The sequence below is a fragment of the Paenibacillus sp. GCM10027630 genome, assembly GCF_042676305.1.
GTDB lineage: Bacteria > Bacillota > Bacilli > Paenibacillales > NBRC-103111 > Paenibacillus_S.
In genome coordinates this window covers 1-115,343 of sequence record NZ_JBHTGY010000021.1, presented here as the reverse complement: position 1 = coordinate 115,343, position 115,343 = coordinate 1, and the positions used below count along the sequence as shown (strand labels likewise).

The 115,343-nt window shown below is 46.3% G+C and carries 94 protein-coding genes and 1 pseudogene; 72 read left to right on the top strand and 23 right to left on the bottom strand.

Annotated elements, in window-relative coordinates:
* Positions 1–950: 950 nt before the first annotated feature.
* The 14 genes from ACFQ0C_RS10825 to ACFQ0C_RS10760 all read left to right on the top strand — a co-directional run bounded on the left by ACFQ0C_RS10825 (position 951) and on the right by ACFQ0C_RS10760 (position 16,327).
* Positions 951–1,724: a sporulation protein gene (locus ACFQ0C_RS10825; RefSeq protein ID WP_379366610.1), complete on the top strand. Its 774-nt coding sequence runs from the start codon at positions 951–953 to the stop codon at positions 1,722–1,724.
* Positions 1,725–3,026: 1,302 nt separating this feature from the next.
* Positions 3,027–3,482, top strand: a complete 456-nt coding sequence (locus ACFQ0C_RS10820; protein WP_379366608.1) for a MarR family winged helix-turn-helix transcriptional regulator — start codon at positions 3,027–3,029, stop codon at positions 3,480–3,482.
* An 11-nt stretch (positions 3,483–3,493) separates the two neighbouring features.
* Positions 3,494–4,705: an MFS transporter gene (locus ACFQ0C_RS10815; RefSeq protein WP_379366606.1), complete on the top strand. Its 1,212-nt coding sequence runs from the start codon at positions 3,494–3,496 to the stop codon at positions 4,703–4,705.
* A 92-nt stretch (positions 4,706–4,797) separates the two neighbouring features.
* Positions 4,798–5,151 carry a Na-translocating system protein MpsC family protein gene (locus tag ACFQ0C_RS10810; RefSeq protein WP_171656027.1) on the top strand — a complete coding sequence of 118 codons (354 nt, stop codon included), beginning with the start codon at positions 4,798–4,800 and terminating at the stop codon, positions 5,149–5,151.
* A 546-nt stretch (positions 5,152–5,697) separates the two neighbouring features.
* Positions 5,698–6,744 carry a Nif3-like dinuclear metal center hexameric protein gene (locus ACFQ0C_RS10805; protein ID WP_379366604.1) on the top strand — a complete coding sequence of 349 codons (1,047 nt, stop codon included), beginning with the start codon at positions 5,698–5,700 and terminating at the stop codon, positions 6,742–6,744.
* A gap of 35 nt (positions 6,745–6,779) precedes the next feature.
* Positions 6,780–7,835 carry an ABC transporter substrate-binding protein gene (locus ACFQ0C_RS10800; protein ID WP_258217123.1) on the top strand — a complete coding sequence of 352 codons (1,056 nt, stop codon included), beginning with the start codon at positions 6,780–6,782 and terminating at the stop codon, positions 7,833–7,835.
* Between the two features lie 4 nt (positions 7,836–7,839).
* Positions 7,840–8,619: an ABC transporter ATP-binding protein gene (locus ACFQ0C_RS10795; protein WP_379366601.1), complete on the top strand. Its 780-nt coding sequence runs from the start codon at positions 7,840–7,842 to the stop codon at positions 8,617–8,619.
* Positions 8,600–9,484 carry an ABC transporter permease gene (locus ACFQ0C_RS10790; RefSeq protein ID WP_379366599.1) on the top strand — a complete coding sequence of 295 codons (885 nt, stop codon included), beginning with the start codon at positions 8,600–8,602 and terminating at the stop codon, positions 9,482–9,484. The genes ACFQ0C_RS10795 and ACFQ0C_RS10790 overlap by 20 nt, the downstream gene beginning before the upstream one ends.
* 33 nt (positions 9,485–9,517) lie before the next feature.
* Positions 9,518–9,682, top strand: coding sequence for a hypothetical protein (locus ACFQ0C_RS10785; protein WP_379366597.1), 165 nt, complete (start codon positions 9,518–9,520; stop codon positions 9,680–9,682).
* An 878-nt stretch (positions 9,683–10,560) separates the two neighbouring features.
* On the top strand, positions 10,561–11,607 hold the full coding sequence (locus ACFQ0C_RS10780) for a Nif3-like dinuclear metal center hexameric protein (RefSeq protein ID WP_258217129.1): 1,047 nt from the start codon (positions 10,561–10,563) through the stop codon (positions 11,605–11,607).
* Between the two features lie 92 nt (positions 11,608–11,699).
* Positions 11,700–12,752: an ABC transporter substrate-binding protein gene (locus ACFQ0C_RS10775; RefSeq protein ID WP_379366595.1), complete on the top strand. Its 1,053-nt coding sequence runs from the start codon at positions 11,700–11,702 to the stop codon at positions 12,750–12,752.
* 4 nt (positions 12,753–12,756) lie between these two features.
* Entirely contained in the window at positions 12,757–13,536 is a 780-nt protein-coding gene (locus tag ACFQ0C_RS10770; RefSeq protein WP_379366593.1) for an ABC transporter ATP-binding protein, read from the top strand.
* Positions 13,517–14,398, top strand: coding sequence for an ABC transporter permease (locus ACFQ0C_RS10765; protein WP_379366591.1), 882 nt, complete (start codon positions 13,517–13,519; stop codon positions 14,396–14,398). Before ACFQ0C_RS10770 ends, ACFQ0C_RS10765 begins: the two co-directional genes overlap by 20 nt.
* Before the next feature lie 471 nt (positions 14,399–14,869).
* A complete protein-coding gene (locus ACFQ0C_RS10760) occupies positions 14,870–16,327 on the top strand; it encodes a hypothetical protein (protein ID WP_258217133.1) in 1,458 nt (485 codons plus the stop codon).
* A 19-nt stretch (positions 16,328–16,346) separates the two neighbouring features.
* Here ACFQ0C_RS10760 and yyaC read toward each other — a convergent pair whose 3' ends face one another.
* The gene (gene yyaC, locus ACFQ0C_RS10755) at positions 16,347–16,952 is read right to left on the bottom strand and encodes a spore protease YyaC (protein ID WP_379366588.1); all 606 of its coding nucleotides are present in this window, start codon (positions 16,950–16,952) and stop codon (positions 16,347–16,349) included.
* 183 nt (positions 16,953–17,135) lie between these two features.
* Here yyaC and ACFQ0C_RS10750 point away from each other — a divergent pair, with 183 nt between their 5' ends.
* The 19 genes from ACFQ0C_RS10750 (at position 17,136) to rbsK (ending at position 37,859) form a co-directional block, all read left to right on the top strand.
* Positions 17,136–17,882: a creatininase family protein gene (locus ACFQ0C_RS10750; RefSeq protein WP_258217135.1), complete on the top strand. Its 747-nt coding sequence runs from the start codon at positions 17,136–17,138 to the stop codon at positions 17,880–17,882.
* 3 nt (positions 17,883–17,885) lie between these two features.
* Positions 17,886–19,289, top strand: coding sequence for a hypothetical protein (locus ACFQ0C_RS10745; protein ID WP_379366586.1), 1,404 nt, complete (start codon positions 17,886–17,888; stop codon positions 19,287–19,289).
* Between the two features lie 175 nt (positions 19,290–19,464).
* Positions 19,465–20,169 carry an iron-containing redox enzyme family protein gene (locus tag ACFQ0C_RS10740; protein WP_171656014.1) on the top strand — a complete coding sequence of 235 codons (705 nt, stop codon included), beginning with the start codon at positions 19,465–19,467 and terminating at the stop codon, positions 20,167–20,169.
* 133 nt (positions 20,170–20,302) lie between these two features.
* Positions 20,303–21,781, top strand: a complete 1,479-nt coding sequence (locus ACFQ0C_RS10735) for an aldehyde dehydrogenase family protein (RefSeq protein ID WP_258217137.1) — start codon at positions 20,303–20,305, stop codon at positions 21,779–21,781.
* 41 nt (positions 21,782–21,822) lie between these two features.
* On the top strand, positions 21,823–22,296 hold the full coding sequence (locus tag ACFQ0C_RS10730) for a GlcG/HbpS family heme-binding protein (protein WP_379366583.1): 474 nt from the start codon (positions 21,823–21,825) through the stop codon (positions 22,294–22,296).
* Between the two features lie 124 nt (positions 22,297–22,420).
* Positions 22,421–23,008 (top strand): chromate transporter, encoded by a 588-nt coding sequence (locus ACFQ0C_RS10725; RefSeq protein WP_258217139.1) that lies wholly within the window; start codon positions 22,421–22,423, stop codon positions 23,006–23,008.
* Positions 23,005–23,535 (top strand): chromate transporter, encoded by a 531-nt coding sequence (locus ACFQ0C_RS10720; RefSeq protein WP_258217140.1) that lies wholly within the window; start codon positions 23,005–23,007, stop codon positions 23,533–23,535. The genes ACFQ0C_RS10725 and ACFQ0C_RS10720 overlap by 4 nt, the downstream gene beginning before the upstream one ends.
* Positions 23,536–23,613: 78 nt before the next feature.
* A complete protein-coding gene (locus ACFQ0C_RS10715) occupies positions 23,614–24,291 on the top strand; it encodes a GntR family transcriptional regulator (protein WP_258217141.1) in 678 nt (225 codons plus the stop codon).
* A 35-nt stretch (positions 24,292–24,326) separates the two neighbouring features.
* Entirely contained in the window at positions 24,327–24,611 is a 285-nt protein-coding gene (locus tag ACFQ0C_RS10710; protein WP_379366580.1) for a 2Fe-2S iron-sulfur cluster-binding protein, read from the top strand.
* A 72-nt stretch (positions 24,612–24,683) separates the two neighbouring features.
* A complete protein-coding gene (locus ACFQ0C_RS10705) occupies positions 24,684–25,154 on the top strand; it encodes a RidA family protein (protein WP_379366578.1) in 471 nt (156 codons plus the stop codon).
* A gap of 63 nt (positions 25,155–25,217) precedes the next feature.
* Positions 25,218–25,517, top strand: a complete 300-nt coding sequence (locus tag ACFQ0C_RS10700) for a hypothetical protein (protein ID WP_379366576.1) — start codon at positions 25,218–25,220, stop codon at positions 25,515–25,517.
* Positions 25,518–27,155: 1,638 nt separating this feature from the next.
* Complete coding sequence (locus ACFQ0C_RS10695) at positions 27,156–28,778, top strand: collagen-like protein (RefSeq protein ID WP_379366574.1); 1,623 nt, start codon at positions 27,156–27,158, stop codon at positions 28,776–28,778.
* A gap of 524 nt (positions 28,779–29,302) precedes the next feature.
* On the top strand, positions 29,303–31,057 hold the full coding sequence (locus ACFQ0C_RS10690) for a sensor histidine kinase (protein WP_379366572.1): 1,755 nt from the start codon (positions 29,303–29,305) through the stop codon (positions 31,055–31,057).
* The gene (locus ACFQ0C_RS10685; protein ID WP_379366570.1) at positions 31,035–32,657 is read left to right on the top strand and encodes a response regulator; all 1,623 of its coding nucleotides are present in this window, start codon (positions 31,035–31,037) and stop codon (positions 32,655–32,657) included. The genes ACFQ0C_RS10690 and ACFQ0C_RS10685 overlap by 23 nt, the downstream gene beginning before the upstream one ends.
* Before the next feature lie 122 nt (positions 32,658–32,779).
* The gene (locus ACFQ0C_RS10680; RefSeq protein WP_379366568.1) at positions 32,780–33,676 is read left to right on the top strand and encodes a nucleoside hydrolase; all 897 of its coding nucleotides are present in this window, start codon (positions 32,780–32,782) and stop codon (positions 33,674–33,676) included.
* 31 nt (positions 33,677–33,707) lie between these two features.
* The gene (locus ACFQ0C_RS10675; RefSeq protein WP_379366566.1) at positions 33,708–35,039 is read left to right on the top strand and encodes an extracellular solute-binding protein; all 1,332 of its coding nucleotides are present in this window, start codon (positions 33,708–33,710) and stop codon (positions 35,037–35,039) included.
* A gap of 77 nt (positions 35,040–35,116) precedes the next feature.
* Positions 35,117–35,986, top strand: coding sequence for a carbohydrate ABC transporter permease (locus tag ACFQ0C_RS10670; RefSeq protein WP_379366564.1), 870 nt, complete (start codon positions 35,117–35,119; stop codon positions 35,984–35,986).
* A gap of 12 nt (positions 35,987–35,998) precedes the next feature.
* A complete protein-coding gene (locus ACFQ0C_RS10665; RefSeq protein WP_379366561.1) occupies positions 35,999–36,838 on the top strand; it encodes a carbohydrate ABC transporter permease in 840 nt (279 codons plus the stop codon).
* A gap of 88 nt (positions 36,839–36,926) precedes the next feature.
* Positions 36,927–37,859 (top strand): ribokinase, encoded by a 933-nt coding sequence (gene rbsK / locus ACFQ0C_RS10660; RefSeq protein WP_379366559.1) that lies wholly within the window; start codon positions 36,927–36,929, stop codon positions 37,857–37,859.
* 86 nt (positions 37,860–37,945) lie between these two features.
* On the opposite strand, the gene ACFQ0C_RS10655 is transcribed toward rbsK, so the two are convergent.
* Positions 37,946–38,281: a 2Fe-2S iron-sulfur cluster-binding protein gene (locus ACFQ0C_RS10655; RefSeq protein ID WP_171656000.1), complete on the bottom strand. Its 336-nt coding sequence runs from the start codon at positions 38,279–38,281 to the stop codon at positions 37,946–37,948.
* A gap of 217 nt (positions 38,282–38,498) precedes the next feature.
* Between ACFQ0C_RS10655 and nadX the strand changes: the two genes are divergently transcribed.
* The 5 genes from nadX (at position 38,499) to ACFQ0C_RS10630 (ending at position 47,435) form a co-directional block, all read left to right on the top strand.
* Entirely contained in the window at positions 38,499–39,305 is an 807-nt protein-coding gene (gene nadX, locus ACFQ0C_RS10650; protein ID WP_379366556.1) for an aspartate dehydrogenase, read from the top strand.
* A 34-nt stretch (positions 39,306–39,339) separates the two neighbouring features.
* Positions 39,340–40,743, top strand: a complete 1,404-nt coding sequence (locus tag ACFQ0C_RS10645; protein ID WP_379366554.1) for an NAD-dependent malic enzyme — start codon at positions 39,340–39,342, stop codon at positions 40,741–40,743.
* Between the two features lie 650 nt (positions 40,744–41,393).
* Positions 41,394–44,825, top strand: coding sequence for an Ig-like domain-containing protein (locus tag ACFQ0C_RS10640; RefSeq protein WP_379366552.1), 3,432 nt, complete (start codon positions 41,394–41,396; stop codon positions 44,823–44,825).
* 151 nt (positions 44,826–44,976) lie between these two features.
* On the top strand, positions 44,977–46,398 hold the full coding sequence (locus ACFQ0C_RS10635; RefSeq protein WP_379366550.1) for a glycosyltransferase: 1,422 nt from the start codon (positions 44,977–44,979) through the stop codon (positions 46,396–46,398).
* Positions 46,399–46,607: 209 nt separating this feature from the next.
* Positions 46,608–47,435: a sugar phosphate isomerase/epimerase family protein gene (locus ACFQ0C_RS10630; protein WP_379366548.1), complete on the top strand. Its 828-nt coding sequence runs from the start codon at positions 46,608–46,610 to the stop codon at positions 47,433–47,435.
* 744 nt (positions 47,436–48,179) lie between these two features.
* On the opposite strand, the gene ACFQ0C_RS10625 is transcribed toward ACFQ0C_RS10630, so the two are convergent.
* Positions 48,180–49,538 carry a hypothetical protein gene (locus tag ACFQ0C_RS10625; protein ID WP_379366546.1) on the bottom strand — a complete coding sequence of 453 codons (1,359 nt, stop codon included), beginning with the start codon at positions 49,536–49,538 and terminating at the stop codon, positions 48,180–48,182.
* Between the two features lie 40 nt (positions 49,539–49,578).
* Here ACFQ0C_RS10625 and ACFQ0C_RS10620 point away from each other — a divergent pair, with 40 nt between their 5' ends.
* The gene (locus tag ACFQ0C_RS10620; RefSeq protein WP_379366544.1) at positions 49,579–50,187 is read left to right on the top strand and encodes an SLOG family protein; all 609 of its coding nucleotides are present in this window, start codon (positions 49,579–49,581) and stop codon (positions 50,185–50,187) included.
* Positions 50,188–50,303: 116 nt separating this feature from the next.
* Here ACFQ0C_RS10620 and ACFQ0C_RS10615 read toward each other — a convergent pair whose 3' ends face one another.
* Positions 50,304–51,227 carry an aldo/keto reductase gene (locus ACFQ0C_RS10615; RefSeq protein ID WP_379366542.1) on the bottom strand — a complete coding sequence of 308 codons (924 nt, stop codon included), beginning with the start codon at positions 51,225–51,227 and terminating at the stop codon, positions 50,304–50,306.
* Positions 51,228–51,594: 367 nt separating this feature from the next.
* Between ACFQ0C_RS10615 and nirB the strand changes: the two genes are divergently transcribed.
* Positions 51,595–54,018 carry a nitrite reductase large subunit NirB gene (nirB, locus tag ACFQ0C_RS10610; protein WP_379366540.1) on the top strand — a complete coding sequence of 808 codons (2,424 nt, stop codon included), beginning with the start codon at positions 51,595–51,597 and terminating at the stop codon, positions 54,016–54,018.
* Between the two features lie 80 nt (positions 54,019–54,098).
* Here nirB and ACFQ0C_RS10605 read toward each other — a convergent pair whose 3' ends face one another.
* Both ACFQ0C_RS10605 and ACFQ0C_RS10600 read right to left on the bottom strand, forming a co-directional pair.
* Positions 54,099–54,794: a class I SAM-dependent methyltransferase gene (locus ACFQ0C_RS10605; protein ID WP_379366538.1), complete on the bottom strand. Its 696-nt coding sequence runs from the start codon at positions 54,792–54,794 to the stop codon at positions 54,099–54,101.
* 80 nt (positions 54,795–54,874) lie between these two features.
* Complete coding sequence (locus ACFQ0C_RS10600; RefSeq protein ID WP_379366536.1) at positions 54,875–55,870, bottom strand: MerR family transcriptional regulator; 996 nt, start codon at positions 55,868–55,870, stop codon at positions 54,875–54,877.
* 95 nt (positions 55,871–55,965) lie between these two features.
* On the opposite strand from ACFQ0C_RS10600, the gene ACFQ0C_RS10595 reads away from it, so the two are divergent.
* Positions 55,966–56,766 carry a hypothetical protein gene (locus ACFQ0C_RS10595; protein WP_379366534.1) on the top strand — a complete coding sequence of 267 codons (801 nt, stop codon included), beginning with the start codon at positions 55,966–55,968 and terminating at the stop codon, positions 56,764–56,766.
* Between the two features lie 496 nt (positions 56,767–57,262).
* On the opposite strand, the gene ACFQ0C_RS10590 is transcribed toward ACFQ0C_RS10595, so the two are convergent.
* From ACFQ0C_RS10590 to efeO, 3 genes are read right to left on the bottom strand one after another with little or no spacing between them, the layout of a single operon-like run.
* The gene (locus tag ACFQ0C_RS10590) at positions 57,263–59,071 is read right to left on the bottom strand and encodes an FTR1 family iron permease (protein WP_379366532.1); all 1,809 of its coding nucleotides are present in this window, start codon (positions 59,069–59,071) and stop codon (positions 57,263–57,265) included.
* Between the two features lie 17 nt (positions 59,072–59,088).
* Positions 59,089–60,378, bottom strand: a complete 1,290-nt coding sequence (gene efeB, locus ACFQ0C_RS10585; RefSeq protein ID WP_379366530.1) for an iron uptake transporter deferrochelatase/peroxidase subunit — start codon at positions 60,376–60,378, stop codon at positions 59,089–59,091.
* A gap of 3 nt (positions 60,379–60,381) precedes the next feature.
* Positions 60,382–61,311 carry an iron uptake system protein EfeO gene (gene efeO / locus ACFQ0C_RS10580; protein WP_379366528.1) on the bottom strand — a complete coding sequence of 310 codons (930 nt, stop codon included), beginning with the start codon at positions 61,309–61,311 and terminating at the stop codon, positions 60,382–60,384.
* Positions 61,312–61,660: 349 nt separating this feature from the next.
* On the opposite strand from efeO, the gene ACFQ0C_RS10575 reads away from it, so the two are divergent.
* The 5 genes from ACFQ0C_RS10575 (at position 61,661) to ACFQ0C_RS10555 (ending at position 64,228) form a co-directional block, all read left to right on the top strand.
* On the top strand, positions 61,661–62,416 hold the full coding sequence (locus tag ACFQ0C_RS10575; RefSeq protein ID WP_379366526.1) for a spermidine synthase: 756 nt from the start codon (positions 61,661–61,663) through the stop codon (positions 62,414–62,416).
* A gap of 341 nt (positions 62,417–62,757) precedes the next feature.
* Positions 62,758–62,991 carry a hypothetical protein gene (locus tag ACFQ0C_RS10570; RefSeq protein WP_379366524.1) on the top strand — a complete coding sequence of 78 codons (234 nt, stop codon included), beginning with the start codon at positions 62,758–62,760 and terminating at the stop codon, positions 62,989–62,991.
* Between the two features lie 230 nt (positions 62,992–63,221).
* Positions 63,222–63,359: a hypothetical protein gene (locus ACFQ0C_RS10565; protein WP_379366522.1), complete on the top strand. Its 138-nt coding sequence runs from the start codon at positions 63,222–63,224 to the stop codon at positions 63,357–63,359.
* Positions 63,360–63,489: 130 nt separating this feature from the next.
* The gene (locus ACFQ0C_RS10560; protein WP_379366520.1) at positions 63,490–63,699 is read left to right on the top strand and encodes an AraC family ligand binding domain-containing protein; all 210 of its coding nucleotides are present in this window, start codon (positions 63,490–63,492) and stop codon (positions 63,697–63,699) included.
* 166 nt (positions 63,700–63,865) lie between these two features.
* Positions 63,866–64,228, top strand: a complete 363-nt coding sequence (locus ACFQ0C_RS10555) for a cupin domain-containing protein (protein ID WP_379366518.1) — start codon at positions 63,866–63,868, stop codon at positions 64,226–64,228.
* Positions 64,229–64,278: 50 nt separating this feature from the next.
* Here ACFQ0C_RS10555 and ACFQ0C_RS10550 read toward each other — a convergent pair whose 3' ends face one another.
* Genes ACFQ0C_RS10550 through ACFQ0C_RS10535 form a run of 4 tightly spaced genes read right to left on the bottom strand, consistent with a single transcriptional unit; the run spans position 64,279 to position 68,382 of the window.
* Positions 64,279–64,512 carry a hypothetical protein gene (locus tag ACFQ0C_RS10550; RefSeq protein ID WP_379366516.1) on the bottom strand — a complete coding sequence of 78 codons (234 nt, stop codon included), beginning with the start codon at positions 64,510–64,512 and terminating at the stop codon, positions 64,279–64,281.
* 8 nt (positions 64,513–64,520) lie between these two features.
* Positions 64,521–65,609: a GerAB/ArcD/ProY family transporter gene (locus ACFQ0C_RS10545; protein WP_379366514.1), complete on the bottom strand. Its 1,089-nt coding sequence runs from the start codon at positions 65,607–65,609 to the stop codon at positions 64,521–64,523.
* Between the two features lie 24 nt (positions 65,610–65,633).
* Complete coding sequence (locus ACFQ0C_RS10540) at positions 65,634–66,827, bottom strand: Ger(x)C family spore germination protein (protein WP_379366512.1); 1,194 nt, start codon at positions 66,825–66,827, stop codon at positions 65,634–65,636.
* Between the two features lie 28 nt (positions 66,828–66,855).
* On the bottom strand, positions 66,856–68,382 hold the full coding sequence (locus ACFQ0C_RS10535) for a spore germination protein (protein ID WP_379366509.1): 1,527 nt from the start codon (positions 68,380–68,382) through the stop codon (positions 66,856–66,858).
* Positions 68,383–68,720: 338 nt separating this feature from the next.
* Between ACFQ0C_RS10535 and ACFQ0C_RS10530 the strand changes: the two genes are divergently transcribed.
* A complete protein-coding gene (locus tag ACFQ0C_RS10530) occupies positions 68,721–69,248 on the top strand; it encodes a YceI family protein (protein WP_258215816.1) in 528 nt (175 codons plus the stop codon).
* A 142-nt stretch (positions 69,249–69,390) separates the two neighbouring features.
* Here the strand turns inward: ACFQ0C_RS10530 and ACFQ0C_RS10525 are convergent, their stop codons facing one another.
* Complete coding sequence (locus ACFQ0C_RS10525) at positions 69,391–69,951, bottom strand: glutathione peroxidase (protein ID WP_258215817.1); 561 nt, start codon at positions 69,949–69,951, stop codon at positions 69,391–69,393.
* A 198-nt stretch (positions 69,952–70,149) separates the two neighbouring features.
* On the opposite strand from ACFQ0C_RS10525, the gene trxB reads away from it, so the two are divergent.
* The gene (gene trxB, locus ACFQ0C_RS10520; RefSeq protein WP_379366506.1) at positions 70,150–71,121 is read left to right on the top strand and encodes a thioredoxin-disulfide reductase; all 972 of its coding nucleotides are present in this window, start codon (positions 70,150–70,152) and stop codon (positions 71,119–71,121) included.
* A 53-nt stretch (positions 71,122–71,174) separates the two neighbouring features.
* Here trxB and ACFQ0C_RS10515 read toward each other — a convergent pair whose 3' ends face one another.
* Together ACFQ0C_RS10515 and gdhA are read right to left on the bottom strand one after the other, a co-directional pair.
* The gene (locus ACFQ0C_RS10515; RefSeq protein WP_379366504.1) at positions 71,175–72,146 is read right to left on the bottom strand and encodes a C40 family peptidase; all 972 of its coding nucleotides are present in this window, start codon (positions 72,144–72,146) and stop codon (positions 71,175–71,177) included.
* A 201-nt stretch (positions 72,147–72,347) separates the two neighbouring features.
* Positions 72,348–73,727, bottom strand: a complete 1,380-nt coding sequence (gdhA, locus tag ACFQ0C_RS10510) for an NADP-specific glutamate dehydrogenase (protein WP_258215820.1) — start codon at positions 73,725–73,727, stop codon at positions 72,348–72,350.
* A gap of 297 nt (positions 73,728–74,024) precedes the next feature.
* Here gdhA and ACFQ0C_RS10505 point away from each other — a divergent pair, with 297 nt between their 5' ends.
* The 11 genes from ACFQ0C_RS10505 (at position 74,025) to ACFQ0C_RS10455 (ending at position 85,494) form a co-directional block, all read left to right on the top strand.
* Positions 74,025–74,336, top strand: a complete 312-nt coding sequence (locus ACFQ0C_RS10505) for an MGMT family protein (RefSeq protein WP_379366501.1) — start codon at positions 74,025–74,027, stop codon at positions 74,334–74,336.
* A 203-nt stretch (positions 74,337–74,539) separates the two neighbouring features.
* Positions 74,540–75,301 carry a delta-lactam-biosynthetic de-N-acetylase gene (pdaA, locus tag ACFQ0C_RS10500; protein WP_258215965.1) on the top strand — a complete coding sequence of 254 codons (762 nt, stop codon included), beginning with the start codon at positions 74,540–74,542 and terminating at the stop codon, positions 75,299–75,301.
* Positions 75,302–75,383: 82 nt separating this feature from the next.
* Positions 75,384–77,057 carry a ribonuclease J gene (locus ACFQ0C_RS10495; RefSeq protein ID WP_379366499.1) on the top strand — a complete coding sequence of 558 codons (1,674 nt, stop codon included), beginning with the start codon at positions 75,384–75,386 and terminating at the stop codon, positions 77,055–77,057.
* Between the two features lie 302 nt (positions 77,058–77,359).
* Entirely contained in the window at positions 77,360–78,751 is a 1,392-nt protein-coding gene (locus ACFQ0C_RS10490; RefSeq protein WP_379366745.1) for an MATE family efflux transporter, read from the top strand.
* Between the two features lie 1,204 nt (positions 78,752–79,955).
* Positions 79,956–80,492 (top strand): GNAT family N-acetyltransferase, encoded by a 537-nt coding sequence (locus tag ACFQ0C_RS10485; RefSeq protein ID WP_379366497.1) that lies wholly within the window; start codon positions 79,956–79,958, stop codon positions 80,490–80,492.
* Between the two features lie 60 nt (positions 80,493–80,552).
* Positions 80,553–81,404: a transporter substrate-binding domain-containing protein gene (locus ACFQ0C_RS10480; RefSeq protein WP_379366495.1), complete on the top strand. Its 852-nt coding sequence runs from the start codon at positions 80,553–80,555 to the stop codon at positions 81,402–81,404.
* A 38-nt stretch (positions 81,405–81,442) separates the two neighbouring features.
* Positions 81,443–82,144, top strand: coding sequence for an amino acid ABC transporter permease (locus tag ACFQ0C_RS10475; protein WP_379366493.1), 702 nt, complete (start codon positions 81,443–81,445; stop codon positions 82,142–82,144).
* Between the two features lie 59 nt (positions 82,145–82,203).
* Positions 82,204–82,872, top strand: coding sequence for an amino acid ABC transporter permease (locus ACFQ0C_RS10470; RefSeq protein ID WP_379366491.1), 669 nt, complete (start codon positions 82,204–82,206; stop codon positions 82,870–82,872).
* Positions 82,873–82,968: 96 nt separating this feature from the next.
* Positions 82,969–83,721 carry an amino acid ABC transporter ATP-binding protein gene (locus tag ACFQ0C_RS10465; protein WP_379366488.1) on the top strand — a complete coding sequence of 251 codons (753 nt, stop codon included), beginning with the start codon at positions 82,969–82,971 and terminating at the stop codon, positions 83,719–83,721.
* A 48-nt stretch (positions 83,722–83,769) separates the two neighbouring features.
* Positions 83,770–84,300, top strand: coding sequence for a GNAT family N-acetyltransferase (locus ACFQ0C_RS10460; protein ID WP_379366486.1), 531 nt, complete (start codon positions 83,770–83,772; stop codon positions 84,298–84,300).
* Positions 84,301–84,312: 12 nt separating this feature from the next.
* Positions 84,313–85,494, top strand: a complete 1,182-nt coding sequence (locus ACFQ0C_RS10455) for an amidohydrolase (protein WP_379366484.1) — start codon at positions 84,313–84,315, stop codon at positions 85,492–85,494.
* A gap of 244 nt (positions 85,495–85,738) precedes the next feature.
* Here the strand turns inward: ACFQ0C_RS10455 and ACFQ0C_RS10450 are convergent, their stop codons facing one another.
* A complete protein-coding gene (locus tag ACFQ0C_RS10450; protein ID WP_379366482.1) occupies positions 85,739–87,070 on the bottom strand; it encodes an MFS transporter in 1,332 nt (443 codons plus the stop codon).
* 255 nt (positions 87,071–87,325) lie between these two features.
* On the opposite strand from ACFQ0C_RS10450, the gene ACFQ0C_RS10445 reads away from it, so the two are divergent.
* Positions 87,326–88,171, top strand: coding sequence for a metallophosphoesterase family protein (locus tag ACFQ0C_RS10445; protein WP_379366480.1), 846 nt, complete (start codon positions 87,326–87,328; stop codon positions 88,169–88,171).
* A gap of 90 nt (positions 88,172–88,261) precedes the next feature.
* On the opposite strand, the gene ACFQ0C_RS10440 is transcribed toward ACFQ0C_RS10445, so the two are convergent.
* Genes ACFQ0C_RS10440 through ACFQ0C_RS10430 form a run of 3 tightly spaced genes read right to left on the bottom strand, consistent with a single transcriptional unit; the run spans position 88,262 to position 90,084 of the window.
* The gene (locus ACFQ0C_RS10440; protein WP_379366477.1) at positions 88,262–88,975 is read right to left on the bottom strand and encodes a 2OG-Fe(II) oxygenase; all 714 of its coding nucleotides are present in this window, start codon (positions 88,973–88,975) and stop codon (positions 88,262–88,264) included.
* A complete protein-coding gene (locus tag ACFQ0C_RS10435) occupies positions 88,968–89,519 on the bottom strand; it encodes a methylated-DNA--[protein]-cysteine S-methyltransferase (RefSeq protein WP_379366475.1) in 552 nt (183 codons plus the stop codon). The genes ACFQ0C_RS10440 and ACFQ0C_RS10435 overlap by 8 nt, the downstream gene beginning before the upstream one ends.
* On the bottom strand, positions 89,503–90,084 hold the full coding sequence (locus ACFQ0C_RS10430) for a bifunctional transcriptional activator/DNA repair enzyme AdaA (protein ID WP_379366743.1): 582 nt from the start codon (positions 90,082–90,084) through the stop codon (positions 89,503–89,505). The genes ACFQ0C_RS10435 and ACFQ0C_RS10430 overlap by 17 nt, the downstream gene beginning before the upstream one ends.
* A gap of 229 nt (positions 90,085–90,313) precedes the next feature.
* Between ACFQ0C_RS10430 and ACFQ0C_RS10425 the strand changes: the two genes are divergently transcribed.
* Positions 90,314–91,420, top strand: a complete 1,107-nt coding sequence (locus tag ACFQ0C_RS10425) for an Ada metal-binding domain-containing protein (protein WP_379366473.1) — start codon at positions 90,314–90,316, stop codon at positions 91,418–91,420.
* Positions 91,421–91,429: 9 nt separating this feature from the next.
* Here the strand turns inward: ACFQ0C_RS10425 and ACFQ0C_RS10420 are convergent, their stop codons facing one another.
* Entirely contained in the window at positions 91,430–92,608 is a 1,179-nt protein-coding gene (locus ACFQ0C_RS10420) for a MalY/PatB family protein (protein WP_379366471.1), read from the bottom strand.
* A 48-nt stretch (positions 92,609–92,656) separates the two neighbouring features.
* Entirely contained in the window at positions 92,657–93,739 is a 1,083-nt protein-coding gene (locus ACFQ0C_RS10415) for a ParB/RepB/Spo0J family partition protein (RefSeq protein ID WP_379366469.1), read from the bottom strand.
* A 316-nt stretch (positions 93,740–94,055) separates the two neighbouring features.
* Between ACFQ0C_RS10415 and ACFQ0C_RS10410 the strand changes: the two genes are divergently transcribed.
* The 7 genes from ACFQ0C_RS10410 to ACFQ0C_RS10380 all read left to right on the top strand — a co-directional run bounded on the left by ACFQ0C_RS10410 (position 94,056) and on the right by ACFQ0C_RS10380 (position 109,816).
* Positions 94,056–95,879, top strand: a complete 1,824-nt coding sequence (locus tag ACFQ0C_RS10410; protein ID WP_379366467.1) for an assimilatory sulfite reductase (NADPH) flavoprotein subunit — start codon at positions 94,056–94,058, stop codon at positions 95,877–95,879.
* Positions 95,880–95,917: 38 nt separating this feature from the next.
* Positions 95,918–97,642 carry an assimilatory sulfite reductase (NADPH) hemoprotein subunit gene (gene cysI / locus ACFQ0C_RS10405; RefSeq protein WP_379366465.1) on the top strand — a complete coding sequence of 575 codons (1,725 nt, stop codon included), beginning with the start codon at positions 95,918–95,920 and terminating at the stop codon, positions 97,640–97,642.
* A 1,695-nt stretch (positions 97,643–99,337) separates the two neighbouring features.
* Positions 99,338–100,894 carry a type 2 periplasmic-binding domain-containing protein gene (locus ACFQ0C_RS10400; protein ID WP_379366741.1) on the top strand — a complete coding sequence of 519 codons (1,557 nt, stop codon included), beginning with the start codon at positions 99,338–99,340 and terminating at the stop codon, positions 100,892–100,894.
* Between the two features lie 87 nt (positions 100,895–100,981).
* A complete protein-coding gene (locus ACFQ0C_RS10395; protein WP_379366463.1) occupies positions 100,982–101,938 on the top strand; it encodes an ABC transporter permease in 957 nt (318 codons plus the stop codon).
* Positions 101,939–102,001: 63 nt separating this feature from the next.
* Positions 102,002–102,826 carry a carbohydrate ABC transporter permease gene (locus ACFQ0C_RS10390; protein ID WP_379366739.1) on the top strand — a complete coding sequence of 275 codons (825 nt, stop codon included), beginning with the start codon at positions 102,002–102,004 and terminating at the stop codon, positions 102,824–102,826.
* Between the two features lie 117 nt (positions 102,827–102,943).
* On the top strand, positions 102,944–105,346 hold the full coding sequence (locus ACFQ0C_RS10385; RefSeq protein WP_379366461.1) for a helix-turn-helix domain-containing protein: 2,403 nt from the start codon (positions 102,944–102,946) through the stop codon (positions 105,344–105,346).
* A gap of 120 nt (positions 105,347–105,466) precedes the next feature.
* Positions 105,467–109,816, top strand: coding sequence for an S-layer homology domain-containing protein (locus tag ACFQ0C_RS10380; RefSeq protein WP_379366459.1), 4,350 nt, complete (start codon positions 105,467–105,469; stop codon positions 109,814–109,816).
* A 71-nt stretch (positions 109,817–109,887) separates the two neighbouring features.
* Here the strand turns inward: ACFQ0C_RS10380 and ACFQ0C_RS10375 are convergent, their stop codons facing one another.
* Positions 109,888–110,880, bottom strand: a complete 993-nt coding sequence (locus ACFQ0C_RS10375) for a GNAT family N-acetyltransferase (protein ID WP_379366457.1) — start codon at positions 110,878–110,880, stop codon at positions 109,888–109,890.
* Between the two features lie 173 nt (positions 110,881–111,053).
* Here ACFQ0C_RS10375 and ACFQ0C_RS39135 point away from each other — a divergent pair.
* The 4 genes and pseudogenes from ACFQ0C_RS39135 to ACFQ0C_RS10360 all read left to right on the top strand — a co-directional run.
* A pseudogene (locus tag ACFQ0C_RS39135) lies at positions 111,054–111,464 on the top strand (NUDIX hydrolase); the annotation flags it as partial.
* A complete protein-coding gene (locus ACFQ0C_RS39130) occupies positions 111,462–112,019 on the top strand; it encodes a GNAT family N-acetyltransferase (protein ID WP_445324353.1) in 558 nt (185 codons plus the stop codon). The pseudogene ACFQ0C_RS39135 and the gene ACFQ0C_RS39130, both read left to right, overlap by 3 nt.
* Positions 112,020–112,483: 464 nt before the next feature.
* The gene (locus ACFQ0C_RS10365; RefSeq protein WP_379366453.1) at positions 112,484–113,719 is read left to right on the top strand and encodes an aminopeptidase; all 1,236 of its coding nucleotides are present in this window, start codon (positions 112,484–112,486) and stop codon (positions 113,717–113,719) included.
* 214 nt (positions 113,720–113,933) lie between these two features.
* Positions 113,934–114,635, top strand: a complete 702-nt coding sequence (locus ACFQ0C_RS10360; protein WP_379366451.1) for a peptidoglycan-binding protein — start codon at positions 113,934–113,936, stop codon at positions 114,633–114,635.
* Positions 114,636–115,343: the final 708 nt, after the last annotated feature.

Sequence of the window (115,343 nt, the reverse complement as noted above, 5' to 3'; positions counted from 1 at the left end):
ACAAGTCTGATATTGCAAGAAAAGCTACAACTTAGTCACGAATGTATCTTCCTCGAAAGGGCTTCGATCAGAAGCTTTTCTTATAATATCAGACTTTAAGTTTTCAGCAGAGCTGAACAAGTCTGATATTGCAAGAAAAGCTACAACTTAGTCACGAATGTATCTTCCTCGAAAGGGCTTCGATCAGAAGCTTTTCTTATAATATCAGACTTTAAGTTTTCAGCAGAGCTGAACAAGTCTGATATTGCAAGAAAAGCTACAACTTAGTCACGAATGTATCTTCCTCGAAAGGGCTTCGATCAGAAGCTTTTCTTATAATATCAGACTTTAAGTTTTCAGCAGAGCTGAACAAGTCTGATATTGCAAGAAAAGCTACAACTTAGTCACGAATGTATCTTCCTCGAAAGGGCTTCGATCAGAAGCTTTTCTTATAATATCAGACTTTAAGTTTTCAGCAGAGCTGAACAAGTCTGATATTGCAAGAAAAGCTACAACTTAGTCACGAATGTATCTTCCTCGAAAGGGCTTCGATCAGAAGCTTTTCTTATAATATCAGACTTTAAGTTTTCAGCAGAGCTGAACAAGTCTGATATTGCAAGAAAAGCTACAACTTAGTCACGAATGTATCTTCCTCGAAAGGGCTTCGATTAGAAGCTTTTCTTATATATAGTGCGACTGAGTCTAAAATTGCAAGTAAGCTTCGTCAAGATATGAAATTTTATTGGGTTAAAGAACGTTCCCATTAAACTTTAGAGCTGTATTTGTATTTGCCGAATCCTCTGCATATACTATAACAACCTGAGTTTGGGGTGAACTTTCTGTGACCGCCCTCCCAAGAAGGATTTAAAAGAAACCAACTGTTTTCTGCATCGTAGATAATGGGGAAGCTGAAGTCGAATACTGCATACCATGTTGGTTTTGCTAAAGTAAAATCCTTAGGGGGAATACGGATGTCCACGTTTAAGAGAATGCTCGCCACTGTCGGAATAGGTGCTGCGAAGGTTGATTTACAGATAGATAATGATCGGGTAGCTGCTGGTGATATGGTAACAGGTGTCGTTTATATTCAAGGCGGGCGGGTTAATCAAGAAGTGGATGATGTATACGCATTCGTGAAAACGCAATATGTGCAGGAAAAGGACAAACAGAAATCTTTGGTGGAAACAACAGTAGGCAAGTTTTTGCTCGCGAGTAAATTTACAGTAGAAGCTGAGCAAGCCTATGAATTCCCGGTTTCTTTCCAGCTTCCGGCTGGAACTCCCATAACAGTGAAACGGACTATTGTCTGGATACAGACGGGTCTTGATATTAAAGAGGCCGTTGATCCGAAGGATGAGGATCGACTGGAGGTTATCCCTCACCGACATTCTCAGACGGTACTGGATGCCATTGAGAAGCTTGGGTTCCGACGACGTGAGGTTACATGCGAATACGCTCCGAAGCTTGGAAGAAATCTTCCATTTGTTCAGGAATTCGAGTTTGTCCCAACGACACACTTTCGTAAGGATTTGGATGAGCTTGAGGTTATCTTTTCACCGGATGAAGACGGCGTGGAGCTGCTTCTGCAGATCGATCGCAAAGCGCGTGGTTTGTTAGGGATGTTTGCTGAAGCAACGGATACGGATGAGAGCTTTGTCCGTTGTCACTTTAGTGTCTCCGACCTGCGTAGAGGCGCAGATTCTGTTGCTGAAGAGTTGTCCCAGATCATCCGCAGGTTTATATAGCTAGAACTCTTAACTGGAATACTCTTATGTTGTTCTCATGAAAAAAATGGTCGAAAAAGAACCTTCTGTTCCCATATTTATAGGGGATTGAAGGTTTTTTGCACATTTTACGGATTCACTCACTCGGGTAACAACCGATCTTCAAGATGAGGAACAAGGATACCCTTTTTTCTGTTCATACGTGAGCATTCAAGTGAAACGGAAGTACGATTACTTATTTACTCGAGCTAGGGAGCAATTCGACAGGTTTTAGACGAAACTAGGTATTAAAGTTCCTTGAAATTATCAATTAGAGGGGAGCCCAACAAATAGAGGGATCACGTTCCTCTAGTGAATGGGAGTGAGATTTCAGCAGGGATTGGGGCTTTCTAATGTTGCAAAAGTGATGGCGTGTGAACAGATGTCCAAAGGTTGCTTTGCTTTCGTTGAAAGGAGAGTAGGATAATCTTACCTCCTAGACTGCTGAATGATGAATGAAAGAAGATAGATGGAAATCCTCCCGTTAATCCAGCCTGGATATCGTTTGAAAGCAAGCTAACTGGAAAAACTCCTGCTAATAGAGGCGATCGGGGTGATATCAGCCAAAATCCTTAAAATTAGCATGAGAAATTCCAGCTATTGATCTTGAAACCATATGTTTCGGAGAAAATAACATGACAATTTCCTGATAATTGCGTGGGGTTAGTTAGGCTGCCATGCCATGAACTTGAGGGTTCTTTTGCAACCCTAAATTCACGATAATGGTGGATGGGCTGTTCCAAAATGAATTTTGGGACAGTGCTTTCCAAGGACGCCGCAAGGCGGTTTCTTATAATATCAGACTTGATAAGTTTTCAGCGGAGCTGAAGAAGTCTGATATTGCAAGAAAAGCTACAACTTAGACACGAATGTATCTTCTTCGAAAGGGCTTCGATCAGAAGCTTTTATTATACAGAGACGTTTTGGGTGAGAATGAGCTTTCCCCTTATAAGCACTCAGCAGGGGCGCTGACTCAAGTGACCAAGTAACTGAATGGTAAATACAGTAGTATGCATTTCGTTTTATTAAGGATGTTAACCTTATTTTCATCATATTTTGGGGGAAGCGAGCAGAAAGAAATGCGCTAAGGAAATCCACAGGTTAATTTAACTCTCCCCAATTTAGAAGGGCTGCTAGATATGAATACCAGCTAACCATCCTGTTAAAAATCAAGATTGAACGCATTCACCTTGAGGGCGGAGCTGCTGGTCATCCCTTCTTGACAAATATAGTTGTCAAGAATATAGTTGTTTTAACAACTAATTATTGAAGGAGTGAAGACATGTGGAAAAGACAACCGGCAATGGTATGGAGCATTCAATAGGTTTTAATATGGGGGTAACCTACCGCAAGCTAACGAACCTCCTGCAGTATCGTCTGAAGGAATACGATATTACGCCGGAGCAGTGGTCCGTTCTTTATCAGGTAGCCAGGGCGGATGGATTGATTCAAAAGGAAATTGCGGATCGCGCAGGTAAGGATAGACCAACGACGACCCGAATTCTGGATCAATTGGAGGGGAAGGGCTGCATTTATAAGAAAACCGGGGAGAATGATCGACGTTCTTTCCTGGTTCATATTACGGACAAAGGAAAGCTGTTGATCGAAAAGACGCTTCCCATCGAGCGGCAAGTCATTAATGAGGTTAAAGAGTGGATGACTGCTGACGAATATGATTTGCTATTGGAGCTTTTGCTTCGTATCAACAATCGCATGAGTGAATTAACAGACATAGAGTAGGAGAAGACACGATGAATACTCATGAACCATCTTCAAGATTATGGACGAAACCTTTTATTAGCTTAACGATTTGCTCGTTCTTGTTATTTCTGAATTTACAAATGCTGCTTTCTTCATTTCCGGCCTATGTGAAGGATAAATTTCTGGTTGGGGATTTGACGGTTAGCCTTGTAACGAGTGTGTTTGCCATATCGGCGATAGCTACCCGATTCTTGACAGCGGCGCTGATTCGGAGGATGCAGCGTAAAGTGATTTTGTTTATCGGAATCGCTGTGGCGGGCATCATCACCGCTATTTACGGTTGGGCCGATTCCATTGGGTCGCTGCTTGCTATGCGCGTCGCCTATGGCATCGGATTTGGCATGTCGAGTACGATAATACCGACATTGGTATCGCCTATTATTCCTAGCAAAAGGATGGGCGAAGGGATAGGTTATTTTGGCCTTTCGACCAGCCTCGCTATGTCCGTGGGGCCGATGATCGGTTTAAATATGATGAACCATTACGGCTTCGGAACTCTTGCCGTAACGGGTGCCGCAACGGTGTTATTAATATTTCCAATCATATGGTTGTCTCGTTCCATTTCCCCGGAACCCGTAATCGGACGTAGCACACGTGCCGTTGCTGCGAACCCGTCGTCGAGTTCCGGATTATTATTTCCCGCTCTGCTGAATGTTTTTTTATCGGTAACCTACAGCGGACTTCTCAGTTTTATTGCTTTATTCGGGGAATCCGTGAATCTGAGGCAGATGGGTTTATTTTTCCTGTTTAATGTAATCACTATAATCATTATAAGGCCGATATCCGGCAAAATATTTGACAAGAAAGGGCATGCAGCTGTCCTCATACCCGCGGCAATCTGTGTGCTGGCCAGCATGGTGTTGCTCTCCTATACCGCATCGATGCCGATGCTAATCGTATCTGCTCTGCTATATGGACTTGGTTTCGGCTCTATTCAGCCGACCATTCAAGCCTGGATGCTTCGGTCGACTCCGCAAGCTCAGCATGGTACAGCCAACAGTATGTTTTATAACTCCACTGACTTCGGTGTTGCAATTGGCGCCTTAATTCTGGGAGCTATATCTTCGTTAACCGGTTATGCGGTTATGTATCGTTACTCGGCAGGATTTATGCTGCTGTTTCTTATAGTGTATGTGTTCTACTGGATTGCGAAGGGGAGAAAGAGCAGCAACGGTTTGAAGTCGCAGTCTGCTGCCAAATAATTCATCTCCTATTTAAGGTCCCACAAAAGGATTGTTCCCCGTATTCGTAGAAATTAACATAGATGTTACTGTCTACGAAGGGGGAAGTCTGGATGAAGCAACCATATTCGACCGGTGTATTGAAGCAGGAATTTATAAAAATTTATAATTCAATTAATCAAGAAATATTTGGGACAGGCATCAAATCACAGAAAATTGAAATTTCCGGCGACAAAGTGTTTATTTTTGCGACACATAAACGTATACCTGCCTTGAAAATACTCGATGAATCCAACCGCAGCTTGACGGCCAGTGTAGACATCTTGTTAATGGAGGCCAACAAACGGATGCTCAAGGAGCAGATCGAGAGCACATTGGGACTAGAGGTTAAGCTCGTGCTCAAGGATTATGATCCGGTAACGGAATTTTCGGGGACCGTTATTCTTTTGAAAGAACCATTAGAGTAAAACGTTAATATATATAACATATAAGTGACGTAATTATCATTATTTTCCCGATATCAATAAATTTTTATTGATTTATCAGTATTCAAGTGTTATATTAACTGACATATTAGTGAGTTGTTCTAGCTGTTCATACAATAGCTCACACAATCATTGTGCTTGTGTACATTTAAGGCATCGCATCCTTTTGCAAAAAAAGAGATTCGATTCCATTGTGTAGTACAAGCGAAATCCATACATGCAGCAGGTGCTGAGGAACTCCTTACGGAGAGCTTTACAACCGCTAATTGTGACGTATCCGGGTCTGGTTTCTATCAGTCTCAGTATGCTCATGATGGCGGTTTTTTTGTCTAGTTAAACTAATGAGGTGAACAAGGAGCGGAGCGGCCAAAAGCATTCTGGAGAAGCGTAAGCGTTCGCCTTTGTCCCCTGATGTCGTCAACTTAAGGTTTTATCTCTTAGGGAAATCGGGGGACAACAGTGATCGGAAGAATGTTTTGGACGCGCAGCGGGGTTGTTCACCGAATGCACCAAGAGAGGAGAAAGCAGATGACGGCAGGAAGAGCGCGGACAGAAGTGCTAAGTGTACTGGATGCTCTAAATAAAATTTCCAAAGGAAGGATGGTGATGGATTGGAATGAAGTAACCTCTGGAGCTAACCCTTATGTGGTTATGAAAACCTCAAATATCCCAGGTAAGAGTGTAATTGAAATCCCGGGCCTAATTTTCGGTGACAAGCATAAGCCGGTATCGCGAATCGGTGTGGGAATGACATTGACGGAATCGGTCATTGAGCTCGCTTCCGCCATGAAGCTTGATCTTATCATTGTTCACCATCCAGTGGCCGATGCGGCAAGCTCGGGAGGAGTGCCGTTCGCTGATTATTTGCCTCTGTACGACTTGGCGTTAATCGAAATGCATGAGGCGTTTCATGGGCTTCATCCCGGACTTACATTGCTGCACGGACATACCAAGCTGAAGACGGATATTGCTTTTGGCGGCATCCCGGGCAATGTGCTTCATAAGGGAGTTGCTCTTCCGGATGTACATACGGTGGGGGATATATTAGCAAGAATAGATCGCTTTATGGGACGGGAAATCGATCAGGATATGCTGGAGGCGGAGCGGGCAATCCGCGGGGAGCCAACGCTGCAGGAGGCAACTCTCTCCAATCCGTCTAAACTGCTGAGCGGTGCTATGACGAGTCCGGTACAGCATATTCTGCACTTTTTCCCTCATACCGGATTTTCAGTCGAGCAGTTGGAGAAGGCTCTTGAGATGTATCCCGAAACGGACACAATTATCGTTAGTATCAGCAGAGTCAGGGAGGATCATCCATTCGTCACGCTCGCCAAGGAGAGGGGGCTTAATTTTATCGTAGGCAACCCTCATTCCGTAGAAATTATGGAGAATGGACTGCCGCTTGCCTATGCGTTGGAGCTGCTGCTTCCGGAGTTGGAGATATTTCTGCTAAGAGAGCGCATAACGGCTGTATCGCTGAAGGATGTGGGTCATCGTCAAATGGTTGAGTACGGTAGGGAAATGGCTGAGATGCATCTGGTTTCCAAGCCGGCTAGAGCAGTACAAACTTATTAAAATATTACTAAATACATAATCGGGAGGAAGAAACCATGATAAAAATTAAGAAATCCGCCTGTATGCTGCTCTCTGTAGTTTTACTGACACTTGCCGCGGGCTGCGGTACCACTCCTGCTGTTGAAACAAAAGCTTCCGCACCCACTCCAGAAGTTAAGAAAGAGCAGCCGCTAAAGACCGTTAAATTTTCCGAGGTTATCCGGTCCATTTTTTACGCGCCGCATTATGTTGCCATGCAGAAGGGGTTTTTCAAAGAAGAAGGTTTGGTTATAGATATGAACACAGCGCAAGGTTCGGATAAAGGAGCGGCCGCGTTGATTGCAGGTGTTGCAGATATTTCGTTAGTGGGGCCTGAAACCGCCATTTATATTTATAATCAGAAGGGTGAGAAGACGCTCAAAATTTTCCATCAGCTAACGATGAAGGATGGTTCGTTCCTGCTGTCGCGCAACAAAGTGGATGCTTTTAAATGGAGTGACCTGGAAGGGAAAACTGTCATTGGCTGGAGACCCGGCAGTGCGCCTCAAATGGTGTTAAATAACAAGCTGCTGCAGGAAAAAGTAAACAAGGTCGACGTTGTGACGAATATTGCGTCCCCTGCTATGGCCGGTGCTTTTACGAGCGGAAAAGGCGACTACATCCAAGTGTTCGAGCCGATTGCTTCCACGTTGGAGAAAGAGGGGAAAGCCTACTACGCCGCTTCGGTAGGGCAAATGTTTGGAGCCTTTCCCGAAACCTCTTATGTAGCAACCTCCGATTATATTAAAAGCAACCCGGAAATCGTGCAAAAATTCGTGAATGCCGTGGCCAAAGGTACCAAATGGCTGAACACCGCATCCCAGGATGAAATTGCTGAAGTGCTGATGCCTTTTTTTGAAGGGACTCCCAAGGATGTTGTCATTCAGTCTATAGAGCGCTACAAGAAGCAGGATACATGGCCTGCCGTACCGGAATTGACAAGCGAGCAATTTGAAACGCTGCAAAAGGTATTAATAGATAACGGCGTGCTTAAGCCGGAGCAAAAGGTCGCAGACATGGGGGCCGTCGTAGATATGAGCTTTGTCAAAAATATCGGGAAGGCGGCGAAATAAGCCTATGGCCCAGATTGAATTGAGCGAAGTAAACTTAAGCTACTTTACAATGAAGCAGGAAACGGAAGCGCTGAGGGACATTAATATGTCGGTTGAGGCGGGCGAATTTATTAGCATTGTGGGTCCGAGCGGCTGTGGGAAGAGCACGCTGCTCTCCCTCATCTCGGGTATGTACAAACCGACCCAAGGCCAAGTGCTGATCGATGGGCAGGAGGTGTCAGGCACCTCCCCCAAGGTGGGGTATATGCTGCAGCACGACCATTTGTTTGAATGGCGGGATATTCTGAGCAATCTGATGGTTGGGGCGGAAATCCGCAAGATGGACCGCAAAAAAGCGGAGCGTAAGGCGATGGAGCTGATGGAACGGTACGGCTTGGGCGGGTTTGCGCATCATAGTCCCTCGCAGCTCTCTGGAGGCATGCGCCAACGGGTGGCGTTAATCCGTACGCTGGTGACAGAACCGGATATCCTGCTGCTGGATGAACCGTTCTCGGCATTGGATTATCAGACAAGAATTACGCTCGCCGATGAAATATTTAAGATCATTAAGGATCAGGGGAAGACGGCTGTTTTGGTCACCCACGATATTTCGGAGGCTATCAGTATGGGGGATCGGGTTATGGTGATGTCCAAGAGGCCTAGTACGATTTCTACAATTTATTCGATTCAACTGGGTAATGGCAAGGAGCTAACTCCTTGGAAGAAAAGGGAAGCGGATAAATATAACAACTACTTTAATGACATTTGGAAGGAGCTGCAGGGTCATGTCGTCTCTACCGGTTAGTGAATCGTCAGTCGTAGCGGAGACTCAGGAGGTAGAAACCCGCGCAGCGCTTGCAAGTAAACCATCCGTTTCCCCGCAATACGCCGAGTACAGGCAGACTCAGAGGCGTAAACAGTGGATGGTTCGCTTGTCCCAGCTGCTGTTGTTTGTGGCATTCCTTGGGGTGTGGCAGCTCGCCGCTAACATGAAATGGGTCGACTCGATGCTGACCAGCAAGCCGTCGCAATTGTTCATGTCTTTTCAAGAGCTGGCTTTTAAAGGGGAGCTTTTCAAGCATACCTGGACGACTAGCATGGAGACGCTGATTGGTATTGTTGTTTCTATGCTGCTCGGAACCTTGATTGCTGTTGTGTTCTGGTGGTCTACTTTTGCCTCGAAGGTTCTGGAGCCGTATATGGTCGTGCTGAACGCTTTGCCGAAGGTAGCGCTTGGCCCTATCTTTTATATTTGGCTGGGAGACAAGTACTCGATATATGGCATGGCCATAGCGATATCGGTAATTGTTACTATCATCATGGTTGAGAGCGGATTTAAGGAGATTAGCCAAACGAAGCTCAAGCTGATGGAGTCGTTCGGAGCTACCAAGGCCCAAATGCTTCGGATGGTTCTTCTGCCGGCTAGTATCCCGAATTTTATTGCAACTTTGAAGGTGAATGTTGGTTTGACTCTGGTTGGGGTCATTATGGGTGAGTTTTTATCCTCGAAGGCAGGGCTTGGCTACTTGATCATTTATGGCGGCCAGGTGTTCCAAATGAACATGGTCATGGTTAGTATCGCGATGCTGGCTATATTGTCTATTATTTTATATGGCTTGGTTAATGTGGTGGGTCGCTTTGCGAAGAAAAAGTATCATTTTGAAAATTAAGCTTGACGGATTACTCGCGAGCAGACGGTGGTAATGATCGCCAGAGCGATAACCGTTGCAGGTCTAAAAGGGAAGCGCAGCAACGGACTGGCAAGTGGAAGCGGCGAGCAGTCAATGGCTTGCCAAGCCTGGGATCACACATCGATACCTCTCTGGGAACAGGCTATAGCTGACCTGACCATGCTGATTCGCGAGTAATATCTCCAATAGCGTATACGGTGAAATGAATACATAGGAGAACTTAATCCGATAATGACTTATCGGATTAAGGCCCCCAACTCTATGGGCTATGCTTGACCCGTAACGTCCCCACTAAATGGATTACAAATCATCATTACTAGCTGTTGGCCGGACTTAGGTGACTCCCTTGTCCAATACGATAGGCTGGGGAGCCGTCTGCAGGCGGAACGACGATGCGCTATTTTTAGTTTTTGGCATGGAAACGTGCCCTTAACGGAACTACAGTATCTTATTTCAGCAAATCAGAGTCTATAAGGCTAAAAATAGCAGAATAAGGCATCGTAGTTCCGTAGCTGCTTCGATGGAGGGTCTTTCTATACAAATAAGGCATTCACGTTCCGCTTTCGTAGCGCGCAACTGTAAACATCGGATTTGGCTGCAATAACCCAGTTAAATTCTACCATATTGAACCGACTAGGCAAGTGTAGCTTGCTGACGTCTGATTCCCCAATGCTTCGCTGAACGAGTTCACTTAAAATAAATTTCGTATACAATGTGCAACAAGCCTAGCGCAATTCGATGAAGTATGTTATTATCTGTGTAAGCGCTTCAAAAACAAGCTTTACCATTCGATTTTTACGATAAGTATGGTATTTGAGAGCATTAAGGATCGAATCCTTTTAGTTAAAAGAGATTAGACTCCATTTTGCTTCTTTCACAAGACCATGCCTAAAGCAGGTAATAAGGAACTCTTCGGAGAGCCTTGCAACCGCTACTTTATGACATATCCGGGTCCGCAAGGAATCCGTATGCTCATGGTGGCGGTTTTTTCTATTTCTCAACTGAACCATTACATGAAATCCATTTAAACAGATGCAGCAAGGGAGAGGAAGCGTATGAAGGAAACACGGGTTCAAACGGATGTGGGAAATGTGTTGGAAGCGCTTAATGTAATATCCAAAGGAAGGATGGTCATGGATTGGAACGAGGTAACCTCTGGCACTAATCCTTATGTGGTTACGAAAACCTCGAATATCCCGGGGAAAAGTGTCATTGAAATTCCGGGGCTCATATTTGGCGATAAACGTAAGCCGGTATCACGCATAGGTGTTGGAATGACCCTTACCGAGTCGGTTATCGAGCTGGCTTCGGCTATGAGACTTGATCTAATCATCGTCCATCACCCTGTGGCGGATGCAGCCAGCTCGGGAGGTGTGCCGTTCGCGGATTATTTACCCTTATATAATCTATCGCTGATCGAGATGCATGAAGCTTTCCACGGGCTTCATCCGGGGCTTACGCTGCTGCATGGACATACCAAGCTGACAACGGATATTGCTTTTGGCGGTATCCCTGGCAATGTGCTTCATAAGGGCGTTGCACTTCCTGAGGTCCATACCGCGGGGGATGTATTGGATAGAATAGACCGTTTCATGGGACGGGAAATCGACCAGGATATGCTGGAGGCCGAGCGGGCGATCCGCGGAGAGTCCACCTTGCAGGAGGCGACAATCTCGAATCCGGCCAAGCTGCTAAGCGGCACACCGGATAGTCCGGTCAAGCACTTCCTTCACTTTTTTCCGCATACCGGATTTTCGATGAAGCATTTGGAAACGGCACTGCAAATGTATCCGGAAACGGATACGATTATTGCCAGTATCAGCAGGGTGAGGGAGGATCATGAATTCGTACGGTTAGCCAAACATCGAGGGCTTAATTTCATAGTAGGTAATTCACATTCGGTTGAGATTATGGAAAATGGGCTTCCGCTCGCTTATGCATTGGAAATGCTGCTTCCGCAGGTTGAGGTATTCCTCTTAAGAGAACGAATAACGGCTGTCGCGCTTAAAGATGTCGGTCACTCTCAGATGGTTAAATACGGCAAAGAAATGGCAGAAATGCATTTGGTGTCCAAACCACCCCAGGCTGTTCAACTGCTATAAGAGGTTGTTCCAAAAGCTCCCTTTGGATCACGAAGTTTTTCAGGAAGCTTATTCGATATCATAAAAGTATATTCTGAAAGGATGATCTTTAAATGAGAATGAAGAAAACCGCCTGTCTACTGCTTTCTGCCGTGCTGTTAGCCCTTGCCGCGGGATGCGGCTCTGCGCCTGCTGTCCAATCGAATGCTAAACCAGCCGCAGCCTCGGAAGGGAAGAAGGAGGAAGCGTTAAAAACAGTCAAATTTTCGGAAGTTATTCGTTCTATTTTCTACGCTCCTCACTATATCGCCATGCAAAAAGGTTTTTTTAAAGAAGAAGGCCTGAATGTAGATATGAACACAGCACAAGGCTCAGATAAGGGAGCGGCTGCTCTGATTGCAGGGGTTGCAGACATCTCTTTGGTTGGACCGGAAACTGCTATTTATATTTATAATCAAAAAGGGGACAAGACGCTTAAAGTCTTTCACCAGCTGACGATGAAAGATGGCTCGTTCCTGCTCTCCCGTACCAAAGCGGATGCTTTTAAATGGAGTGATCTGGAAGGGAAGTCAGTCATCGGCTGGAGACCGGGAAGTGCACCCCAAATGGTGCTAAATAATAAGCTGCTGCTGGAGAAGGTGAACAAGGTCGATGTTGTGACCAATATTGCTTCGACGGCGATGGCGGGAGCTTTCACGAGCGGTAAAGGCGACTATATTCAAGTATTCGAGCCGATTGCCTCCACTTTGGAGAAAGAGGGCAAAGCCTTTTATGCGACTTCTGTAGGACAAGCCTTCGGCTCTTTTCCGGAAACCTCCTATGTGGCAACGTCTGATTACATTAAAAAGAATCCTGAAATCATTCAGAAATTCGTAAACGCTGTATCCAAAGGGACGAAATGGTTGAACACAGCTTCTCCTGATGAGATTGCAGCAGCGTTAATGCCATTCTTTGAAGGAACGCCTAAGGAGATTATTATTCAATCGATCGATCGTTATAAGAAACAGGATACCTGGCCTGCTGTTCCTGAGCTGAATGCGGAGCAATTCGAAGCATTGCAAAAGGTGCTGATCGACAACGGTGTTCTTAAGCCGGAGCAGAAGGTGGCTGACATGAACGCGGTCATTGATATGAGCTTCGTGAAAAATATCGGGAAGGGGAAATAAGCTTATGGCGCAAATTCAATTGGAGGATGTTTGTTTAAGCTACTTTACATTGAAGCAAGAAACAGAAGCTATACGCGACATCAATATGTCCATTGAAGCGGGCGAGTTCATCAGTATTGTGGGACCGAGCGGCTGTGGTAAAAGTACGATGTTATCCCTGATTTCCGGTATGTACAAGCCGACGAAGGGCAAAGTGATGATCAATGGGCAGGTTGTGTCCGGCACCTCCCCCAAGGTAGGGTATATGCTGCAGCATGATCATCTGTTCGAATGGCGGGATATTCTGAGTAATTTGATGGTTGGAGCGGAAATCCGCAGGATGGATTTGAGGAAAGCCGAGCGCAAGGCGATGGAGCTGATGGAACGATACGGCTTGGGGGGCTTTGCTCATCATAGTCCGGCACAGCTCTCCGGCGGTATGCGACAACGGGTGGCGTTAATCCGCACACTAGTGACCGAGCCGGATATCCTGCTGCTGGATGAGCCGTTCTCTGCTCTGGATTATCAGACAAGAATAACGCTTGCTGATGAAATCTTTAAGATCATTAAGGATCAAGGAAAGACGGCGGTGCTGGTCACGCATGATATTTCAGAGGCTATCAGCATGGGGGACAGAGTGATGGTCATGTCGAAGCGGCCGAGCACGATTTCTTCGATTTACAATATTGAGTTGGGTGAGGGGAAGGAGATTTCTCCGTGGAAGAAGCGGGAAGCGAGTCGCTACAATGATTACTTTAACCAAATTTGGAGGGAGCTGGAAGGACATGTCGTCGCTACCGGTTAGAAAGTCAACTATCGGTCAGGAATCGCGGAAGGAACAGTCGGTAGCATTGGTTGTAGAGAATAAAGCGTCACAGCTGTATTCCGAATATCTTCGAGTCCAAAAGCGCAAACTGTGGATGGTGCGAATCAGCCAATTATTGTTATTAGCCGGATTTCTCGGCTTGTGGGAATTGGCTGCTACTATGAAATGGGTCGATTCGATGCTGACCAGCAAGCCGTCACAATTAGTTACCTCCTTTCAGGAGCTCGCATTTCAAGGGGAGCTGTTCAAGCATACGTGGACAACGGCGTTTGAGACTTTGATTGGAATTGTGGTTTCCATGGCGGCAGGCACCTTAATAGCCATTGTGTTCTGGTGGTCGACGTTTGCTTCCAAAGTATTGGAGCCTTATGTTGTCGTGTTGAACGCGCTTCCTAAAGTTGCGCTTGGCCCTATTTTCTACATTTGGCTGGGTGATAAGTATTCGATTTATGGGATGGCGATGGCTATATCCGTTATTGTTTCTATTATTATGATTGAGAGCGGATTCAAGGAAATTAGCAAAACAAAGCTGAAGCTGATGGAGTCGTTCGGCGCTACCAAAGCTCAAATGCTCAGGATGGTGCTTCTGCCAGCAAGTATTCCGAATTTTATTGCAACGTTGAAGGTAAATGTTGGTTTGACGCTGGTCGGAGTTATAATGGGCGAGTTTTTATCCTCCAAGGCGGGACTTGGTTACTTGATCATCTATGGCGGCCAAGTGTTTCAAATGAATATGGTTATGGTCAGTATCGCCATGTTGGCTGTATTGTCTATTATATTGTATGGCTTGGTTAATGCCGTGGGTCGGTTTGCGAAGAAGAAGTATCATTTTGAGGGTTGATGCCAGTAAGATTAAGGAAAATGATGGAATTGTTAATGATGAAAAGCCTGCCCTATTCATGTTTTATTGATGAGATCGGCGGGTTTTTACTGAAATTATTGTATACAATATGCAATATGCCTAGTTATTTATTTGGAAGTGTGATAAAATACATTTTATCAGAAATGTAATCGCTTCCATTAACCGTTTTCATTAATTTAGAATGAAATACGTTCTACGGGGGTGTGAAATCGACAATTAACATAACATATGGAAATAAAGCAAATAGTTCCAAACAAGCTGATGCCGCAGGCTTCTTTTTCTATGTCATAATATATAACACTAAAAAGCGATATCGAGGAAAGTTCTGGACAGTTAAACTCAAATTCTATTAATTTTTGTATACCAAATGCCAAAAAAGACTATTTAAGCGAATAAAAATGTGCTACAATCACTGTGAAGTACATTACAACGAAGAGGCAGGGGAATCGAATGATCACATCATCACATCTTATGTACGCTTTTATCACAGTGGCAGTAATTGTAGTTATGTTGTTCAGACGTGGTGTTATCATTCCGACTTTAATCGGGACCTTTTTAGTCGGATGGATTTACAAGGGTGATGTGATTAGCGGTTTCAAAGCGGTTTATAACGCGAATCTGACTGCTGCAAAAGAACTCTTCACGATTTTCCTGATCATTACGTTTATGGTGGCTTTGCTGGCATCCTTACGTGATATCGGAGCGGACCGCCGAATGATACGGCCTATTCAGAAGCTGATCGTTAATGGCCATGTAGCATTCTTTGTACTTGCGGCGGTTACGTATGTTATTTCATTGTTCTTCTGGCCGACACCGGCTGTGCCTCTGATTGGAGCGTTATTGTTCCCTGCGGCAATTCGTGTGGGGCTTCCGCCGATGGCTGCGGCCATGTCTGTTGCTCTTGCGGGTCAGGGGATGGCGTTATCCTCCGACTATGTCATGCAAATTGCTCCCATGCTAAGTGCCAAAGGAGCCGGTGTTTCAACAGCGCTTGTAGCGGACAAGGCTATGGTGTTGTCACTGATCACGGGTGTAGTATCCATCATGGGCGCATACTTGATGCACCGCAAGGCGATCCGCAGTAAATCGGATGCTCCGGTTGTTCAACAAGAGGCGACAGTGACAGAATTGAAAGCCGCAACTACAGTTGAGTATGCGGAGGCAGCAGCAGCAACGGAATCCCTTTCTCCATCCGTGCTTAGATGGTCCAAAATCTTTTCCGTACTTGTGCCGGTATCTATGCTTGGAGTCATGATTGTTATGGCCGCAAGTAAATTCGGCGGTGCGAACATGGGCGGCTTTGAAGGTGGAGACGGAGCGGCTTTTATCGGCGGTGTTGCAGTAATACTGCTTATTCTGTCCTGTACCGTGTTTTCCAAAATCAGTGCGTTGGACAAGATTGGGGATCACCTTACAGAAGGTTTTGTATTTGCCTTTAAAGCGATGGGACCGGTGATTCCAATTGCAGGCTTCTTCTTCTTGGGTAATGCCGATTTTTCGAAAAGCGTTTTGTCGTTAGCCGATAACGTTCAGGCTCCCGCTTTTCTGTATGATCTGGTTATGTCTGTGCAATATGCAATACCAACCAACGAGTTTTTCACAGCATTCGGAATCTTGCTTATCGGTATTATCGCAGGGTTGGAAGGATCGGGTTTCTCTGGTTTGCCATTAACGGGCTCCCTTTCGGGTGCATTGGCACCAACAGTAGGCATGGATCCTTCAACATTAGCGGCTATCGGTCAAATGGGTTCGGTATGGTCTGGTGGTGGAACGCTTATTGCCTGGTCATCACTCGTAGCTGTAGCGGGGTTTGCTGGAGTATCCGTTATCGAGTTGGCACGTAAAAACTTCCTGCCGGTTTGTATTGGATTAATCGTATCGACTATTGCTGCTATGCTGCTGTGGTAGATGTGTAAGGCTCAGTTTGCTAGAACTCCGAGGATAATTGATCCGATAACGGCTCGATTGAGAGCTGTTCTTGTACAAGCTTGGGAATGATGTCTTGGCTCGATTTGACCAGGATCCGGCTAATAACGGCCGACATTTCCTGTACGAAGGTCAGGCTAGTATGCTCCAAGACTTTATGATTTAACGGACCATGGTTGTTAATAATACCCTTAATATGAATGTGGCCAGTGGGAGGCAGCTGCTTGTTTAGACTGACTCCTGGTAGAAGAGGCTCCTCCACGAGCTGAAGCGTACCGATTTTATAAAATTGCCCGAGACAAGCGTCAACGGCGATGACGTAAGCACGGCTATGCTTGCTCGCGATGTCGGCTAACGTTCTGTGCATATTCAAAGCATGTACAGGTTTGGTCAATGTTCCGTAAATATGAACATGAGGATGCCCCTCGAGTCGTTCAGTCAGACGGCTGCCAACCAGAGGGCCTAAGGAATCACCGTTGTAGCGGTTTGTTCCTATGCAAATGATAACTATTTCAGTGTAGTCCGGATTTTTCATGAAATGCTTGGTTAATAAATCCGAAATATAAGGCGCTGACTTTTTATCCAGGTAATGCTTGTGATGCATCATGTTGAATCGCCTGCTTTCTTGCTGATCTTTGATTGGTTGCAAGTCGTATATGACGTTATACTATATTGTAAACCATAAGGGATAGTGCAATAAACATTAAAGAGAGAAAAAGATTTATTCATTTCTCGTAATAATGGTATACAATACACCATATTATATAGCAAGGAAGGAGATTATGCCATTATGCCGAACCCGTATTTTTTAACACAGATGACTTGGCCTGAAGTGAAAGAAGCGCTTCAAACCGTTAAGATTGCTATTATTCCACTTGGGGCGCATGAGCAGCATGGTCCTCATATGGTAGAAAGCTGCGATGCGGTTCTGGCGGAGGAGATGGGTAAACGGTTGACTGAGAGATTGCACCCTGAGGCCGTTTTAACTCCTACTATTAATATGGGGGTTTCGCCGCATCATATTCATTTTCCAGGAACGATCTCTTTGGAGCCGACAACTGTAATTGCCATTCTACGAGATATGATGAAGTCTTTAAAACAGCATGGTATCCATCAATTTCTTATACTCAACTCCCATGGCGGTAATCAGGCTACGCTTGGAGTAGCGGTCGATATGCTTACCACTGAGCTGGATGTGCGTATCTATTATGCCAAAACGACCGCATCCGCTAAAGATGTCATGGATAGACGGATCGAATCGAAGCTATATGGTCACAGCTGTGACCGCGAGGTATCGGAGGCGCTCTATCTGGCTCCTCATATAGTACGGAAGGATAAGCTGGAAGCGGCCGATTATCAGGAAGGACGATGGAAGAAGCTGCGTCCGGGCAATCCGTTGCAAGGATTTTATTATTATGATGAAATGACGCGCAACGGCTGTATTGGAGATGCTACTAAAGCTAGTGAAGACATAGGTAAGGAAATAGTGGAAACCGCTCTGGAGCGCTTAACCAAGGCAGTCAAAGAAGTGATATAAAATATGAAGCAAACTTTATTCATAATAGCGATAGCTGCTTATCTTTGCTCGGCCTTCTATCCTATCCAGCTATTTCAATGGGTTATCTCTGTAGTATGTTTGCTAATTGTTATCTTTGTTTTTCCTTCCGTTAAAAGATTCGTGCAAGGGATGGGCGTTGTGTTCTTAGGCATAGGCATTATGCTTCTGATTGTGAACGGAGCATCATGGGTAAGCTTTGTATCGGGCTTTGGCAATATGCTGAATATTTTAAGCTTATTTGCCTTGCTTCCGCTAATTGCTTTGCCGATCGAGCTTGGGCAATACGCATCCCGGATTCAGTTAATCATTCAAAGCAAAATCAAGCATTCCGGTTTGCTCTATACTATCACTTCCGGATTGTCGTATATATTTAGCTCTTTTATGAATTTGGCCACATTGCCGATGATGTATCATACCATTCGTCCTTCGCTTGATTTATATCCGATTGAAAAGAAGGAACGCTTTATAAGCAGAGCGATAACCCATGGCTATAGTATGCCGATTGTTTGGACGCCAGTAGCGCCGATTGTTGGCATTATTGTCGAGATGACAGGGGTCGCCTGGAGCTCTATTTTACCCATTGTTATACCGTTCAGTCTGCTTGGGCTTGCCTTGGACGGCTTTATGGGGAGATGGATCGCTAATCGCAGGCAGAAGCTGCTAAGCCAAACCATTCTTGATGAAATGGCCGCATCCAGGGAAGGGCTGCCGTATTTCGAGCAGGGGCAGGCAGGAGGGCTTAAGGCAAGCCATCCCATACAAATTTTTATTGCGATTCTTGTTTTTAATAGTTTGATTTCGATATTGGAGAAATATTCTCATTTCAGCTTTTTGCTGCTGGTTGCCGTATCCGTCATACCTTTTGCTTTTCTATGGTCGGTGCTGTTGGGCAAGGGCAAGCTGTTTATTAAAAGGAGCCGGAGTCTGCTGCCGGAGCATCTGTTGAGAATGAAAGAGCAATTTTTCGTTTTTCTCAGTGCGGGTTTTATGATATCGGCCATTCAAACTACGGGTGCGGGACATCTTATTAATAGTTGGATTATGGATGTAAAAGATATGGTGGGAGCGGATCTGTTTCTATTATTCATTCCATTGATCCCTTTGGTACTGGCTTTTGCCGGCTTGCACCCAGCTGTTGCTTTGGCTCTTGCTGCTGAGTCTCTTAATCCGAATGCACTCGGACTTTCTGTTGAGCTTACGGCAATTGCTATGCTTACAGGAGCGGCTGCGGCTTTTATGGTAGGTCCTTATAATGCAACGGCAGGGATGATGGCGGGACTCTCAGGGCAGAGCTCATATCGGGTCTCCAATTGGAATATTCCTTTTACCGCTGCGTATTTACTAATGGCGATGCTGCTTCTGCTAATCCTCAAAAAAGTGGGTTGACAGATGAGCCCAGGTAAGTAATAATACAGTTATAAGATTTTTGGTATACAATATACCAAAAACCAAATGAAACAATGAAATGAATAATTCGGATCAATAAAGGCCCGCTTTGCAGAAAATGAGCTAGTGCAATTTATCCTACTTTTTTTTCAAATTTGAGAGGAGTGCTTTTATAATGACATTGACTAAATCACGCTTAATGAACAAAGAGGAATTCCGCCACGCTTTGGAGCAAGCCATTGAAGGAAATGCGGTAGCTAAAGCGCCTTTTACAACTATGTGGGCAAACGGTGAGTTGAAGAAAGAACATTTTGCAAGCTGGGTTGAGCAGCACTACGCATACGTGGGCCCGTTCGCAGAGTATTTGGCTTATATATATGCTAACTGTCCGCATGAGGATGCAAGAGATTTCTTGCTGCAAAACATGTGGGAGGAAGAGCTTGGCGGCGATCGTCATACTGATCTGTTGATTCGTTTCGGAGAGGCTTGTGGAACTACCCGTGAGCGTGTTGAATCGATGGAGCATTTGCTTCCTGAAACAATCGGTCTTCAATCCTGGTGCTATCGGATGGCATTCAAAGAGAACTTCTTGTTTGCTACAGCGGCTCTGGTTGTAGGGCTTGAATCGCAAGTGCCTGCTATTTACCGCAGACAAACACCTACGCTTCGTGAGAAATACGGCTTCACGGATGAAGAAGTGGAATTCTTCGATCTTCACATCGTATCCGATGAAATTCACGGGGAACGCGGCTATCAAATCGTTCTGGAATATGCTAGAACACCTGAGGATCAACAGCGTTGCATTGAAATCGTTGAAGAAGCAACCAAAATGCGCAGAATGTACATTGCAGCTATCTCTCGCGAGTTCTGCTTAGAATAATACAGCCCTACTGAAATTATACTTATTATGATTTATGATATAGCACGTTAATAATTCCCGAGAATTCCTTCTTTCTCGGGAATTGGTTTAACAATAGCCCTATCTGGTGCGAGCTTTAGGAAAGGGGATTTATATGGCAATTGAGACAGCGGTACAAACATTTAAAAACCTGGTTAACGGACAATGGGTGGATTCGGTAAGCGGAGCTACATTCGAGAATACGAATCCAGCCAATGCAGCTGAAATCGTCGGACGCTTCCAAGCCTCTGTAGAAGAGGATGTCAATCTGGCGATTGAATCCGCAGACCGTGCGTTTCAAACCTGGCGCTATGTAGCTCCAACCAAGCGCGCTGAAATTTTATATAAAGCAGCCGACTTGTTGGAAGCGGGCCTGGAGCAGTATGCGGAGGAATTGACCCGGGAAGAAGGGAAAACGCTAGCAAGCAGCCGTATGGAAGTTAAGCGTTCAGCTCAAACATTGCGTTACTATGCATCAGAAGGCTTGAATGTAGCAGGCGAGACACTTCCTTCTGACGACCCTACAACCTTTGTTTATACAAAAAAAGAGCCATTAGGCGTTATAACGGTCATCACTCCATGGAACTTTCCATTATCCATTCCTGTTCGAAAGATTGCTCCTGCCTTGGTTTCAGGTAACACGGTGGTTTTCAAACCGGCATCAGATACGCCTTTAATTGCGTTTCGTCTGGTTCAGGCATTGCATGATGCAGGATTGCCTGCTGGAGTAATCAACTTCGTCACCGGATCAGCATCAAGGACAGGTACTCCGCTTGTAACTCATCCAGCAGTCAAAGCTGTGACGTTCACGGGCTCAACAGGTGCAGGTGAGAAAATTAATAAATCCGTTCGTTTGTCCACTCGCGTTCAACTGGAGCTTGGCGGCAAAAACCCGCTTATCGTCATGCAGGACGCCGACGTGGAGCAAGCGGCTGAATTAGCTATTAAAGGCGGCTTCGAATTGACTGGTCAGGCATGCACAGGCACCAGCCGCGTCATCGTAATGGACTCCGTTCATGATCAGTTTGTTAATGCGCTCATTGCCAAAACTCAACTATTGACGGTAGGCAGTGGCCTCACCAAGGGCATCGAAGTTGGCCCGCTCGCGAATGCCAGCCAATTGAAGAATGTGCTGGAATATGTAGAGATCGGCAAAGCCGAAGGTGCGGAGCTTGTATATGGCGGTGAGCATTTGTCCGAAGGCGAGTACGCAAGCGGTTATTATGTCAGACCGGCTATTTTCACCAATGTGCTGCCGAACATGAGAATTGCTCAGGAAGAAATATTCGGACCGGTCATTTCGATCATTCGTGTCACCTCTTTCCAAGAAGCCATGCGCATTGCTAATGATGTGGAATTCGGATTGTCAGCAGCTATTTGCACCTTTGATCCTAATCATATTCAGCACTTTATTAATAACATTCAAGCAGGTGTGGTCAAGGTTAACCGGACAACAACAGGAAATGCTTATAACGCACCATTTGGCGGTGTGAAAATGTCCAGCACAGCTACGTACCGTGAGTCGGGACGCGGAGCGCTTGAATTCTATACGCAAATTAAAAGTGTATACCACGGGGTAAAAAGCATCGATTAATTGATGGGTTTAATTATCGGGAATGGAGGAGCTACCCACCTATGAAATCAGTATTGAAGCTGGAATTGGAAGAAGCGAAAGTCATGCTGGAGGCGGCAAGAATCGCTGCTGAGGAAGTAAAAGCTCTGGAATCGATATGTATTGTCGATGACGGCGGATATGTCATAGCTCTGGAGCGTATGAATGGCGGGCGCATCACAGGCCCCGAGATTGCTATAGCTAAGGCGTTTACAGCAAGCGGACACAAGCGGTCGACCCATTTGTTCAATCAACCGGGCGGACCGGCTTCAACTACCGGCGAAGCATTCGGTATTCATGCCATGCTGCCCGGCAAGTTCGCTATATTCGTTGGGGGCTTCCCAATCGTAGTGAACGGGGAAGTCGTCGGCGGTGTTGGTGTCAGCGGAGGCAATGGGGAGCAGGATACAGCTGTTGGGACAGCTGCACTGAAGGCGCTACAAAATTACTTGGGCAGTGAATACGAAGTTATGACACAGGCGGATATTAAGAAGTAATTGTGTGGAGAGTACGAGCGGAATGGCCGAAGGCGTTCTGGAGAAGCATTTGCGCATCCGAATGCTTCGGCCGTGCAGCGGGACTTGTTCGCAGACTTGTGACAGATAAGGATGGAGAGGCAAGATGGAGTATTGGAATTTGTTCCTCGGATTTTTCCGGATCGGCGTCTTGGGTTACGGCGGAGGACCTACCATGATTCCTCTTGTTCATGCGGAAGCCGTACAGAAGTATAAATGGATGACAGACGAGGAATTTACGGACGTGCTGGCTATGGGGAATGCCCTGCCAGGACCAATCGCCACGAAAATGGCCGGGTACATTGGCTATAAGGTGAAAGGGACAGCAGGCGCCTTTATCGCGATCTTGGCCATGGTCATCCCTGTTCTAGCCGCGATGATTTTTCTGCTGGGTCTCATTTATAAGCTGAAGGATTCCGGAATTGTAGGCGGTATGACGCACGGTATTCAGCCGGTAATCGGTGTGATGATGGCCGTTATGGCTTATGAGTTTTTCCTGAAATCTTGGAAAGGCTGGACGAAGAGCAGAACAATCGGCTGGACGGTCATCTCGTTAGTTGTCTTGGTTTTGCTGGATTTGAACCCGGGACTGCTCATAGGCATTGCTCTTGCTTACGCATTTATCGAATCGACCTATTTATTCAAAAAGAGGAAGAAAAAGCAGGCCGATTCTGACAGGGGTTTTTCAGCATGATACTATTGCACATATTTTGGGCCTTTTTCATTCCTAATATTTTAGGATACGGCGGCGGGCCGCCGATCATCCCTTTACTGCAAGCCGAGGTAGTTGATCATTACGGGTGGATGACCTTGGAGCAATTCGGTGATGTGCTGGCGCTGGGAAATGCGCTGCCAAGTCCGATCGCGACCAAGCTTGCCGGATACATTGGCTATCAGGTAGGAGGCGTTACGGGTGCGGTGGTGGCTTTGATTGCAACTATAGCGCCAACTGCTATCGCCATGGTGATCTTGTTCAAATTTCTGCAGTTTTTTAAATCGGCTCCGCAGGTTGCGGCTATGACTCAGATCGTACGCCCGATCGTAGCGGTTTTGCTGGGAACGTTAGCCTTTCAGTTTTTTGCAAGTGCTTATCAGTCTGCAGGAATATGGCAGACAGCAGCGCTTACAGCGGTCAGTTTAATAGCCTTGGAGAAGCTGAAAATTCATCCGGGTTTGGTGGTAGCCTCTGCTATGGTCTACGGAGCTTTTTTTCTTAGTTGAATAGTACCTTCGAATTTGTTTTACACTATATGACATTTCGATTACACTGAGAAGAAACAACATTCGGAGGTATACCAGATGCCAGACATGCCAGTCATATGGAAAGATGAAGAATTAAGCCCTATTCGAGATAAAGTGTACCAGTATATTAAACAAGCCATTGTTCAAGGAATGTATAAATCGGGTGAACGCATTATCGAGCGTGAGCTGGCGGATCAACTAAATGTAAGCCGTACCCCAATCAGAGAAGCGCTGTTCCGGCTTGAATCCCAAGGCTTTGTCAAAACGATGCCGCGTAAAGGCGTGGTTGTGTCCAAGCTGTCGCCGGAAGAAATCGTTGAAATATTTACAATACTTGCCGCGTTAGAAAGCTTGGCGATGAAGATGGCCGCACAAAAAGCGGAGCAATCTCACCGTGACGAATTGAAACGCATCATTGAGGAAATTGATCAGGCACTTGCACAGCCGGTGTTTGATTTGAAAAACCGCATGTTCCATTTTTCAATTAACGAAATCATTTTCCGCGCTGCGCAGAGCCCAAGATTAACACAGATGCTGGATAGCCTGTCGGATTACATCCGTGCTTTTGCCCATCTTGGATATGAGCTTCCTGGACGGATGCGTAAAGCCGCAGAGGAGCACCGGGAGCTGGCATTGGCAGTCCTTAACGGCTATGGAGATCTTGCGGAGCAGCTAACGAAAATCCATTTGGAAAATTCCAAGCAGGCTTATATGGAAGCATTGGAAAAAGAGTAATTGAAGGATGCTAAATTGTTTAGAGGAGGTTTGCTATGCCCAATGTGAAATTACACCATAATGGAGAGCTATATGAGCAGGAAGTGGCGGCAAACAGCAATTTAGTTGTATTAGCCGGGATCAAGAAGTTTCCTCATCTGAAGTATGGCTGCGGCATGGGTAAATGCACCAAATGTATGGTCACCGTTCTTGCAGGCGGCGAGGCTCTTGCCGAACCTAACTGGAAAGAGAATAAAATGCTTGGCGACAAATTAAATGATGGCTGCCGTTTAGCGTGCCAATTGTATATTTCAGATGATATTGAGATCCGCCAAGAATAGCTTGAGCTTCTCGGAATCACTGCCGTGAGCTTATACCTTGGCTTTCAGACAAGCCTGGAGGGGGCGCTCCAATTGGAAAAATGCATACAGGTCGAGGAGAAGCTTAAGGAGCTAAATATTCAACTAGAGTCACTTCCTAAGCCGAGTGGTAATTATGTTCCCTATACGATAGTAGAGCCGATGATTTATATGAGCGGTGTAACTCCTAAAGTAAACGGTGTGCTCCAATATAAAGGCAAAGTAGGGTTGGATTTAACGAAGGAAGAAGGCTATCAAGCGGCTCGGCAATGTATAATTAACCAACTGGGGACACTAAAGACCATTCTGGGGGATTTGGACCGAGTAGTGAGTATTGTTAAGATGGAAGGCTTTATCCACGCTGCTTCTGATTTCTATGATTTGCCTTATGTGTTGAATGGTGCTTCCGATCTGCTTGTTGAAGCATTTGGTGAAAAGGGCGCACATGCCCGTTCAGCCATTGGTGTTGCTGCCTTGCCTGGTGGTGCAGCAGTCGAAGTGGAACTAATTGTCCGGTATGAATAAAAATGAAATCTGAATTGAACTGGTTTATGCCATTAAATAATAGATTAACTGGAGGTTTTGAAAATGAGTGAATTTATTATGGTATCCACAACAGAGCGTTACAAGACGGTTACTGACAATCCTGACTTGGAAACAATAGCTGAATATGAATATCACTTTTTTGGTAAGAAAAAAACTACATTCTCCATTTGCAAAATTAAAAATCCGGTTACTAGAATCGTAATTCAAGGCGTATCCGAGGTATTCCCGGACAACAGTATTCCTATTAAGGTATTTCCCAAGTTTGAAACAACCGAACAGATAGAGAAAGAAATCTACGAGTTGGATATGGATAAAGACAGCAAGATCGTTAAGGTTGTATAGACTGGTTGCAGCAGAAGGTGCGGGCTTGATGAAGCTTGCGCCTTTTTTGTGTTATAATCCAGCATTTCCGTTTTCTTAATCGAAGCCTTGTTAAACAGCGTTTTGGCTAGCTTTTGGCTACCGCCGCCATTTGTAATAAACATGAAATCTGTTTTTCGTCTGTCATTGATGAACTAAGTTTATATGAAAACTAAAAAGGACCCTCTCTGATAGTATTCATAGGAGGGTCTAAGTGCTTGTATTGAGTTGTCCATTTATATCTTATGTTTTCTGAAAAGTAGTTGTAACTGTATATTAACCCTATACAAAAACCTATTTTAGTAATAAATAGACCGTTGTCTATTAGTTAGAAGACAAATGTCCATGCCACCAATAGACGAATGGAGTATGATACATCAAACCTATTTGGAGGTGTTTGGATTGGGTTGTCCCCTAGAGAAACGAAAAAAGGGCTGTATAAAGAAGCAGGTTATTGTCTGCCCTTCGAAGAGAAAAAAACCTGTGAAGAGAAAAAAACCAGTGAAGAGAGAATGTTGTAAGAAAATTGTCGTCAAGAAGAAAATTGTAAGTGTAAATGTTCCCCAAGGAGCTACGGGAGCACAAGGAGCTCAGGGCCTGCAAGGAGCTACGGGAGTACAAGGAGCTACGGGAGCACAAGGAGCTACGGGAGTACAAGGAGCTACGGGAGCACAAGGAGCTACAGGAGCTACAGGAGCACAAGGAGCTACAGGAGTACAAGGAGCTACGGGAGCACAAGGAGCTACAGGATCACAAGGAGCTACAGGAGCACAAGGAGCACAAGGAGCACAAGGAGCACGGGGCGCACAAGGGGCACAAGGCCCTCAAGGAGCTACAGGAACACAGGGAACTCAAGGAACTACAGGAGTACAAGGAGCTACGGGAGCACAAGGAGATACAGGAGCTACAGGAGCCCAAGGAGCACAGGGAACACAAGGTGCACGGGGCGCACAAGGGGCACAAGGCCCTCAAGGAGCTAGAGGAGCACAAGGAACTCAAGGAGCTACAGGAACACAGGGAACTCAAGGAACTACAGGAGCACAAGGAGCACAAGGCCCTCAAGGAGCTACAGGAACACAGGGAACTCAAGGAACTACAGGAGCACAAGGAACTCAAGGCCCTCAAGGAACTACAGGAGCACAAGGAACTACAGGAGCTCAAGGAACTCAAGGTCCACAAGGAACTCAAGGCACGCAAGGAACTACAGGAGTCCAAGGAACCCAAGGCCCACAAGGAACTCAAGGCACGCAAGGAACTACAGGAGCTCAAGGAACTCAAGGTCCACAAGGAACTCAAGGCACGCAAGGAACTACAGGAGTCCAAGGAACCCAAGGCCCACAAGGAACTCAAGGTGATACAGGAGCCCAAGGAACCCAAGGCCCAGCAGGTCCACAGGGCGGCCCCCAAGGCGTACAAGGTCCACAAGGAACACAAGGCCCGCAAGGAGCCACAGGAGTGCAAGGAACTACAGGAGCTCAAGGAACTCAAGGTCCACAAGGAACTCAAGGCACGCAAGGAACTACAGGAGTCCAAGGAACCCAAGGCCCAGCAGGTCCACAGGGCGGCCCCCAAGGCGTACAAGGTCCACAAGGAACACAAGGCCCGCAAGGAGCCACAGGAGTGCAAGGAACTACAGGAGCTCAAGGAACTCAAGGTCCACAAGGAACTCAAGGCACGCAAGGAACTACAGGAGTCCAAGGAACCCAAGGCCCACAAGGAACTCAAGGTGATACAGGAGCCCAAGGAACCCAAGGCCCAACAGGTCCACAGGGTGGCCCCCAAGGCATACAAGGTCCACAAGGAACACAAGGCCCGCAAGGAGCCACAGGAGCCCAAGGAGCTACAGGCGCACAAGGAGCAGCAGGTCCCCAAGGAGCAACAGGAGCACAAGGAACTCAAGGCTCTCAAGGTGCTACAGGAGCCCAAGGAACTGCAGGTCCGCAAGGAGCTACAGGCGCCCAAGGAACTGTAGGTCCCCAAGGAGCAACAGGAGCACAAGGAACTCAAGGCTCTCAAGGTGCTACAGGAGCCCAAGGAACTGCAGGTCCGCAAGGAGCTACAGGCGCCCAAGGAACTGTAGGTCCCCAAGGAGCCACAGGAGCCCAAGGAACTCAAGGAACTCAAGGAGCCACAGGAGCCCAAGGAACTGCTGGACCCCAAGGAGCAACGGGAACACAAGGAACTGTAGGTCCTCAAGGAGCAACAGGAGCACAAGGAACTCAAGGCCCACAAGGAACTGCGGGAGCACAAGGAACTACAGGTCCGCAAGGAGCTACAGGAGTACAAGGAGCAGCAGGCCCACAAGGAGCAACAGGAGCCCAAGGAACTCAAGGCTCCCAAGGAGCAACGGGAGCACAAGGAACTGCAGGTCCCCAAGGAGCTACAGGAGTACAAGGAGCTGAAGGTCCGCAAGGAGCTACAGGAGCACAAGGAACTCAAGGCCCACAAGGAGCCACAGGAGCACAAGGAACTACAGGTCCGCAAGGAGCTACAGGAGTACAAGGAGCCACAGGAGCACAAGGAGCTGCAGGAGCGCAAGGAACTCAAGGCCCACAAGGAGCAACAGGAGCACAAGGAACTGCAGGTCCGCAAGGAGCAACAGGAGTACAAGGAGCAACAGGAGCACAAGGAGCTGCAGGAGCACAAGGAACTCAAGGCCCACAAGGAGCAACAGGAGCACAAGGAACTGCAGGTCCCCAAGGAGCCACAGGAGCACAAGGAGCTGCAGGCCCACAAGGAACTACAGGAGCACAAGGAACTCAAGGTCCACAAGGAGCAACAGGAGCACAAGGAGCTACGGGCCCACAAGGAGCCACTGGATCTGCAGGTGGGTTATCCCAATTTGGGTACATTTATAACTTAGGTGCTCAAGTGGTTGCAATAGAGGCTGATGTTATTTTTGATACAAATGGTATTCTTACACCTGGAATTACGCATGCTCCTGGAACTTCTGGGATTGCAGTCACTGATCCGGGCAACTATGAGGTTACATTTTCTGTATCGGGTGTAGAGCCCAACCAGTTTGCACTATTTCTAAATGGAAGCATCCTAGTTGCAGGAACCGTATACGGTTCAGGTGCCGGCACTCAGCCAAACTATGGGCAGGCAATATTCGCTTTAGCAGCAGGCGATGTTCTTACTCTCCGAAATCATAGTTCAGCTGCAGCGGTTACCCTTCAGACTTTGGCTGGGGGCACACAAGCAAACGTAAACGCTTCTGTTGTAATCAAAAAATTAAGTTAGTCCTAGTGAAATGAGAACCATCACAGTTAGATCGAACGTCTAGATGTTTGAACAAAACAACTACTCTTGTGATCGAATGTAATTGTTTATTGAACTCCTCATCCCTTAATATGATTTGATTTTCCAACGGAACATGGTAGTTTCAAAACAGAGATCAAAGCAGGCTGCCGGTGATAAACTGAGTGGCCTGCGGTGCTGCAAGATCGAAGACAGGGTTAAAAGGAATGAGAATTGGGGAAGCGTCGATTGCGCAAGGCTGGCAGTCGGCATTTGCTAGTCCAAGCCTTGTTCTGGATGGTTAATGCGTTTGCGGAAGTTAACTTGATCAATAATAACACTGTTATGAGGCGAACTTCATTAAAGATCAGGCCATTTAAGCCTTGATCTTCTTTTGTTTTTTAGAAAGCGGGAACAATGAGGTATAGCAGCTGTCTTGTTTTTCGCAGCATAAACTCATATAATTGCCACGAGTTGTGCAAGCATCACAAGGATCAGAGGTTAGCAGCAGCGCAAAGGGGATACTTATGATAATCAAAAAAAATATTTTTACTAAGCTCAATGCCGTCATTTTTATTTTTCTAATCCCGATTTTACTTCTTTACGGTTTATCGAATCAGGTTAGCGTCCAGGTTGTGGAGGGGTTATTGCAGAAGGAAAAGAGCAATCAGCTGGAGTTTTTCCGCAAGCAATTGGATGCGACAGCTCTAAGCTTGGCTATGAATGCGATCACACTTACGAGAGACACGACTGTCCTGGGGATGGAAAGGGCAATGTTATCAGGTCCACAGCAACAGTTGATTCAAATCGAATCCAACGTTCAGGAGAAATTAACCCTTCAGAGCTCCGCGAACAGTTGGAATAACGATATCACCTTGTACTTTCCTTCCGTTCAAAGAACGTTGTCGACTTCATTTCGCCAAGTTCCCTATGATGAGCGAAAACTGGACAAAAGTGTAAGGGTCCCCGGTTGGAGCTATAGGCCAGACCCTGACCGTCCGGATATGTCATCGTTCGTTTATTACGCAGGCGGACCCATAAATGAAAACGGAAAGCTTGATCAGAGCCTGGTTATTGCAGAAATGGCGTTCTATGAGTCCAATGTTACTTCTCTACTGGACCAGTTGAAGACAGGCAGCAAGGGTGACCCTTTCATGGTTGACCGACAAAATCATCTCAGCTACAACCGCAGTTCCGACAAACAAACGACAAGTGCTGTTGTTGATGCTCTTTTTCAAAAAACGCTGGAGGAAAAAGGCGACTTTGTTTCGGAAATCGGCAAAAAAACGTATCTGGTTAACTACGTTTATTCGCAAGCACTCGGGTATTATGTTGTCGATTACACGCCGCTAGAGCAAATTTTATCTCCCATCACTAAGATTCGCAACTTTTTCTATGGCTTTATTATCCTATTGCTTGTGGTGGGGATCATGGCTTCCTTCCTGCTGTATAAACACGTTCAGGCTCCGCTCCACGCACTCACAGGTGTGTTAAAAAGATTTCAAAACGGTGATTTTAGCGTGAGGCTGCATAGATGGTTTCATAGTGAATTCGATTTTGTCGTCGTTCGATTTAATGACATGGCGGGGCAAATTCAGCACTTGATTGAAAATGTGTATGAAGAGAAGAATCGATCCCGGATGGCTACGCTCAAGCAACTGCAGGCGCAAATTAATCCACATTTTTTGTACAACTGTCTTAATTTCATCATTAGCTCCGCGAGTCTTGGCCGTAATGAGTCCGTTATTGCCATGGCATACAATCTAAGTGATTACTATCGTTATATCACCCGGCTTGATGACCCCAACACATGCTTGCGGGATGAACTAAAATTAGTGAAAAATTATTTGGAAATCCACATGCTAAGGCTGCAGCGGATCCAATACGAAATTAAAGTTCCTGAAGAAATGATGGATATACGGATGCCAAGGCTGCTCATACAACCGATCGTGGAAAATGCTATTGTGCATGGCTTGGAGCCCAAAATGGGTGGAGGAACCCTTGTTATCAGCGGAGAGGTGATAGGGGAATATATCCGCATTACCATTGAAGACAGCGGTGTTGGACTTTCCTCAGATAGACAGCAGCAGCTAACGGAACAGCTTAATCAACCTATGGATGAGACAGTAGGATACGGGCTTTGGAATATACACCAACGGTTAAAGTATTGGTATGGTGAAACCTCGGGTCTGGAAATAACCTCCTCATCAACCCAATCAGGACTTTGTGTAACTATATACTGGAAAGAAGGCTATGATCATGATTCGATTGCTTCTGGTTGATGATGAACCTATGATTTTGGAGGATCTGGCGTTTTTTATCAATAAAACAGCTGATTTTGAACAAGTATATACGGCAGCTTCCGGACAGGAGGCCGTAGCATTAATAGAGCAATTCCCCATCGATATCGTTGTTACAGACATTCGCATGCCCGGGATGTCAGGACTTCAGTTTTGTGAATATGTCAAACAAAAACAGATGGATATCGAATGTATACTCCTATCGGGCTATGCTGAGTTCGAATATGCGCAGCAGGCGTTAAAAACCAATGCAGCGGCGTACCTGCTGAAGCCTGTGAAGAAGGACGAGCTGCTGCAAACCATTCTCCAAACAGCGGAGGTATTGCTGCAAAGGAGGGAAGCAGCAGTCTCCAACAAAAAGGCGCATGAGACGCTACGCTCTCATTTGGTGCACTTGCAAGCATCCTTGCTGCTCGATTTGCTCAAAGGGAAGAAGCTGACTTCAGAGAAACTGACCGAAGAAATGGAAAAGCTGAATATTCCTTTCGCTGCAGGTGATCGGGCAGCCATCATGCTGCTTAGAATTGAGAATCGTTTTCTGGAATATGACGAGCGCAGCATTTCCTTATTCGAATTTGCTGTCGTTAATATTACCGAGGAAGTGCTTAACGATCATTTTGAAGTCTGGGCCTGCAAAGATGACAGTCAATACCTGGCTTTCCTGATCAAAATGAAAAACAGCGATTTGCTGGATGCTCCCAGAAAAAAGGTTCTGGAGCAGCTGATCCCGCAATTGCAGCATTATATAACGATCTATTTGCAAGGGAAAATTTCGGTAATCGTCAGTGACTTCGAGGCTTTCCCAACAGGTATGGCTGAGTTATATCAAAAAGCTTTGCTGTTATTCAGAAGGCTGCCTGGCAGCGAGCAGGAGCTTTTTCTTCGCCTGTGGGATCAACCGCCACAAACACCATTGCGCCCCCTCCAGCGCTTGCATGAGCCTCCAACGATTTTGCAGCTGATTGAAACGGGCCGGTGGCAGGATGCGCAGGAGAGATTGAATTATATTTTTGAAGAGCTAAGCAGCAATGGTATGGATACCGCGGAATATTTGTCGGAAGTGTTCTTTGCATTATCGAATGCTTATACCTATGTGATTCACATGAACGGACTGCAAATGGCTGATGTGATAGAGGAGCCCTATATGTCAGGGAATAATGTCGCAACGTTTCGCACGGTGAAGCAGCTTCGTGGCTGGGCGATGCAGGTGCTGGAGCGGATTAAAGAGCGCGTAGCCGATGGCGGCAAAGTGACGAGGGGCTCCTTTGTTTTGCAAATTCATCAGTATATTGAACGTCACCTGTCGGAGGATGTGACCCTGCAGGCGATCAGCGAGCACGTGCATCTGCATCCTGCTTATTTATCGGTTACGTACAAGCAAGAAACAGGTGAGAATTTGAGTGAATATATATACCGTTACCGCATGGAGAAGGCCGCGTATTTGTTAAGAAATTCGAAAGCCAAAATCTATGAAATCGCAGCCCAGCTCGGCTACCAGTATACCCCCTATTTTACGAAGCTGTTTAAAAGCTATTACGATGTATCGCCGCAAGAATACCGCGGTATGTCCAACCGGGAATAAGCGTTATCTTTAAATTGTGCTCTATTATCTTAAAATATCATCCGTATTCGTCTCCCCCTGGACAACTTATACTTTAGTTAAGAAGCAGCAACAACTTTCAAAGCCTATAGGGGGATACAGTAATGAATCGCATAATACTTGATACAGATATCGGAACGGACTCAGATGATGCCGTCGCTTTGTCGCTTGCACTGAGATCACCGGAGATCAAGCTAGAAGGAGTGACAACGGTTTACGGTAACGTGCATGTCCGTGCGAAGATTGCCAAGAAAATAATGGCGTTATCCGGCGACAGCGAAGTCAATGTTTATCCTGGAGTGGTACAAACCTTGCTGCATAACCGTGAGGTATTCTGGGCCGGGATTGAAGGCGAAGGGCTGGACATTGAGGATGACAGCATGAAAGACGTCAAGCACGCCGTAGATTATATCATTGAAATGGTTATGAATAACCCGGGTGAGATAACTTTGGTGACCATTGGGCCGTTGACGAATATTGCTGCAGCTATCATTCGGGAGCCGCGACTCGTGAAGAATGTGAAGGAAATCGTCATGATGGGTGGAGTCGTACGATTGGGCAGCAGCGCAGTAGAGCTCCCGCCGATCGAGCATAATGTGAAATGCGATCCTGAAGCGGCGTCACTTGTATTTTCCAGCGGTGCTCCCATTCTCATGGTGGGGCTTGATGTTACGAGACAGGTTTCCATTACAAGACAGGACAAAGACGATTTGGCAGCCTCGGGAACTCCGTTGGCCGTTACATTAACCAAGCAAATCGAAGGCTATATGGATTACCGGAAAAGAGATTTCACCTTTATGCACGACCCCTTGGCTGTTGCGCTGTTAGTAAACCGCCAATTGGTAACGACCAGAAGGATGAGCATTCAGGTTGATTACGATCATCGACATCCGACAGGCATTACAGTTGGGGAGCTGAATGAAGAGGGAAATGTTGAGGTTTGCCTTGAAGTGGACCGCGATACCTTCCTGAAGCTGTTAAAAGAAAGAGTGTTTTGCTAACACGCATTCATCTAAATAAGGGGGCTTTACTTTGAAAAAATTACAAACCACTATCGTTTGCTCGCTTGCTCTGCTGCTTGCCGCAGGTTGCTCCGGCGCTCCGGGCAAAGAAGCTCAACCCGTCAAACAAGCGGATAGTGCAGCAGGCATGACTGAAATTTCGTATTTGGCTAACTCGATCTGGGAAAAGCCTATCAAAAAGGTTATCGAAGAGTTTGAGAAGGAAAACCCTAATATCAAGGTTAATCTGCAGCTCAGTCCTTCGACCAAGCTGACGGAAACCATAGAGATCAAGCTGGCCTCCAAAGCGCAGGATCTGGATGTTATCTCTGTCGATGTTCCGCTGACCATGGGCTATTCCTTAAAAGGATATTTGGAGCCGCTCGATGCTCTTATTGGCGCTGATGCCAAGCAAAAATGGATTTCTTCGGCAACGGACGCAGGCTCTTATCAAGGACAACTAATGGCTGCACCGATGAACACCTCCAGTGTCGTGCTGTTTTATAATAAAGATTTATTCCAGAAAGCAGGCGTTGCATTCCCATCGGATCAATTGCAATATCGCATGACTTGGGAGAACGTACTGGAAGTCGCCAAGAAATTATCCAAGGATACGAACGGCGATAATCAAAATGATATATTTGGCTTCAGCTTCGACCAGGTAGGCAAGGCTTATCAGCTCATATCCCTTGGACAAAGCAAAAATGCGAAGGTGCTGAGCGACAACGGCCTAACAGCCAAAGACTACACGAATTCACCAGAAATGGTTAGCGCTTTTCAGTTCTATTCGGACTTGTTCAATAAAGAGAAGGTTAGTCCAAAGATCAAACGTGAGGAAGCGCTGGACTACTTCATTTCCGGTAAAGTGGCGATGTTCCTCGCTTCAACCCAGAATATGCCGCGGATTAAAGATGCCGGCATGGACTTTGGCATAGCGCCTCATCCATATTTCGCAGGAGGCAAGGTTGCGACTCCTACAGGCAGCTGGCACGTGGGGATTTCCAAATATTCAACGAAAAAAGAAGCGGCTGCCAAGTTCGTCAAATATTTGACTTTAGGCAAAGGCTCGCAAATTTGGTTGAATGAAAATGGTGCGCTGCCAGCCAGCCTGGAGCTGCTGGATCAAATCGATAAAGATCCCAAATATAAGGATTTCCCGAATAACATTATGAAATTAGCCGCAGGCGAAGCGCGTGAAACAGCGGCTGTACGCCCGAAAACGCCAGGTTATCTGGAGTGGGAAAATAATGTTAACAAAGCATTCGAGGATATTAAGAATGGAACGGATCCAAAGAAAGCATTGGATGATGCCGCCACTTTAATAGACAGTCAATTAAAGAAATATCAATCCGTGGTGAAGTAAAACAACCGCGCTGGGGATGGGGAATCCGTTCCCCGTCCCTTCTTTTTTGGGGCTGTTAGAAATTTAGATGATTGAAGGTGAATGATATTAAAGCAGGGAGAATCACCCCGTATATATTTTTATTTCCGGCGATTGCAGGCTTGCTGATGTTTAAACTGTACCCCGTTTTTAAGGGCTTGGAGGACAGCTTCTATGCACCGTCCTTTTTAAATGCAAGCGAAGCGTTTGTCGGTTTGCAGAATTATAGGTTTCTTTTTACCGATCCGGTATTTTGGAGCTCTTTGAAAATTACGTTGTTATTCAATGTATTCGTCAATCCGATTCAGGTCATTCTTGCTTTTATGCTGGCCTTATTGCTTAATGCGAAGCTCAAACATATCGGTTGGTTTAGAGGGATTCATTTTGTTCCTGTAGCCGTTTCGGTCTCTACCGCTTGTATCCTGTGGAACATCATGCTGAGCCCTGAGCAAGGAGTCGTCAATTCGATGCTTGTCGGTCTGGGCATGGAGCAGCAGCCTTTTCTAACGGGCGCTAAGCAAGCCCTTGCTTCCATAATCGGTATAGCAACATGGAAAGGCATCGGCTATTGGGCTATCTTTTTCCTGGCGGGTTTGCAGGAGGTTCCGGTGTCTTTATACGAGGCGTCATCCATAGATGGAGCATCCCGCTGGGAGCAGTTTAAGCAGGTCACTTTTCCGATGATGAAACGGTCCATAACCTTTGTCGCGGTATCGGTGACGGTGTCCAATTTCTTATTATTCTCCCCGATGTATATTCTTACTCAGGGTGGACCGGAGCATAGCACGAATGTTCTGATGCTGGAGAGCTACAACAGCGCGTTTCTTTACTCCGATTCAGGCAGAGCTTCTGCGATCGTTATTATTTTGCTGCTATTAACTTTAAGTATCGTTGCCTTGCAATTCAAATTTCTGAAGGCAAAGCATTAGAGAGGAGATCCCATGAAACGTAATAAAGGCTCAGTTCCTTTACTGTATATCGCTCACATCATTCTGGGGTTAATCATTCTGCTTCCTTTGGCGTTTGCACTTGTATCTTCGCTGCGGCCCCTGGATGAGATTTTTCGCTATATGTCTCCTGTTTCCTGGCGAACGTTTATCCCGACTCATATAACTTTTGATGCTTATGTCTCTTTATTTGTAGATAGAGGCTTTGGCCGAATTTTCTTTAACACGTTTTATGTTTCTATTGTCAATGTTGTGGTGGGATTGGTTATCGCTTCTATGGCTGCCTTTGCTTTTGTATATTTCGAATTTAAAGGTAGAGCTTTATTGTTTTTCCTCGTTATTCTTACTTTTATGATCCCGTTTGAGGTTATTGCAATCCCTTTGTATGGCCTGGTTGACAGCTTGGGTTGGATCGATACGTACTCCGGCATCATTGTTCCGGGTTTAGCCAATGGTTTGGTCATTTTTCTTTACAGGCAATTTTTCCTTGACCTTCCGAAGGCGCTTATTGAATCGGCCCGGATTGACGGAGCTTCGTGGTTCAAAATATATGCGGGCATCATCCTCCCGCTGTGCAAGCCTGTTACGGTAAGTGCCGGATTGTTAATTTTTATTCATCAGTGGGAGTCCTTCATGTGGCCGTTGATAGCAACCCGTTCGAAAGAGTATAAGGTTATACAGGTGGCTTTAAGCGATTTTGTTACCGAGTTTGCAACCTATTGGAATGAAATGTTCGCCGGTATCATCATCGCTGTTATTGTGCCCGTCCTTGTTTTACTACCGCTGCAGCGTTATTTTGTCAACGGTATCGCCAATACAGGATCCAAAGAATAGTGCCGTGAAGCGACTGATGGAATTTTTGCTTGAAATGAAGATGAAGAGACAGAAATCCGTTTGGCCTATACAAAGGGAGGTTGTTTCAATGGGAAATATAGTCGTTGTAGGAAGCATTAACATGGATTTTGTTTGTTATATTCGCAAGCTTCCGCTACCGGGAGAAACGGTTCAAAGCTATAAAACGGAGACGAAATCCGGTGGCAAAGGAGCAAATCAGGCTGTTGCAGCAGCGCTTGCGGGTGGGAAGGTAACTATAGTCGGAGCCGTTGGAAACGACTTCTACAGCAGGGATATTGTGTCTGGTCTTAAAAGCTACCAAGTAAATACAGACCGGATATTGAGGAAGGATAGTGACATTGGCACAGCTTTTATCGCAGTGGATGAATCCGGTCAGAACAGCATTGTCCTTAGCGAAGGAGCTAATGGCTGTTTGACTGTAGAGGATTTAGCGATGCTGCCGAGGCTGTTTGAAGAGTCATCCGTTTTACTTGTCCAAAATGAAATACCTTGGAGCTGCACGCAATTTGCTCTCGAAGCTGCAAGGCAACAGGGCATACAAACTTATGTAAATCCAGCTCCAGCTCTAGCTATACCAGAGGAAGTATTTCCTCTAATCGATGTAATGATATTAAATGAATCTGAGGTTGAATACATTACAAGTGTGCAGCTTGACGAAGATTTATCTAACGTTAAACTAGCGGCAGGCCAGATCCTTGCGTCAGGGGTTAAGGAAGTTATCGTTACATTGGGTGAAAAAGGCTCGTTCTATATGAACAAGGAAGATGAAACTATTTTCACACCTGCCTTTTCTGTAAATACTGTGGATACAACTGCAGCGGGCGATACCTTTATTGGCTCCTTTATTGTGGCAAGGCAGCAAGGCTTGGCGATTAGCGATTCCCTGCAGCAGGCTAGCGCTGCTTCAGCCATCGCAGTGTCACGGGCCGGAGCTCAAGAATCGATACCGTCTGCGGACGAAGTTCATTTGTTTTTGAACAATAAAAAGGTTGGGAACTAAACATTTAATACAAGTATCCGGACATGAAAAGGAGCCCGACTGAAATTCAACTGGGCTCTTGCTTTTTCTATTATGATTATAAGTTCTTATTGAGCTGCATTAATCCGTCTTTGAGCGATTTTGTTTAAACGATCGACATCCTCTTCGCCCCATAAGACCGTAACGTCTCCGGTTACGAAGGTTTGACAAGCAAGACGGAAGCCTTGCTCAATCTTTTCGGTTCCTAGTCTATCGATTTCTTTCTTCATCACTTTACTGAGATGCTCGTTTCCGTCGACGATCTGCACGCGACACGTTCCGCAAAGTCCTCCGCCGCATTTGAAGGGAACGGCTCCCTCGTATCTGATGGATGTTCTAAGAAGATTCGCGTCTTTATCCACTTCGATAGTTTTGCCTGATGTTTGAAAAGTCACAGATGGCATAAGTATCCCTCCCCTTCGGTATAAGCCCATTATAACACAGCTATATGGTTTATGGTATACCAAATGCAATATTTTTGATATGATAGAAAAGTGGTTCCAAATTAAAAATTTCAGCTTATGCTTACTTAAGAATGTGTTTATGAAGTTGGTTTTGCCAAGGCAGATTCCAATAGAGACTTAGGGTAATTATTTTTTATGAAATTTTTCAGGAGGGCTTATGAAAAAGGTAGGGATTATCGGGTACGGAACTATTGGAGAGGATGTAGCCCAGGCGGTGCATCAAGGAAGATCTGGCTTGGTGCAGCTGGAGGCGATCCTGGTTAGGGATAAATCCAAATATGAGGATTCAAATTCGACGGAATATTTGATCACGGAAGACGAAGACGAGTTTTTTAATCAAAATCTGGACATCGTTATAGAGTGCGCCGGTCACGGAGCCGTCAGAAAATATGGGGAAAGGGCACTGCAGCATGGCGCGGATTTAATATTGGTCAGCATAGGAGCTTTTGCCGATGAATCGTTGCAGAAGCTGCTGAGGGATAAAGCTGAACAGAGTGGGCGGAAAATCATAGTCCCCTCTGCTGCGATAGGCGGATTGGATCGAATTGCAGCCGGAAGCGTAGGTCCGATGGAGGAAGTAACGCTGGTTACGAGAAAGCCGCCTAAGGCTTGGTATGGAACGTTAATTGAAGAGCAAGTCAACTTGGCTGAATTAAGTGAGCCGTATTGTGCATTCGAGGGAGTTGCACGTGATTCGGCGCGATTATTCCCTGAAAGTGTGAATGTATCAGCAGCGTTGAGTCTTGCTGGCATTGGCTTTGATAAAACGAAAGTAAAAGTATACGTAGACCCACATATTAGCCATAATATTCATGAGATAGAAGCCAGAGGCAAATTCGGACAAATCAAGCTGCAAATTCAGAACACGCCGTCCGCACGAAATCCGAAAACCGGATATATTGTAGCGATGAGTGTAATTAAGACGCTTCGGGATATGAGCTCTTCATTTGTAATTGGCATATAATCTGGGTTTCGAAAGAAGAAAAGGAGCGAATTGGATGGCGTACAACAGTATTATACTGCGTTTGGAATTAAATCATGCCAAAGTCAATTTTGGTGATGTAGCATCGGTCATTAGTAAGGCGGGCGGGGATATTACCTCTATAGATGTTATCCGTCCCGGACAAGAAACATCCACTCGCGACATCACAGTTCATATAGCGGATAAAGCGGAAGCCTTGATTGTGGAGTCACTTCGTCAGATGGATGGAATTCAAGTTGTCAATGTATCTGATAGTACATTTCTGGTGCATCTTGGAGGCAAAATATCCATTCAACCAAATCTTCCTATTAAAAACCGGGACGATTTATCCAGAGTTTATACGCCAGGTGTGGCCCGTGTTTGTACCGCTATTCATGAAAATCCACAGAAGGCTTATTCCTTGACAATAAAGCGTAATACGGTGGCGGTTGTGACCGATGGAACGGCTGTATTGGGGCTAGGAGACATCGGGCCGCATGCAGCCGCGCCTGTGATGGAAGGCAAGGCGATGCTGTTTAAGCAGCTGGGTGGTGTGGATGCCTTCCCTATCTGCCTGGACACCAAGGATACCGAGGAGATCATCCGTACGATCAAAGCGATCAGCCCCATATTTGGCGGGATCAATCTGGAGGATATCAGCTCTCCTCGCTGCTTCGAGATTGAGACGCGCTTGGCAGAGGAGCTGGATATGCCGGTTTTTCATGATGATCAGCACGGCACGGCTATTGTTGTTATCGCGGGACTATTGAACGCCCTGAAGGTAGTAGGAAAACGTATGGAGCATGTGCGCGTAGTTGTAAACGGGATTGGTGCGGCAGGTGTGTCCATTTGTAAAATGCTGCTAGCCGCAGGGGTGAAGAGACTGGTTCCGGTTGACCGCGATGGAGCCATTGTACGAGGCGGCGAATATGCTTATCCCATGTGGCAATGGCTGGCTGAGCAGCCTCAGGTTGAAGCTGAATCGGGCAGCTTGAAAGAAATGATAAAGGGTGCTGATGTATTTATCGGCGTATCGAGGGGCGGGCTCTTGGGCGCGGAAGACGTTCAGAAAATGGCGCCGAACAGCATTGTGTTCGCCATGGCTAACCCTAAGCCGGAGATTGACCCGGAGGAAGCTCTCCCGCATGTGCGCGTGTTTGCCACAGGGAGAAGCGACTATCCGAATCAGATCAATAACGTGTTAGTGTTCCCAGGTATTTTCAGAGGAGCATTGGACTGCAGGGCACGCCGCATCAATGAACCTATGAAGCTTGCCGCGGCTCGCGCTATTGCTTCGGTTGTTTCCGAGAAGGAGCTGAACGATCAGTATATCATCCCTAGTATTTTTAACGAGCAGGTCGTTACGAAAGTAAGGCATGCTACTATCGAAGCTGCTATATTAACCGGTGTAGCGAGACGTATACCGCCTGAATTCAGATAAGCTAAATAACCGAATAATTGAGAACAATGAAAACCCTTATCGTGTATAAGGGTTTTTATTTTGAGAATTTATATGGTATGGATTGAGCGAAGTTCATCTCATATTTAAGCTGTTCATGGTCTTCTAAATGCCCCGTATAGGTTTTAACTGCATGATGGGCAAAATAGGTAAACTTTCAACTTGAGCGTAGTCTCCACTAATCAGGAGTAGTCTTATGACATGGAGGCTTGTAGTAAAGCGAATTCATGTGTTTGACTAATTAAAGAAGAAACGCAAAGCACAGAGTAGAACAAAAGAGGGAATGGGTGTGGGATGGAGGAGCGATAGCGTCCGCCTTTGAAGATCGTGTTCCATCCGCTGCAAGCCTACAATTCAAAAGGAACACGACTTCAACAGCGGCCGGAATCCCACATCCATCCCTCCAAACGCACAAACGTAAATTGTAAACCAAAGGCATTTTGCTTAGATCTTACGGAAAACAAATAAACATTCTGGTCCCCAAAGGAAGCTGCTGCCGATTATTATTATGTCGATTTTTGTTTAAAACTATGAATCTGTGTTAAAATGCACACTTTTTTGGTAGAAATTATGATAGACTAAAGGATATAGATTTAATCGGGATAATAGATTTTTTAAGGGGAATTGAATGGATGAAAAGGAAAAAAAACGCCGTCAAACGAAGTTCCGGCAAGAAATTAGCAAAGATATTAACGGCATCACTTGTGATGAATCCCGTGTTTTATGTGCTCCCATCCGCAACACCCTATGTACATGCGCTTTCTGCTCCAGTAGCCCCTCTCATAGCTCCTTATGTCAAAAGTCCGCTGCCTGATATTAAGGCAGGTGTTGGCAAATCACTAACTCTTGATTTAAGCCAATATTTTGATGGAGCTACAGCATATTCATCCTCGGTTAGCGAGCTGCAGGGCTTTATTGCATCGATAAGCGGTAATTTACTTACATTGAGTACTGACAGACTGGGAACAGCTACGGTAAGCATAACCGGAACGGCAGGCAGCTTGCGAACAGTAACAGATACGTTCGATGTTTCAGTTATTCCAGATACAATGGATCGAGATAATAACAACATTATTGATATTGGTGAGATTGCAGCCTATGCAAGCAGCCATACGGTTGACCGGACAAGCTTGAATCAAATCCTTCATTTTATAGCGCCGCAGACTCCCTTTACTCCCAATACCCCTCCAAAATCGAAGGGCACATCACTTTCTGTTAATAAGAATGAATCCCTAATCATTAATCCTGACCAATTGTTCGAGGATATTGACAACAATGCCCTTACTATTGAAACCTTCAGCCTTAGCACAACAGGAAATGTAACAACCGCATTATCAGGCAATCGAATCACGGTTACCGGACTGCAGCACGGGTCATTGGATTTGAATGTATCTGTGAATGACGGGCACGGCGGTAGAGCAAGCAATACATACCCATTATCCGTAATAGATGCGACTTATGGGGCTAACCATGCTCCAGTGTGGAATAATTCAATTACGGCTGTAACGGTTACCAAGGGGACTTATGCCACGATTGATTTGCACAATGGATTTACAGATATTGACCCGGGAGATACGATGCAATTTAATCCCGTTCACATTAGCCCCTCGTCGCCTAACTTCATTCAAGTAGAGCAAACTCAAGGGCTATTAAAGATTTATGGTGCAGCAATAGGTACCTCGACAGTGACGGCATCTGCTTACGATAGTAAGGGGGAGTCGGCACAGGGCAGCTTCGTAGTATCGGTGGCGAGCGCACCGCCTGTTAATCATTCGCCGGTAGCAGGAATGATAGATCCCAAAACGATAACAATGGGTGGTCCTCCCGTTCTGATCAATGCCCGCAGCCATTTTACAGATCCTGATGAAGGGGACAGCATGTTCTTTAACGTATCAACCTTTCCGGCAGGTATAGTAGATACAATTCTGGTAAGCGGTCAATTATCCCTTGTACCCCTGTCGATCGGCACCACGACAGTAATGCTGAAAGCAACGGATAATAGCGGCGCTACAGCGCAGATCAGCTTTGACACGAAGGTTGTGTCTGAGAATCACGCTCCGGTGTATGTTGCCGGTAGTCTAGCAGATCTGATGGTCAGTCCTGATAACGGTCCTGTTACGATTAACCTGGCGGGAGCATTCACCGATCCGGATAGCGATTTATTAACATACAGTGCAATAATTAGCGATTTAGCAATGGCAACGGCAGGTGTAAGCGGAAATAATTTAACTTTATACCCATCTCAGACAAGTCATGGAAGCACTCCTGTTACAGTGAGTGCTAATGATGGCCATAGCGCGACACAAACGAGCTTTAATCTGACTTTGAACAGAGTGCCCGCTTTGATTAATGAGGCTATTCCAACGAAGAATATTAAACATAACAGTTCAGTGAATGTAAATGTTTCTTCCCGATTTATGGATGCGGATGGAGACACGCTCAGTTATTCCGCTGAATCTGACTTGGGTGGCATCTTGAACGTAACAACTCAACTAAGCAGCGGCAGTACATATGCTTTTATAGGTGGACTGCCTATAGGCACCAATATAGTAACCATTCGGGCAACGGACACTTATGGCAGCAGTGTAACGGACAAATTTACCGTGAATGTAGCCAATAACCCGCCGGTGTACGCAGCAGGCTATCTGTCTAACCTGATAGTTGATCCGTCTCTTCCCAAGCCTGTAATAATTGACTTAACAGGTGCCTTCACTGATGAGGATAGTGGGGATACCTTGATGTATAGTGCTGCAAGCGACAATGCTGAGTTTGCAACGGTCGAAGTTGTTGAAAAGCAGTTAACGGTATATCCCGCCTCTACAGGTCATGGATTAACGACTATCACTGTTACGGCTAGTGACGGACACCAAGGAGGCACTGCTACAGCAAGCTTTGATATGACTTTGAACAAAGCGCCTATTCTGGTTGGTTCACCTACGCCTGAGATGAATATCAATTATAACACCAAGGCTCGTGTAGTGGTTTCCAGCCGATTCTGGGATGGAGATGGAGACACGCTTAGTTACTCTGCTGCATCGAATTTGGGTGGGAATTTATCAGTTACAATGATAACTAGCGGCAACGTATACGCGGACATTGAGGGACTGCCTGCTGGTACCAATGTGGTGACACTAACAGCAAGTGACAATTATGGCGGCAGCGTTACCGATACATTTATTGTTAATGTGAACAGAATCCCTGAACACATACCAGATGTTCTCAAATATGTGCCAAAGGGTAGCACTGTCACCGTGTATGCCAGTGACATCTTTAACGATGCGGATGAGGACAATATGGCCATAACGGCTGTTTACGGATTTAATACAGGTATTGTTAGCGCCAATCCGAGCAGCGGAGCGCTAGAACTGACTGGTTTGAATTCCGGCACGACAACCGTTACTGTAATTGTAGATGATCAGCATGGGGGTAAAGTAACCGGCACCTTTGACGTTGATGTGAGTGCACCGCCGACTTTGAGACAAGGCGAGGGTATTCCATTTACGCTCAGGGCACTGAACGTGGGGAACGGTCTTGTCTTCAGACCAACCTATTCTTATTTTATCGACCCTGACGAAGATCAATTATTCTATACTGTTACATCCGATAATGGGGCAGTAGCAAAAGTAACTTTAAGCAGCACCGATTTTGGGAAGTATATGATTCAAGGAGCCTCTGCGGGAACATCCACCATAACAGTAACCGCCGATGACGGCCATGGAAATACGGTCGCAGACTCATTTAATGTTGAGGTTTATGATCCTAGTGAAGTTTATGTATATGACAGTCTTACTGCTTTCGGGTCGTTCGATGTTTACTTGGGTGATATATTTGGTACATTACCTATCTCTGCTATTTCGATCCCTAATACAGGCTCCAATTATACAAACTATTTTTCGAATTATAATTTAAACGGAAACTATTTGACTCTGGATAGAAACTATGAGGATTCAATGGGCCCCTTCCCTTTAACCGGATCTACTACGATAACCGTTGATGTCAATGCTCCAGACACGGTTTCCAAAGCCATTAAGTTTAATTTTTATTACGATTACCTCCTTCCTTAAATCAAAAGCTGGGTTCATGGAAAAAAATGAAAAAAAGGCCAACCTCGCCGTTGGTCTTTCTTTTTGAAGTGCAGGGATGCTAAAAGGCTAGGCACGGTGTTAATGTGGCACATCAAAAAAAGATTATTCGATCTTGAGGAAGAGGAAACAGGTGAAACCATTGCAAACTATTCCCTTGCAACCGATCATAGACGCATTGAAAACAAAACGCTACAAAGAAGCGGAATCGTTGTCCATCGAAGTGCTGCGGAGCAATCGGCTCTTGGCGCAAGCCTGGGTATACCTGGGTGAAGCCTTGATGCATCAAGGCTATGGAAAGGCCGCGCGGCGGGTGTTTGACCGTGCATGGATGCTGGACCCGCAGTCGGGTTGGGTACATGCCGTCCATAAAGCAGTCAAGGATGTCCCTGACGGTCCGGAGAGAGCGTCAATCAATGAGCTGCTTGAGGTCAAAAAGGTAACCGTTGCTGCAGCTATCCTGGTATACAATAATGAACGTTCCATAGAACGTTGTCTGACCCAATTGATCGGTGCGGTAGACGAGATCGTAGTAATAGACTCTAATTCTACAGATCGCACCGTTGAGATCGTCAAACAGTTCCCTGAAGCTAAGCTTGTTAACGTAGAGTGGCGTGAAGATTTTGCAGAGAAGAGAAATCTTGGACTTGAGCATGTGGAAAGTGACTGGGTACTGTGGGTAGATTCCGATGAGTATCTTGTTGCTGAAGATAAGCATGCAGTTCGCGATATAGCCGGTATATTCGATGAGCTGGAGATTCCGCCTGTGCTGTTAATCTGGCAGCTTAATCAGATGGACGGAACGCTCTCGGATGAGTTTACACAGACGCGGATGTTTCCGACAAGGCGAGGCTTGCTCTACCGAGGGCGTGTTCATGAACAAATTGTTCTTGAGGGGCAAGGTGTGTTTGAAGGAGAGTCTTACCGTCAATCGGTACGAATACGGCTGCTTCACGACGGTTACGAGCCTTCCATTGTGAAAGATGAAAAAAAGCTTGAACGCAACCTCAGGCTGCTGGAGCAAATGGTTGCCGAAGAACCGGATAATCCAGGCTGGCTGCTCTACTATGGCAGGGAAAGTATGGCTTACGGGAATGTAGACAAGGCTGTTGAGCTGTTCTTGGCTGCTGAAGCAAAGGCTGCCGATTATCCACGGTTTGGACGTACTCTGGATGTCCAAATGTTTCTCGTGAAAATTTATATGTCGCGAAAAGAATTGGATTTGGCGGAACAGGCTTGCAGGCGAGCGCTTGCCAAAGCACCGAATTTTCCGGATGCAATCTATTATCTAGCACAAATTCAGATGAGGCAGGCAGTCCAATTGCTTCAAAACTCCGAGAAATCGCTGCGTAGTATTAAGGAGCAGTTCCAAACCTATCGTGGTCCGACGCCAGCCGATACACAAATTCCGCAGTGGAAAACCGATGTGGCCATCGCAGATCTGGCTCTTATCTCAGGAAAAAAACAAGATGCTCTTGCGATATTACATCAGGTGCTTGAACGTAACCCGAGTCTGGAGGCTGTTCGTAATAAGCTGCAAAAACTGGAGAAATGACTCCGCTGCCACTTGCAATCCATATTTTTAAATGAAGTCTCTCATTTCTGCTGCTGAAGTAGAAGCGGGAGGCTTTTTTTAAATAAATAAGCATATTACTCAAGTATGTAGTCGCATATTTTCAACAGGCTATGGTATGATGAAAGCGTTTATACTAATTGTGTAAAAATTGATAAGTATTTCTAAAAAATATTAGGAGGATATGACCGATGTCTTATTTATCCGTAAGCACCTGGAGCCTGCATCGTCTGTTAGGGCCGCTTCGCTGGACTCAATGGGATGCCAATTCGAGTACACACTCAATTCGTATACAAGAGCAGCCGGAGGTACTGACGCTGTTGGAGCTGCCTGGCGAAGCCGCAAAGCGGGGCTACAAGGCTATAGAGGTGTGCCACTTTCATTTTCCATCCACGGAAGCTGCGTATTTGGCACAACTGCGGGAAGAATTCGCTGCTGCAGGCATCTCCTTTGATACTTTACTGCTGGATTATGGCGATCTGACTGTAGTGGACGACATTCGACGCGAGGCTGATTATGCTCTGATCCGCAGTTGGATCGATATTGCCGCAGCAGCTGGCGCTAAACAAATCCGTGTAATCGCCGGTGACGCCGAGCCTTCCGATGAAGAGGCGATTCGCAAGTCAGCTGAAGCTTTGACGGAGCTTGCAGATTATGCAGCCATACAGGGAGTCCGGGTCGTTACTGAAAATTTCCGGGCACTTACATCTACAGCTGCGAGCTGCCTTAAGATTCTTGAGCAAGCCAGTGATAAGGTTGGGCTCATAACCGATTTTGGCAATTTTAAGCTGCCATCTAAGTACGAGGAGTTTGCTATGACGCTTCCGTACAGTGTATCGGTTCATGCCAAGGCGCAGTATGATGACAAGGGAATGCCGGATGAAACAGAATTTGTGAGCTGTCTGGATACTTTGAGGGCAGCTGATTACAAGGGTGCTGTTGTGCTTATTTATGATGGACCGGGCGACATGTGGGAAGGACTGGAGCGAATCCGCGCAATCGTTCAGCCCTATTTGTAAGTTAGGCAATGGCTTGAGAAAGATAATCATTGTCATTTACTTATTAATAGTAAATCGCTTTACTTATGTAAGTGGATAATGTACAATAGGCTTATCCAATTTAACTAAGGAGGCGAATACGATGGGACAATGTGCCTGTGGTAACACTAAGAATGCTGAAGGAAACTGTGACGGTTCACACGCTAAGAAAGATAAGTAGTCTATGAGATTGTATATGAACAATAAAAAGACCTGGATTATGCATGGTGCATAGGCTAGGTCTTTTTTTGCCATGTAAGAAACTTTAAGTGCTTTACAGCGCTAAAGTAAGATGCCCTATCTAGTATAAGTTTGCCGAGAGGAGCCTATTTATCTCGCAAGATAAGCTGCTTTTAAGATCGAAATGTATCCTCTGAAAGAGGTTCGATCAGAAAGCTTTTCGAAGACCTGCCTGCCTTGCTTAGATTAGAGCTACATAAAGGCTTAAGATCTTCATGATCAAGGGGGATTTTTATAGGGATAGCGGCGGCGATGAGCCCTGGAGCAATTTGTACGGAACGGAGAGTTCCGCTATTCCATCAGCCGCCACCAATATGGATCGATAGCGGAAGTAGGAATTCCGTTATGTTGGCCGAATGGAGCATGTATGCACAAAAATAGAGCAATAACGGAACTGACTGTTCCTGTATCGCTCTGATTTTTGGATTTTTCAGGTGATAAAGGAACAATTACTTCCGCATTGCCTTAGCACCGTGTTTCCCTTCACTATAGCAAGCAAAGAGCGGCGATAACGCCGATGGCTCCATAAACAAGACCGAAGACAAAGTTCCATAATGTAATCCGGTAAGGATTTACTTGCAGGAGTCCGCTCATAATCGTGACGGTTGTGTTGAAGGTCCCCATAAAAGAAGAGCATAAGCATGAGGTAACCAGAACGATAGCGATGCTAAGCGGGTTCATGACTTGTAGGATGGGCTGCAAAAAGATTCCGAATAAGCTCATAACTACCAACGGATGCACACCGATTATCGGCAAAATCAAACAGACCAGAAATATAAATACAAACAGCACTACGGGCCACTGAGACATGGCTTGAACGGGTTCTTCCATTAACTGAAACAAATGAGTTTTGGAAACTGCACCGTTGAAAAATCCGAATGATAAGAACAGCACAAGCAAATGACGCAGCCCGTCCACGCTGTTCTTCCATTGTTTGCGGCTGGTGGACACAAATCGTTTAAACCGTCTCAAAATGACGGACCACAGCAAGGAAAAGGGAAGCAGGGCGAACGTCATAGCCGCAAAAAAAGAAATGCCAAGCAAGGCCTGCAGCGCAAAAGCGGATGCGATTAACAGCACGAGAGCCAGCAGAAAAGCGCCTGTTTTGGACCAGGAGGGAGCTAATGCAGTGACGCCGGTCTCTTGCTTCAGTGGAATTTTACGGAATTGCAAGCCCCATAATCCTCCTGCAATAAATAGAATGGCAGACAATCCAAGCATCCAGGGCAGCAAGGATAAATAAGATACCCCGGTAATCAATACGGCCGTTGCAACCAATGGCTCAACAGGACTCCAGACAGATACGATTCCGAATCCGCGAAGAATGGACATGCTCATAAGGCGGTTCGTCAGTCTTAAATCCTGCCCTTGAAGATGCTTGCTCAGCACCCGGTGAAGCAGTGGAATGGCTGCAAAAAATAAAAAGAGGCTCAGCAAATAGCTGACCGCCAAGGATCGGACATATAGATGCCCCAAGTGACCGGACTGCACATTGAGCCATCTGCTCAAATGCCGATCGTACCCCCCGATACGAATGACACGGTTTACAAACGGCAGCATATACAACAGGGAGATTAGCATGACGTTGGATGTCATTAAGAAAGGGACTTCGGTCAGTGGTACATTCGCCCACACGATACATGCAATACCCGCAGTGATAAAAAGAGCGGCAACAATTTGAAACATCCTTCTGGCGGCATGCAGGGAGACAATTAAGCTGAGGAGTGCGAGCGTGCCTTCAACTGCCTGCAGCGATCTCCATCCAGTAAGAGTCTCTAGTACAAAGGCAATGACCAGCATGGTGAAAAGGATAGGTCTGGATGCGTTCATCATGGAGTAAATCACAGCTATTCTCCTGTCTGATAAAAATGACTATAATAAATTCATGGGTATTATAGCATGGATTGCATCTGAATGGACAGGAGTTAATCATGTGAATAGAGTTCTGGTGATGGGATATAAGGCTTCTGAGCTGGGGATATTTTCGCTGAAGCATAAGGGAATTGAAATTATTAAGAAGGCCATCAAAAAGCAAATTATTGCTCTCATAGATGAAGGCTTGGAATGGGTTATAGTGAGTGGTCAGTGGGGAGTGGAGCTGTGGGCGGCGGAAGCAGTGCTTGAATTGCAGCAGGAGGAGTCGTATAACCATCTCAGATTGGCTGTCATTACGCCTTTCTTGGAGCAAGAAGAGAAGTGGAGCGATGAGAAGAAAAGCATCTATGAGGGTGTTATGCAAAAAGCCAATTATGTAAACAGTGTGACCAAGAGCAAGTATGATGGGCCTTGGCAGTTTAAAGAGAAAAATAAATTCCTGCTGCGCAACTCCGATGGGATGATCCTGTTATATGATGAGGAGCAGGAGGGCTCGCCGAAGTTTATTAAAGAGCAAGCTTCGAGGCTCGCTCAGCTGCAAAATTACCGTATTATTAGCATCACGGCTTCCGATCTGCAAAGTATTGCTGAAGATGAGCAGCAGCCTGATTATTATTAGCTTCAAGGCAAAAACCTTAAAAACCACCTCAAGGCGTGTATAGAGTGAACAACGCTATGAGGTGGTTTTTGTGCATTTTATTATAAATCCTGCATGGATCAGCTAGTGTGTGGCGCTTACATATTGAATCTATCGAGCTGCTCCCTGGAGAATAGCTCATTGCCGGCCTGGGCGTTAGCTGCAGCCTGCTTAGGTGACTTCGCACCGGGGATAGCTACGGCTGCCACAGGGTGAGAGATAACGAAGCGTAGAGCCGCCGTAGCCATATCTTCACCATCGTGCAGCGCCTGCTTGACCGCGTTCAGCTTGTGGATGCGGTTTTCGAACTGCTGGCGCCCTGCGCCATCCGAGTTCCAGTTTACACGTACGCTATCGGTAAAGACAGTTTCTGCCGAATAGTTACCGGATAATAAACCCATGGATAAAGGACCGCGCACAAGGACACCAATGCCATGTTCCTCGCAATAAGGCAGAAATTGTTGTTCAGCCGCCCTATTCAATAGGGAATAATCCACTTCAACGACGCGACAATTGCCATGAACATTGAATTTCTTCAGCACCTCCAGGCTATCTGTAGATATGCCGTATTCTCTAATTTCCCCATTTTGCTTCAAAATCTCGAAGCCCTCAAGAAATACAGAAGGATCCTCAATATTCGATATATGGCACAGCATAACATCCACCCAGTCGGTTCTTAAACGGTGCAAAGAAGCATGTGCGCAAAGCCTGATCATATCGGGAGTGGTTAGAGGAACTCCTTGTCCGGTACGTTTGCCGAAATTTCCGATCTTGGAAACGATATAAGCCTTGTGCCGTTCACCCGCAAGTCCTTTTCCGAGACGTTGTTCGGATAAACCGTTCGGGATTCCATAAGACTCAGCAGTATCGAACAAATTAACGCCATGGTCCAGTGAAGTACGGATCGTAGCAAACGAGGTTGCATCGTCCACCTCTCCCCACTGATTCCCGATATTCCAAGTACCCAGTCCTATAGACGAAACCTGCCATCCTGTATTTCCGAAGCTGCGGTAAATCATCATTCACCACTCCTTTAGTAATTGGTAGAAATCGCTTACAAATGACTTCCTTTATTATACATGAAAAAGCGATGTTAAACCTTTGAGTTTTTGTGTTTAAACAATGTGAGGCGTGGGGAGTATTAGGCAAGTTTTGTTATTGGATTAACACGAACATTACATGATTTTATTTATAAAACGTTCGTATTTATTAAAAAATAATATGAAATATGTCAATAAACATAACATTAACTATTGAAATATACGTTTATTTAAAGTAGATTATTAATAATAAGAATTAATGTTATATTAAATAACATAAACATAACTTAAAATATTTGTTATTAACCAGTTTACAATAAATAATTAAAACTAACAGGAGTGTGAACCGATGAAAAAGAAATTAGTACTGATCGGTAACGGTATGGCTGGAGTTAATTGCGTAGAGCAGATTTTGAAGCTTGCCCCGAACCGCTATGACATCACTATCTTCGGCAGCGAGCCGCACCCTAATTATAACCGTATCCTGCTTTCGTCTGTTCTGGCTGGAGATGCGGATATGAATGATATTGTGATTAATAGCCGGGAGTGGTACCAGCAAAACAATATTACACTGTATACGGGAACAACGGTAAATGGCATTGATTCATCACGAAAGCTGGTCAGCGCTGACAACGGAGTCAGTGTACCATACGATGAACTGATCGTAGCTACGGGGTCGCTTCCTTTTATGCTGCCGCTGCCTGGTGCGGATAAAAAGGGAGTTATTGCTTTTCGCGACATTAAAGATTGCGAGATTATGATGGAAACGGCCAAATTATATAAAAAGGCGGTTGTTATAGGCGGGGGATTGCTGGGATTGGAAGCAGCCAGAGGTTTACTGAATCTAAATATGGAAGTATCTGTAGTTCATATACACAAATATTTGATGGAAAGACAGCTGGATGTAACGGCGGCCATCATGCTGCAAAAGGAACTTAAGCAGCAGGGAATGAAGTTTTTATTGGAGAAAAACACGGAAAGGATTATTGGGATAAAGCGGGCTACGGGCGTAAGATTTACAGATGGTTCAGAGGAATCGGCGGATCTCGTTGTTATGGCAGTGGGTATAAGACCTAATGTACAGCTTGCCAACAGAAGCAGGATTGAGATCAATCGTGGTATTGTCGTTAATGATTATCTGGAAACCAATATCCCTCATATCTATGCGGTGGGTGAATGTGCAGAGCATCGCGGTATAGCATACGGACTTGTAGCCCCTCTCTATGAGCAGGGTGCTGTCCTTGCTAAAAGACTAGCTGGCGTGGACACGGATGGTTATCAAGGCTCCGTAGTTTCAACTAAACTGAAAGTGTCCGGTGTGGATGTGTTTTCGGCAGGACAGTTTACGGATAGTGAAGACACTCGGGCGGTACGCGTGCAGGACGAATTTGACGGTGTATACAAGAAGGTCGTTATTAAAAATGGCAAGGTTGCAGGAGCTGTTTTGTTCGGAGATATAAGCGATGGCTCGCGATTGTTCGCTATGATAAGGAACGGGGAAGATGTAACGGGGAGAGAGAAGGAAATTCTGCTTGGCTCAGGTGGTTCTGGCTCCGTTAAATCAGGGGCTGACATGGTGGCGGCTATGAAGGACGATGAAATCATCTGCGGATGTAATGGCGTATCCAAAGGAGCTATCGTACAAGCGATTAATGAAAAAGGCTGTTCCAGCGTCAATGATATCAAAGCATGCACCAAAGCTTCCGCTTCATGCGGCGGATGCAAGCCTCTTGTGGCTGATGTGCTTACCTATGTACTCGGGGCGGATGGAGTGAAGACGGTCAAGGAAGGCATTTGTGGATGTACGACACTGAGCCGGGATGAAGTGGTTGACGGTATCCGCAGCATGAGATTGACGACCTCGAAGGAAGTTATGAATGTAATGGAATGGAGCCATCCGGAAGGCTGCTCCAAATGTCGCCCGGCTCTGAACTATTACCTCGGCATGGTATGGCCTGATGAGCATGAGGATGAGAAAGAGTCGCGTTTTGTAAACGAAAGGAACCATGCCAATATCCAGAAGGACGGTACTTACTCGGTTGTTCCGAGAATATACGGCGGCGTTACCACTCCTAAGGATTTAAAGAGAATAGCTGAGGTAGCCGAGAAGTATGACGTGCCTTTGGTTAAAATTACCGGAGGGCAGCGGATCGACTTGTTGGGTGTAAGGAAGCAGGACTTGCCGCATATGTGGGCGGATCTGGACATGCCTTCGGGCTATGCTTACGGTAAAACCTTGCGGACCGTTAAAACTTGTGTAGGTTCGACCTTTTGCCGATTCGGTACTCAGGATGCTATCAGCATGGGGATCGAAATGGAGAAGCGGTTTGAGCGGTTGAGTACGCCGGCTAAAGTAAAGATGGCTGTGTCTGGATGCCCGCGCAACTGCGCGGAAGCAACAATCAAAGATTTTGGTGTTGTAGCTATCGATGGTGGATGGGAGCTATATGTAGGAGGAAACGGCGGGACGAAGGTAAGAGCGTGCGATTTGCTTAGCAAGGTTAAGACGGAGGAAGAAGTGCTGGAATGGACGGGAGCGTACCTGCAATATTACCGTGAGACAGGCAAGTACAACGAGCGAACAGCAGAATGGTTGGAGCGGGTAGGGCTGGATACCATTAAGGCGGCTCTGGAGAACCCTGAGGACCGCTTGGCTCTGGTAGAACGTATTGAACATGCGCTCAGCTTGACGAAGGATCCGTGGAAAGAGATTATTGAGACGGATAAGCTGCGTACAGCATTTGATTCATTGGCGGCTTCCTCGGCACAATAATTGAGCAATTTTTCGTGAATATGACTTTCTGAAAGTAAAGCCTCCCTTCCACTCAGCAGTGGTTTGGGAGGCCTCTTTGTTTAAGCTTGCGGAAGCTGGAGCCACCAAATCCCTGCGCATTCCGGTAAATGCACGAGATTTTGCTTAATCACTCTGTCAGCCAGCTCCTCGCCAAAGAAGAAACGTGTTAATTCCTCAGCCTGCTCCAGGCTGTCAAATACATAATCCGTTCTAATCCATTTGTGGGAGAACCCGTAGTCATCTGCCAGCATGGAATAGTATTTTTTTAAGAAATCCGGAGCTTCAGGCGTATCGTTACCTGTACCTAATGTTTCGAAAATAATAACGGTCCCATTGCTGCGCAGAACACGTTTTATTTCTCCCATGATCTCATGGATATTTTGCTCCCAGTTCTGGACATTCGTGCTGCCTAAGTAACAAATACTCCAGCCAGCTACGACTAGATCAGCGCTTTGATCTTCTAATGGAAGCATCCGATGATCGGCAGCCTGAGTTCGCCAGTTCGTTAAACCTGCTTGGATGAGCCTATCTGCTGTTAGGCGCAGCATTGCCTCAGAGGCGTCAAGAGCGATGATGGATTTGGCCCTCGCTGCCAGTGAAGCTGTAAATCTTCCTGTACCTGCACCAAGCTCGACAACGTCCAACCCGCTGAAGGGGCGTATTTTTTCAATTCGATCCGTTAAATCAGCTTGCTTGGAGATTAATTGGTGGTACTTTTCGGCTTCCTTTGCATAAATATTCGAATGGTCCGGCATGGGTATTTCCTCCTCGTAATGGGAATGAACTTAACAACTCTATCGTACAAGTTGACGTAACGAGAAGGTCAAACATTTATTTATCTGATAGGTACCGCATATACGATATGAAGGAAACGGTTCATTTGATGATGCTTAATCATATAGCCGTTATCCTCAAACCATTGGTGCAGTGTCGGCAATACGGGATATTCTTCAATGTTCTCTTGTATCGGGTCATGGGCTGAATGCATAAGGTCGGCCAAACAAATGCGTCCACGAGGCTTTAAAACTCTGCGCATCTCTTCTAAAGCCAGAAGCTGCTGTTCGGTTGTCAGGTGATGAAAGGCAAAGCTGGAGACGACAAAATCGAATTGTCCGCCAAGGTAAGGGATAGCCAAGAAATTCCCTAGCTTCGTTTCCAAATCCGGATATTTTCTTTGACATTGCCGCAGCATTTCTTTGGATTGGTCGACGGCCGACATGCTGGTGCCAAGTTCTATAAGCTTTCCTGCCAGATTGCCGGTTCCGGCTCCGATGTCCAGACCTTTTTCTCCTGGAATAGGTGAAACCCATTTTACTATCAGAGTCAGAGCTTGTTCGTAGTCTGAATAATTGCCGGTATTATTGGCAACCCGTTCGTCATGAGTGGATGCTTGTTGATCAAAATTCCACTTATCCTTCCAGTTTTTCCGCTGCTCCCTTAACAATTTGGAAGCTTCAGCAAGCTGATAAATATCTTCCAGCGGCAATGTATGTTTACTTTTTAAAAGTGCAATCATATGATCAGTTGTTTCAATAACCTGCTTTATTTCCAACCATTGAGACATCATGACGGTTCGTTGGAGCTCAAGGTAGTATTGAAGCTGTTCGTGGTTGGTCGCGTCTATTTCTTCCAATGCTTTCTTAATATCAGCTAGCGGCATCCCGGCTTCTCTAAGCGAAATGATGGTTTGTAACCGCCATACATCCTTTTCGGTAAAGGTACGATATTGGTTGTTTTCCTGTTTAGTAGGGGATAACAACCCTTTTTCTTCATAGAATCGGACTGCTCTCGGAGAAATGTTAAGCTTACCCGCAATTTCTTTAATCTTCACACCAGATTCCTCCCATCTTGTTCATTATAAACATTAACGTTACGTTAATGTAAAGGGAAAAGGATAGGCATACACAACAATGCGCCTTGGTTATCATGGCAAGGAAAGCCAAACCAAACCAAACCAAGCCAAGCCGAGCGACCCGAGCGACCCAAGAAGCCAAGCAAGCCAAGCGACCGAAGCGACCGAAGCGACCCAAGCAAGCCAAGCAAGCCAAGCAAGCCAAGCAAGCCAAGCAAGCCAAGCAAGCCAAGCAAGCCAAGCAAGCCAAGCAAGCCAAGCAAGCCAAGCAAGCCAAGCAAGCCAAGCAAGCCAAGCAAGCCAAGCAAGCCAAGCAAGCCAAGCAAGCCAAGCAAGCCAAGCAAGCCAAGCAAGCCAAGCAAGCCAAGCAAGCCAAGCAAGCCAAGCAAGCCAAGCAAGCCAAGCAAGCCAAGCAAGCCAAGCAAGCCAAGCAAGCCAAGCAAGCCAAGCAAGCCAAGCAAGCCAAGCAAGCCAAGCAAGCCAAGCAAGCCAAGCAAGCCAAGCAAGCCAAGCAAGCCAAGCAAGCCAAGCAAGCCAAGCAAGCCAAGCAAGCCAAGCAAGCCAAGCAAGCCAAGCAAGCCAAGCAAGCCAAGCAAGCCAAGCAAGCCAAGCAAGCCAAGCAAGCCAAGCAAGCCAAGCAAGCCAAGCAAGCCAAGCAAGCCAAGCAAGCCAAGCAAGCCAAGCAAGCCAAGCAAGCCAAGCAAGCCAAGCAAGCCAAGCAAGCCAAGCAAGCCAAGCAAGCCAAGCAAGCCAAGCAAGCCAAGCAAGCCAAGCAAGCCAAGCAAGCCAAGCAAGCCAAGCAAGCCAAGCAAGCCAAGCAAGCCAAGCAAGCCAAGCAAGCCAAGCAAGCCAAGCGAGCCAAGCAAGTCAAGTGACCCAAGCAAGCCAAGCGACGCAAGCGACCCAAGTGACCCAAGTGACCCTACCAACCGAACTAACCCAATAAACCAACCAACCCAATCCCAAACGGACAAATGAAGGTAGTGCTCGGATTCGATAATCTATGTACTAGATCTTAAAAGCTAATTGCTAGAGTCCATCAGTTGTCCTGATGAATAGTGTGGCTTCCATGGAAGTGGAGACGATAGCGGAAGCAAATCTTCCGCTATCGCCTAGAAAATATAAAAAACAGAGAAATAAAGGAATGGTTAGTTCCGTTATTTCTCTGTTTTTGGTGTAAAGCACTCCTATTCGCCCAGTTAACGGAATTCCGGCTTCCGCTAAAGCCTTGAATTGGGGGCGGCGGAGTAAATAACGGAACCCACAGTTCCGTTTGGACCCTTCAGGCGTCATATCAGCTTCGCCATTGTATTCACCGCTGTATCTCCATTACAATAAGAGCCCTTATCATGAACTGTCGACGAATCTTGGCTAGTTAGTGGTTTGCAAGGGTGGTTTGATCGGCTTGCGTCGAGCATTGAGGACGATATTGATTAAAATAACGGCCAGCACGACAAGTTGCGGCACAGTTGTTTCCCAGCTAGGGTAAATACCCAGCTTCGGAAGGTTGAATAAGTGATCCGAGTTGTGCGCAGGGAGGCTTCCAGTGACCTGCAGCGCATGAACGCTGACGCCTATGAACTTAAAGGCCATGTAGTAGAGCAGCAAACCGGCTGCCAGAAAAAATGGGCGTACCGGAATTCGCGAGCTCAGTTTGATGATTGCATAGCCTATAGCAGACAATGCGATGAGGGCGCCAACAATACCGAGCAGCAGGTCAGTCAAACCAATTGTAGCTACCATACCAAAATAAAAAATAATCGTCTCCGCACCTTCCCTTATAACGGCAAGAAATGCAGTAAAGCTAAGCGACCATAGTGTTCCTCGAGCCAAGGAGGTGCCGATGCTCTGCTCCACATAACGGGTCCAGGCTTGCAGGTTGGATTTCTTGTGCAGCCAGGCTCCGATCGTTAGCATAAACAAAACAGCAACAAGGCCTGTAACCCCTTCTATCATCTCACGCGAGCTGCCTGTTGATAAGTTGGACAGGACGATGCTCAGAATGACGGCAAGAATGGCGGAGGCGACGAGCCCCATCGCCGCTCCGGACCAAATCCATTTGCGTTTGTCTGCGTTGCCGGATTTGTTCAAGAACGTCAGCAGCGAGACGATTATCAGGATGGCCTCCAGCCCTTCCCGGAACAAAATTAATGCTGCATCCCAAGCTGTGTAAGAGGATGCCTCTGCGAAAGGCTGAAGCTCTGTTTTCATCTCAGCTATAAGGGAGGACGCTTTATCCCAGTTAGGAGGATTGGATAAAATCAGGGTCGGGACGGCAACCATCTTCGTTTCGATGCTGCTGTATGTGTCGGGTGCCCTCGTGATGACGACGCCTTCTACAGATGGCCAGGCGGCGATGAAGCCATCCATTTTGCCTGCAGCCACTTCCGGCTGTTTGTTCTGAATGTCAGCTTGAACGGAATCTAGAAGCTGCAGGAGCGAAGCGACGGATGGTTGCTCCGACGAGGTGAGAGTGGTTGATGCATTTGCTTCCGCCTTGCCCGAGACATAATCCTCAACGGCTGTAATTAGCTCTTTTAGCTTCGCTGTGCTTTTGGCAGCATCTGGAGGTTCAATATTTAGTGCAATCCGAGCTCCACTAATTTTCAACTCCATATTGCCATAGACTTGTGCATTCTCGGATCGGATCAGGTTCTCTGCTTTATACCAGCCGTTAACGAAGCTGTTATAGGATTGTTTAGCTTGGGGCCAGTTTCCCGCTGTGATGGCTGCCAAGCTTTTGTTCAGCTGAGGAAGAAGGGCCCCAATCTGCTTATGGGCCTTTTCCTTGGGCTGGCCGCTGTCTCTTTGTGCCGTAACGTAACGGTCGACTGCTTTGGCTAGATTGGATATGGCAGCCGAAGCAGGCTCTGGCGCGTAACCAATCTTCGTAAGCTCCTGCTCCGCTTTGAGCAGCGCTGAGGATAACGCCTGGGCCTCGGCAGATTTATCCGTGTTTACTTCCCAGAGAGCCTTCAAACGGGTAATGGATAGTCGAGCTTCCTCCCAATTCTTGTCCCCGCTGCTGATTAAAGCGTCGCTGGACAAGGCGATAAGCTGTTTGAGCTGATCAGGCTGAAGGGCGGCAGCAGCTCCAATAGCTCCTTGAAGTCCGGACAATAGCAGCAGCAGGAACATACAGATGATGAGCCTATTACGTTTCAAGCTCAAGATGTTCACTCCATCCCTGATTATGATTAAAATAACGTATCCCCGATATAACCGCCTGTGCTAGCTCCAGGCAGACAGGCATATAAGCCGCTGCCTACATGTGTGATATATTCGTTGAGCTTATCCATGGATGCGAGCTTCTGCTGCATCGGAATAAACTGCTTGCGAGGATCACGATTGAAGCAAATGAACAGAAGACCGGCATTCAACTGCCCGGTCTTTACGTCCATGCCGCTTGAGTAGGAATAGCCTCGCCGTAAAATCTTTACCTTGCCGTCCATGTGGGATAGCGCTACATGCGAGTTTGCGGGAATGACGAGGTTGCCCTTGGCGTCCTTGCGGTCCAGTTCAAGCTCGTCGAATTCGCCGGCTTTGCTGAGCGGCGCGCCTGAATGGCGATGCCGGCCGAACGTAGCCTCCTGATCATCGAGGGAGGATCGATCCCATACCTCAATTCGTATGCGGATTCTACGCATCACCATGTAGCTTCCGCCGGTCATCCAAGATGGATTGTCGGAGGGCTGTGCCCAAACGATCTCATCGGCCGTTGCCGCTTCGCTAACGTTGGGATTGTTAGAGCCATCCTTGAAGCCCATAAGGTTTCGCGGGGTGGAGCCTGACGGGTCTGCAGCGCCGGTGCGCTGGAAGCCTTCCTGCATCCAGTGGAGCACCGCCTTTCCGCGAGCGATACGGGCTAGATTGCGCAGCGCATGGAAGGCGACCTGTGGATCGTTCGCACACACTTGAACGACAATATCTCCGCCGGACCATTCCTTGCGAATCTCATCGCTGTTAAATCGAGGGAGATCAACCAAGGGAGCAGGCCGCTTCCCTGCCAAGCCAAAGCGTTCATCGAAGAAAGAAGCGCCGAGGCCAAATGTAAGGGTTGTACGCATTGGAGCAAGTCCCGCACTTTCCCCTGTATCGGCAGGAGGGAGATGTGGATTGTCGCTCTCCTCCTCGATGAACTTGCCTTCGGCGAGCCTTGCCGATGCCGAGGTCCAGATCTGAAACAGCTTGCGGACATCCTCAAGCGTAGTGGCTGTTAAATTAAAAGCAGCCATACAGATGAAATCCTGCATAGGTGTTAAGATACCCGCCTGATGTTTGCCGTAGAAGGGGATGATCCCGTCTGCGGAAACAGCAGCTGAAGCGGCTGTGGTGGAAGCCTTACTGGATGCAGCTGGGCCTTGGAGCCAACTATTCATGCCTCCCGCCCCTAGCAGAAGGCCGACGCCTCCGACACCAGCCAGCTTTAAAGCGTCCCGTCGTGAAATTTTTTTACTTGATGCGTCTTCGGGATCGTTCGTTGTCATGAGTTAGCCCCCTAGAATGGTTCCCATTTTGGACAACGGCTCTGCCAAGGCATCGAGCGCTTGGCTCAGTTTCTTGATTTGATCTTCCTTCAGATCGCTGTAGAGCACATAATCCTTATCTTTACGGTAAGGTGTGAGAGCTTTGTCAAGCTCGCCGAAGCGAGTTTCGATTTCTTGGGATAGAGCAGCGTCCTTCTTCTCTACAGACGCTTTAAGCACCTTGAAAATTTCGTTCGCCCCTTCGACATTAGCTGCAAAATCGTACAGGTCCGTGCGTGAATATCGTTCTTCTTCGCCGGTTACCTTGCTTGACGATACCTCATTAAGCAGCTCGACAGCGCCGGTTACCAGCAGCTTTGCATCGATCTCTACGCTTTCTACCTTTACGCGAAGCTGTTTTACATCCTGCAGCAGCTGATCGGCGACCTTATCTTGACCAGCCAAAGATTTCGTTTCCCATAAAGCTTTCTCTAGTTTATGGTATCCGCGCCACTCGTTATCAGGGACATCGCCTTCACGGGCGTCGATCCATGGATCGAAATCTCCCAATGATTCAGCTATGGGCTCTATTCTTTCATAATAAGCACGTGCGGGTGCATATTGCTTCTTCGCTGCTTCTATGTCTCCGGCTTTGACAGCTTTAGTGAAGCTTTCAGTAGATTTCACAAGCTGATCAGTTTGTTCAATAACCCATTTGCGGTATTGATCAATCGAAACGTTCAGATTCGGAGCGGCATCGTTGGCAGCGGCAGGCTTTTCAACGGCCTTTTCTGCAGGTTTATCAGTAGGCTTATCTGCAACAGCCGGTTTAGCTGGCTGAGCTGCCTCCGTTTTTTTGGCTTCTTTATTAGCTTCTGAATCTCCGCATCCAGAGAGCAGCAGGGCTGAACCCAACACAACTGCTGACAGAGGATAGCTCCATTTTTTATTCATGCTAAACATCCCTTCGTATTCAAAGTGTGGAGAATATGAGTGAGAATAAAAATCATTATCAGTTAAAAATAATTTATACCTTTCACTAAGCTTTTGCAATACTTTTAAAGAACAAAGTTGTCGATATTTTGTCTGTTTAACCGGTTTCTACCTATTAAAGTAAACTGCCGATAATTAAGGAATCATTCAGGGGGCATGCCAACTTCTAGTTTGATTTGCCCCCAAAATTGTTGATCTGGGAAAGTCATATTGATTTAATAAGGTTCATTAAGATTAATGAGTGGTTTATAATAAAGCTAAATTCCGATTAAGACTGAAATTCATCCTGATTCATAAGGAGATTTATCATTTGCACCTACTAGCTAAGGAGTCCAGTTTGTTTAATGAGATTGCGGTTTACGAAACTAACCAGTTATATGGCGAGATGGGAAAATATCGATTTTTGCAGTTTTCAGATGATGCTATGCAAGGTGCAGTGGACTTGAAGGATCTGAGCCGCATTGTGCTGGAATACCCGAGAGCAATTATACATTTAATGGAGTTCAACGATCCTTCGTTTGAAAATGTGTTTGTCATTGGGCATGGTATCGGGACGATCGCGAGCCATTACCCGGACAAGCGATTTACTGTAGCTGAAATAGACCAGAAAGTAGTGGAGTTAAGCAGGCTGTTTTTCAATTACCGGAAGGATAATGTTGTTATAGGAGATGGGCGCAGTATCCTCATGAATGAAGAACCCAATAAGTTTGATTATATAATCTTGGACGCTTTCACGAAAAAAGGTACTCCGCTCCATTTAACAACGAAGGAATTTTTCGAAATGACGATGGAAAAGCTCAACTCTCGGGGAGCTATCATTATTAATCTAATGGGAAAATCCAAGAACGATAAACTGATCGATGCTATTTATACCACTCTTAGAGAAACATATGCTTACTCAAAAGCCTACGGCCTGGCGGGGACGGATGAGTCTGACATACGGAATATTATTATAATGGGGAGCAACAAGACTATCGAATTCCAGGCAAAGGATATGGCAGGCTTTATTGAGATCGAACTAGGAAATGGACATATTATAATGGACAGTGAGCCAAAGTTTCTTTAATGGATGGGATTGATTTTTTTCGTATGATGCGCCGCTACCTGGCTTCCCAAAAGCTGATGTGCATGTTATTTGCTGTGTGTATTCTAGTAGAGTTCGGCTATGCTCTGTTTAAACCTAAGCAATCAGCTTAAAAGCTGCTTCAAGTGTCCGAATTGATTTAATTAAGAGGCGGTCTCTTCACGGTATTGAACCGGGGAGAGGTCGCTTATTTTTTTGCCAATCAAAGTATCCCTTAATGGTTACCAACTTACCTTAATATAACTACTATTTCTTCTTTCAGCTTCGGTTTATAATCTACTTGTAATCGATGTTCTGTATCAAAATTAGAGGAGGATAATGTAATGAATCAGCTTAAATTAACAGGTAAGGATCTAGGGGACCCGGTTAAGCAAGGGGCAACCGAAGAGCTGTCCAATGGTTATCTTCTGACCGCAGGCGGCTCCGATATATGGGGGATGTCTGATCAATTCCATTTTGCTTATACTGTACATAAAGGTGATTTTGATTTTACGGTTCGTTCGGAGTCTTTAAGTAGAGAGCAGATTTATATACTAAAGCCGGGATTATGCTCGTGAGACATTAGATGCGGACAGCCCGCATATTTTCCATACGGTGTTTCCCGATAACAGCTCCAGAAATAAAAATAACGGAGGCTATGAGCTTCAATTCCGTGAAAGCAAGGGAGGAGCCAGCGCAGCCGTATATCCTTCCGATTACACATCAGAAACACCGGAGTTTCCTGTGCTTTTTCCAGACACGTGGATCAGGCTGAAGCGATCGGGGAATACGTTTGAGGCTTTTTGCGGTGGCGGGGAAAAGGTGGAGGCTGTTTGCCTCACAAGTACTGGAGCTGAGCTCTACGGTTATGCTGGGGTTGGCCGTTACATCTCATACTAAAAACGAAACGGCTGTGGCTTCATTTAAAGATATCACCTTACTATAATGCTTCGGTTTCGATGAAACGACAGTCCAAATGACAGCTCAGAAAGCGAGAGAAATCGAGTTTTCTGTCTTTTGCAGGAACCATACAGCAGGGGTTAGATTTGAACTTCACAAGGGAAGCAGGATATGATGTGGCTACTTTTAAGTACAATCAGGAACGTTTGTTTCGGGATGACCCGGATCTGCACCTCTTCTATTGGGGAAAAGAGGATTGCGCTCCAGGACATTGCGCAGGACCGGGAGTCAGAGATGTATATAAGATTCATTTTATTCATAAAGGAAAAGGCATTTTCCAGGTTGGAGATCAAACCTCTTCTCTATCATCGGGGCAATCAAAGTAAGTCAGATCGAAGATGCTGTTGACGTATTGCGTGTGCTTGATTTCTCAGAGGAAGAGTTGTTACGCATCAATGCTATTTTGAAATGAAGATGAGTGCAACAACGAGACGGCTGCCGCGAAGGAGAGGTTTCGTTGTTTTTGCAATTCTAAAGGAGGATAGGATAAACATGAAAGCATATCGTTTAAACCAGCTATCCGATACAATGGAAGGTCATATTTTAAATCAAATACTTCCTGGCAAATACATTTCTTATGGCGGACTCGCCTTTGAAAAGCCCGGTGCGAGGGCGCACACTAACGATGGACCAGGCGGTATCGATTATCATGTACATGAAGATTGCGAAGCTTTTATTATCCTTCAAGGCCAAGGAATTGTAGAGATCAACAAGGAGCTCTTCCATCCTGTCAAAGCGGGCGATGTAATCATAATTGAGCCTGGGGAAGATCATCATCTGACTTCTGGTATAGAGGATCCGCTTGTTGTTTTGTGGTGTCATGCCGGTTCTGAAAGAAACAAAAACCAGCTGTAGAAAACGGGTTATTTACACACGTATGCTCACTTAAGCATAGAGATTATCGGTTATTTAAATATGGCATCCAGCATATCGCGAGCAGGCCTGTATATCACTTGAATCCAATCCATCGGATTGGGAAGCTGAACATGCAGGCTATTTGCTATGCCTACCGCCACCGCAACGGATATTAAAACCGTAAAGACGCATAACTCCCGCCACCACCTTTTTTTGAAAAGCTTAGGGGTCTCATAGGCCGCGAGCAGTAGCCCAACGAATAGGATTCCGATTGCTTGAAGCATCAGGGGGGTCACCTACTTTTTCTTTTATTACGAACCCTATCTACAATCAGTAGAAGGAGAGGGATCAGCACGGCATAAGTTAGGGCATACAGCAGCCAGTATTTATAAATAAATTCATCGTAATACGTGCGGTTCGGTATGAAAACACGGGCGAATACGAGCGCAAGCAAGGCAATGGGCACCGTTACGACCTTGTAATCTTTTAAACGAAGGAGGTGGGTGATGCCCATACATGTCGCATAAAAGGATATCGACGATTTGATGAACAAGGTGGTTAGCCAAATGATAGGAATGACAATTTCGAATCGTTCCAGAAAATTTCCAATATTAATGGCTTTACCCATAGTAAAGGTAGGATAAGCAACTCTTGTTGTCGTTTGATCGCCCAGAATCAATATCGTGAAGGAAGTAACCATGAATAACAGGAGGCTTCCGATACTAACACCGACATAAAAGGATCGGGTGGCTTTGGACTTTTGATTGATCATTGGGTATAGGAACAGTAGAATGATAGCTTCCAACCAGAAGCCTAGCTGTACGGTACTGGCCTCGATGACAGGCTTAATGCCTTTGGCCAGAATCGGTCGAATGTTGTCAAACTCAATCTTGGGAATCAAAAGGCCAAGCAGGATCAATAAGAGCAGCAGCATGAAGGGGAATACAATTTCTGCTGTGCGTGCCAGTGTTTCCATGCCTAGCCGAACTGCGATCATAATAATAAAGATGAACAGCAGCATAATCGCGTAGATCGGTGTCTCCGGCATTACTTGCGAAATCATAAAATCGCCGGATTCCAACAGCAGGAGCGTCAAATCGACGAAGGTGAAGGAAGTGAAGAGGATCAAAACAAACCGCCCGATCCACTTGCCCAGGATAGCTTCCATATATTGAGGGGGGGTGAGCCCAGGATATCGCTTTGCAACCGCATTGAACAACAGGCCGAAGGCAAACATGAGAGCTGTGGCGGTACATGAGGCCAGCCACGCGTCTTGCTTGGCGTCATAGGCAAGGTACGACGGGATATAAAGAATCGAATCACCAATAATAACGATGATGACGATGATTGTAAATTGTCGTATCGATATTTGTTGCTGCACCTTCGACGAGCCTCCCCGCTATTGCTACTTCGATGATTGCATAAACGATTTGCTCAGCGCCCCTGCTGCCCGTAATCTTGCATCGACCGTAATCTCCACCGGGACATTGGGAAAGTCATCGTCCCAAGTAGCTTTGAGCTGCTCCCATTCCTTAGGAGCTGACCGATAAAGCGCTCTGCCAATGCCAAATATATCCGAATGCAATTTATGCTGAGATTTCTTAAGCGATCGTTCGATCATTTGTTTTACTTTCTTTTCCACTTCCATTTGCAGCTTGTTTATCGCTTCATTCTTGGATATATCGATGGAGCAATTCACTTCCCCGATATTGCCTTCAATGAACAAATGAATTTGAGCCTGTGGCTTGCCTTTTTTCACCTTAACCTTCATTTGTGTTTGCGTGCGGCTGACCTCAATAGCCAGCTTGTTTTGCTTACAGGGCACATTGATGATAGTACTTTTGATATCGCCTTGCGTGAAGTTATATCCAATGCTTTCTTCCTCATTCATCCAGCCGACCAGCTTATCCTTTTTAAACACAGCCAGCCCATCGTACTGAAGTTGCTCGGACGGAGTGGTTGCCGATGAACGGCCCACCGACTTATGATTTTTCATCACTACGCCTACCATGACATTTCCTTTCGTACTGCTCTCAATGCCAGACAAGAAGTCATTAATCGTTACCGTTTTGGTTGAACCCCATACCTTTTCTGAAGCGCGCAGGGCTGAGAACATCTTTATGGCGGGAATGTTCTCGATGTCGGAAATGACGTTTAATACATCCTCCACCTTGTTTTCTTTGGCTATCATCAGGTAAAAGTCCGAGCGAAACTCATGATCGCGGGCCATCAGATCCAGTGACTCGGTTACCCCATGTTTGGCTAAAGCTTCGCTTAGAACGACTATTCGAATATGGGATAAATAAATCTTCCGCGGCGTCTGACTTGTCAGCTTTCGCAGCGTCTCGAACACGGTGTCTCCCGTAGCCTGATAGGTCGTAAAAGGAGGGGCACCACTGCCGCCACCCCCCCATCCGCCCTTGCGGGTTTCTGCGCCAGAGTTTATGATTTGCACCGTAATTACATATTTATTATCCTTGCGATCAAGCCCAATGGCTGATGCAATGGCCAGCTCGTTCATCTCTCTTCGATTCCAGCAACCGGTTAACGTAAGGCATAGTAGGCAAATTAAGAAGACGGCCGTTTTTTTCCTGCTCATAGAATCACCTCTATGGATTATCCTGTTGCTATGATTCTGGCTGTGGTGGCGAATTGTCGGAACGAACGGCATTTTCGCTCAACAGAATTGGACGCGTACGCATTGCCCACCATGGAAAACGAAAGATGGTGTCTTTCACATTGGCCATGTTATACGGAGCTAAGGAAGTCATGTAAGGAACGCCGAAGGAGCGGAGGCTGCATAGATGAAGCAGAAGAGTTATTGTACCGACGAATATTCCGAACATGCCGAAGCTTGCTGACAGCAGCATAAAGACAAAGCGTAGAATACGAATCGGCTGCCCGCCGTCATAGGTTGGAATGATAAAGTTGGAAATGGCTGTGCTTGCCACAACTATAACCATCGCAGCTGATACAAGTCCCGCCTCCACCGCCGCCTGACCGAGAACAAGCGCCCCCACGATGGACACGGCGGTGCCTACAGCTTTTGGCATGCGGATTCCCGCTTCGTAAAGAATCTCGAAGGCGACAATCATGATGATAGCTTCTATAAATGCAGGCAGGGGTACGCCCTCACGCTGCGATGCCAAGCTGATCAGCAGGTTGGCTGGCAGTACCTCCTGATGGAAGGTCGACACGGCAATATAAAGCGACGGCGCCATCATGGAGTAGAAGTAGGCAGCGAAACGCAGCAAACGCAATAGACCGAAATCAGAGCGATGGTAATAATCCTCAGCCGATTGGAAATATTGCACGAATAGCGCCGGCACCATCAGAATGAAGGGAGAACCGTCAATAATAATCGCAATCCTGCCTTCAAGCAGTCCGGCGGCAGCCACATCAGGCCGTTCGGTATTAAAAACCGTAGGAAACGGCGAGAATGTTTCATCCTGAATCAGCTCCTCCACGTAAGCCCCTTCCAATATAGCGTCAATTTTTATGTGATCAAGCCTCCGGTTAACCTCATGAACAACATGGTCATCGGCAATTCCATTCAAATAGACAACGGAGACGCATGTTTTCGATACGGTGCCAATCTGTCTTTTCTTTACCCACAGGTTAGGATCGTTCAAGCGTTTGCGGATTAAGGCAATATTCGTCATCGCCGTTTCGGTAAAGCCTTCCTGAGGCCCGCGAATGACGGACTGGCTCTTAGGCTCACTGATGGCACGCTCCTCGCTCCCGCGTGTATCGGCAGCGAACCCGAGCGTTATTCCCTCAATGAACAAGAGGGTGCTTCCAGTCAACAGCAATGAAAGCAAGGCCTGAAAATCAGTGCTTTTCTTCAAATTGGCTATCGGTAGGGAAAGCTCGTATTCAGTCCCGGGCTCGTTCTTCTCGTTCTGCCCATAGAGCATCTGGATATCACTTTCGTTCATTTTGTACATGAGCGGGTTCATCATAAAATCATTGATCGTCAACGCTTCGGCTAATCCTTCCATATAGGCAATACCAACGGGGATATTACGGTCCGGGCCTATGCTCAGCTCTCTAATTATGAGATCTTCACTTTGTCCGAGTGCGGATCGGATGCAGGCCAGATTGTTCCGAACCGCCGGCTGAAGCTGTGTTTGATAAGTTGGGTCATTCGTCATTGTGCAATACCTCAGCATTATGTCATACATATACATGACCATTGTGTCCAAATCGGGGAGGATCAAACCAGAAATTGTAAGATAAAAGTGGGTTATCCTCTTGTAAAAACAATGAGATCACAAAAATCAGAAGTGCGTACCTGAGTGAATTTTTTGTCATAATCAGACAAGCATCTTACTCTAAACTGGTTCTGTGTGGTTAATAAAATAACTGTATAAAATGGAAAAATAAACAAAATCCTCTATTGACAAAAGGGATTATATGGAATAAAGTTTAATTGTTAGTAGTTTGTTAGTTGATATAATTTAGTAAGTTAAATATTGGGGAGGTAATACTTTTGGCTAAAGCGAAATGGACGGTTGACACCACTCACAGCAGCGTTGACTTTACAATCCGACACATGATGATTGCGAAGGTAAAAGGCACATTCCATACCTTTGAAGCGGAAATTGAGGCTGATCCGGAGGATCTGACATCGGCCGATGTTAATTTCAGTATCGATTTAAGCAGCATTGATACTCGCAATAGTGACAGGGATGCCCATCTTCGTACAGCGGATTTCTTCGATGTGGAACAGTTTCCTCTGCTGACGTTCAAATCCAGCCAAATTGTGAAAACGGGAGAAGGGGAATATGACGTGACAGGTGATGTAACACTTCATGGCGTAACTCGTTCTGAAACGTTCGCCGTTACCTTCGAAGGTTCAGGTAAAGATCCGTGGGGCAATGAGAAGGCTGGCTTTAGTGGTCAGGGGAGCTTCAAACGCAGCGACTACGGCTTAACATATAATGCTGCACTTGAAACAGGTGGCGTTCTCATCGCAGATGAGGTCAAAATTTCCATTGAAATTGAAGCGTCCAAATAGGAATTGAAATTTATAACGCTTATATCCTATAAAATTGAAGCCTCCATTCCACGGCTCTGTGGTTGGAGGCTTCTTGCATTACATTAGTGATATGATAGCGCATTTGGCTGTTACAGAGACATTTTATCAGGCTTGGTGTGAGCTAAGCTACCCCAGTCTGAAGCAGCTCATCGATGCTTGACTTTAGTATGTCAAGTTCATCCGTCGGTTCAAATCTGCGGATGACTTTCCCTTCCTGGTCAATAAGAAACTTGGTGAAATTCCATTTAATGGAGTCACCGTATAACCATTCAGGGGATTTCTCGGTAATCATCATTTTGAGCAGCTTGGCGTTAAAATTAGCCTCATCAAATCCTTGGAACGGAGCTGCTCTTTTTAAGTAATCGAATAGAGGATGAGCATGCTCGCCGTTAACTTCCAGCTTTGCTGCAATAGGGAATTTCACGCCGTAATTAATTTGACAAAAGGATGAGGCTTCTTGGTTACTGCCCGGCTCTTGTTCCCCGAATTGATTGCATGGAAATCCAATGATTTCAACTCCAAGTGCGTGATACTGGTCGTAAAGCTTCTGGAGATCTTCAAATTGCGGGGTAAATGTGCATTTGCTCGCCGTATTTACAATAAGGACAACTTTATCTTTAAAATGGTACAAGGGCATGCGTTCTCCGTTTGTTTTGACAATATTAAAATCATAAATAGTCACGCGTCTCACCTCATCAATAGGGTTTATTCTTGCAACAATAGTATAAAAATTCCCATAAGGCAATAGTCCCGCTAAAGTTTCATGAAACCTTCATTTGATCTTCATCATACCTTCATGAAGCTAACAGCAGCAGGTGATAAGATTTGTCTATGAAGCAAATTTATACTTAGTTTAAATATATGAAAAGAGGTAAATACCATGTATAAAACAGTTATTATCGGAACTGGGCCGGGGGGATTGACGGCTGCCATATATTTGGCGAGAGCGAACCTGAATCCATTAGTTATTGAAGGGCCCGAGCCGGGCGGTCAGCTTACCACTACAACAGAAGTTGAAAATTTTCCTGGATTTCCGGATGGAATAATGGGTCCGGAGTTAATGGATAATATGCGGAAACAAGCGGAGAAATTTGGTGCTGAATTCAAATCCGGTTGGGTTAATAAAGTTGATTTCTCCAAGCGCCCCTTTACCCTTTCGGTGGAAGGTATGGGGGAGGTACAAGCGGAATCGGTCATTATTTCAACAGGTGCTTCGGCCAAATATCTAGGAATTCCAGGCGAGAAAGAAAACGTCGGCCGCGGTGTTAGCACTTGTGCGACATGCGATGGATTTTTCTTCCGCAACAAAAAGATCATCGTTGTTGGAGGCGGAGATTCAGCCATGGAAGAGGCTAATTACTTGACACGATTTGCTTCCGAAGTCGTGCTTGTTAACCGGCGGAGTGAGCTTCGCGCTTCGAAAATCATGCAGGATCGTGCTCGTGCCAACAGCAAAATCAGCTGGGGACTGAATAAAACGCCCTTGGAAGTACTGGCCGGCGAACGCGGGGTAACTGGATTGAAGGTAACCAACAACGATACTGGCTTAGAGGAAGTTATTGAAGCCGATGGGGTATTTATTGCGATCGGCCATACTCCGAACACCAAGTTTCTTGGAGGTCAGCTGACAGCTGACGACAATGGCTATCTGCTCGTGAAGCCTGGTACTACGGAGATGAACATCCCTGGTGTATTTGCTTGCGGAGATGTTCAGGATAGTCGCTACAGACAGGCTATTAGCGCGGCGGGAACCGGATGTATGGCTGCACTCGATTGCGAAAGATTTCTGGAGGATTCACATGCTCATTCAGACTTAACCTTTGCGGCATCGGGCGCTGTGGAAGGAAATTGATAAGGGAATAGACCGCTGCCTCTGCTTTTGCGGAGGGCGGTCTATTTTTTGCATTAAGATTTAATCACTCTTTTGGCCGAAACCATACGTCCCTTCCAGTTGTCGTCAAGCTCTGTGACGGTTACTCCAATCCCTACCCGATAAGTATGCAATACTTTATTATCTCCAAGATAGACGCCAACATGTCCAATCTTCTGGAGTCCGGATTCATTTTTGCGTTGAGGTGTTGTGAAGAACAGCAGGTCACCTTTTCGTATCTTATTTAAATCCACGTCCTGTCCTGTTTGGCTCTGATCTCTGGAAACACGGGGCAGTGTAACGCTTTGCTCTCCAAAGATATACCGTGTAAAGGAAGAGCAGTCGAAGGTGGCGGTCTGCTTAGGAGAAGCGCCGAACTGATAGGGCGTGCCCAAATATTTCAAACCGATAGCGATCACAGCATCCGCTTTGCGCTCCCACGCAGGCCGATCTGCTTCGAAACGGTAATCTGTCGCTGCTGCTGATACATAGCCCTTCCGGCCGTTAACAGTAACTTCGAGCCATTCCCTGTTCGACTCCGCACTGACTTCGACTTTAGTATTCATCGGTAATGTTTCAAGAACCGCAGCATTTCCATCAGGCTTCTCCAGCATGACAGCTGCAGCTTTCAGTACTGCAGTATTAGGCACATACTCCGTCTTGGGAGGTGTGGGAAGGTCGGTTGCGGGATCGTCGCTTTGAGAGGGATCGATGATAGTAGCCATTTTCGTTGAATCATCCCAGCCTACATCAAATCCAAAGGTTTCGGCAAGCAGCCGGATTGGAATATAAGTTGTACCCTGGTAATTTAAGCTGCCTGGAAGCTGCCGGGTCCCATCGTTATATCCATCTTCAGCTGAAAAGCTGGAATCCCCTTTCTTCCAATGAAAAGGAGAGAGCTCAGCTGTTACCTGCTGTATTTTTCCTGATGCCAATGATATTCCAGAACCAAGTCCTCCTGCAAAAACGGCGATACCTAGAGTGATGTATAGGGCTGATTTTTTCATGATGAATGGCTCCTCCGGAGAAATGGTTATTTCTAAACTATTCGGAGGCACGGTCGATTTAATGGGAGCTCGAAGTAGGCTGGGGCAATTTACCACACTAGAAGCGCATTGCTTGCTTCTCAAGCTTGAATCAATAAAAAGCCCTCCTCCAACCATTTGGTTAGAAGAGGGCTTAGGAAGACCAAGCTAGCTTATAATTAATTAAATGATGCCGTGAGCGAGCATAGTATCTGCTACTTTTAAGAATCCAGCAATGTTGGCGCCTACTACGAGGTTGCCTGGATGACCGTATTCCTCTGCCGCGTTGACAGAGTTTCTATAAATGTTTTTCATAATTTCATGAAGCTTGTCGTCCACCTCGTGGAAAGCCCATGAATATCTCATGCTGTTTTGAGCCATTTCAAGCGCAGAAACGGCTACGCCACCGGCATTTGCAGCCTTCGCTGGTCCGAAAAGCACGTCAGCTTGCAAGAATACATCGATAGCTTCCAATGTAGAAGGCATGTTAGCTCCTTCGCCGATTGCTAACACTCCGTTTGCTACCAAACGTTTGGCTGATGTCTCGTCAATTTCATTTTGGGTAGCGCATGGAAGAGCGATGTCACATGGAATAGTCCAGATGTTTTGGCAGCCCTCGAAGTAAACAGCGTCCGGATGTTCATTCACATACTCGCTGATCCGTTTTCTTTCTACTTCTTTCAGTCTGCGTACTGTTTCGAGATTAATTCCGTCTTTATCATAGACGTATCCGTTTGAATCGCTGCATGCAACGACTTTGGCGCCTAATTGGACTGCCTTTTGGATAGCGTAAATAGATACGTTACCTGAGCCGGACACAACAACTGTGCTTCCGTCAAAGCTTAATCCTTTGGATTTCAGCATTTCATTGACGAAGTAAACGGCACCGTAGCCAGTAGCTTCTGTACGAGCCAAGCTGCCGCCGTACAAAAGTCCTTTACCTGTAAGAACTCCGGCTTCATTGCCGCCGCGGATTCTTTTGTATTGGCCGAACATGTAGCCGATTTCTCTTGCGCCAACACCGATATCTCCCGCAGGTACGTCAGTATCAGGACCGATATATTTGCTTAATTCAGTCATGAAGCTTTGGGTGAAACGCATAACTTCGCCTTCAGACTTGCCCTTCGGATCGAAATCCGATCCACCTTTACCGCCGCCGATCGGTTGGCCGGTAAGGGAGTTTTTGAAGGTTTGCTCAAAACCGAGGAACTTAATGATGCTGGCATTAACGGAAGGATGGAATCTTAATCCACCTTTGAAAGGACCGATTGCGCTATTGAATTGAACGCGGAAGCCGCGGTTAACGTTAACAATCCCCTGATCGTCTACCCAAGGCACGCGGAAAGTAATCATTCGTTCCGGCTCAACCATTCTTTCAAGAATGCCGTTTTCCATATACTTTGGATGCTTGGCAATGACAGGTACTAACGATTCGAGAATTTCTTTTACCGCTTGATGAAATTCACTCTCGTGAGGATTACGCTTTACTACAGTTTCGTATACCCCCTGAACATAATCTTTTGCGCTTACTTCTTGTGGATTCAAGGTTTGAAGATTACTCACTACGGTTCAACCACCTTCATAAAATATCGTTATTTTATTGATCCCTAAGCCCGGTTATTCGACTTTATTTGCTACTTTATTTTTACATATTAAGCTGGAATCGGCAACAATAATTTACATGTTATGTTAAGTTACAGTCGGGGGTAAGTCGATGAATAAAGGGCTGACATTGTGCGATATTTTTTCTGAATAATAACAGAATATTTGACACGTATAGGTAAGAAGTGCTGTTATTATTGTTGATGTGGTTATATGCTTAGTTGTATGTCAATTTGTATGCCAGGAGGAACGGGAACAATGAACCCTTTTACATTGCGAGTGATCGATATTATTAAGAACATACCTGAAGGATACGTTATGACTTATGGGCAAATTGCGGATCTGGCGGGAAGCCCGCGAGGGGCGAGACAGGTCGTGCGGATATTGCATACGCAAAGCCGCATTCATAATCTTCCCTGGCACAGGGTAGTAAATGCTCAAGGGGAAATCGCGATTAGGGATGATGAATCACGCTTTATGCAGACACTTTACTTGAGCAATGAAGGCGTGGAATTGAACGTCGATGGACGTATTGACCTGGAGAAATACCGATTCATCCCACCCGAGTAGCGAAGATAACAGCATGTGAAACGACTTCAATGCTTCATAGGACATAAACAATGACTCAAGCCTGCTTGAGCATTATACCGGAATAAAGTTAAGCGGTCATGGGAATTTTATCGGATGTAATCATTGGCTGCGAGTCGGCAACTGAGGGCTAAGCTCTAGCTAGAAAGGGGTAACGAATATTGATGAAACGTCTGGCTGCAAGTATGGTTTGCCTTGTTTTGATCGTCTTATTAACCTCCGGTACTGTATTCGCTCAAGGGTCTCAGCCGTATCATTTTGGGTTCAAGAAGAGCAAGGACGGCAAGCTTCCCTCTATAGCGGAGGAGGGCTTTATGGCTACGGTTCAAAAGCACGAAGCTATTTTTCTAGGAGATACGGAGCAAAAGGAGCTCTATCTCACCTTCGATAATGGATATGAAAATGGGTATACAGCCCAAATTCTCGATGTGTTGAAGGAAAAGAAGGTGCCGGCCGCTTTCTTCGTTACGGGTCACTATGTTAAAGACCAGCCGGACCTGATCAAAAGGATGGTTAGCGAGGGACATTTGGTCGGGAATCATTCGTGGAGCCATCCTGACATGAGCCAAATTTCGGTAAACCGGATGAAAGAAGAGCTGGAGAAAGTAAGGCAAGCTGTGTCACAGCTTACAGGCCAAGAATCCATGCCGTATTTGCGGCCGCCGAGAGGAATTTTTAGCGATCAGGTGTTAAGGGCAAGCCGCGAACTGGGTTATACTAATGTGTTCTGGTCCATTGCCTATAGGGACTGGGATACGAAGCAGCAAAAGGGCTGGAGCTACGCCTATGAAAGTGTAATGGCCCAGCTGCATCCGGGAGCGGTGATTCTGCTCCATTCGGTATCTAGTGACAATGCTAAAGCGCTAGCGAAAATTATTGATGATACTCGTCAGCAGGGATATGAGTTCAAGAGTCTGGATCAATTGAAAAATAAACATTATCATTAATTGCGCCATCCCCCAAACATAAAATTACTTGCATAGGGAAATAAGAATAGTACTGTGATTTTACCGAGGGGGGCTTTTTTTTATGAGTAGTGATACCAATAAACTGTCCATTTTTGCATTAGGCGGGGTTAATGAAATTGGTAAGAATATGTATGTTTTGCGGTATGCCGATGATATTGTGATTGTCGATTGCGGCTCGAAGTTTCCGGACGAAACGTTGCTTGGTATTGATTTAATTATTCCTGATATTACTTATTTGCTGGAAAATCGCGATAAAGTTCGGGGTATCCTTATTACCCATGGCCATGAAGATCACATTGGCGGATTACCTTACATATTGCGACAGTTCCCCATGCCCGTCTATGCAACGCGGCTTACTCTGGGACTGATTGAAGGGAAGCTTAAAGAAGCCAAGCTGCTTGGATCAACAGAACGGATCTTAATTCATTCGGATTCAGAAGTTCAATTGGGCTCCATAAAGGCCACTTTCTTCAAGACGAACCACAGTATTCCTGATTGTCTGGGCATTGTGTTTCATACCCCTGAGGGGGTAGTCGTTCATACGGGAGATTTCAAGTTTGATTTAACCCCTGTAAACGAGCAGTATGCAGATCTTCATAAAATGGCCGAAATTGGAAAAGGTGGCGTTCTGGCTTTATTATCTGAGAGCACTAATGCAGAACGTCCTGGCTTTACCCCGTCGGAACGGATTGTAGGCGAGCATATTGAAGAAGAATTCCACAGAGCCCGGCAAAAGGTATTTATCTCGACCTTCGCCTCTAATGTGCACCGGCTGCAGCAAATTATCGATGCAGCGCATTTTACGAATCGCAAGCTGGCCCTACTTGGTCGGAGCATGATTAACGTGGTTACGATAGCTTCTGAGCTAGGGTATCTGAATATTCCTGAAGGAATGCTGATCGAACCGGCAGATGTTAACCAATTCGATTCGAGCCGGGTTGCTTTACTGTGCACCGGCAGTCAAGGAGAGCCGATGGCGGCGTTGTCCCGACTAGCCCGTGGGAACTTTCGTCACATTGAGATTCATCCAGGGGATACCGTGATACTCTCGGCAACACCTATTCCTGGCAATGAACGCAATGTAGCGCATACGGTAGATGATCTGTACCGCTTAGGAGCAAGAGTCATCTATGGCTCAGGATCTGTGACTGGGATGCATGTTTCCGGACATGCGAGCCAAGAAGAGTTGAAATTAATGCTGAGTCTTATGAAGCCCAAATATTTCATACCGATTCACGGAGAGTTTCGCATGCTGCATCAGCATCGTTTGCTGGCTGAAGCCGTAGGTGTGGAGCCGGATCATACCTTCATTTTAAATATCGGAGAAGTGGTTGAAATCCGCAACGGCGTTGCCCGTCAATCAGGGAAAGTACCTGCTGGAAATACGCATGTGGACGGATTGGGCATAGGGGATGTAGGGAATATTGTGCTGCGGGATCGGAAGCATCTCTCTCAGGATGGTATACTCATTGTGGTGACAATTCTTAGTAAAACGGAAGGGAAAATTGTATCCGGACCGGATATGATCTCCCGAGGTTTCGTGTATATCCGCGAGTCGGAGGGTTTGCTGGATGAAGCGAACCGCTTGGTTAGCGATGTGATCAATAAGCTGCAGACAGAGAACATTAATCAATGGAGTACGATTAAATCTCATGTGAAAGAGGTACTGGGGAGATTTTTGTATGAAAAAACGGGCAGAAGGCCGATGATTTTGCCAGTTATTATGGAGATTTGACATTCCACTAAACGATAGCTGGTTAATATGAAGCTGATGCCAATGCTGGTGTCAGCTTTGTTGTTTACTTATTTGGCTGCTATGTTTTTGAGCAAAAATTCCAACTGCCGGGTGCTATGAGCTATAATAAAAAGGGTAATAACTTTTTTCTTAAAATAACAGACTTTATAAGTTTTCAGCGGAGCTGAATAAGTCTGTTATTGCAAGAAAAGCTACCTCTCAGACACGAATGTATCTTCATCGAGAGGGCTTCGAATGGAAGCTTTTCTTACTGGGAGCATAAAGGAGACCTACACATGAATATGTCCAAGTCACAGGCAGGTAAGCCCACTTTAACCGAAGGGCCGATAGCCAAAACTCTTTTCTTATTTTCTTTGCCTATCTTGCTGGGGAATGTGCTGCAAAGCTTGAACGGCTCGATAAACTCAATCTGGATCGGCAAGTTTCTTGGTGAGCAAGCGCTCGCGGCTACGTCCAACGCAAACATCATCATGTTCCTCTTAATCAGCGGTATATTTGGAATTGCGATGGCGGCAGTAATCCTGATTGGTCAAAATTTGGGGGCCAAAAAGGTGGATGAAGCTAAAAAGGTAGTCGGTACGAGTGCCGTATTTTTCATGGTGTTATCTATTGTTGTGGGCTGTATCGGGGTGTTTTTCTCTCCTCATATTTTGAGCTGGATGAATACGCCTCCCGATGCTTTCGAGCTGGCCGTTTCGTATACCCGGATTATGTTTGCGGGAATTCCCTTTATTTTTGGCTATAATCTGGTCATGGCTGTGCTGAGAGGCTCTGGCGATGCCAAAACGCCCTTTTACTTTTTGCTGCTATCTGCCTGTCTCGATATTATTCTGAACCCGTTGTTAATTGAAGGAATAGGACCGTTTCCAAGGATGGGGATATCCGGTTCTGCCACCGCGACGTTTATTTCTCAGCTTGTCAGCTTTGTTCTCTTACTTGTTTACCTGTATCGGAAAAAGTATTTTCTGCGTATTACGAAAACCGATTTTCATTTGCTTACTTTGAACTGGACGATTATTCGGTCCCTTATACAAAAAGGTCTCCCGATGGGTTTAAATATGATTGTAGTTTCAGTGAGCAATTTAATTCTGATTCATCTGGTCAATTCATTTGGGTCTGAGGCATCGGCTGCGTTTGGGGTGGCCACTCAAATTTCCAGCTATGTACAGATGCCAGCCATGGCTATTGGCGGGGCTGTGACTTCCATGGCTGCGCAAAATATAGGAGCGGGGAATTGGCATAGGGTCAACCGTATTACGTGGATTGGCGTTGTATTCAACATTGTATTGACGGGGCTGCTCGTTATCTGTATTCATTTCTTTAACCGTGAGGCGGTCAGTTTGTTTCTGCCACCCAATGGAAAAGCGATCGATCTGGGTGTTCATATCAACAACGTTACTTTATGGTCCTTTATACTATTTGGTATTTTCAATGTGGTGGCTGGTGTTGTAAGATCCTCGGGAGCTGTTATTGTTCCGCTGGTTGTATCTTTTATTGCCTTATTGTTCGTAAGAAATCCCATTGCCTATCTATTAGGCTATAATTATGGATTCGATTCTATTTGGTGGAGCTTTCCCATCAGCTTTTTTATAGCCGCTGCGCTGAACATTATATACTACAGATTCGGCAACTGGAAAAAAGCGAGAATGGTAAGTGCCGCGGGTGCTTCGTAGACCTGAATGCTGAATCCTGCACACAGAACCTCCACGATCACTGATAAGGTGGGAGCGGAGGTTTTTTCGCGTTCTAAGACTTGATGGTTGTGAATTTCAATGCATCGATAAAAGGGATGTTTCTTTCACCCCAACCCGAAAATCGGTTAAGGAGGCGAGGAAGCAGCGCAAAGGACAGAGTATAACAAAATAGGGCATGGGTGTGTGGGGGGAGGAGTGATGGCGAATGGTTAACTGGAATTTCTGGAGCTAATAATCCCCGTCAGATCCTCTGTTAGGTACTTAACTGGAAAAGCTCCATCTATATAGAGAGATTATTGGGTGAAATGCATTAAAGGATGAAATCAGCAGGATATTTTCCAGTTATTTGCTGAAAAAGCCCTTGCGGCCTGGAATTAACGGGAGGATTTCCTGTTAGCCAACCATGCATCCTTAGACTGCACCACAGAGCATCAAAGCTATTCCGTTCTTTCATTTTAGTAATAAGGGAGCGCCTAGTTTTTATGGCATGTGAGGGATGCCATGACGTGAAGATGATACCGTATCGTTCGCGACTTTGATCAGATGGACGACGGGGGATCCTGAGATACCGCTGCAGTTTAGATTGCGAAGCATGTGGTGGAGAGATGTACCTGGAATACTACCAAGGGATACATGGCTATGAATACCGGATCGAAGACGGTTAGGGATGAAAGAAGCCTCATAAGGCACAGTGTAGAACAAAAGAGGGCATGGGTGTGGGATGGAGGAGTGATAGCGTCCGCCCTGGTCGTCACCTCCGGTGACTGCTCGGGTATGCAACCTGCCTTTGAAGCTCGTGTTCCTCCCGCTGCAAGCCTACCATTCAAAGGAACACGACTTCAACAGCGGCCTGAATCCCACATCCATCCCTCTAAACGCACAAACGTAAATTGTACATCAAGGACGCCGCAAGGCGTTTTTCTTTCCGGTGAGCTCAGCCTGATCATGCAGCATCGGCTTTATTGATTTTATTAATATAGAAATAGAAAGTTTCAATTAGACCAAGAAAAAGATTGGCCTTACAATAATATTAATTCCGATAAATTACATATGTATAGTATGAATAAATGGAGGGGTAAATAACTGAATCGAAGTCAATTTAGGCTGGAGGAGGAGCTAGTGTACGCACTTAACAATGAATTCATCCGGTAGTTCCTTGAACTCTAATAAAGGAGTGGAAAAAATGTCGACTGCAATTCATGTGCTCGTCCGTGATGCCCGACTTGAGGAATGGGAGGAGGCAATTGATTTAACCATAGCGGCCTATAGGCAATATGAGGAAAGCTTTGGACAGCCGTTATGGGAGCAATACATAAAGAACATAAGGTCGCAATGGGTAAATCAAGAGAATACACAGCGGATTGTGGCGGTTCAGGGAGGGAAGCTTGTGGGCAGCGTGCTGTTGTATCCTCCCCAGGAAGGCTTGTACGAGAAGTTAAATGAGATGATCCCCTATCCGGAAGTCAGGCTCTTGGGTGTACATCCCTCGATTAGGGGAAAGGGCATCGCAACCACGCTGATTCGCGAATGCGAGCAGCGAGCTATTGGAGCCGGAGCGCCTTATTTGGGACTGCATACTTCAGATCGAATGCCGTCCGCTGTAAGGCTGTACACGAGGCTTGGATTCGAACGAGTGCCTGAATTCGATTTTTTCGGAGGGGATAATCGGACCTTGGTTAAAGCTTACAGGTTTAAACTTGCTGCAACTAGTAGCTTATGACTCCCGTGTTGCAATACTGCATTCCAAATAATAGGAAGTATATATCAGGAGGAGTTACCTATGAAAATAATGAATTGCATGGCAATTACGATTGCTTCCGTGTTACTGTTTGCAGGCTGCGGAGCGAAGGAACAGACCGCTGCTAAAGGGGCGGCCAGCACGGCCAGCGTTGCATCTCCCGCAAGCGCAGCGCCTCAGAAGGTAAAGAAGATCGTTGTCGGTACGAGCGGCACTTTCAAGGATGTTACTTTCCTGGATGAAAAGGGAAATTTGACTGGCTATGATATCGAATTAACCAAGGAAATCGACAAGCGTCTGCCGGGTTATGAATTCGAATTTAAGACGATGGAATTTGCCAGCATCCTGCTGAGTTTGGAAGCGGGCAAAATCGATCTGGCCGTTAACCAGTATGAGGTAAACCCGGAGAGGCAGGCCAAATTTCTTTTTAACGATGAAGCTTATAATATCTGGCCAAGCAAAGTCGTTGTGCGTAAAGACAACGATGCAATCAAATCAGTCGAGGATCTGAAGGGCAAGAAGGTGATAACAAGCCCGGGAAGCAATGGGGCCGTGTGGCTGCAGGATTACAATAAGGCCCATGGAAATCCGTATGAAATTGTTTTCTCGGGAAGCGGCGGGACTAACGATGTCATTAGCCAAATCAAAACAGGCCGAGTCGATGCTACCATCGGTACACCTTTCTCGATAGCGAGCCGCAATAGAGACGCCGACGCGCAGCAGAAAGTGGTAGGTCCGGTCCTCTATACCTCGAAAATTTATTACGTGCTGCGTAAAGATGAAACTGAATTAAAGAGCAAAATTGATGAGGCGATTCGGGAAATTAAGAAGGATGGAACGCTGGCGAAGCTGAGCAAGCAATGGCTGGGCGAAGATTTTACAGTTACTGAATAAATTCGCCTGATCAAGTCGAGGGAGGCATAGGGGGTTAAATGGGGAAATCATTTGATTTTACACTCATCTGGGTTTATCTGCCGAAGCTGCTGTCATTTCTGCATGTGACCTTGTTCATTGTAGTGGCTTCCGTCGCATTCGGCATCCTTATTGGCCTGGTCGCGGCACTGCCAAGATTGTATAAGATTCCGGTTCTCAACCGAATTGTGGTTATTTACATTTCTTATACGAGAGGCACTCCGATTCTGATCCAGTTGTTTCTGGTCTATTACGGATTGCCGGAGCTGCTCAAGGCTGTCCATATCGATGTGACCGATGTTCAGCCGCTTGTGTTCGTGGTTATCACCTATGCACTCCACTTTGCCGCTTATTTCTCCGAAATCGTACGCGCCGCAGTGAATGCCGTCGACCGCGGTCAAGCGGAAGCCGGATATTCCATTGGCATGGGAAATTATGATGTATTGACGCGGATCGTACTTCCCCAAGCCTGGAAGGTCGCACTGCCGAACGTTGCCAATCTGATTATTGGCACCCTGAAGGACACATCTCTCGCCTATACGTTGGGAGTAATGGATGTTGTCGGCCGAGCCGAAATGTTAGGCACGACCTATCATTTTCTGGAGATATGGATCGCGCTTTCGATCATTTATTACACGATAGTTCTTATCTTCGAGTACACATACCGCAGGGTAGAACGCAGCTTATCCAAATATGAAAAGCATGTCGCTGCTATTAATTAAAGAGGAGGGGATGGGATATCCAGATCGACTTCAGCTTTATCATAGAGGCTTTCCTGGCAATGCTTAAGGCGCTGCCGCTTACTTTGGTCATTTCTATTGTGCCCTTGTTTACGGGATTCATCGTCGGAGTCGTTGTAGCCTTCGTGCGTATGTACAAGGTCAAATACATTCATCGGATAGCTCAATTCTATGTTTCCTTTTTCCGTGGGACGCCTCTGCTGCTCCATATTATGTTAGTTTATTTTGCTCTTCCAATGATACTCGATGCGCTGTCGGTGAGGTATGGCTGGGGGATAAGCTCCAGCTTCATTCCCCTGATTATGTTTATCTTCGTTGCGTTTACGTTGAATATCGGCGCTTATATGTCGGAAACGATTCGTTCCGGGATCTTGTCGGTCAGCATCGGACAATTGGAAGCGGCTTATTCGGTAGGCATGACAACCTCGCAAGCGATGAGGCGCATCGTCATTCCTCAGGCCCTGATGGCTAGCCTGCCGAATCTGCTAAGCAAATTCGTCGGATTGCTGCACGGATCTTCGCTTGCCTTCACCATTTCCTTACAGGAAGTGAACGGAACGGCACATATTGTGGCTATGAGAAATTGGAAATATTTAGAGGCCTTTATTGCAGCCGCTGTAATCTATTGGATATTGACCATAATAGCGGAGCATATTTCAGGCTTACTGGAGAAACGTTTGAATGTGTACAGCAAGGGCGGCGTGGCTTAATATTCAAGGGCCATCGAGCAGACCGGATTAATAGCTACCACTGTTGTTAGTACTAGGTATATTTGGCTGGCAAGAGATATGGGAGGAGGATAACCCATGATTACATTAACCAAAATCACGAAATCATTCGGCTGTAACCAGGTACTCCGGGGCATCGACTTAACGGTAAATAAGGGCGAAGTGGTGGCGATACTGGGACCGAGCGGCTCTGGTAAAACGACGCTGCTGAGGTGCATGAACTATTTGGAAAAACCAAACGAAGGCTTCATTACAATTGATGATTTCAGCGTAGATTGTAAACGGGCCAGTAAAAAAGAAATCCATCAATTGCGCCAAAAGACAGCGATGGTATTCCAACAGTACAATCTGTTCCGTCATAAGACGGCGCTCGAGAACGTCATGGAAGGACTTGTGATCGTAAAGAAGCAGTCGAAGGACGAAGCGCGTCGGCGAAGTGTCGAGCTGTTGGAGAAAGTAGGGCTCGGAAGCAAGCTGGATTCGTATCCCTCCCAGCTGTCCGGAGGCCAGCAGCAGCGCGTAGGCATTGCACGTGCGCTGGCCTTGAATCCGGCAGTTATCCTGTTCGATGAACCAACCTCAGCGCTTGATCCCGAGCTGGTCGGGGAAGTGCTCTCGGTCATTCGTAAGATTGCCAAGGAGGGGATAACGATGGTCATCGTCACCCATGAGATGACTTTCGCGCAGGATGTTGCGAGCCATGTCGTTTTTATGGATGAAGGTGTCATTGTTGAAGAAGGAAAACCTGCCGAGCTGTTCAACGAGCCAAAAGAGGAACGGACGAAGCAGTTTCTAAGACGGATTAGGCCGGAGCTGTCCTATTCCATATAGGAGGAAACCGCATTAGCTATCTATTTTACCTGAGAAAGGGTGAATAATATGAGTAAAGTATACCGTCTTGCCACCTTGGAGGATGCTGAAAGGCTGCGTCATGTTATTTATGAAGCCTATGTGACGATTAGGGAGCTGAAGCTTCAATGGCCTGCGGCTAACGCAAATCTTGCCCTCGTTCAAGATAATATCCTGAAGAATGAATGCTATGTCTTGGAATTGGATGGAGAAATCGCCGCAACCTTGACATTGTCGAAGGAGAAGCTTAACAGGTGGAACATTGACCTTCCTTTCGTCAAATGGTTTGCGGTGGGGCCAGAGTATCAAGGACTAGGGCTTGGCACGGAACTGCTTGTTTGGGTGGAGGAAACGATTATCAGGGATAAACTGGGAGCGTCTGCCCTTACACTGGCTACTGCTGAGAAGCATCCGTGGCTTTTGGCTATGTATGAACGAAAAGGGTATGAGAGAATAGATTCGATTGACCGGGGCAACGGGGATGGTACTATGCATTTGCTGCGAAAAGTTGTGAATCCCAACTTATTTGAAGCTCAGCTTGCTGGTGGAAACATTCGCTGAGGAGGCGGCATTATGACAGTAAAGGGCGGCGATGGAGCCATCATAATCAACGAGAGAATCGAGCAACAGCTGTTGGATATTAGACGTCACCTGCATCAATATCCAGAGCTGTCTCATGAGGAATATGAGACAACGGCGTATATTCGCGAAAGGCTGGAAGAAGCCGGGATTCGGATCGCCGCACAGTTTCCCCTAAAAACTGGGCTAATTGCCGAGGTGGGGGGACTGCAAGGGGGACCTGTCATAGCTTTGCGAGCTGACATTGATGCTCTTCCCATTCTGGAGGAAACGGGACTGCCCTTCTCTTCCAAGAATACAGGCAAGATGCATGCTTGCGGTCACGACTTCCATACCGCAGCCATTCTCGGTGCAGCCTTATTGCTTAAAGAGAAGGAGCACGAGCTGCCAGGGACGGTTCGCTTCGTGTTCCAGCCTGCGGAGGAGAAGGCGGCCGGTGCAGAGAAAGTGCTGCAGAGCGGTGCGTTGGAGGGAGTGCGTGCAATCTATGGCATGCACAATAAGCCGGATCTGCCAGTCGGCACGATCGGTATCCGATCAGGACCGCTGATGGCTGCGGCCGACGGCTTTCTCGTGGAGTTTGAAGGTATCGGGTCACATGCAGCTGTACCCGAAGCCAGTGTCGACCCGATTGTTGCTGCTGCTCATTTGGTTACGGCACTGCAGACGATTGTCAGCCGCAACGTAAGCCCGCTCGACAGCGCAGTTATCAGTGTAACCCGTCTAAACAGTGGAACAGCCTGGAATGTCATTCCTGATACGGCAGTGCTGGACGGCACGGTGAGGACGTTCGATGAGCTGGTGCGCACTCGGGTAATAGAGAGATTCGGCGAGGTCGTAAACGGCATTGCAGCGGCATATGGAACGAAGGCTGCCGTGCGTTGGATTCAAGGGCCGCCACCCGTTAATAACGATGCAGAGCTGGCGGAAGCCGCACGGAGGACGGCAGAACGGCTTGGTATCCATGTTGTTACGCCCAAGCAGTCATTGGCTGGCGAGGATTTTGCTTTTTACCAAAAGCATCTTCCAGGATTCTTCGCATTCATGGGAACAGGGGGGCAGAAGGAATGGCATCATCCCGCTTTCGATGTCGATGAGCGAGCATTGCCAATCAGCGCCTCTTTCTTTGCCGGGTTGGCTATTGCCGAGCTGGAGCGTTTCGTAGCTGAGCCGTAAGGCTGAGGAGGAAGCAACTTGGCTAACTCTCAGTTCAAACGTATGCGTTAAACAAAAGCTGCTCCCAAAAGGATAAAGCCAAACAATTGAATCCCGTAAAAAAAAGAACCTTTCAACTCTACTATATAAAGTGGAATTGAAGGTTCTTTTACATTTCAATACTACCGAGTGGAGGCTGAAATTTCCAACAATAACTTTTCGACAGCCTTTTAGTAACGACTATAGTTTAAGTTTGCTAAGGATATCACGCGTCAAGGTCTGTTCTAATCGGCTGCCTGGATTTTGTATACCTGCGCAGCATGAAAAAGGAAAGCAGCAGGACAACAACCAACAATATATAAATATGCTGATAAGCAAACAATGGAGCAATCCCATCCTGCCAAACGATCAGCAGCCCGCACAGGGCAACTGCGAACGAGCCTCCCATATATTGCGATAGCTGGGAAAGGCCCATTCCGGAGCCGATCTGTTCCTTGGGAAGAATACGCGACACCTCATTGGATAGGGTGGATGTAATGGTTGATAAGGATGGGGCAAATATCAAGTAGGCAAATGTTATGACAAAGGCTGATATATGGATTCCCAGGGATATGAGGACTAGTGAAAGCCCCATTAGAATATGTCCAGCCAATAAGAACCGCATATTGCCATACCGGTCTATCCAGCGCCCGACAAAGTTCATTAGACATGCTGACAATATTGCACCGGGGAAGATCATTAATCCTACAGCTGCAGCTGATTTATGGAAGCCGTTTGCTAGTATAAGAGGCATAAGAAACAGCATGGACATGTTGAGCACAAATGCCGAGAATGCCATGAAAATTAATTTGCGGTAACCGGAATTTCGGAACAACAATGGCTGGATGAACGGCTCCTTGGCTTTGTACAAATGTTTGAATAAAAGGATAGCCGCTGCAATGCTGACGATTAAAAAGATCGCAGATAACGATGCAATGGCAATTAATAGTGCAGCAGCCGTCACTACAATAAGAGCGGCACCGACAAAGTCGAACCGGACCTTCTTCTGTTCTTCCTTAGGCAGCAATCTCCAAAGTACGGGGACCAAAGGAATGACCAGACAAGTGACGAGAAATAGCTCCTGCCAACCGAAAAACTCTGTGATTATCCCTCCGGCGACCGGACCTACCCCGAAGGCCAGGGCGCTTCCGGAGGCTATCATAGTAATGGCGCGTCCTCTTCGTTCAAATGGCACGTAGCGGCTGGCGAGCACCATCCCAAGCCCTGGCATGGCGCCGGCGCCGCAGGATTGCAGCAGTCGGGCTGTTAGCAGCAGATCGAAGCCTTGAGCCATAAATCCTAGTACAGACGACACTCCGAGACAGGTTAGTCCTATAGCCAGAAGCTTACGGATGGGTATGAAGTCGGACAAACGGCTAAATATAATCGTGGACAAGGCAAAGCCAATCGAATAACCCGATACGATCCAGGAAGCAAGTCCGGCCGTTATATGAAGCTGGGCTATAATTTCCGGTAAGGAGACGTTAAACATAGTTGTATTCATGACGACTAGGAATGTTCCTATGGACCAGACTGGTATAACCACATTGTCTTTCATGAAGTTCCCACCTAATGATTTGATTGTTTATTGTTACCAATGTATGTAAATTTCATGAAAATAGCTGTATAATAATACCTTGACGCCCCATTAATACTGCGATAATAATTGTGTCCTATGCTGTTAATAAATGGGGAAGAGCTTTTGAAAAGCTATCTCATTATAGCGTCTATCACTAAAACAGATCAAATATTAAGTGTGTTAACTAGTGAGACATTTGGTTGCAGTTACTCAAAAACCAGGAGGTAGTATTCCATGCGGCTTGTACTTATGGGAGATTTTCATTATTCACGGATGGAGGACGGAGCCGAGGAGATGAAAGAGGCAAGAGACCGAGCTTATTCGGTCATGCTTGATACATTCGTGAATACGGATGGGCAATTCCATATTTCATTAGGTGATCTTACGCATGATGGATTTCCAGAGGAATTCGGTTATGTGTTTGATCGTATAGAAGGCGGCCAATGCAATTTCATCCATGTATTGGGCAACCATGATACGCATTCAATTCCCAAGGCGGACATTTTGGTCATTACCGGACAGCAGCGTTACCGTTCCATTGAATTGGATGAAGCTATGCTCATCTTCCTCGACTCTACCAAGGAAATGAACAAGTCCGACTGGGGAGGCGAGATAGACGAAGAGCAATTGGAGTGGCTGGAAGCCAGGCTTGTAGAATCAGGGGAAAAACCGGTTTTTGTTTTCGCTCACCATCCGGTCTACGATACAACCGCTTGCTCAACTATGGAGAAGCTTTCCATCCATCCGGATATTGATATGAAGGCTGTTTTGAACAAGAAGCAGGGCTTTGGATTTTACTTCTGTGGTCATAATCATGTGAATTCCATAGTGCGGCAGGACGGATGGCATTACATTCAAACTGCGGCATGTCTGGATATTCCAGCCTTCCGTATTGTTGAGCTTGAGGATGATCAGGTAACGACGGAGCTGGTAACGATAGATCATACTGACCTTACGGAATACATAACATCATTTAATACGAAAATGAAGGGCTTCACTCCTGTTCAGGAAGCACGCGGCGAAGCGGCTGATTGCAGTTTAAGCGTGAAGATTAACGATATTGGCACAATATCACGTTAAACATAAGAGTATTAGGCGACAAAATATAATGGAGGGGCTCATCGAATTTATGAGCTCCTCTTTTCTTTTTAAGAGAAAGGTATCCAGACTTCATTTGGCATCGTGGAAAATAATACCCAGACTGTACCTCGCACCAGAAGTAATCGTGCTGACTCCGTGCCGAAGCGTGGTTTTATAGTAGCCGCGCGCTCCCGGTACCGGGCGATGATTCGTAGGAAAGATAATTCCTGCGCCTTGCTCCAGCGTAAGCACATGCCCTCTGCTTTGAGCCCTCGGCCGTTGCTCGGTCAGCAGAAACTCTCCGCCAGTGTAATCCTCCCCTCTCTGATTTAAAGCGAATACCACCTGAAAGGGAAAAAATACTTCACCATACAAATCCTGATGCAGGCAGTTGTATCCTCCGGTTTCGTATTTAAGAATTAATGGTGTCGAGCGCAGCTGCCCCTGCTGGTGACAAAGATCGAGAAATGCCGGGAGTGCCGGCGGATATACCGTATTGCGGCCAAGCTTCTCCAGCCAACGATTGGCGGTCAGGGCAAGCTCGGGGTAAAAGCCCTCACGAAGCTGCTGGAGCAAGTCTGGAAGCGGGGCCTGATAATATTTGTACTCCCCGATTCCGAACCGATATCTGGCCATATCAATAGTGCTTCTGAAAAAGGCTGCTTCCTCGTACGTATTCATGATTTCAGTGCACTGCTCTTGATCCAGCAGGACAGGAACCTCAGCGTAGCCCTGCTCATCCAGCGATTTCTGCAGCGAGCTCCAATCTAATGCGGCAATACGTGTTGCAAGCCGGTTAGGCATAGGCCTGACTCCCCCCAACGGCTAACGAGCTTTCGCGTTCCAGCTGCAGGAGCTGCGTCTTCATATCAAGACCACCCCGGTAGCCTGTAAGCGAGCCGTCCTTCCCTATCACCCGATGGCACGGTACGGTAATCAATACCGGATTGGCTCCGATAGCCGTTCCAACTGCACGTACTGCCGAAGGCTTTTGAATAAGGTCGGCAATATCCGAGTAGGTTTGGGTTTGTCCATACGGAATCTTACAGAGTGCATCCCATACGGCAAGCTGAAATGAGGTTCCATGGAAATCAAAGGGTACGGTAAAAGCACTCCGTGTTCCTTCGAGATACTCGACTAATTCTGCTGTATAGAGCTGCAGCCTTTCATCGTCTTGAGTCAATATGCTGCCTGGAAAGCGCCTTTTAGCCCAATCTGATAATTCTTGAAAAGGTTTATTGAGAGAACCTACGTAGCATAACCCTCTTGAGGTTGCGGCCATATACAGGCTCCATGACTCATGAACCAGCAATGTCCAGTAAATAACGGGATTAGTTTTTGTTTCCACTGTGCAGCGCCTCCTTAGCGTGTTTTTTGCTGTATATTTGTCGATAGTCGGCAGGTGTATGTCCGGTTTTCTTCTTGAACAGGGTTATAAAATAAGGTGCATTGGGCATGCCTACTGTCAAAGCAATATCCATAATGGTTTTATCCGTATGAATGAGGTGGTCGATGGCTTTATTTATTCTCGTTTGCTGGACATACTCGACCGGCGTTATCCCCTTAATCCGTTTGAAGGTGCGGTGCAAATGATAAGGACTGCCGTGGCACATATCCGCCAAGTTTGCCAGCGTTAGCGTTTCAATGTAATTGTTGTCGATGTATTGAGTTATTTGATCTACCCAGTCATGATCCGGCAATCGCTCACCGGTCGGTTTGCATCGTTTGCATGGACGGAAATTAGCGGATAGTGCTTGCTTGGCATTTTGAAAAACGCGCACATTTTCCATTTTGGGTATTCTGGATTTACAAGAGGGCTTGCAAAAAATACCTGTGGTTTTTACCGCGTAAATAAACTTGTCATTGTAAGATGCATCGTTAAGGATTATTGCTCGCCATTGTTCCTCTGTCATAAGCTCCTCATGGGTATCAGCTGTATCTGCAGCGTTTTTTAAACTGGACGTGTCCACATGTCTTTGCCCTTTAAAATCATTCATTTGCCTCACCTCCACACACAGTATACCCCCGATAGGGGCCCCGTGTACGCATTTTCGAATGTAACAGCAAGATATCGAAATCGCTCGAACACTTTTTATGTTAAAACTAAATGTGGAGTGGTACCGCGATGAATGGAGGATATTTATGAATATAAAGAGAGTTGATGAGGAGTGGGATGCTCCCTATTTTACAGGTGTCAAAACAATGAAAATATACTGTTTCCCTTGGTGTACAGGACAACCCAAGCCGGAAAACACGGTACGGTTTGAGTCGCGAGCAGAGGCGGAACGGGCTGGCTATCGTTCGTGCAAAAACTGCTGCTCCGGTCTGCCAAAGGGCTCATGGGAAGATAACAAGCAGGAGTTGATATTGATTACTCCGAAGGAATTCAGCTTTGCTGAAAATATGAAATATATGTCCAACTCCCCTGATGAGTGCTTGTTCCATACCAGGGATCAGAAGATTTACAAAGCTATACCGGTTGGGCAAGAAACACCTGTCGTTGAAATTAGTTCGAACTCTGAGAACGTGATGACTATTCGTTTTATAGGAGAGACAACGCCTTCCCGGCGATGGGTTCGTGCAGAGGTCGCGCGATATGTGAGGGAGTGGTTCGATTTGGATACCGATCTGCTTCCGTTTTACGAAATGGCCAGAACCGATGCGCTGCTGCAGCGGGCTGTGGATTCATTCTACGGACTGCGTACTATAGGCATCCCCGATTTATTCGAAGCGATCTGCTGGGGAATCATTGGACAGCAAATAAACCTTACGTTTGCTTACACATTGAAAAGAAGGCTTGTGGAAACCTTCGGTCGCGGTTTGGAATGTGAGGGGGAATTGTATTGGTTATTCCCTACACCGGATGAAATTGCCGCACTGACGGTTGAAGACCTGGGATTATTGCGAATGACGGTTAAGAAATGTGAGTATCTTATTGGCGTGGCAAGGCTCATCGCTGCCGGGGAACTGACCAAAGAGCTTCTGCTGAACGCAGGAGATGATAAGAAAGCGGAGAAAATGTTGGTCAAAGTCAGGGGCATTGGTCCATGGACGGCTAATTATGTTTTGATGCGCTGCTTGAGATTTCCGTCGGCTTTTCCGATAGATGATGTGGGTCTTCACAATTCAATTAAACATCTTCAGGGCACCGAAAATAAACCGACGAAAAATGAAATCCTGCAGCTATCTTCAACTTGGACAAATTGGGAGTCTTATGCCACTTTTTATTTATGGAGATTCCTGTACTAGCTTAGGCTGTTAACGTCGGGCTTTAACTGCATTCAATAAGCGCTGAAGAGCCTCCTCAATGGTAGCTCGTCGACAAGCTGCATTCATCCTCATGAAACCCTCACCCTCTGTCCCGAAGCTGATGCCTTCGTTAAGAGCGAGCTTGGCTTCCTTCACCATGAAGCGTCTTAGTTCTGCTGTATCCAGGCCGAGTCTGCTGCAGTCAAGCCAGAGCAAATAGGTGCCCTCGGGATTAATCATCTTGATTTCGGGAATATGCAGGGCGAAGAATTCCGCTGCGTAATCGATATTGGCACGGATATAGGCGAGACATTGCTCCAGCCATTCATCCCCATCCCGATAGGCGCTTTCCGAAGCAGTAATCGCGAATGTATTGCTCATCGATAGATGGCCTCGGGCCATCGTTTTGTTGAAGGCGATGCGCAGCTCCTTGTTCGGGATTAGGATATAGGAGGACTGCAGACCGGCCAGATTGAATGTTTTGCTCGGTGCGAAGCAGACGATGGTCCGTTCCGCAGCCCCTGCTGACAACGACGCCATAGGGATATGCTGAAAAGACGGATAAGTCAGATCGGCATGAATTTCATCGGAGATAATTAATGCATCGAATTCCGTGCAGATGGCTTCAATCCGGCTGAGCTCATCTCGGGTCCAAACTCTGCCAACCGGGTTATGCGGACTGCACAGTATGAGCATTTTAGCCCCTGTAGTGCGGAATTTATTCGTCAGATCCTCAAAATCGATTTCATATCGATCATTCACATAACGCAGCGGATTCGTCACCAGCTCGCGGCCGTTGTCCTTCACTACCTTGAAGAATGGCGGATATACCGGGGGCTGGATAATGATCCGGTCTCCTGGCTTGGTGAAAGTTTGAATGCAGGCGGTCAAGGCGGGAAGGACACCAGGCGACCAGCATATCCAGTTCTTCTCGATCCTCCATTGATGCTTGCGCAGCACCCAGCCTTCAATTGCCTCGTATAATGAATCGGGACGTTCCGTATAGCCGAAAACGCCGAGCTCCGCCCGCTGCTTCAAAGCCTCCATGACGGGGGCGGGTCCCCGAAAATCCATATCCGCCACCCACAAGGGAAGTAAATCAGACGCGCCATAGATGTCTTGCACGCTCTCCCATTTGATGCCGTTCGTGTTCTCACGATCGACGATTTCGTCAAAATTATAGGCCATGTAAGTTTCGCTCCGTTTGTATGTAGTAGTAACATCATTGCCCTGTGTTTATTGTTTAATCATTTCAATTTCTGCTGCTGATCCTTTGGACTTGACTAGTTCTCGTACATTTTTCCACTCTGCCAGCTGCTTCTCCATATTGCTAATGAGAAGATCAACGTTGTTTATAAAGTTTTCTTCATCATTAGGATAAATTTGCTCTACTTCAGATGGCAGTGGATAGTGAGCAGGCAGGAAAGCCAGCAGCTGTTGAAGCTTGCTCTCGATAGGTGCTGCAGCAGCTTCTTTATTTGCACGTTCATTTGCAGCCGCTGCAGTGCTTGCGGTTTCTTTCTCTGCTGAAGGGGTATTGCTGCTGTTGTGATTCTGCTTATTGTTTTTCGCCTCGGCCTTTGGCTCTGCAGGGGGCTTGGCTCTCTCAGCTTTATTTTGCTCATACACAGACCAGGTTTCCAGTAACTCACGTCCTGATTTGTATAGGAGCTTGTCCTTGGTGCCGTTAGAAATATCTTTGTCCTTAAACAGCTTGACGATTTTTTTGACATCACTTACCGGCACCTCGTCTCTGGCAATTATCAAAGCGAGTGCGTCGAGATGCTCCATCGGCAAATCCTTGATCGGCAGCAGCTGCTGTTCCGTCAGCTTATCTTTTTTTATATCGGTGCCGCTTACGATCCGTTTTTTAACGGCATTGCTGAATTTCAGCAAATCGCATTTGTTCTTAATGTAGGATTCTGGCTTGCCAAGCTTGCTGGAGAGAAATTTGGTTGAGCTACTGAACTTCGGATCGTTCATAAGCTTGTTGAAAGCTTCGGCCTCCTCGATCGGGGAAAAGCCTTCTCTTGTCAAATTCTCGGCAATTTGCTCCAAATAAATTTCCAGCTCATCCGTCACGGTAGATACAATACAAGGGATCGTAGGCCGGCCCAATGTTTTGCATGCTTTGTATCGTCTGTTTCCATAAATGATTTTATATCGACCATCCGGAGTCGTTCTCACTTTAATTGGCGATAGCAGGCCAAGCTCCTCGATGCTGTTCATTAATTCCTGGAGCGAGTCTTCATCGAATTGATATCTGGGCTGATCCGTATCTTCATCTATTAAATGCGTAGCAATCTGAATAATGTCCATATGAGTTCTCCTATCCTTCGTAGGTTACCGGATCTAGCGGCCGGCACGGATACAAGTATTATATAACAGGGTAACTGATCGTGGAAATATTTGCTTGGGAGCTTGATTGATTCTGGCGGCTGATGATGGGCAAATAATAGGTAAAAGCAGTTAATTGACGTGCATATGCCTTCTTTATCAATATAACTGATAGAACTTATAAGATCATTCTAATTGACCGCTTCCTTGTGCTATGATAGGGTCAAGAGAGCGAAAAATTAATTAGATACTAATACTAGGGATTATTATCATTACATGCTGCGTGAGGTGGATAAAGTTGGAATTTCAAGTAACAAACAGTCCTTTTAATCAAGAGCAAGCTGAACTGCTTAATCGCCTGCTGCCAACGCTAACAGAAGGTCAACGGATCTGGCTGAGCGGATATCTTGCGGCTCTTCAGGGAGCGGCAGCTGCGGTAACGCCTGTTGCTGCGCCATCGGCAGTTGCACCAGTGAGTGTAGCCGTCGTTCCCAAGGAAGTGACCGTGCTCTTCGGATCGCAGACAGGCAATAGTCATGGGTTGGCGAAGAAGGTGTCCAAAAAGCTGGAAGAGCAAGGCTTTAAGGTAACGCTCTCCTCGATGGGCGACTTTAAGCCTAATGGCTTAAAAAATGTCCAAAACTTGCTAATTGTGGCGAGTACCCAAGGAGAGGGAGATCCGCCGGATAGCGCGATTCCTTTCTACGAGTTCCTTCATAGCAAGAGAGCGCCTCAATTGGAGGGCAAGCCGTTTGCTGTGCTTGGTCTGGGAGATACATCCTACGAGTTTTTCTGTCAAACGGGCAAGGATTTCGACAAGCGTCTTGAGGAGCTTGGCGGTAAACGGATTATCCCGCGTGTAGACTGCGATGTGGATTATGACGAGCCTGCTGCGGAGTGGATGAATAATATTGTAGCCTCTCTAAGCGAGGCATCGTCCGCCCCGGCATCTGGCGTTGGAGCCGGTGCGGCAGTCGCGAGTGAAACAGAATCGGAATATTCGAGATCGAATCCGTTTAAGGCCGAGGTGTTGGAGAATTTGAATCTAAACGGCCGCGGATCGGACCGGGAAACTCGTCACGTTGAAATTTCTCTTGAGGGATCTAATCTTCAATATGAACCTGGCGACAGCTTGGGAGTTTATCCGGAGAACCATCCTCGTCTTGTAGACGAATTGATCGAAGCGATGGGTTGGAAAGCGGAAGAGCTTGTTAGCATTAATAAGAATGGAGATAAACTTCCATTACGAGAGGCGCTTCTTCGACATTATGAGATTACCGTGCTGACCAAGCCACTGCTGGAGCAAGCGGCCAAGCTTACTTCAAGCAACGGACTTGAAGAGCTGCTGCAGGCAGGACATGAGCAGGAGCTCAGAGCTTATCTTAACGAGCGTGATCTGTTGGATTTGGTGCAGGACTACTCGCTAAAAGGTGTATCCGCAGGCGAATTCGTAGCGATTCTTCGGAAAATCCCGGCTCGCTTGTACTCCATCGCGAGCAGCTCCAAAGCGTTCCCGGATGAAGTGCATATTACCGTCCGCGCCGTGCGTTATGAGACTCGTGGAAGAGAACGATACGGTGTATGTTCCGTTCAGCTTGCAGAGCGAATCCAATCGGGCGACACGCTGCCGGTTTACATTCAGTCTAACTCGAATTTCAAGCTTCCAGAGAGTGCAGATACGCCGATCATTATGATTGGACCAGGTACGGGCGTTGCTCCGTTCAGAGCTTTCTTAGGAGAAAGGGAAGAAACAGGAGCCGCAGGGAAGACATGGTTGTTCTATGGCGACCAGCACTTTTCCACGGATTTCCTTTATCAGACGGAATGGCAGCGTTGGCTTAAACAGGGTGTGCTGACACGTATGGATGTCGCATTCTCCCGTGATACCGATAAGAAAGTGTATGTACAGCATCGGATGCTTGAAAAGAGCCGTGAGCTTTACCAATGGCTTCAGGAAGGTGCTTCTGTGTACATTTGTGGCGATGAGAAGAAAATGGCGCATGACGTCCATGCTGCTCTGACAACAATCATCGAACAAGAGGGCAAGTTTAGCCCAGAGGAAGCTGCTGAATATTTGACCCGCATGCAACAGCAGAAACGTTATCAGCGGGATGTCTACTAGACCCAAGTCCTAGGGATTGCGAGAGGAGAAAAGCAAGCATGTCAGAAAATAATTTACTTTCGCCCAACAGTGCGCCGCACAGTGATGTAGAGGCTATCAAACGCAGAACCAACTATTTGCGGGGGAGCCTCGCGGAGACACTTGAAGATGTAATCACGGGGTCGATACCCGAAGATGATAATAGATTGATGAAATTTCATGGAAGCTACATGCAGGATGATCGGGATTTGCGCAACGAACGGAACAAGCAGAAGCTTGAACCGGCTTATCAGTTCATGCTTCGCGTACGCGCGGCGGGTGGAGTCGTAACATCGGATCAGTGGTTGATGATGGACCGTGTCGCACAGAAATATGCGAATGGAACCATTCGTCTGACAACGCGTCAGTCCTTCCAATTGCATGGTGTAATCAAATGGAATTTGAAAAAGACGATTGCAGAAGTGAACGATGCGATGCTAAGCACGTTAGCAGCCTGTGGCGACGTAAATCGTAACGTTATGTGTAACCCAAATCCGTATCAGTCCGAGATTCATACTGAAGTGTACGAGTGGGCGCGTCGTGTCAGCGATCACCTTGATCCAAGAACAAGAGCGTATCATGAGATTTGGCTTGACGGTGAGAAAGTAGTAGACAGCCAAGATAACGCGGTAGAACAAGAGCCTATCTATGGGCCTGTTTATTTGCCGCGGAAGTTTAAAATCGGTATGGCTGTTCCTCCTTCCAATGATGTAGATGTATTCTCTCAGGATCTCGGCTTCATAGCGATTATTGAAGAAGGACGCCTGAAGGGCTTCAACATCTCCGTAGGAGGCGGGATGGGGATGACTCACGGCGATCCTGAAACCTATCCGCAGATTTCCCAAGTGATTGGATTCTGTTTGCCGGAGCAGATCGTTGACGTTGCCGAGAAGACGGTCATGATTCAACGGGATTACGGGGATCGTTCCGTACGTAAACATGCAAGATTTAAGTACACCATCGACGACCGCGGCATCGATTGGTTCATCAACGAGCTGCATGATCGTCTAGGCTGGAAGCTTGAAGAAGCGCGTGCTTACCATTTTGACCATAACGGTGATCGTTATGGCTGGGTTAAGGGAAGCAACGGGAAATGGCATTTCACTCTCTTTGTCGAGAATGGCCGGATTAGAGATACGGACAGCTACCCGCTGATGACGGGTTTGAGAGAAATCGCCAAGGTGCATTCCGGGGATTTCCGCCTGACTGCCAATCAGAACCTGATCATTGGCAATGTGAGCAGCCAGAAGAAGAAAAAGATTGAAGAATTGATCAAGGAGCATGGGCTCTCCGATGGGCTTTACCACTCGGCATTGCGGAGAAATTCCATGGCCTGCGTTTCATTCCCGACCTGTGGGATGGCAATGGCGGAATCAGAGCGTTATCTTCCTACATTGCTGGATAAGATTGAGCCAATGCTTGAGGAAGTAGGGTTGCGCGAAGAGGAGATCGTCATTCGTATGACCGGCTGTCCGAATGGATGCGCCCGTCCGATGTTGGCGGAAATCGCGTTCATTGGCAAGGCACCTGGCAAATACAACATGTATTTGGGAGGCGGATTTGCCGGAAACCGACTGAATAAGCTGTACAAGGAAAACATCGGCGAGGCGGAGATTCTGAAGTCGCTGGAACCGATTGTTACACAATATGCCAAGGAGCGGTGGGAAGGCGAACACTTCGGTGATTTTGTCATTCGCGCTGGTTATGTTAAGGAAGTACGTTCGGGACAAGATTTCCATTCGTAAACTTGATAGCTACATTAAAAAAAGCCTGAGAAATCAGGCTTTTTTTAATGCGATTTTCCGAATGAATAAGTATTCATCCGAGCCAGACTAGTCTGATATTGCAAGAAAACTACCGCTTAGATATATGAAGGTATCTTCATCGAGGGGCTTCGAATGAAGGGGTTTTCTTACCCTTCTATATGTTTTAGGGATGGGGTAAGTGAATCTGTACTCCTCGTTGCCATCCCAGGAGACTGGGTCTATGATTTACGATGCCTTCGGAAATAGATGGAAAATCTCCCGCTAATATAGCTTAAATACCGTTTATGACCCATCTAACTGGAAATCCTCACGTTAAATCAGCTGATATTTGGAAAAGTCGGATAAAGAGGTAGAATTAGCATGGGAATTTCCAGTTAAAGGATAGAAATGCTGTGTAGAGGGTTAACTAACGGGACTTTTTCCCGATAATTTGATGGAGACTGGTGGGAATGGTGAGCTTTAAGTAGTAAATAGAAGTGTACGGAGTGATGGTAGTGTATGGATAGATGGGGGCTGATGAGAATGGTGAAATTTAAGTAGTAAATGGAGGTGTACGTAGTGATGAAAGTGTATGGATTGGTGGAGATGGATGGAATCGTATGGATAGATGAGGCTGATGGGAATGGTGAGATTTAAGTAATAAATGGAAGTGTACGGAGTGATGGGAGTGTATGGATAGATGGGGGCTGATGGGATCGGTGGTATTAAGTAGCAAATGGAGTTATACAGAGTGATGAAAATGTATGATTGATGGGGGCTGATGGGATTGGTGGTATTTAAGTAGCAATGGAAGTGTACGGATTAGTGGATATGGATGAAGACGGAGGTAGTGATGAGCGTGTATGATCGATGGGATTGAAAGGGTTATAAAGTAAATGGATATATATGGAATATGTGGAGTGATGGAAGTTGATTAACGGATCATTTGAATAAGTGAGAAGTGTCTGCTTTAACGGTATGGATAGAAACGGTTGGATTGATGGAGATGAATACCGGCTGATAGACTGATTTAAAGATCAAGCAGCCAAAGCTCAGGGAAGAACCTAAGGCGACCAACTCCCTGTTTGTTTCTATAGAAAAGTAAATAGGTTTGCAACGCTACAATTTGGAAAAAACGCCTTATCTATATAAAAGTCGAAAGTGAAGCGGCAGTTTTGTTATCACGGAATGCGGGTTTTTTACCTCAAAAAACGAAGAGATATCGGAACGAAGAGTTTCGCTATTTCTCCGTTTTTTCGTTTTTATTGGGATAATCAATCGAACGACCACTCCGGTTATGATCCCGAGCCAAGGATGATTCAGGAGCATCCCTTTAGGAGTCGGCGAATGTGACAAGTTTTATTTGGGGATTAACGGGTTTTGCCCACTTTGGTCTATTCACATCCATGTTTTACGGGTTATTTAGACCGTATCTTTATATTTGAAGGTTCACTTTAAAAATTGTATGCCGTCGAATCTTAATAATCTTCTGCCTTTCTGTAAAATTCAATGTTTATGCAGGCCCACTCTTTCGATATTGTAAGGTTATTGTTATGATTGTTTAAATTTTTTGGTTATGATTTTTCAAAATTTTAATCGAGGGTTTTTATTAAGAAGGAGGCTTTACTATTGTTTAAGAATAAACCTGCTAAATATGGCGCTGCAGCGTTGACGTTAACATTAACTGTATCTGTGATGTCAGGGTGTGTGCCCGGAAGTAACAAGGCCAGCCAGAAAGCAGAGCCCAAAGAAGGTGCGGCAGCAGCCAAGCTGACTACATTATCTTATTGGGCGGCGTTTAACCCTGCTGCTGCAGCCACAATGAAAAGCTACAATGAAATGGAAGCTTATAAGGAAATGGAGCGAATTACCGGAGTTAAGGTAGACTTCCAGCATCCTCCTCAGGGAGCGACAGCAGAAAAAGAGCAGTTCAATCTTATGCTTACTTCCGAAAAACTTCCGGATGTGATCGAGTACAACTGGAATGTCTACCCCGGAGGGCCCGAGAAAGCAATCAAAGATAATCGGGTCATTAAGTTAAATGACTACATAGACAAATACGCCCCAAATTATAAAAAAGTACTCGCAGCCAATCCGGAATGGAAAAAGCAGGTGACTACAGATGACGGCAGCATTATCGGGTTTCATTTTATCCGCGGCGACCGTTCTTTGCAGGTTTTTAAAGGACCGATTATTCGGAAGGACTGGTTGGATAAATTAGGGCTGAAGGAGCCTGCTACAATCGATGAGTGGTACAACGTGCTGAAAGCGTTCAAGGAGAAGGATCCGAACGGGAATGGCAAAGCGGATGAAATCCCACTTCTGCTGACGCTCTCCGAATTGAAAAATTCTCATGCGTTTATTGGAGCATATGGGATACCGAACAGCTTTTATAAAGAAGGAAATACCGTTAAATACGGACCTATTGAGCCAGGCTATAAAGAATTTTTGACAACTATGAGCAAATGGTACAAAGAGGGCCTCATTGATAAGGATTTTGCGGCAACCGACAGTAAGCTTCTTGATGCTAAAGTTACCGGGAATCAGCTTGGAGCTATGATTGGCAATGCAGGCGGGGGTCTTGGCAAATATATGAGCCTAATGTCCCCGAAGGATAAAAGCTTTAAGCTGGCCGGAGTGCCGTACCCTGTGCTGAAATCCGGCGACAAGCCGCAATACGGGCATTTGGATCAGCCGGTACCGGGTAAATCGGCGGCAATTACTACAAGCAATAAGAATATTGTGGAAACTGTAAAATGGCTCGATATGGGCTACGGTGAGCAAGGACATATGCTCTATAATTTCGGTAAAGAAGGCGTAAGCTACAAGCTTGAGAACGGCTACCCGAAATATACGGATATCGTTACGAAAAATCCTGACGGCTTGCCAATGAGCCAGGCTATGGCCAAGCATAACCGCGCTTCTTGGGACGGAATCATGGTACAGGATAAACGGTATTCCGAGCAGTTTCAAGGTCAAATACCGGAGCAATTGGAAGCCATTAACATCTGGTCGACGCCGACCAACGAGAAGGAAATGCCGCCGGTTACTCCAAATAAAGACGAAAGCACCAAATATGCCGCAGTCATGACTGACATAAATACATACAGGGATGAGATGTACAACAAGTTTGTTATGGGTGCCGAGCCTATTGAAAATTTCGATAAATATGTGAAAACGTTGAAAAGCATGGGGATTGATGATGCCATAAAAATCCAACAGGCTGCACTTGAAAGATATAACAAGAGATAACAGCAGCATATGGAGCATGTAGGGGATCATCTGTGAATCCCCTGCTGAACTCTGCCCGTTATCTGGTTAAGAAAGGAAGTGGATTATATGGCGATGATGGAAAATGAGCTTACCGCCAATTCCCGGGTGCAGGAGAGCAAGTTGGCGTTTATAATAAAGGATTTAAAGAAAAACAAATACATTTATATTATGCTGCTGCCGGTGTTAGCCTATTATGGGATTTTCCATTATGGACCTATGTACGGTTTGCAGATTGCATTCAAAGATTTCAGTCCGGGTCTTGGAATCTGGGGGAGCGAATGGATCGGATTTCAACATTTCGCTGAATTTTTCAATGGGTTTTATTTCTGGAGACTTATAAAAAATACACTGCTCATCAATATATATGAGCTCTTGTTTGCTTTTCCCGCTGCGATTGTTCTTGCTTTACTTTTAAATGAGATTCGCAGTAATATGTTCAAGAGGATCGTTCAGACGATTTCTTACCTGCCTCATTTTATATCTATCGTGGTTGTTGTAGGGATGATGGTTGATTTTCTTGCCCGAGACGGTCTGATTAATCAGCTGCTCGTCATCTTCGGTTTGGAGTCAATTGCATTCATGCGCGAGCCGGAATGGTTCCGATTCCTCTTCGTGTCCTCGGGCGTCTGGCAGGGGATTGGATGGGGATCCATCATTTATTTGGCTGCTATGGCCAACATCGATCCAACCCTGTACGAAGCCGCCAAAATGGATGGCGCAGGCAGATGGAAGCAGACCTTGCACATTACTATCCCCGGCATTATGCCGACCATTATCATTTTGCTGATCCTGAATATGGGCTCTATGCTGAGCGTAGGTAGTGAGAAAGTACTGTTGATGTACAATCCGTCAACGTACTCTACCGCTGATGTTATTTCCACTTATGTTTATCGAAAAGGGATTTTGGAGGCGAGCTACAGCTATACCGCCGCGGTAGGCTTGTTCAACTCCGTTATCTCCTTCATCTTAATCGTTAGTGCGAACAGTATCAGCAAACGGTTCAGTGAAAATAAGCTATGGTAAGGGGGAGCAATCTTGAGACTTAGCTCAAGTGAAAGGGTATTCGGCGTATTCAATTCCATTCTAATGGTAACTCTTTGCTTTATTACTATGTATCCATTTCTCTATGTCCTGCTCGCTTCGCTAAGTGATCCTACGAGAGTTGCTATGCACAGGGGATTGCTGCTAATTCCGCTTGGCTTCACTTTGGACGCCTATAAAGCGGTTTTAGATAATCCGATGATTGGCACAGGCTATCAAAATACAATATTCTACGTAGTCGCTGGAACGGCGGTCAACTTATTTATGACGGCTATTGGCGCTTATGCTCTTTCCAGGAGGAACGTATATTTCAAGGATTTCATCATGTTTGCTATCGTGTTCACGATGGTGTTTCATGGGGGACTGATCCCAACTTACCTGGTTGTAGGCAATTTGGGGCTGCTGAACACGCCGTGGGCGTTAATTATACCGGGTGCCATCAGCACATTTAATCTGATAATTATGCGTACCGCCTTTCAGCAGGTGCCGATCAGCCTAGAGGAATCAGCTCGAATGGATGGTGCGAACGATTTCACGATTTTATTCCGTGTCATTATCCCGCTGTCGATGCCGGTTATTGCCGTTATGGTTTTGTGGTATGCGGTAGGCCACTGGAATTCCTATTTCAGCGCGTTAATCTATTTGCGTGATCGGGAGTTGTATCCGCTTCAGCTGATTTTGCGAGAGATTCTGGTCAACAACAACACAGACAGCATGATGACCGGCGCTTCTACCTTAGACAAAATTGATGTGGGGGAAACGATTAAGTACGCCACAATCATCGTTTCCACCTTACCCATCCTGATCCTCTACCCATTCCTGCAAAAATATTTCGTCAAAGGGATTATGATCGGGGCGATTAAGGAATGAATTTGCATAATGCACGGAAAATGTGAGGGCTTGCACGATAAATGAATGTTCAAAAAGGGGGACCTTTTGAACTTCCTCTATATGTTGGGAGCCCTATTTCGAGGAGGTTATCTTACTATGCTGCCTTATGTTAGAGAACTCCTCATAAATAAGAGGCTCAACAGCCGTAGTGTGTTTATCAGCATGTTAATTTCCAATATCGTAATTTTGCTGCTGCCCTTATTGATCGGCTTCGTTCTGTACACTAAGGTGGAGCAAATTATGATTGCCAACGCAAGCCGCTCTAATTTGGCCATGCTGGAGCAGCTGCGCCTTACCATGGATAATCACTTTAAAGAAGTCCATCAATTAGCGCAGCAAGTTGTTTTTAACCCGAAGATTGATCTGATGTTAAACAACGAGAGCTCCGAGGACAGGTACAATGAAATTGAATTTATACGTTATCTAAAGACCTATCAAAAAATAGATAGCGGCTTTATTAAAGACTATTATGTGTACTTTCAAGGCAGCGACACGATCCTTTCTCCTTCAATCCGAACAGATTCGAGAACCTTTTATGAACGCTATTACAAATACGAGAATATGGGTTACGAGCAGTGGATGAAGGAGCTGCTGGGCAGCTATCACAACACGCAATACCTCCCGACTGCAATGCTGCAAAGAGACGGGGGGATGGGGATGATGAATAATCAAGATAGAATGCCGATCAACGTCATCACTTATGTGCAGTCGTTACCTGTTCGCGAGGTTTCGGATATTCGTGGCAGTTTAGTCATTCTCCTTGATGAGCAGCAGATAAAAGACCGGTTGAAGCAGATTGAGGAGACGAACCACAGCTCTCTTTATATTGTTAATGACAAACAAAAAGTGATCTTAAGCACCTCGAATGAATATACGCTGACAGATGATTTCTATGCCCAGACGACGGACGGGACGGGGTTGTTCGACTATTCTCTGAATGGGAAGGACATGATGATTTCCTACACGAGCACGGGCCAGGCAGGATGGAAATATATATCGGTGATGCCGAAGGATCTTTATATGAAACCGGTTAATGCCATTAAGATGACTGCGCTCTGGCTATTTATATTATGTCTTGTTGCCGGAGCCGGGTTCGCTTATCTGGCTGCCTACCGGAACTATAGCCCTGTCAAAAATATGGTTAATGCCATCATGCAGGGTAAACGGACTCTGAAGCGTCCTTTGGGGGACGAATATGAATTTATTCGGGAATCCATCGAGGGCTCGCTTGTCGAGGAGAAGCAGCTGCGGGGCATGCTCTCCCAGCAGGCTCCTGTAATGAGAGCTAATTTCTTGTCCCGCTTGATTCGGGGACATGTCGATTTAAGCCAGAACAACTCTGAGGAGTCACTAGGCTTCATGGACATATCACCCTTTATACATAACTCGTATGCCGTTCTGGTAATCCAAGTGGATGACGCTTCTTGCTTCACTAATAACCAATCAGAAAAACAATGGGCTCTCATCCGGTTTATTATTTCCAATATTGGAATGGATGTGGTCAACGAGCGTCACATAGGGTACATCGTCGATTTGGACCGAGATCGCCTGGCGGTGCTGATCAATTTTGAGAACGAGGGGAACGGGAAGGCTGCGGACGAGCTCAAATCGTTAGCCGGTTCAATTAAGCATGTCATCGAAACGCGCTTTAAGCTGATTCTTACTGTGGCCATAAGCAAGGTTCATAAAAGCCTTGAGGAGATCGGTGAAGGCTATGAAGAAGCTCTTGCAGCGTTAGATTACAAAATGATCATGGGCCAAAGTGTAATTATTTGCTTCGATGACATTAAGGATGCAGAGCTGCACTATCATTATCCGATCGAGACCGAGGCGCAGCTGATGAATCTGGTGAAGAGCGGAGATTTTGAAAATGTTGAAAAGCTGCTCGATACTATTTATGAGCTTAATTTTTCTTCGAATCAATTAACGCCTGAGCTTGGAACCTGTATTTTTTTCAATATGGTTAGCACCTTGCTTAAAATTATGAATGCCACCAATACCGGCTATAGCGGAATGGAAGAGGACGGGATATTTGATCCCATTAAGCAGATCCAAGGCTGCAGTACCGCACAAGAGATGCATGTAAAAACGAAACGGTTTTACGAGCAGCTTATCCGATTGCTGCAGTCAGAACGAAGTGATCACAGCGATCAGCTGCTCGCCGACATCAAGCGATTTATCGACGGTCAATGCACGGACCCGAATCTCGGCCTTGCTATGATTTCGAGCCATTGCGGGAAAACTCCGCAGTATATATCGACATTTTTCAAAAAAGCCAGCGGGCAAAATATAACGGACTATATTTCTAAAATTCGTATCGATCAGGCAAAGGCGCTTATGGAAAACAAAGCTTTGACCAATCTGCAAATTGCGCAAATGGTCGGTTACATGAACGATTTGGCTTTTATACGCGTATTCAAAAAACTCGAAGGAGTTACTCCAGGCAGGTACCGTGAAAGCCTTGCAAATACTACTGTCTATGAAGCAGAAACAACATAGATAGCAGAACCCAAACTACGGTTAGGGTTCATAGAAGGTTCACGGTACAGGCGTACCGCAATCTTTTTGAAAGCGATTACAAAATGACTTATAAAAATAGTTTTCTAAGGAGAAGAAGGAATGAAATTTAAACAAACCATCAGCTCTTGGCTCATTTTAGTTCTTATCGTCACGTTATGTTTACCTGCCGGATTGACCTTTCAGACGGACAAGGCGGCTGCAGCATCCGTGAATTTGGCGTTAGGCAAAACAGTGGCAGGTAAAAGCTCGGAATCATCCGGCAATGCGCCGGCTACGACAGGCGGACCTGCGTCTGCTGCTGTAGATGGAGATAAAAGCGGTGCTATTAAAAAATATTGGCAGCCTTCAGGTACGGATCGTACAGACGATCAAAAGGTCTGGATTCAGATTGATTTGGGTAAAGCGGAATCATTCAATAAAGTGGATTTATTTTTTAAATCGAGCACAAGCCTGACTGGCTATAAGATTGAATACTCAGCTAATAAATCGAGCTGGTCCGAGGCTTATTCCAAGACCATTACGCCAGGCTCCACGACGGATCAAGTGGCAGCTTTTAATGAAGTAACGGGGAGATATGTCCAGGTTACCTTTTTCTTGAATAATACAACGGCTTCAAACCCGAATTTCCAAGTAGACGAAATCGAGATTTACTCCAGCGGTCCTCCCCAGCCGGAAGTAAATGTGCTGCAAAGCGTTTATTTTGCTAGTCCACCGGCTCGTGCTTATCAATCTGATGAAACCATCTCGATGAGCACCAATGAGGTTTTGCAATTGGGTTTGAATGGGAAGATGACCGACGGAACCACGGCTGATCTTTCCGCAGCGGCAATAAATTTGACCAGCTCCAAGTCAGGCGTAGCTTCAATAGACCCTAACGGCAGAGTTGTGGCGCTGCAAGCTGGAGTTTCACAAATAACCGGTACGGCTGTGTTAAATGGCGAGAGTCAGGAGGCACGAGTTTGGCTGGATGTTTATGATCCTGCTATTCTTGTTGTCCAGACAGGGCTGAACCACCCGACCATGAAGCGGGAAATCGGCCAGCCAGCCCTGCTTGGTCAAGGTGATTCGTATCCGTCCGTTTCCGTCAATGTCTATAAAAATGTTGTTGTAAGCGGAGAAGTCCTGCTTAATTCCAATCAAGCTGTCGTTCAGCTGCCGGAAACGGTTATGTTATCCGGTACCGCCAAGCAGCTTCAAATCCCCGGTGTCGCTCAACAGCCAGGGCTGTACGAAATTCGCTTGAAGGTGAAAGAGGAAGGGAAACCGTTGGTGTATGACTCCTTCTATTTCACCGTATTGGATCCTTCAGTAAATCGTACCGGCCAAAGCAACATCGTCTTTCCTGATGCGGACGGCAACCTCGATTATGTGCCTGACTACAAGGGGAATCGCATTATCGATTTCTCGAATGCCGGATATAAGGGCGGCGGGGTTAAGCTGCCTGACGTTCAGGCACGAGTAGCGATTGAGCCGGGTGAGGGGGATGATACCCAACGCATCCAGGACGCGATCAATCAAGTATCCACGATGCCTTTGTCTGCAGATGGATTCCGCGGAGCGGTTCTGCTTAAGAAAGGCAAATATGAAGTTGCCGGTACGCTTGCCATCAAAGCGAGCGGAGTAGTGCTTAGAGGCGAGGGGCAAGGCGAGGATGGAACGATAATGTATGCTGCCGGCAACGTAAAAAGAACCGTTCTGACCGTCGGCGGCGCATCCGGCCCGCTGCTTCTTCAAGAAACGGCGACTCCGGTAACGGATCTGTTTGTTCCTACAGGCTCTCGTTCCTTCCATGTGGAGAATGCCGGGCAGTTTAAAGTAGGGGATAAGATCATGGTCAGCCGCATAGGCAATGATCGCTGGATTCACAACATCGAGATGGATCAAATTGTCGATAGACCGGGTGCGGGAGATGCTACCCAGCAGTGGCCGACTTTTGACTTGAACTTTGACAGGATCATCACGGGTATTAAAGACAACGTCGTCACCGTTGATGCTCCGCTAGCCAATTCGATAGAACGCCGCTGGGGCGGTGCCTTGTTAATGAAATACGATGACGCCGACCGGATTGAGCAGGTGGGTATCGAGAATATGCGAATCGATTCAGAATTTGATAGAAGTAAAACCGCAAAGGTATCCGGATCGGTAACCTCAGCGTTAAACGGCCAGACTTATTTTTCCGACGATAACCACGCCTGGATATTCGCTGCGCTGGAAAGCGTGAAGAACGCTTGGATGAGAGATGTTACCAGCTATCATCTCGGTCACAGCTTGGTCTCGGTCGGACGATCAGCGAAATGGGTTACTGTGCAGGATTCCAAAGTCCTTGATATGGTAAGTGTTATTGTCGGCGGGAATCGATATGGCATTAGCGTGTCAGGCCAATTGGCTCTTGTGCAAAGGATATACACGGAAACAGCCAGGCACGCATTTTTGGTAGATAGCCGCGTTCTAGGCCCGAATGTATTCCTTGACAGTGAAGCGCAAATCGAGCACTCGACAAGCGAGCCTCATCACCGCTGGTCTGTAGGCGGTCTTTACGATAATGTAAAGGCATCCATGGCCATTGTAGACCGCGGATGGTTAGGAAGCGGACATGGATGGTCAGGCGCTAACTATGTAGCATGGAATACGGAAGGCCTGCTCTCGGCGCAGCAGCCTCCAACAGCTCAGAACTACGTGATCGGTCATATTGGAACGAAGGCTAAGCCGTTTCTTCCGAATAAAGATGATCTTCGTCCAAGAACAGATGCTTTCTGGGACCAATTTAATCAGCATGTGTCTACGCGAAGCTTGTACCTCAAGCAACTGGAGGAACGTCTGGGTTCGGCTGCTGTTCGGAATATTCAGCAATCCCCGGTAGGAGGTGGACTATTGGATATCCCGAACGATAAACCTGTTGCGGGGAATTCGGAGCTCACCACTCCGCAAAATACCGCTGTAGTCGGTACTTTGACTGCAAGCGATGCGATTGGCAATCCGCTGACTTACAGTATCGTAAGCAACGGTACGAAAGGCAAGGCTGTGGTTACAGATCGTGTATACGGCTCGGCCACAGATCAATTAACCGGAACGGTTACGAATTATGTATATGGATCCGTTACGTATACACCGAATCCGGGTGCCCTTGGCTTGGATACATTTACATTCAAAGCAAACGACGGCATCGAGGATTCCAATATCTCCACGGTAACGGTACATATTATAGATACGATCCCACCGGTTATTACGTTGAACGGAGCATCGACTGTGAACCTCACGATTGGAGAAACGTATACGGAGCTGGGGGCAACGGCAACGGATAACGGTGGAATTGCCGGGGCTGTCACGATTACTGGAACGGTGAATACAGGCGTGGCAGGAACGTATACCTTGCGGTATAACGTGAAGGATCTTGCAGGGAATGCAGCGGTTGAGGTTACGCGTACGGTAATTGTCACAGCGGCAATGAGAAGTAAGGGCAGTGGTCATTCGCAGAGTACGGAAGGAAGTGCAAGCTCGAGCTCTGTCAACACAATTACCGTGAACGTAATCAAGGGAGGAACTGAGTCTATTAAGGGCTTGGACATTCAATTCCCGCCTGGGGTAATGAATGGCAGCTTTAAAGTGACAGTTGAACAAGTCAAGGATACAACGGTCATGCCAGTTGATGCCAATACAAAGCTGGTAAGCGAAGTGTTCTCTATTACAAAGGACAAAGACGGGGATTTCAACAAGCTCGTTACAATCACGCTGCCTTTTGATAAATCAACAATCGACCCCGGTAAGGTTGAATTGGCAGTCTTTTGGTTGAACGAAAATACGAATAAGTGGATTAAGCTCGATAACATCAAAGTAGATTTAGCTAGCGTGAAGGTCAGTGGAGATGTCCTTCATTTTACGAAATTTGCCGTGATGGCTACTGCCAAACCTGGTGAAGCTTCAGCGAAACCTGGTGTTAGCCTGACAGATTTATCCGACCATTGGGCAGAGCAGTCTATTCAACGGCTTGTCTCCCTTGGAGCGATTAGCGGGTATCCTGACAACAGCTTCCAGCCGAACAACAGGATCACAAGAGCAGAGTTTGTCGCGATTCTGGTAAAAGCATTCAAGCTGGAGTCAAGTGGCGGTCAGCCGTTTGCAGATACGAAATCTCATTGGGCATCCGATGCCATAGCCAAGGCAGTTACAGCCGGGATCGTTACGGGCTATAGCGCCGACCGCTTCGGACCGGATGATCCGATTACCCGCGAGCAGATGGCATTGATGGTTATGCACGCAGCAGGGATCCAACAAGGGACAGGAGCCGTATCGTTTGTGGATAGCTCGCAAATATCCAGCTGGGCCCAAGCAGCTGTGGCAGCGGTGCAAGAGAAAGAAATTATAGCCGGTTATAATGATGGCAGCTTTAAACCGCAGAACCTCGCCACTCGTGCGGAAGCGGCCACGGTCATTGTTAAGAGCTTGAAATAGAATTGACGGATAACATAATGGCAGGGCTGTCGATAAGAAAGCTTTCTCTTAGCGGCAGCCCTGCTTTTTCTCTAGTCGGAGCGAAGCTCTTTGATCATCCGGTAGTTGCCCGGAGAAGCTATGTAGCCTAACCGATTGCGGTTAATGGCTAGCATAGGCGCGTTGGCTGAATCGTTATGTGTACTCATGTACGGGACATTGAGCAGTTTGGATAGACGGATTGCCCTAATTTTGAGCGCTGAGGCGATATGTCTCCCGCGATATTCCCTGTCGACTCCGGTAAACTCGTGATACATACCGGAAGTTTTCTCGTTATGCAATAAATGAACAACACCAACGTACCTGCTGCCTTCTGCCGCAATGAGGACGAGCTCCGGGCGGTAACCCTCCAGATGAAGAAACCATTTTTTCCATTCAGATACGTTCGGATAGCTTTCACGGTTTCCAGGAATATCGGCTGCTGCCTGTTTGTAAAGCTGATACAGCTTTAATTCGCTTTCTTCCCCAGGTTCCTCCAGCAGAGTGAAAAAACGGATTCCTTCCGAAACGAGCCTCAATTCGTAGTCTCCTTCTGATGCTTCCACAAATTCGGCAGGCTTGAGGATGGACTTGAATGCATGTCGGGCTGTGAGATACCCACGTTTTTGCGCAAATGCGATGGAAGACTCATCATGGTCAGCCACATTGACTACTATCTCCGATGCCTTCATCTCATGAGCCCATTGCTCCAAAGCCCCGGCAAGCGCAGACCCTACACCTTTGTTACGATACTTAGGGTCTACAACGAGTGTATGGTGCAGGGTACCGGCTTCGGTCCAAGGGGCTCGCCAGCTGTTGGCATATCCGATCATGAGGCCGTCGGGTGATAGTGCCGCCAAACGAATCCGGTCGTATCCGGTCAGTTTATTGTCGTCATCATAGGTTAGCTTGCCTTGCTTGTACATTTTTCGGTCATCTTCCTCTAATCGCTCCGCCCATGTCGGCTCTGAGAAGATGATATTAAGCAGCTCAGCCATTCTCTCATAGTCGCCCGGAACTTCTAAAGGCCTTATTGTAATGTTCATTTTCTGCACCTCAATTATTTTTGTGAAATAGGTTCATCTTCATCTTACTAATGGTTGGGCATAATTGGAAAATAATGAATGATTATTAAGAAAACTGTATCGCTGAAAACGAATGGGTTCTGGTAGTATAATAAGATCATCCTATATTTGCGAAAAAGGGGACGGGAGATTCCATGTATATTTGGAGAGGCGCGGCAGCGATTTGTGTCAACGAAAACAAGCAACTGCTAATGGTGCTGCAAGGAAGATCAGATGAAGAGAAGCGTTGGTCTGTCCCATCAGGAGGAGCAAACAGCGATGAAACGTATGAAGCCTGCTGCGCCCGTGAGGTCTGGGAGGAGACGGGCTACAAGGTGCAGGTAGGCAGCTATTTGCATGAAAAAAGCGGCGTTAGCCGAGGAACGGTTTACAAGGTTAAATATTACGAGGTTCAAGTGGAAGGTGGACTGCCAACGCTTCACGATCCTGATGGCCTTATTTATGATATCCAGTGGAAATCGGCTGATGAGATTGAAATGCTCAACCTGACTTATCCCGAGGACCGTAAGTTTCTTATCGAATACTTAACTGAGGGAGAAAGCATGATTCGATACCGGAGCAATCCGCTCACTGTGCGCAGGCTGACCCGGTTCGATGCTTCGCTGCTCCATAAATGGCTGAATGATCCCGAAGTACTTCGCTACTACGTTGGCAGGGATCAGGCGCATACACCGGAAATGGTGCAGGAGCATTTTTATCCCGAAGAGGATCAATTATACAGATGCATATTGGAATATGAAGGGCAACCGATCGGATATATACAATTTTATTTGCTGGAGGCTGAGGGACTGAACTACTATGGCTTAGATGAGTCGGAGGGGACACGAATATTCGGCACAGATCAGTTCATAGGTGAGCTGACGTATTGGAACAGGGGGATAGGCAAGCAGTTAATGAGCTCGATGCTTCGCTATTTAGAGGAGGAGCATCAGGCTAGCCGCGTTGTCATGGATCCGCAAGCGTGGAATGAGCGGGCTATCGCCTGCTATGAAAAAAGCGGTTTCCGCAAAGTCAAGCTGCTGCCTGAGCAAGAATGGCATGAAGGGGAGAAGCGGGACTGCTGGCTGATGGAGTGGCGAGCGGGTGCAGCTATTTTGTAATACTTAAGCTTTGGGGGTGGGCTTGGGTTCAAAATTCATGCACGGCTTGCCTGACGAAGACAAAACCGTAAGACTGGGCATATTGTGCGACTTAAATCCAAAAGCTTTACACCCTTTGGGAAATTTGGGATCCCATGTGACATAGAAATGTTGGCATTTCATACAATTGATTCGTTGAGTTTCCGTCATTTCGATTCCTCGTATTTAATGGTAATAAGTGCATGTTCAAAAGGTCCGATTTTCAGGATAATTCGTTATCAGCAAGGGACTTTTTAAACCACCTCTTATTATACCTCAAGAACATGTCTAATTGTGTCCTAATACAGATATACTATATTGAAATCTTTAGGGCTCGCCTCCAAGATAAGATGAGATATGGACACGGTTATCCATCTATTTTGAATTCGGGGCTTTGTTGCTATAAAATAAAGAGAAAATAAGTACTCAATATTGGAGGGATCGCAATGTCCGAAAAATTCCAGCAGCTGCTGAGCAGCTATGCCGAGTTGGTTGTCAAAATAGGAGTTAATATTCACAAGGGCCAGACTTTGGTCGTTAACGGTTCCATTGATGCGGCAGATTTAGTCAGGTTGATCGTGAAAAAAGCGTATGAAGCCGGCGCCTACCTGGTCAAGGTTAATTGGACTGATGATACGGTATCCCGTATGCGATATGATCTGGCTGCGGATGAATCATTCCTTGAGGAACCCAAATGGTATGCCGGTGAAATGCTGGAGCTAGTCGAAAAAGGGGCTGCGGTTATAAGTATTGTATCTTCGGACCCTGACCTTCTTAAAGGAATACCTCAGGATCGAATTGTCAATTATCAGAAAACATACGGCAAAGCGATGGCTAAGTATCGGCAATATTTGCAATCTGACAAATTCAGCTGGTGCGTGATTGCGGCTCCTTCGAAAAATTGGGCTGCAAAGGTGTTTCCTGAGCTGCCTGAGGAAGAGCAGGTGGCCAAGCTGTGGGACGCTATTTTTAAAACAGTACGAGTCGATCAGGCTGATCCCATCACAGCATGGGAAGGTCATGTCCGAAGCTTGAACAGTAAATCGGACTATTTGAATGCGAAGAAGTACAAGAAGCTGCACTATCTCGCTCCGGGAACTGACCTGACGATTGAGTTGCCTGAGGGACATATTTGGGTGGCTGCTGATAGTATTGATGAGCGCGGACATTCGTTTGTGGCGAACATGCCGACAGAGGAAGTATTCACAGCACCGTTAGCTGGCGGAGTGAACGGCAAAGTGTCCAGTACCAAGCCTCTGAGCTATGGAGGCAATATTATAGACGGGTTTACGCTTACGTTTGAGAATGGGCGTATTGTCAATGTATCCGCGGCTCAGGGTGAAGAAACGCTGAAGGGCTTGGTCGAGATAGATGAAGGCTCGCATTATTTGGGTGAGGTGGCGCTGGTGCCTCATCGATCTCCAATCTCCGAGTCCAATATTCTTTATTACAATACACTTTTTGACGAAAATGCATCGAATCATTTGGCCATTGGCAGCGCCTATGCATTCTGTCTGACGGACGGGAAAAAGCTGTCGCAGGATCAGCTGAAAGCCAAAGGGCTTAATACCAGCATCACACATGTAGATTTTATGATTGGCTCAGGTGAGATGGACATTTTCGGGGTCACGGCCGAAGGTGTTGAAGAACCTGTTTTTAAACAAGGCAACTGGGCATTCTAGTTCTAAATCTTTGAAAAGCAATGGTTTGCTGTTACATATTGCCGCTTTCCTTCTCGTACTATCGGGTGGGAGGGCGGTTTTTTTTGTTGCAAGGAAGTAAAGTTGCATTGCCTTGCGAAAGAAATTGTCCAATATTGACAGAATGAAAATGAAAAGTTGGGAATAGTAAGGGTTGTATCAAAACAATTTACTACAAGGATGGTGTTTGTTTGTAATGAAAGATCGTATTAGGAAATCCCGGGGATCACGCTCAAAATGGTTAGTCGGAAAGTATCTCGGTACGTCACTGCTGGCAATAGTATTATTGCTATGTATGCCCAATGCCAGCTGGGCGGGCGGTAAAGAAGCGAATGGACCCGATGTATTCGTAATTCAAGGGATGCTGAAAGCACCTGGCAGCAGCTACGAGGGAAAAATCACTGGTTACTATGATGAAACTAAAACTATAGTTAAGGGAGTTAATCAGAACAATGCTGTAGATTATCGAGGCCCAGGACAAGGCGGAGGACAGGGTAAAGGTATGGGTGAAGGAAAAGGCCAAGAGCAAGGTAAAGGTAGAAATGAAGGAAAAGGCCAAGAGCAAGGTAAAGGTAGAAATGAAGAAAAAGGTCCGGAGCAGGGTAAAGGTAAGAGTGAAGAAAAAGGTCCGGAGCAGGGTAAAGGTAAGAGCGAAGGAAAAGGTCAAGAGCAGGGCAAAGGCGGAGAAAAAGGCCCAGAGCAAGGTCAAGGCAAAGGCGGCGGTCAAGGCCAAGGAAACGTCCAAGACAATGGCCAAGGCAAAGGCGGTAGTCAAGGCCAAGGAAACGGTCAGGACAATGGACAAGGCAAAGGTGGCGGCCAAGGTCAAGGAAACGTCCAAGACAATGGACAGAGTCAAGATAATGGCAGCAATGGCAAAGGAAAAGGAACTGAATAATTTTACCCCAAGAACGCTTCATCTCCTCAGGAGAAGGAGCGTTCTTGGCTTTCCTGTGAGCAAATCCCTTGCGCGTTGTGTCATTAGAAAATGCACAAATCTCCCTATTGTAGCTAAGTATAGTTGCTCATGTTAAATGAAAATGAAGATTAGACTGGCGGAAGCATTAAGGTAGTCTAGCTGTGGGGGCCATGAAAAGAGGGGAATTCAACTCGAAGGACTCACTCTTGAATCATTTGACTTCGGAATGTTTAGAAGGACTGAGGCTCCAGATATTTTATAAAGCCCACTGCTTTTCTTGAAGTTCTATCTGCGTTACGACAAGAATTTTCATAAAAAGAGGCTGTCCCAAAAGGGTATCAGTGAATGAATCAGCCCAAACTATGTACAAAGACGCCTCCAAAACCACCATGTAAGCGGAAATGGAAGCGTCTTTTTGTAAGAAAATTCCCCTCAGAGTGGGGGGGGGATAATCCAGAAATGAGTTCTGCCGCTTTTTGGATGTTGCTTAAGTGATAGGGCGAGAAGCGATGTTCAAAGGCTGCTTTCAATCTAGAGGAGACCAGGATTTGTCGGGCCGCTGCGGAAAGAAAAGAAATAGATGGAAATCCTCAGGCTGTCGAGAAAGTCTCGGCAGTCTTTTTTTTCTTTAATATAATTCACCAATTCACCGCGTTAATTTGATATAATATAGTAAATAATTTGGAA

What these genes read in the sequence shown, in the direction of transcription:
- ACFQ0C_RS10605 (WP_379366538.1), bottom strand. Translation starts at nt 54,794, where the DNA reads ATGCCGGACCATTCGAATATTTATGCAAAGGAAGCCGAAAAGTACCAC.
- ACFQ0C_RS10760 (WP_258217133.1), top strand. Translation starts at nt 14,870, where the DNA reads ATGATCACATCATCACATCTTATGTACGCTTTTATCACAGTGGCAGTA.
- efeB (WP_379366530.1), bottom strand. Translation starts at nt 60,378, where the DNA reads ATGACAACGAACGATCCCGAAGACGCATCAAGTAAAAAAATTTCACGA.
- ACFQ0C_RS10445 (WP_379366480.1), top strand. Translation starts at nt 87,326, where the DNA reads ATGCGGCTTGTACTTATGGGAGATTTTCATTATTCACGGATGGAGGAC.
- ACFQ0C_RS10620 (WP_379366544.1), top strand. Translation starts at nt 49,579, where the DNA reads ATGGGTATTATAGCATGGATTGCATCTGAATGGACAGGAGTTAATCAT.
- ACFQ0C_RS10640 (WP_379366552.1), top strand. Translation starts at nt 41,394, where the DNA reads ATGAAAAGGAAAAAAAACGCCGTCAAACGAAGTTCCGGCAAGAAATTA.
- ACFQ0C_RS10645 (WP_379366554.1), top strand. Translation starts at nt 39,340, where the DNA reads ATGGCGTACAACAGTATTATACTGCGTTTGGAATTAAATCATGCCAAA.
- ACFQ0C_RS10790 (WP_379366599.1), top strand. Translation starts at nt 8,600, where the DNA reads ATGTCGTCTCTACCGGTTAGTGAATCGTCAGTCGTAGCGGAGACTCAG.
- ACFQ0C_RS10440 (WP_379366477.1), bottom strand. Translation starts at nt 88,975, where the DNA reads ATGCCTAACCGGCTTGCAACACGTATTGCCGCATTAGATTGGAGCTCG.
- yyaC (WP_379366588.1), bottom strand. Translation starts at nt 16,952, where the DNA reads ATGATGCATCACAAGCATTACCTGGATAAAAAGTCAGCGCCTTATATT.
- ACFQ0C_RS10665 (WP_379366561.1), top strand. Translation starts at nt 35,999, where the DNA reads ATGAAACGTAATAAAGGCTCAGTTCCTTTACTGTATATCGCTCACATC.
- ACFQ0C_RS10735 (WP_258217137.1), top strand. Translation starts at nt 20,303, where the DNA reads ATGGCAATTGAGACAGCGGTACAAACATTTAAAAACCTGGTTAACGGA.
- ACFQ0C_RS10685 (WP_379366570.1), top strand. Translation starts at nt 31,035, where the DNA reads ATGATTCGATTGCTTCTGGTTGATGATGAACCTATGATTTTGGAGGAT.
- ACFQ0C_RS10800 (WP_258217123.1), top strand. Translation starts at nt 6,780, where the DNA reads ATGATAAAAATTAAGAAATCCGCCTGTATGCTGCTCTCTGTAGTTTTA.
- ACFQ0C_RS10785 (WP_379366597.1), top strand. Translation starts at nt 9,518, where the DNA reads ATGATCGCCAGAGCGATAACCGTTGCAGGTCTAAAAGGGAAGCGCAGC.
- ACFQ0C_RS10690 (WP_379366572.1), top strand. Translation starts at nt 29,303, where the DNA reads ATGATAATCAAAAAAAATATTTTTACTAAGCTCAATGCCGTCATTTTT.
- ACFQ0C_RS10540 (WP_379366512.1), bottom strand. Translation starts at nt 66,827, where the DNA reads ATGAGCAGGAAAAAAACGGCCGTCTTCTTAATTTGCCTACTATGCCTT.
- ACFQ0C_RS10490 (WP_379366745.1), top strand. Translation starts at nt 77,360, where the DNA reads ATGTCCAAGTCACAGGCAGGTAAGCCCACTTTAACCGAAGGGCCGATA.
- ACFQ0C_RS10455 (WP_379366484.1), top strand. Translation starts at nt 84,313, where the DNA reads ATGACAGTAAAGGGCGGCGATGGAGCCATCATAATCAACGAGAGAATC.
- ACFQ0C_RS10515 (WP_379366504.1), bottom strand. Translation starts at nt 72,146, where the DNA reads ATGAAAAAATCAGCCCTATACATCACTCTAGGTATCGCCGTTTTTGCA.
- ACFQ0C_RS10725 (WP_258217139.1), top strand. Translation starts at nt 22,421, where the DNA reads ATGGAGTATTGGAATTTGTTCCTCGGATTTTTCCGGATCGGCGTCTTG.
- ACFQ0C_RS10385 (WP_379366461.1), top strand. Translation starts at nt 102,944, where the DNA reads ATGCTGCCTTATGTTAGAGAACTCCTCATAAATAAGAGGCTCAACAGC.
- ACFQ0C_RS10420 (WP_379366471.1), bottom strand. Translation starts at nt 92,608, where the DNA reads ATGGCCTATAATTTTGACGAAATCGTCGATCGTGAGAACACGAACGGC.
- ACFQ0C_RS10495 (WP_379366499.1), top strand. Translation starts at nt 75,384, where the DNA reads ATGAGTAGTGATACCAATAAACTGTCCATTTTTGCATTAGGCGGGGTT.
- ACFQ0C_RS10425 (WP_379366473.1), top strand. Translation starts at nt 90,314, where the DNA reads ATGAATATAAAGAGAGTTGATGAGGAGTGGGATGCTCCCTATTTTACA.
- pdaA (WP_258215965.1), top strand. Translation starts at nt 74,540, where the DNA reads ATGGTTTGCCTTGTTTTGATCGTCTTATTAACCTCCGGTACTGTATTC.
- ACFQ0C_RS10390 (WP_379366739.1), top strand. Translation starts at nt 102,002, where the DNA reads ATGGTAACTCTTTGCTTTATTACTATGTATCCATTTCTCTATGTCCTG.
- ACFQ0C_RS10750 (WP_258217135.1), top strand. Translation starts at nt 17,136, where the DNA reads ATGCCGAACCCGTATTTTTTAACACAGATGACTTGGCCTGAAGTGAAA.
- ACFQ0C_RS10655 (WP_171656000.1), bottom strand. Translation starts at nt 38,281, where the DNA reads ATGCCATCTGTGACTTTTCAAACATCAGGCAAAACTATCGAAGTGGAT.
- ACFQ0C_RS10395 (WP_379366463.1), top strand. Translation starts at nt 100,982, where the DNA reads ATGGCGATGATGGAAAATGAGCTTACCGCCAATTCCCGGGTGCAGGAG.
- ACFQ0C_RS10380 (WP_379366459.1), top strand. Translation starts at nt 105,467, where the DNA reads ATGAAATTTAAACAAACCATCAGCTCTTGGCTCATTTTAGTTCTTATC.
- efeO (WP_379366528.1), bottom strand. Translation starts at nt 61,311, where the DNA reads ATGAATAAAAAATGGAGCTATCCTCTGTCAGCAGTTGTGTTGGGTTCA.
- ACFQ0C_RS10550 (WP_379366516.1), bottom strand. Translation starts at nt 64,512, where the DNA reads ATGCTTCAAGCAATCGGAATCCTATTCGTTGGGCTACTGCTCGCGGCC.
- ACFQ0C_RS10360 (WP_379366451.1), top strand. Translation starts at nt 113,934, where the DNA reads ATGAAAGATCGTATTAGGAAATCCCGGGGATCACGCTCAAAATGGTTA.
- ACFQ0C_RS10730 (WP_379366583.1), top strand. Translation starts at nt 21,823, where the DNA reads ATGAAATCAGTATTGAAGCTGGAATTGGAAGAAGCGAAAGTCATGCTG.
- ACFQ0C_RS10715 (WP_258217141.1), top strand. Translation starts at nt 23,614, where the DNA reads ATGCCAGACATGCCAGTCATATGGAAAGATGAAGAATTAAGCCCTATT.
- ACFQ0C_RS10710 (WP_379366580.1), top strand. Translation starts at nt 24,327, where the DNA reads ATGCCCAATGTGAAATTACACCATAATGGAGAGCTATATGAGCAGGAA.
- ACFQ0C_RS10765 (WP_379366591.1), top strand. Translation starts at nt 13,517, where the DNA reads ATGTCGTCGCTACCGGTTAGAAAGTCAACTATCGGTCAGGAATCGCGG.
- ACFQ0C_RS10770 (WP_379366593.1), top strand. Translation starts at nt 12,757, where the DNA reads ATGGCGCAAATTCAATTGGAGGATGTTTGTTTAAGCTACTTTACATTG.
- ACFQ0C_RS10505 (WP_379366501.1), top strand. Translation starts at nt 74,025, where the DNA reads ATGAACCCTTTTACATTGCGAGTGATCGATATTATTAAGAACATACCT.
- cysI (WP_379366465.1), top strand. Translation starts at nt 95,918, where the DNA reads ATGTCAGAAAATAATTTACTTTCGCCCAACAGTGCGCCGCACAGTGAT.
- ACFQ0C_RS10450 (WP_379366482.1), bottom strand. Translation starts at nt 87,070, where the DNA reads ATGAAAGACAATGTGGTTATACCAGTCTGGTCCATAGGAACATTCCTA.
- ACFQ0C_RS10810 (WP_171656027.1), top strand. Translation starts at nt 4,798, where the DNA reads ATGAAGCAACCATATTCGACCGGTGTATTGAAGCAGGAATTTATAAAA.
- nadX (WP_379366556.1), top strand. Translation starts at nt 38,499, where the DNA reads ATGAAAAAGGTAGGGATTATCGGGTACGGAACTATTGGAGAGGATGTA.
- ACFQ0C_RS10430 (WP_379366743.1), bottom strand. Translation starts at nt 90,084, where the DNA reads ATGACAGAGGAACAATGGCGAGCAATAATCCTTAACGATGCATCTTAC.
- ACFQ0C_RS10570 (WP_379366524.1), top strand. Translation starts at nt 62,758, where the DNA reads ATGAATCAGCTTAAATTAACAGGTAAGGATCTAGGGGACCCGGTTAAG.
- ACFQ0C_RS10535 (WP_379366509.1), bottom strand. Translation starts at nt 68,382, where the DNA reads ATGACGAATGACCCAACTTATCAAACACAGCTTCAGCCGGCGGTTCGG.
- ACFQ0C_RS10415 (WP_379366469.1), bottom strand. Translation starts at nt 93,739, where the DNA reads ATGGACATTATTCAGATTGCTACGCATTTAATAGATGAAGATACGGAT.
- ACFQ0C_RS10480 (WP_379366495.1), top strand. Translation starts at nt 80,553, where the DNA reads ATGAAAATAATGAATTGCATGGCAATTACGATTGCTTCCGTGTTACTG.
- nirB (WP_379366540.1), top strand. Translation starts at nt 51,595, where the DNA reads ATGAAAAAGAAATTAGTACTGATCGGTAACGGTATGGCTGGAGTTAAT.
- rbsK (WP_379366559.1), top strand. Translation starts at nt 36,927, where the DNA reads ATGGGAAATATAGTCGTTGTAGGAAGCATTAACATGGATTTTGTTTGT.
- ACFQ0C_RS10595 (WP_379366534.1), top strand. Translation starts at nt 55,966, where the DNA reads ATGGCAAGGAAAGCCAAACCAAACCAAACCAAGCCAAGCCGAGCGACC.
- ACFQ0C_RS10775 (WP_379366595.1), top strand. Translation starts at nt 11,700, where the DNA reads ATGAGAATGAAGAAAACCGCCTGTCTACTGCTTTCTGCCGTGCTGTTA.
- ACFQ0C_RS10805 (WP_379366604.1), top strand. Translation starts at nt 5,698, where the DNA reads ATGACGGCAGGAAGAGCGCGGACAGAAGTGCTAAGTGTACTGGATGCT.
- ACFQ0C_RS10700 (WP_379366576.1), top strand. Translation starts at nt 25,218, where the DNA reads ATGAGTGAATTTATTATGGTATCCACAACAGAGCGTTACAAGACGGTT.
- ACFQ0C_RS10680 (WP_379366568.1), top strand. Translation starts at nt 32,780, where the DNA reads ATGAATCGCATAATACTTGATACAGATATCGGAACGGACTCAGATGAT.
- ACFQ0C_RS10615 (WP_379366542.1), bottom strand. Translation starts at nt 51,227, where the DNA reads ATGATGATTTACCGCAGCTTCGGAAATACAGGATGGCAGGTTTCGTCT.
- ACFQ0C_RS10465 (WP_379366488.1), top strand. Translation starts at nt 82,969, where the DNA reads ATGATTACATTAACCAAAATCACGAAATCATTCGGCTGTAACCAGGTA.
- ACFQ0C_RS10555 (WP_379366518.1), top strand. Translation starts at nt 63,866, where the DNA reads ATGAAAGCATATCGTTTAAACCAGCTATCCGATACAATGGAAGGTCAT.
- ACFQ0C_RS10470 (WP_379366491.1), top strand. Translation starts at nt 82,204, where the DNA reads ATGCTTAAGGCGCTGCCGCTTACTTTGGTCATTTCTATTGTGCCCTTG.
- ACFQ0C_RS10720 (WP_258217140.1), top strand. Translation starts at nt 23,005, where the DNA reads ATGATACTATTGCACATATTTTGGGCCTTTTTCATTCCTAATATTTTA.
- ACFQ0C_RS10745 (WP_379366586.1), top strand. Translation starts at nt 17,886, where the DNA reads ATGAAGCAAACTTTATTCATAATAGCGATAGCTGCTTATCTTTGCTCG.
- ACFQ0C_RS10740 (WP_171656014.1), top strand. Translation starts at nt 19,465, where the DNA reads ATGACATTGACTAAATCACGCTTAATGAACAAAGAGGAATTCCGCCAC.
- ACFQ0C_RS10630 (WP_379366548.1), top strand. Translation starts at nt 46,608, where the DNA reads ATGTCTTATTTATCCGTAAGCACCTGGAGCCTGCATCGTCTGTTAGGG.
- ACFQ0C_RS10825 (WP_379366610.1), top strand. Translation starts at nt 951, where the DNA reads ATGTCCACGTTTAAGAGAATGCTCGCCACTGTCGGAATAGGTGCTGCG.
- ACFQ0C_RS10795 (WP_379366601.1), top strand. Translation starts at nt 7,840, where the DNA reads ATGGCCCAGATTGAATTGAGCGAAGTAAACTTAAGCTACTTTACAATG.
- ACFQ0C_RS10400 (WP_379366741.1), top strand. Translation starts at nt 99,338, where the DNA reads ATGTCAGGGTGTGTGCCCGGAAGTAACAAGGCCAGCCAGAAAGCAGAG.
- ACFQ0C_RS39130 (WP_445324353.1), top strand. Translation starts at nt 111,462, where the DNA reads ATGATTCGATACCGGAGCAATCCGCTCACTGTGCGCAGGCTGACCCGG.
- ACFQ0C_RS10375 (WP_379366457.1), bottom strand. Translation starts at nt 110,880, where the DNA reads ATGAACATTACAATAAGGCCTTTAGAAGTTCCGGGCGACTATGAGAGA.
- ACFQ0C_RS10485 (WP_379366497.1), top strand. Translation starts at nt 79,956, where the DNA reads ATGTCGACTGCAATTCATGTGCTCGTCCGTGATGCCCGACTTGAGGAA.
- ACFQ0C_RS10780 (WP_258217129.1), top strand. Translation starts at nt 10,561, where the DNA reads ATGAAGGAAACACGGGTTCAAACGGATGTGGGAAATGTGTTGGAAGCG.
- ACFQ0C_RS10475 (WP_379366493.1), top strand. Translation starts at nt 81,443, where the DNA reads ATGGGGAAATCATTTGATTTTACACTCATCTGGGTTTATCTGCCGAAG.
- ACFQ0C_RS10365 (WP_379366453.1), top strand. Translation starts at nt 112,484, where the DNA reads ATGTCCGAAAAATTCCAGCAGCTGCTGAGCAGCTATGCCGAGTTGGTT.
- ACFQ0C_RS10460 (WP_379366486.1), top strand. Translation starts at nt 83,770, where the DNA reads ATGAGTAAAGTATACCGTCTTGCCACCTTGGAGGATGCTGAAAGGCTG.
- trxB (WP_379366506.1), top strand. Translation starts at nt 70,150, where the DNA reads ATGTATAAAACAGTTATTATCGGAACTGGGCCGGGGGGATTGACGGCT.
- ACFQ0C_RS10815 (WP_379366606.1), top strand. Translation starts at nt 3,494, where the DNA reads ATGAATACTCATGAACCATCTTCAAGATTATGGACGAAACCTTTTATT.